Source organism: Tardiphaga sp. OK246 (genome assembly GCF_900188215.1).
In the GTDB taxonomy this organism is placed as follows: Bacteria; Pseudomonadota; Alphaproteobacteria; order Rhizobiales; family Xanthobacteraceae; genus Tardiphaga; species Tardiphaga robiniae.
On sequence record NZ_FZOX01000003.1, the window covers coordinates 916,672 to 1,030,444 of the forward strand.

Here is a 113,773-nt window from a genome sequence, read left to right on the forward strand (position 1 = left end):
GCACCACTAAAACAACGGAGCCCCTGCGATTTGGTCGCAGGGGCTTATTCTTGTGGCTCGCACTCCAGAGGTATTCAATACCGGCAGGAGTCGCAGAACTCCGAAAAAACTTGGGAAGAAACGATCACGGAGATCCATGATGCTCGCACGATCCATGCGCCTGGCAGCGCTACCCGCTGCACTGGTGTTAGCTGTCATGACGGCCAGCGGCGCGCTCGCGCAGAAGAAATACGACACCGGCGCCACCGACACCGAAATAAAGATCGGCAACATCATTCCCTATAGCGGCCCCGCATCTGCCTATGGAACGATCGGCAAGACCGAGACCGCCTATTTCAACATGATCAACGCACAGGGCGGAATCAACGGACGCAAGATCAACTTCATCAGTTACGACGACGCCTATTCGCCGCCGAAAGCTGTGGAGCAGGTGCGAAGGCTGGTCGAATCCGACGAGGTGCTGGTGGTGTTCAATCCACTCGGCACGCCGTCCAATACCGCGATCCAGAAATATCTGAACGGCAAGAAGGTACCGCAGCTTTTCGTTGCCACCGGCGCCACCAAGTGGAACGATCCGAAGAACTTCCCGTGGACGATCGGCTGGCAGCCCTCCTATCAGAGCGAAGCGCAGATCTATGCGAAGTATCTTCTGAAGGAGAAGCCGAACGCGAAAATCGGCGTGCTTTACCAGAACGACGATTTCGGCAAGGACTATCTGAAGGGCTTCAAGGACGGCCTCGGGGCCAAGGCGTCGTCGATGATCACCATCGAGGATAGCTACGAGATCGCCGAACCGACCATTGACACCCATGTGGTGAAGCTCAAAGCCGCCAATCCAGATGTGCTGCTGATTTTCACCACGCCGAAATTTGCGGCACAGACCATCAAGAAGACCGCCGAGCTTGGCTGGAAGCCGCTGCAGATTCTCGCCAATGTCAGCGTCTCCGTGGGAGCCGTGATGCAGCCCGCCGGCTTCGACAATGCGCAGGGCGTGCTGTCGGCCTCCTACACCAAGGACGGTACCGACTCGCAGTGGAAAGACGATCCCGGCATGAAGAAGTGGAACGCGTTCCTCGACAAATACATGCCGGACGCCAACAAGGCGGATTCGAGCACGGTCTATGGCTATGGTGCTGCGCAGACGCTGGTCAAGGTGCTGCAGATGTGCGGCGACGACCTGACCCGGGCGAATGTCATGAAGCAAGCCGCCAGCCTGAAGGACTTTACTCCCGACACACTGCTGCCGGGCATCACCATCAATACCTCGCCCACCGATTTCGCGCCGATCTCGCAATTGCAGATGCAGCGCTTCAAGGGCGACAAGTGGGAGCGCTTCGGCGAGATCTTCAGCGCCGACGTCGCGACGCAATAGCTCAGTTGCCGCAGCAGTCTGCTGCATCAGCGAACACGAATTATTCCGCCCCCGCGACGATGTCGCTGGGGCTTTTTCTTGCTGCAGCATGCGAGCGGGTGTTGAATGTCGTCAGGAGCCGCAGAGCTCCACGTCAAGAAACATGACACATCACAATGATCAGGGAGATCAGAAATGCCCGCAATGCACTTGCGTTTGGCCGCGTTTCCGGCCGCCTATTTGGCTGGCTTGGCTTTGCTCACCGCGTCCGCTACCGGCGCGCTCGCCCAGAAAAAATATGACACCGGCGCCTCGGATACCGAAATCAAGATCGGCAACATCATGCCCTACAGCGGACCCGCCTCCGCCTATGGCGTGATCGGAAAAACCGAGGAAGCCTACTTCAAAAAGATCAATGCTGCTGGCGGCATCAACGGCCGTAAGATCAACTTCATCAGTTATGACGATGCCTATTCGCCGCCAAAAACCGTCGAGCAGGCGCGCAAGCTGGTGGAATCGGACGAAGTTCTGCTGGTGTTCAACTCGCTCGGCACACCGCCGAACTCGGCGATCCAGAAATACATGAACAGCAAGAAGGTGCCGCAACTGTTCGTGGCCACCGGCGCCACCAAGTGGAACGACCCGAAGGACTTCCCCTGGACCATGGGCTGGCAGCCCAACTACCAGAGCGAGACGCAGATCTATGCGAAATATCTTCTGAAGGAAAAGCCCGGCGCTAAGATTGCCGTCCTTTACCAGAACGATGACTACGGCAAGGACTATCTCAAAGGTCTGAAGGACGGCCTTGGCGCAAAGGCCGCCTCGATGATCGTAGTGGAGGAGAGCTACGAGACCTCCGAGCCAACCATCGACAATCACATCGTCAAGCTGAAGTCGTTGAACGCCGACGTGTTCGTCAACATCACGACGCCGAAATTTGCGGCACAGGCTATCAAGAAGGCCGCCGAGATCGGCTGGAAACCGATGCACTTCCTCAACAACGTATCCAACTCGATCGGCAGCGTGATGAAGCCGGCCGGCTTCGAAAACTCGCAGGACATTATTTCCGCTGCGTATCTGAAGGACGTCGCGGACACCCAGTGGAATAACGACCCCGGCATGAAGGAGTTTCTCGCCTTCCTCGACAAGGATTTTCCGGAAGGCAACAAGCTCGATGGATTGATCGTCACCGGTTACGGGGTCGCACAGACGCTGGTTGAGGTTCTCAAGAAGTGCGGTGACAACCTGACCCGCGAAAACGTCATGAAGCAGGCGGCCAGCCTGAAGGACTTCCGAACGGAGGTGCTGCTGCCCGGCATCAAGATCAACACATCCGCGACCGACTTTGCGCCGATCAGCCAGCTTCAGCTGATGCGTTTCAAGGGCGATAAATGGGAGCTGTTCGGCGAGGTCATTAGCGCTGACGTGGGTGGCTGATCGCCTTCATTCCACATAACGGAAAATACTAAGGCCCGCGTCAAAAACAGCGCGGGCCTTGTTGCGTTTTTGGTCGCTTTCCATTTGAGCCATTGTGCAATCGCGGTATGACTTATCTCGCAGGCGCAAAAGAGCCTGCAGAACAAGAAAATCTCGCCTTGCAGCAAGGGAAGGAACTCAAATGTCTGCCACGTCCGCGCGGCTGTTGTCGCTCTCGGCCGCGACCATGTTGCTCGCCATTTCCTCGACCCACGTCCTCGCCCAAAAGAAATACGACACCGGCGCCAGCGACACCGAAATCAAGCTCGGCAACATCGTGCCCTATAGCGGACCGGCCTCGGCCTATGGCGCCGTCGGCAAGGCACAGGCCGGCTATTTCAAGATGATCAACGACAAGGGCGGCATCAACGGCCGCATGATCAACTACATCTCCTACGATGACGCCTATTCGCCACCGAAGGCTGTCGAGCAGACCCGCAAGCTCGTCGAGTCCGACGAAGTGCTCTTGATGTTCTCGGCGCTCGGCACGCCGTCCAATACGGCGATCCAGAAATATCTCAACGCCAAGAAGGTGCCGCAACTGTTCCTGGCCACTGGCGCCACCAAATGGGCCGATCCGAAGAACTTCCCCTGGACCATGGGCTGGCTGCCCAGCTACCAGAGCGAAGGCCGCATCTATGCCAAGTACCTCTTGAAGGAAAAGGCCGGCGCGAAGATCGGCGTGCTCTTTCAGAATGACGACTTCGGCAAGGACTACCTGAAGGGCGTCAAGGACGGGCTTGGCGAAAAAGCATCCTCCATCGTCATCGAGGAGAGCTACGAACTCACCGAGCCGACTGTGGATTCCCACATCGTCAAGATGAAGTCGCTCAATCCCGACGTTGTCATCATCTTCGCGACGCCGAAGTTTGCCGCGCAGACCATCAAGAAGATCGCCGAACTCGGCTGGAAGCCGACCATGATCGTGCCGGGCGTCAGCGTCTCGATCGGTCAGGTGCTGCGTCCCGCAGGCTTCGAGAACGCGCAGGGCCTGTTGTCCGCGCATTACTCCAAGGACGCCACCGACCCGCAGTGGAAGGACGATCCGGGCATCAAGGCCTACCGTGAGTTCTTGGCCAAGTATGTGCCGGACGGCAACCCGTCGGACAGCTCGCTGATGTCCGGCTACAATATCGCCGAGACCATGGCGATCCTACTCAAGCAGTGCGGTGACGACCTCACCCGCGCCAATGTGATGAAGCAAGCGGCCAACCTCAAGGATGTTCAGCAGTCGACGCTGCTGCCTGGCGTCAAGGTCAACACCTCGCCCACCGACTTCTCGCCCATCGAGCAGATGCAGCTGATGCGGTTCGAGGGCGAGAACTGGAAACTGTTCGGCGACGTCCTGACCGGTGAACTCGGCGAAAGCGGCAAGGGCGGTTAGCTCTTACTTCCCCTCTCCCCAGCGCAGCGAAGCTACGCGCCGCGGGAGAGGGTGCCTGAGCGAAGCGAAGGCGGGAGGGGCTCCTTGCTTCTTAAGCCCCCCTCTCCCGTCTCGAACCGCTCCGCGGTTCGATCCACCCTCTCCCACCAGTCGCGGCTGCGCCGCGTCCGGGGCGAGGGGAAGCGCTTGCCGCCTCCGCGAATGAGCGGCATAACCCCGAACATGACCGACAAACGCCCCCTGCTCCGCGCAATTTTCGATGCCGCAGTTGCTGCGGCCCATCCCGATGTCATCCTCAGCGCCCACCTACCGGCGCCGCCGAAGGGCCGCATCATCTGCCTGGCCGCCGGCAAGGGCGCCGCCGCCATGGCTGCCGCCGCGGAAAAGCACTATCTCGACACGCTGAAACTAGATCCCGCGCGCCTCACCGGCATCGCCACCACGCGCCATGGCCATGGGGTGCCGACACGGCGCATCCGCGTGGTCGAGGCCGGCCATCCCGTGCCCGATGAAGCGGGCCTCAAGGGTGCCGACGACAGCCTCAAGCTCGCGGCAGAAGCCACTGCCGACGACCTGCTGCTGGTGCTGATTTCCGGCGGCGGCTCCGCCAACTGGACCGCGCCGGTGGCCGGCATCACCTTCCAGCAGAAACAGCAACTCAACCGCGCGCTACTTCGCTCCGGTGCGGTAATCGGCGAGATCAACACCGTGCGCAAGCATCTGTCGCGTATCAAGGGCGGCCGCCTCGCCCGTGCCGGGCAGAAGGCCGAGATCATTACGCTGGCGATTTCCGACGTGCCGCATGACGATCCCGCAGTGATCGCATCGGGACCGACGGTGCCGGATACGACAACGCTGGCCGATGCCCGTGCCATCATCGCGAAATTCAATCTCGCCATCGATGACGCGGTACGGGCGGCGCTCAGCGATGAGGCCAATGAAAGCGTGAAGCCGGATGACGCGGCGTTCGCGCGCGCACGGTTCGAGCTGATCGCACGACCGCGCGAGTCACTCGATGCCGCAATCAAGGTGGCCAGTGACGCCGGCTATGAGATCGTCGATCTCGGCGCCGATCTCGAAGGCGAAGCGCGCGAGGTTGCCGCCGAGCATGCGAAGCTGGCGCTCAAGGCCAAGGCCGACGGTAAGAAGCTCGCGATCCTCTCCGGCGGCGAACTCACTGTGACCGTCACGGGCAACGGCCGCGGCGGCCCGAACCAGGAATACGCGCTGGCGCTCGCGGATGCTTTCAAGGATATCACCGGCATCGTCGCGCTCGCCGGTGACACCGACGGCGCCGATGGCGGCGCCGGCAGCGCCAGCGATCCCGCCGGCGCGGTCATCGATGCACGTACGTTCGAGGCAATGCGCACACAGAAGCTCGATGCCAAGGCAACGCTAGCGAATAACGACGCGACGACGTTCTTCACCGCGACAGGCGATCTGCTGCAGACCGGGCCGACGCTGACCAATGTGAATGATGTCAGGGTGATTTTGGTGGACTAACCACACACTGTCATTCCGGGCGCGGGCACCACTTGGCGCTCGCGAACCTCAGCCACTCAACTTGGAGTAGCGGGGAATCCAGGAGTGATGAACATGTCGAGATTCCGGGCTCGCACTCTCGGCTACGCCGAGATCGCACCCCGGAATGACAATTAGAACTCCCTAGCAATCTTCGCCATCATCCCAAGCAGCGCTTTGTGCTCGGCCGGCCCCAGCACCTCGATCAGCCGCGCTTCATGCCGCGTCGCCACCAGCTTCTTGGCACGGGCCAGCGTGGCACGCCCCTTGTCGGTGAGCATCAGCACATGGGAGCGGCGATCGCTCGGCGAGCGCATCCGCGTCAGCAAGTCGCGACTCTCCAGAGCGTCAAGCAGCGAAACGAAATTCGGACGGAGAATGCCGAGCGTATTGGCGATTTCGGTCTGGTTGCGGCCCGGGTTCTTATCCAGCAGCAGCAGCACCGAGAACTGCGCCGGCGTCAGCTGCAGCGGCGCCATGCAGCGCAGGAAGTCTTCAAACACCTTCAACTGCGCACGTTTCAGCGAATAGCCCAGCAGTTCGGACAGTTCGCCGAGCTGCAACGCACCGCCCTCCTCGTCGAATCCGACGGGCGCGACCTGCTTGGCCTGATCCTGAGACGTCATCTTTGAAACAGTCATCGCTCGCTTTCCGCGATACCCGGCGGCTTGAATGAAACACCCGGTCGACGTGCGACAGGCCTTGAGATTATGTTCAATAATCGTTATGAAGTATATCAAATAGACGGCGGGTTTCAACCGCCATTGTTGATCGTCCCGCGCCTGTGGTATCCGGCGCGCCAGACAGTGTGGGGGAGCGCGCGGCTTTGAATACGACGATTTTGCTGTTCCTTTTGCAGGACGGCATCACCAATGGCGCGATTTATGCGCTGCTCGGGCTGGCCCTGGTGCTGGTCTTTGCGGTTACACGCATCATCCTGATCCCCCAAGGCGAATTCATCACTTTTGGTGCGCTGACCTATGCCAGCCTCTCGGCCGGCCAGATGCCGGGCACCATCAAGCTCGCCGTCGCCATGGGCGTCGTGGCCTTTGCCTTCGATCTCTTCACCTTCCGCAAGGCGCTCCATGCCAGGCGCGTACTGCGCTCGATTGCTGTCAATATCGTGTTCCCGCTGGCGATCTGGGGCGTGATGTGGGCGCTGGGTGGACGGCCGGGGAATATCGCCCTCAACATCGCGCTGTCGCTGCTGATCGTCGCCGCCATCGGCCTTTATCTCTATCGCATCGCGTTCCAGCCGATCGCCCACACATCGGTTCTGGTACTGCTGATCGCCTCGGTGGGCTGCCACCTCGCGCTGCAGGGTTTTGGCCTCGTCTTCTTCGGCGCCGAAGGCCAGCGCGGCCCTGCGATCTCGTCTGACGCCATCACCATCGGCGCGCTGCGCTTCACCGGCCAGAGCATCGCCGTCTATGGCATCACCATCGCTCTGATCGTCGGGTTGTGGCTGTTCTTCGGCTACACGCTTTATGGCAAAGCGCTGCGCGCCACGGCGGTAAACCGCCTCGGTGCTCGCCTCGCCGGCATCCGCACCTCACTGTCGGGTCAGATCGCATTCCTGCTGGCCTCCGTCATCGGCGCCATTTCCGGCATCCTGATCGTGCCGATCACCACGCTCTATTACGACACCGGCTTCCTGATCGGCCTGAAGGGCTTCGTCGCCGCGATCATCGGCGGCCTCGTCAGCTATCCGCTCACCGCCGCGGCCGCGATCCTGGTCGGCTGCGTCGAGGCATTCTCGTCCTTCTATGCGAGCAACTACAAAGAAGTCATCGTCTTCACGCTGATCCTTCCGGTTCTGGTGCTGCGCTCGCTCGCCGCACCTGAAGTCGAAGAAGAGAAGGATTAAGCGCCATGCAACAGCGTCTCCTTCCCATTCTCGTTTTCGCGCTGGTGATGGCTGCGATCCCCTTCGTGCCGGGCGTGCCACCATTCTGGATCGTGCTGCTCGACAATATCGGCCTCGCCGCGCTCGTCGCCATGGGCCTCGTGCTGCTCACCGGCGTCGGCGGCCTGACCTCATTCGGCCAGGCGGCGTTCTGCGGTTTCGGCGCTTATACGACGGCCTATCTCACCACCGCCTATGGCATGTCGCCGTGGCTGACGCTGCCGATGTCGCTGATCGTCTCGGGCCTCGCCGCGGTACTGCTCGGCATCATCACCATGCGTCTGTCGGGCCACTATCTTCCGCTCGGCACCATCGCCTGGGGCATCAGCCTGTTCTATCTGTTCAGCAAGCTGGAATTCCTCGGCCGTAACGATGGCATTTCGGGCATCCCGCCACTGTCGATCGGCACGTGGAAGATGCTGGATCCCGGCTCGATCTATTTCCCGATCTGGATCGCGGTCATCATCTGCGCGCTGCTGTCCATGAACTTTCTGGACTCGCGGACCGGCCGCGCCATCCGCGCGCTGCGTCGTGGCCATATCGCAGCCGAAGCCTTCGGCGTGCAGACGGCGCGCGCGAAGCTCCTGGTCTTCATCTACGCAGCAGTACTCGCCGGCCTGTCCGGCTGGCTCTATGCGCATTTCCAGCGTGCTGCGAATCCGACGCCGTTCGGACCGCATCTCGGTATCGAATATCTGTTCATCGCGGTGGTCGGCGGCGCGGGCTATGTCTGGGGCGGTGTGCTCGGTGCGGCCGTGGTCGTGATCCTCAAGGAAGTGCTTCAAAGCTATCTGCCGCTGATCTTCGGTGGCGGCGGGGGCCAGCTCGAAACCATCGTGTTCGGCATCCTGCTCGTGGCGCTGCTGCAACTCGCGCCAACTGGCATGTGGCCGTGGCTGACCGCGTGGCTCCCTGCTGGCGACAGCCGCAAGCGCCCCGCGCCAGCCGATGCACTGCCCGCCCGCAACGACCACCGTCCGGACACCGGCGTCTTGCTGCAGGTCGACAAGGCACGCAAGCAGTTCGGCGGCGTCGTCGCCGTCAACGACGTGTCGTTCAATGTGCAGGCACGCGAGATCGTCGCTTTGATCGGCCCCAACGGCGCAGGCAAGAGTACGACCTTCAACCTCATCACCGGCGTACTGGCCGCGACCGCCGGCAAGGTCACGGTGCTCGGCAAGAGTGTGTCCGGCGCGCCGCCGCAGGAGATCGTCAAGCTCGGCATTGCCCGTACCTTTCAGCATGTGAAGCTGGTGCCCGACATGACCGTGCTGGAAAACGTCGCCCTCGGCGCGCATCTGCGCGGACGTTCGGGCGCCATCGCCAGCATGCTGAGGCTTGACCGCGCCGACGAAGCGAAGCTGCTCGCGGAAGCTGCCAAGCAGATCGAACGTGTCGGTCTCGGCGACCAGATGAACCAGCTCGCAGGATCCTTGTCGCTCGGCCAGCAGCGCATCGTCGAGATCGCCCGCGCACTCTGCGTCGATCCGCTGCTGCTGCTGCTCGACGAGCCCGCGGCCGGCTTGCGCCACATGGAGAAGCAGCAACTGGCATCGCTGCTGCGCCAGCTCCGCGACGGCGGCATGTCGGTTCTGTTGGTCGAACACGACATGGGCTTCGTCATGAATCTCGCCAATCGCATCGTGGTGCTCGATTTCGGCACCAAGATCGCCGAGGGCACGCCGGCTGACATCAAGACCAATCCCGACGTCATCAAGGCCTATCTGGGAGCGGTCGCATGAGCGCGTTGCTACAAGTCTCTGATGCGCATGTCGCCTATGGCAAGGTCGAGGCCGTGCGTGCGGTCAATCTCGAGGTTCGCGCCGACGAGATTGTCACGATCATTGGCGCCAATGGCGCCGGCAAAACCACGCTGCTCAATGCGGTGATGGGTATCCTGCCGCTGAAAGGCGGTGTGATATTCGCAGGGCAAGACGTCTCCAAGATCGACATCGAAGACCGCGTCGCTGCCGGCCTCAGCCTCGTGCCCGAGCATCGCGAATTGTTCGCCACGATGAATGTGGAAGACAACCTGCTGCTCGGCGCCTTCCGTATCGACAAGGCCACTGCCGCGCGATCTTTCGAGCACGTCTACACCCTGTTCCCGCGCCTCAAGGAACGCCGCAAGCAGCTCGCTGGCACACTCTCGGGCGGCGAACAGCAGATGCTAGCCATGGGCCGTGCTCTGATGGGCGCGCCAAAGCTCTTGATGCTCGACGAACCAAGCCTCGGCCTCGCCCCGATCATCGTCGCCGACATCTTCCGCATCGTCAGTGAGCTCAGGGCGGCCGGCGTCTCGGTGCTACTGGTGGAGCAGAACGCGCAGGCGGCACTGAAGATCGCCGACCGTGCCTATGTGATGGAGCTCGGCGAGTTCATCCTGGATGGCGCCGCCAGCGATATCGCCAGCAACCAGCGCGTGGTGGCGAGCTATCTTGGCTTTCAGCACGAAGGCGCGAGCGCAATCTGATCTCGATCATATGAAAAAGCCGGCTGTCTCGCGACAACCGGCTTTTTCGTTTCTTGAGTTCAGCGCTTACTTCGCCGGAACGTACTTCCCGTCCTTGACCGTCAGCAGGATCCGCGAACGGTCGTCGACGCCGTTGCGGTCCTTTTCGGTGTAGTTGTAGACGCCCTGGGTGGCCGCGATTTCCTTCTCGCTCATCAGCGCCTGGCGGATGGCCTCGCGGAATTCCGGGGTGCCGGGCTTAGCGGTCTTCAACGCCACGGGCACGACGCGCTTCAGCACTTCGAACACGTCATAGGCGTGACCGGCGAACTGGCTGCGGCTGTTGGCGCCGTATTTGGCTTCATAGGCTGCGTTGAGTTCAAGGCCGGGCTTCTTGGTCAGCGCCGAGTCCGGCTGGCCTTCCGGATACATCACGGGACCCGCAGCCATCAGCACGTTTTCGGCAGATTTTCCGGCGATGCGGATGAAGTCTGATGAGGCGGCGCCATGGGTCTGATAGATCAGGCCCTTGTAGCCGCGGTCACGCAGTTCGGACTGCGGCATGCCGGCACCGGTGCCGGCGGCGCCGATCAGGATGGCATCGGGATTAGCTGCAATCAGCTTCAGCGCCTGGCCGGTGATCGACGTATCCGGACGCGCGAAGCGCTCATCATCGACGATGGACATACCCATCGCTGATGTCTGCGCCTTGAGGTCGTTGAACCACAGGTCGCCATAGCTGTCCGAATAGCCGACATAGCCGATGGTCTTCACGCCGTGGACCTTCATGTGGTCGTACATGACCTTGCCGACGATCTCGACTGGCTGCGGCATGTCCACCGACCACTTCACACGCGCTGGCGTAAACGGCATCGGCGACAGGCTGAAATGCGGCACACCGGCTTCGTTGGCGACCGCCGACATGGCGACCGAGGACGGCACGATCGACGAGCCGACCATGATGTCGGCCTTGGATTCCGACACGAACCGGCGCGCGTTGGTGGTGGCGATGGACGGATCGCCGCCGTCGTCGAGCACAATCAGCTTCAACGGCACGCCGCCGATGTCCTTGGGCACGAATTCCAGCGCGTTGCGCTCGGGCACGCCCAGCGCCGCCGCAGGGCCCGTGGTGGAAATGCTGATGCCGACGGTGATGTCGGCAGTCTGGGTTTCGGCGGGGGTGGCAATCGCCAGCGAGACGGCAACAGCCGCGATCGCCAGATGAAGCTTAGACATGTCTTATCTTTCTCGTGTGGAAGCGGAGAGCGCCGAAAGCGGCAGCGATACCGGCAGACGTGGCGCTGGTTGTGGCCGCGCGAAGGCTCGCGCACAGCAAAAAGCCGACCCTCTGGCGAGGGCCGGCCTTGTTATCGAAAAATGCCAGCGAAGCAAAGGCGCTACGCGCCACTGCCCTCCGTCAGATCTGCATTACTGGGCGAGAACGTATTTGCCGTCTTTCACCGTCAGCAAGATGCGCGAACGCTCATCCAGACCATACCGATCCTTTTCCGTGAAGTTGTAGACGCCCTGGCTGGCGGCAATCTCACGCTCGGTGAGCAGCGCCTGCCGGATCGCCTCGCGGAACTCCGGAGTGCCAGGCTTGGCGGTCTTCAGCGCCGTCGGGATCACTCGCTTCAGCACCTCGAAGGCGTCATAGGAGTGGCCGGCGAACTGGCTGCGGCTGTTCGGGCCGTATTTGGCCTCATAGGCGGTGTTGAGCGTCATGCCGGGCTTCTTGGTCAGGGCCGTATCGGCCTGGCCTTCCGGATACATCACCGGGCCGGAGGCCATCAGCACGCCTTCGGCGGCCTTGCCGGCGATACGGATGAAGTCCATCGAGGCGGCGCCGTGGGTCTGGTAGATCAGGCCCTTGTAGCCCTTGTCGCGCAATTCGGTCTGCGGCAGCGCGGCGGCGGTGCCGGAGGCGCCGACCAGGATCGCGTCAGGATTGGCAGCAAGCAGTTTCAGTACCTGACCGGTGACCGACGTATCCGGACGGGCAAAACGCTCTTCCGCCGCGATGTTGATGCCCATCGGCACCGCCTGGGTCTTGAGATCGTTGAACCACAGATCGCCGTAGCTATCGGAATAGCCGATATACCCGATGGTCTTGATGCCCTTGGACTTCATGTGGTCGTACATCACCTTGCCGACGATTGGCACGGGCTGGGGCATGGCCACCGACCACTTGGCGCGTTCCGGCGTGATCGGCAGCGGCGACAGGGCGAAATGCGGGATGCCAGCTTCGTTGGCCACGTTGGACACCGCAATGCTGGTTGGCGTCACCGCCGAACCCATGATGATGTCGGCCTTGGATTCGGTCATGAAACGGCGGGCATTGGTGGTCGCGGTGGTCGGATCGCCGCCATCATCGAGCACGATGATCTTGAGCGGGACGCCGCCGATTTCCTTCGGCACGAATTCCAGCGCGTTGCGTTCGGGAATGCCCAGCGCGGCCGCGGGGCCCGTGGTCGACGTGGTGATGCCGATAGTGATGTCGGACGTCTGCGCAAAAGCCGGTGCGGCGAGTGCCAGCGATGCGGCAACGGCCGCGATCGCCAAGTGATGCTTGGTCATGGGTCTCTCCCTCCAGGTTATTTTTTATGTTCTCAGCTAAATCAAAGTTCGGCTGGTTGATCAGCCCCTTCTTTAGGTCAGTGCGCCCGTACCGGTAAAGGGCTGGCGCACTGATGCTTTGCCGCAGGCTTAACGTGGCGCCATGCGCAGCGAGGCGTCGAGCCGGACCACCTCGCCGTTGAGATACGGATTGTCGATCATGTGCAGTGCGAGAGACGCGAATTCGTCGGCATGGCCGAGCCGGCGTGGGAACGGGATCGCTGCGGCGAGACTGTCCTGCGCCTCCTGCGGCAGGCCCGCCAAAAGCGGCGTCATGAACAGGCCCGGCGCGATGGTCAGCACGCGGATGCCGAACTGGGCCATTTCGCGGGCAATGGGCAGTGTCATGCCGACGATGCCACCTTTGGAGGCCGAATAGGCAGACTGGCCGATCTGGCCGTCATAGGCCGCCACCGAGGCCGTCGAGATCACAACGCCGCGCTCGCCGGTCTCCAGCGGCTCCAGCTTGGACATCGGGTCCGTTGCCAGGCGGATCATGTTGAACGAGCCAATCAGGTTGACGCGAATGACCTTGTCGAAGTCGCCGAGCGCCATCGGACCATCGCGGCCGATCACGCGCTTGGCGACGCCGATGCCAGCGCAGTTCACCAGCACACGCGCCGGGCCGTGCGCATTGGCGGCGGCGGCGACCGCGGCTTCAGCGGAGGCGGCGTCGGACACGTCGCAGGAAATGGCAACACCGCCGATTTCCTTGGCGACGGCTTCGGCGAGGGCGATGTTGAGATCGAGCAGCGCGACTTTCGCGCCCTGCGCGGCGAGCCTGCGGGCGGTCGCAGCGCCGAGACCAGAAGCGCCACCCGTGACGATAGCGGCCTGGTTCTTCAATTGCATGATGTCCTCCCCTGTTCGATTTCTCTGCCGTTCATTGGCGGCTTTCAACTAGATCCCGATCACTTTCGCGACTTCCGGATTCCCATAGATATCGTCGATCAACCTGGCGCGATACTCCAGCACCGCGCGCTGATTGACCGAGCCCTTGTCCGTGACCTCGCCGCGATCGATGGACAGCGGTGTGTCGAGCAGCACCGCCTTGGCAATCCGCGTGGAGGACCCCGTCGCGCCAGCCATGAAACGTGCGAGGCGCTCACGGAACGCGTTGCGGACGATCGGATCATTGGCTGCCGCAGCGAGGTCGGCCGCAGGAAGATCGGGATTGATCACACGGCAGCCATCGAGATCGAGAATAACGAGAGCTGCGAGTTCGTCGCGGTTGATGCCGGCGATGACGACATCACGCACCAGCGGCGCGCAGGTGCCGACGAAGCGCGCGCGCAGCGGGCCAACACTGACCCAGGTGCCGCTGCCGAGCTTGAAATCCTCGGAGATGCGGCCGTCGAAATCAAAACCGGCGGAGAGATCATCGGGATCGACGGCCTTCAGCGCATCGCCGAAGATGTAATAGCCTTCCTCGTCGAACGCCTTCGCGGTCAGTTCCGGCTCGCGCCAATAGCCCGGTGTGATGTTCGGCCCCTTGGCGCGGACTTCCATCTTGCCATTGTTCGGCACCAGCTTGGCGTCATTGCCGGGCACCGGAAGGCCGACATGGCCTGAGCGACTGGTCACCGGGTTGACGCACATGAAGAAAGGGGATGTCTCGGTAGCGCCGAGGCCGGTGAGCATGGGCACACGCACACCCGTTGTCTGCACCGACAGCTCATCGAGGCTGTCCCAGACATAGGCCGACAGCGCTGCGCCGGAAAAGAACATTGCGTGCAGCCGCGCGAAGAATTTTTCGCGCAACGCAGCGTCTTCACGCAAATACGGCAACAACGATTCATACCCCTTGGGGACGTTGAAATAGACCGTCGGCGAGATCTCGCGGAGATTACGAATTGTCTGTTCGATACCCGCGGGCGTCGGCTTGCCGTCGTCGAGATACATCGAACCGCCATTGAACAGCGTCAGCCCGATATTATGATTGCCGCCAAAAGTGTGATTCCACGGCAGCCAGTCGATGATCACCGGCGGCTCGTCCTTCAGGAAGGCCAGTGTATCGCGCAGCATGATCTGGTTGGCGCACATCATGCGCTGTGTATTGATCACGGCCTTCGGATTGCCGGTGGAGCCGGAGGTCAGCAAAAACTTCGCAATGGTATCCGGACCGATGGCTGCGTTCGCAGCGTCGAGATTGGCGGCCTCCGGCGTCACGAGCAGATCGGAGAGTTTGGTCACGCGCCGGTCCGGCAGAGCGCCGGTGGAAACGACAACTTCGGTGTCGGCCGGTACATTGAAGTGAATAGCGTTCGTGAATGCATTGGCGTCATCGACAAAGACCAACCCCGGCGTCAGCAGCTTCATGAGATAGCCGAGCTTGCCGTAGTCCTTCGATACCAGCGAATAGGCCGGCGACACCGGCGCGTAGGGAATGCCAGCATAGAGCGCGCCGAAAGCGATCAATGCGTGATCGACCGAATTGCCGGAGAGAATGACGATGGGCTTGTCGGCGGACAGCTCGCGCGACAGCAGCGCCGAGGCGATGTGGCGCACCGCATCCAGCATCTGCGCGTAAGTGACTTCACGCCAGCCGCCGCCTTCCGCGCGCTCAGCCATGAAGACGCGATCCGGCGCTTCCCTGGCCCAGTGATGCAGATAGTCGGTGACACGGTCCGGATAGTCGCCGATGGCATTGGTCGGACGCAGATAGATGGTGCCGTCGTCGTGGCGCTCGATGGTGACCGCGGGATCGCCATAGGAAATCGGCCGCAGCGGATGCGCGGTTATCGCCCGCCTTGTCTGATCGATTTTGTCGGCACTTGCAGACATTGTTTCCGCCCTGTGTATTCGTCCCGATTGTTGCTTTTATTTTTGTTCGTTGTCGTCTTGCAGGATTAGCCGGGCTTCACCTTGCCGGCCTTGCGCTCCAGAAAATCCCTGATGCGATTTTTCGCCTCCTGATCGCTCTGCGCCACCGAGGCCATCAGCGCTTCGAGCATCAGGCCTGTTTGCGGACTGGCTTCGGCGATCAGCGGCAAGGCCTGCAGCACAGCAAAATTTGTCAACGGTGCGTTCTGCGCGACACGCTCGGCAAGCTCTATGGCCTTGGGCAAGGCGCCGCCGGCTTCCGTCAGATACTGCGCGAAGCCGAGCGCCACGCCCTCCCCCGCCTTGTAAACACGGCCGGTGAGCATCATGTCGGCCATCCGGTGCACACCGATCAGGCGCGGCAGACGCATCGAGCCGCCACCACCGACGAAGATACCGCGGCTGCCTTCCGGCAGCGCGTAATAGGCCGAGGGATCGGCAACGCGAATATGCGCGGAGCAAGCCAGTTCAAGGCCGCCGCCGATCACTGCGCCCTGTAGTGCGGCGATCACTGGGACGCGGCAATGCTGGATGATATCGAACACCCGGTGCCACATCCGCGAATGCATCAAGCCGGCTGTCGCGTCGCGCTCGGTGAGTTCGGACAGATCGAGACCCGCGGAAAAATGCCCGCCGATGCCGTGGACGACGACGGCACCGATTTCCTCGGGCAGCGACGCGAAGCAACGCTCGATGTCCAGGATCAGTCCATCGTTCAGCGCGTTGCGCTTGGCAGGACGGTTCAGGCCCACGATCAGCACGCGGCCTTGGGTTTCGATCTGGAGCATGGCAGCGGTAGCGGCGACGGCTTGGTTCATGAGCGCGATTAGGTCCTGGCTAGAATAATTATATCTTATAACGAATAGCGCATGAGTCAATCTTGCGGTGCAATAGGTTGATCTCGTCCTGCATAAAGTCAGGTATTCCGGTGCGACAGCGATCCGGTCTCGCCTGCCCCGCAGAACAGACCGGATCGCGTCTCCTACGATGGTTAGCGGATGGCCACCGGGTTGATCATGCTCTGTACACCACCCTTGAAGCGGGGCTGACCGAGCACGAACAGGAACTCGTAGCCTTTGTCCTTGGCCAGTTCGGATGTGTCCATGTTTTCGAGGATGTAAGTTCCGTTCATCGCCAGAAGTATCTGGTGGATTTCAAATACATTGCCGGTTTCGAACGGCAGCACCTCGACGCCCCAGGTATCGGCGCCGACCGCGACAACACCCTTGCTGGTCAGATATTTGGCGCCCTCGGCGCCAAGGCCAGGCTCGCCGGCATTGTAGCGTTTATCGTCCTTACCGAGCAGGCTGAGCCATCCGGTGTGGAACAGCACGACGTCGCCTTGCCTGATCTCAACGCCCTGCGCCTTGGCGACCTCCTCGATTTCCTTGACGTTGAAAGCAGTGCCTTCCTTGACCACGTCAGTCTTGTAGTAAGCCGCCATGTCCAGCAGCACGCCACGGGTGACGAGCGGCGGCACCTTGTCGATGCCGAGTTTCTTCAGGCCGTTGGCATCGCCGAAATCGGCGACTTTGTTGCCATTGTAATAGACGTGGTTGACGCCGAGATGGCCGAGCCCGTCCATCTGGCTGCCGACGCCGACCCAGCCGTTGAGCATGTCGTCGTTGTAGGTCGCGTGATTGGGACCGAGCCCGGGGTTGCCGGCCTGACCGGGCTGCACCACGGTGATCTTGAAACCGCGGGGCGGATAGGCCGGCGTATCCGCGCCCACCGGAATGCCGAGTGCATAGGTCTTGCCGGTCTTCACCAGTTGCGCGGCAGACTTCACGAGGTCGGGCTTCATGTAGTTCGCGGCGCCGATTTCGTCGTTTGGCCCCCATTTGGATTTGGTCCAATCCTGCGCAGATGCAGGCAAAATGACTGCTAGCACAGAAATCGAACACCCAAGGACGCAAGCTTTCAGCATGTTGTATCCTCCCGATATGCGCCGGCTTTTGCCGGTCAACGGTAGTTAACAACACGAAGTGGGAGAAAGTAAGCACGGCCCGACTACGCAGGCCTCACAGCACCTGATGCACCGCAAGCTCCACCCGATCGGGATGCCGTGCTCCGACGCCGATGAACAGGTTCTGCATCAGCCAACGATACTTGGGATGCCCTGTCTCGAACCTCGGCACCGAGCGGAAATAGATCAGCGCGGGATCGACCGCCTCGCCCCGAGCGATGCGATCAAGCGCCTCCTTCGGGCCAAAGCGGACGCCTATATTCTCGATATAGATCACGGCCCCGTCGTCGAGCTCGAACGTATATTTCGCTTCCAGCTCGGTGAAGCCATCCGGACGGATAATCTGAAAATCGGCGCCGCCCGAATGGATCGTACCCTTGATGCCCTCGCCCTGCACAGTGCCGCCAAGGACCGGGATGACCCGGCGGATGCCATATCCGAGATCGCCGGCCACGATCGGCGCGCCGACCTTGATCGACAGGCTGAAGACATACTTCGTCGCAAGCTGCGGTGTCGTCATGATGTCATCCAATCATCCGCATCGGCAGCCAGGTGGCAATCAGCGGGAACAGGATCAGCAGCACGAGACGGATCAGGTCGGTAACCACGAATGGCAGCACGCCTTTGAATATCGTCGACATGCTGACGTCCTTGATCACACTCTTGATGACGAACACGTTCATGCCGACCGGCGGATGAATCAGGCCGAGCTCGACGGTCATGACGATGACGATGCCGAACCAGATCGGATCGAAACCAAGCGCCATGATCACCGGAAACACGATCGGCACGGTGAGGATCACCATGGCCATGGCATCCATCAGGCAGCCCAGCACCAGATACATCAGGAGGATCAGCGCCAGCACGCCGTAGGGGCCGATGCCGAGGCCGGTGAGGAACTCGGTGACGTGCTGCGGGGTCTGGGTAATCGTGAGAAAATAGCCAAAGCACAGCGCACCGATGAGCACGGTGAACACGGCGGCAGCGGTCCGCGTCGCTTGCAGCAATGACTGCAGGATGCCGTCCTTGTTCAGCTTGCCGCGCAGCACGCCGATGATGAAGGCGCCGACCGCGCCGACCGCACCGGCTTCGGTCGGGATGAAGAAGCCGCCATAAAGGCCGCCAATCACGAAGACGAACAGCAACAATGGCGACCAGACATCGCGGATCGCCGCGGCGCGCTCGCGCCACGAGGCTTTCGGGCCAGCCGGCAAGAAGCCCGGCTTGACCACGCCGATGATCGCAATGGTGATCATGTGCATGACGATAGCGAGCAGGCCCGGCACGATGCCGGCGATGAACAGCTTGCCGATGTCTTGCTGGGTAATAATGCCGTAAACCGCCAATACCGTGGACGGCGGCAGCATCGCGCCGAGCGTGCCGCCCACGGCGATGACACCCGTGGCGAAGCTCTGCGGATAATTGAAACGCCGCATTTCCGGATAGGCAACGGCGGAGAATGTCGCGGCCGTCGCCACCGACGACCCGGAGATCGCGGCAAAGCCGCCGCAGGCGGCGATGGTCGCGATGCCCAATCCGCCCTTCCAGTGGCCGACAAAGGTGTTGGCCGCGCGAAATAGTTCACGGCTGATACCCGACACCGAAACGAAGGCGCCCATCAGGAGGAACATCGGGATCACGCCAAAGGAATAGTCCGTCACCGTCCGCATGGTAGTCTGGCCGACCAGTTTCAGCGCTGGCGCAAAACCAGTGAGATAGCCAAAGCCCGTGATGCCCACGAGCCCCATCGCCATGCCAACCGGCACGCGCAACAGCATCAACACGAACAGGCTGACAAAGCCGATGACGGCAACCGCTTCGTTACTGAGATCCATGCGATTTACTCTGCCGTCTTGATTTCGGGTTCATGCATCTCTTCCGGATGGAAGATCAGCCTGTAAGTGCGGATCGCGATCAACAGCACCGCCGAAACGTCGCCGATCCATGACAGCAGGAAGAACGGCCAGACCGGCAGTTGCAGATCCATGGTGACGATGTGGCTCGAATAAGTGTCCACAACCTTGTCGAACAGCGTGTAGGTCTGCACGGTCACGACGAACAGCAGCACCAAGGTTGCGAACACGTCGATCCAGCGCTGATACTTTGGCGTGGCATTGGCCCAGACCAGATCGACGGTGATGTGCGAGCCGCGATAGGACGTCGCGGCGATGCCCCAGAAGATCAGCACGCCAAGCATGAACTGGCCGATATTGTAGTAATCGGGGATCGTGACTGCGAAGAATTTGCGCATGAACACCGCGATGAAGGTATTCAGCGCGACGATGCCGACAAAGAACGCGGCGATCCACTCGATGGAATCGATGAAGCGATCCATCACGTTCTTGCGGGGCGGCTCCGGCGGAATGCCGAGGGCGCTGGATTGGGAGATTTCGGACGTGGCGGTCATCGTCGATGTCACAATGCTCAAGAGGAGAAGCCAGCCTCCGCCCTCTCGATCGTCATGCCCGGGCAGCGCGAAGCGAACTTCACTAGATGACCCGGGCATTCATCTTCTGGGGGACGAAGGAAAGTGGATGGCCGGGTCAAGCCCGGCCATGACGTGGTGAGAGGTCCGTGCGATCAACGGACTCGGCGGAAAGCTACAGCCCCGCGTCGTGCTTCTTCAGCATCGCCTTGAGGTCGGCGTCGATGGCATCGGCATCGCCGCCGGCCTTCTTCACGGCCGCAGCCCAGGCGGCGTTGAGCGGTTGAACGCCCTTCTTCCACTCGGCGAGCTGCTCGGGCGTCAGCTTGTAGACCTCGTGATCCGGAAGCGCCTTCATCTTGGTGCGGCCATTGGCTTCGAAGTCGACCCAGGGATCGGTGACCTTGGAGGCCCATTCCGGTGTGCAGTGATCGTCGATGATCTTCTTCTGCGCTGCGGACATGGAATTATACTTGGCGAGGTTGATGTTGTAGGTGAACACCGTCGAATAGAGCGGCACGTCGATGTGATACTTCACCACCTTGTCGATGCCGAACAGGAAGATCGAGCCCCACGGGAACGCGATCTCGTCGGCAACGCCGCGCTCGATCGCATCGCGCGATTCCGGCGCAGAGGCCTGCACATTGGTCCCGCCGAACAGCTTGACCATTTCGCCGATGGTGCTCTGCGCCGGGCGGACCTTCACGCCGTTGAGGTCTGACGGCACGACGATCTTCTTCTTGCCGTGGATCGATCCGGGATCGTGGATGAAAGCGAAGCACAGCTTCGTGTCCTTCATCTCGGTCTTGGCATATTTCTGATACCACTCGTTGAGCGCGAGGGTGCCCTTCTTGCCGTCCGAGAACACGAAAGGCAGCTGGCCTGCGGCCACGATGGGGAAACGGCCGGGCTGATAGCCGGGATTCACATAAGTGATATCGGCGATACCATCGCGCGCCATGTCGTAATGGTCGAACGCCTTGCCGAGCTGTTCGGAGGGGAACACCGACATCTTGATGCTGCCGCCCGAGGCCTTCTCGATATCGGCCGCCCAGGCCTGTGTGGCCGGCACCAGCGGATGCGCCGGCGGCACCCACAGCGATACTTTCATATTGACGGTTTTGTCTTGCGCCTGCGCCGGGCTCATTGCCGTCGTCAGACAGCCCGCCGCCAGCAATGCAAAGATTGCCCTTTTCATCGACGTCTCTCCCTCTACGTCCGTTTGGACGTGTTCTCTCGAACCTGTTCACCGGACCTTGAATGGCCCTTTGCGAATATTGTTATATGTTATAATCATCGTTGCAAGCGGTGTGATCGCACGCGTTGCGGAGCCAGTGTCGCGACCCCGCTTGACTTGTCAACTCAGTCGGACGACAGAGCCTATATCAACCGCGGGAGCAAGCGTTGCGAACAAAAGTTGCCATCATTGGAGCTGGTCCGGCTGGAATGTTGCTAGGGCAACTATTGCATGCCTATGGGATCGATAACGTTATTCTGGAGCGCAAGGATCGGGACTATGTCCTCGCCCGCATCCGCGCCGGCGTGCTCGAACAGGGCACCGTTGGCCTCTTGGAAAAGCTGGGGATTACCGAGCGCCTGCATCACGAAGGCCTGATCCATGACGGGATCGAACTTCTGTTCGGCGGAATTCGCCACCGCCTCGACCTGAAGAAGGCATCCGGCGGTAAGGGCGTTACCGTCTACGGCCAGACGGAAGTCACCCGCGACCTGATGGATGCCCGCGACAAGGCAGGGCTGACCACGGTCTATGACGCCGACAATGTCTCGCTGCATGATTTCGACGGCACAAGCCCCCGCGTCCGCTACGTCAAGGACGGCGTAAGCCACGAGATCGCCTGCGATTTCATTGCCGGCTGTGATGGGTTCCACGGCGTCTCGCGCCAGAGCGTTCCGGCCTCCGCCGTACAGACCTTCGAGCGCGTCTATCCGTTCGGCTGGCTCGGCCTGCTCTCGGATACGCCGCCAGTGTCGCATGAGCTGATCTACACCAATCACCAACGCGGCTTCGCGCTGTGCTCGATGCGCTCGATGACGCGCAGCCGTTATTACGTCCAGTGTTCCCTCGACGAAAAAGTCGAGAACTGGACCGACGACATGTTCTGGGACGAGTTGCGCCGTCGCCTCGACACGGAGGCCGCCGAAAGCCTCATCACCGGCCCATCGCTGGAGAAGAGTATCGCGCCGCTGCGTAGTTTTGTCGCGGAACCGATGCGCTTCGGAAGGCTCTTTTTAGCCGGCGACGCCGCCCACATCGTGCCGCCGACCGGCGCCAAGGGGCTCAACCTTGCGGCCTCCGACGTCCATTACCTGTCAATGGCGCTGCGCGAATTCTACGATGAGAAATCCTCGAGCGGTCTCGACTTCTATTCAGCGGTCGCGCTGAAGCGGGTCTGGAAAGCCGTGCGCTTCTCGTGGTGGATGACCTCGATGATGCACCGCTTCCCCGACAATGACGGCTTCGGCACCAAGCTGCAGCAGGCCGAGCTGGACTATGTCGTACATTCGGATGTCGCGACGGCGTCGCTGGCGGAAAATTATGTGGGACTGCCCTATTAGGCCTTCCCACTCACACTCTGCATGTCGTCACCCGGCTTGACCGGGTGCCCCAGTAAAGACCGGCAAGTGTGATGACCCGAACCGCCTGCGTCTACCGGATCGCCCGCTTTCGCAGGTGACGACAGACTGAGTTTGGCGTTATCGCTGTCACACCTGTTTTAAACATCCCGTCAGACCCGTTTCAAACTTTGTTGGCCTGTCCTTTGCGCGTGCTTTCGTTTCTATGGCGCAAACAATCCAGATGGATGTGCCATGACCGACACCGCGATCCCCCACGGCTTCGCGCCACACTATCGCAAGAGCCCCCTCACCACGCCATGGGAACCGATCTATTCAAAGGTGACGGAGACCAATGTCATCCTCGGCCTCCGCATTGCTGAAGCGCATACCAATTCGCGCCGCATGGCGCATGGCGGGCTGATCACGGCGCTGGCCGACAATGCGATGGGCCTGAGTTGCGGCCATGTGCTCGGAGGCGGCACACGGCTGCTCACCGTGAATCTCTCTGCTGATTTTCTCGGCTCCGCGCAGATCGGGCAATGGCTGCAGATCGAGACTGAGGTCATCAAGACCGGCAAGCGTCTCTGCTTTGCGCAGGCACTAATCACGGCAGACGGCGAGCCGTGCTCCCGGGCCAACGGCACGTTCAGCGTCGCGCCACCAAAAACGTAGCGATGGCTATCGCTTGCTGAAATCCCACTGGCAGGTTTCGGCGGCGAGGTCGATGAAGACGCGCACTTTAGCCGATAGCAGTCGCGACGTCGGATAGACGATGTGAATCGGCACCACCGGCGGCTCGAACTTCGTCAGCACGCGCTTCAGCCGCCCCGCCGCCAGCCCCTCCGCAGCCTGATAGGCCAGCACGCGAGTCAGGCCGCCACCGTGCTCGGCGTGCCAGATGGCGGCATCGGCGACATCGGTGGTGAAGCGCGGCGTATGCGTGATGCGAACATCCCGGCCATCACGCACGAAGCGCCATTCCGGCGCGGACGCGATCGAACCGAACTGGATCGTGTCGTGCTTTGCGATATCCTCCGGTGCCGTCGGCTGGCCGCGCTGCGCCAGATAATCCGGCGACGCCACCACGATGCGCGACATGGTGCCGAGGTTGCGCGCCACGAGGCTGGAATCGGCGAGATCGCCGATCCGCACCGCGACATCGATGCCGTCCTCGACCAGGCCGACCATGCGATCGGTCAGCCGCAATTCACCCGAGACATCGGGATAGCGCTGCAGATAGGCCGAGATCAGCGGCGTCACATGCAGCCGCCCGAAGCCGACTGGCGCCGAGACGACCAGACGCCCGGTCGGCCTGGCGCGTTCGGCCTGTGCGGAGCCTTCGGCCTCCTCGATATCCGCGAGAATCTGGCGCGCTCGTTGCAGATAGCGCGCGCCGACATCGGTCAGCATCACCGAACGCGTGGTCCGCTGCAGCAGGCGGGCGCCCAGCCGTTCCTCCAGCGCCGCCACCATGCGGGTGACCGCCGACGCCGAGAGTCCGAGCTTGCGGGCCGCAGGCGCAAACCCCTGCAGGTCCGCCACGGCGACGAAGACGGTCATGGCTTCGATGCGATCCATCGAACCATTTCATATCCAGCAATAATGAAGTGTCAATTCCGATGATTGTTCTTGTGCGAGGAAATAGCCAACTTGGGGCGGCGGGAACGCATCCCGTCCCAAGCTCCAATCAGGGAGTAAGTCATGTCAGACATCCACACCTCTTCCAGCGACATTGCCTTCACGCCGACCGTCAAGGCGATCCAGACGCGCAAGGGGTCGCGTTCCAGCTATGCGCATGTCGAGGAAAACGGCGGCTGGCGCACCGAGATCGACGACAATCTCGCAGCGTTTCTCGCCGAGGCGAACAGCTTCTTTCTGGCTACCGCCAGCGCTGACGGTCAGCCTTATATGCAACATCGCGGCGGGCCGAAGGGCTTCGTGAAGATCCTCGACAAGCAGACGCTGGCCTTTGCGGACTATAGCGGCAATCGGCAATACATCACCCAGGGCAATCTCGCCGAGAATCCCAAGGCCAACATCTTCATCATGGATTATGCACATCGCCGACGCGTCAAGCTCTGGGGCACCGCGCGGGTGGTCGAGGACGATCCGGCGCTGCTGGCGTCGCTAATGCCGCAAGGTTATCGTGCCAAGCCGGAACAAGTGATCCTGTTCACGATCGCCGCGTGGGACACCAATTGCCCGCAACATATCCCGCAGAAGTTCGATGCCGCCGATGTTGCAGCAGTACTGGCAGCGCGCGATGCGCGAATTGCGGAGTTGGAAGCAGAACTGGCGACGCTGAAGGGGGCAGCGTCGCCGCATTGAAGGCGACACAGCCTCAGGCAGCGACGCTGCACTGCCAGACGTGTTCGGGATAATACTCTGCCATCATCCGATCCACGTAGGTGACGAGGTTGCCATAGCGGTGCAACTGACGCTGCAGGGGCGACGGAAACAACGGCGACAGGATCCCGGCCAGAACGCCGAATGCGGTCGCATCGACACCGGCCGGGCGGTTGCTCATCAAGTGAGACTTCCCGGCCAGCAGCACCGACAGAGCCATCAGCGAACGATCCGCGAGTTGCAGCGCCTCATCGGCAGGATGCCGGCCGAGGCCATTCGCCAGATGGTTCTGAATGACGGATTTGCGCGCGGATGCACGAATCTCGTCGCGCTGCCCTTCGGGAATGCCGTCGAAGAAATGCGACGGTCCCTTGGCGAAATTATCGGCATCGACCCAGCGCACGCCGACCAGCGACCAGTAGAGGTGATGCTCGATCATCCGCTCGATCGCCCAGGCCTGAGCGCGCTGGGCGAGATCGAGACCCCTATCGAAATCGACGTCATACTTGCGTTCGATATAGGCGCGGATAAAGGTGGAGTCGGCAATGCACTCAGCGCCGTCATCGATATAGGGCATCTGCCCTTTCGGCGAATCCTGCGGCCGTGCCGGTTGCTTCTCATAGGGCAAGCCGGCCATCTTGAGCTGGACTTCCGTCTTGGTAACGAAAGGGCTGATTTCCGGCAGGCCAAAGCCTGCACCTGCGCCGTGAAGGACGATCATGTGGTTTCTCCAAGTGATAGGGACAAGAGACTAGGCAGTCGCTGCTGCCACCGTGGTGTCAGCAGCCGTCACGCCGGGTCGCGCCGGCGACCCAGACACGCGTCTGGACCGCCGCGGTGGAAACCATGCGCCAGCCGAGCCCGATCAGGGCCCAGCGGAGGTCGCCCGACAGGACGAGAATGGCGCGTTCCAGCAGCCATGCCCGGATGCGCCAGAGCCGGTCATCATGCGAAAATGCCTCGAGGCTATCGAAAGCGGTCATTGCAGAATCCTTCGTTCGTTTGAACCTGGGTCCTGTATGACTGCCCCCTGCTGCCAACATGCTGTCAGCATCGACAGCGGACCAACACGGACAGAGAGACGACGATGAGACGCGCAGACCGCCTGTTTCAGATCATTCAGGTACTCCGGCGCACGCGGAAGCCGCTAACGGCGGACGCCATTGCCGCCGAACTGGAAACGTCCAAGCGGACGATCTATCGCGACATCGCGACGCTGATGGCACAGCGCGTCCCGATCCGCGGCGAAGCCGGCATGGGCTATATCCTCGAACGCGGCTTCGACATGCCGCCGCTCATGCTGACGCCCGACGAGATCGAAGCCGCCGTGCTCGGCGCACAATGGGTGATGGGGCACGCCGATCCGGCATTGGCCAAGGCGGCACAGGATCTCATCGCGAAGATCGCGGACACCGTGCCCGAGCGCTTGCGCCCCTTCGTGCTGGAACCCGCGAGCCGCGCGCGGCCGCATTTCCGCGGCACCGCCGACAGCATGGATATGGTGCAGATGCGGGCGCATATTCATGCGGGCAAGAAGGTCCGGCTGCTTTACCGCGACGAAGCCGGTCGCGACAGCGAGCGCATCGTCTGGCCGATCGCGGTGGGCTACCTGGAAGCCGTGCGGCTGCTGGCGGCCTGGTGCGAGCTTCGCAAGGATTTCCGCAGTTTTCGAACCGACCGAGCGATCGAGGCACATTTCCTCGATGAGAAGTATCCGGAACGGCGCGAGACGCTGCGCAGCAAATGGCGCAAGACGCTGAGCTGGGAGCGGCCACAGGATACCTGAAACAGCCAAGCCTGCATCTGCACGGCTGGTGAAACCCGCCCGATCGCGATAAACCGCGGCATGACAAGCAATGCCACCACGATCAGCGACGCCAGCCCATGCCAGGCCTGTGGTGCGTGCTGTTCGTATTCCAGCAACTGGCCGCGCTTCACCATCGAGGACGATGCCGATCTCGATCTGATCCCGGCCAAATATGTCAACGACCGTGAATCGGGAATGCGCTGCGACGGAGACCGCTGCAGCGCATTGACCGGAAAGGTTGGAGAGGCAACAGCCTGCGGGATTTATGCTGTGAGGCCGGACGTGTGCCGGACCTGCATGCCCGGCGATCCCGAATGCGCCATGGCGCGACGCCGGCACGGGCTGCCAATTCTGGCAGCCGCAGAGTAGTTAATGTCAGCTCACGCCGTGACGGTGTAAGCGAGTTCCTTGTCATCCAGCTCGTCGTCGAGATCATCATCCATCGGCGCCAGCGTCGAGAGCGGCTTGGTCGACAGCGTGATGGCCTTGCGGTTGTGATAGGCCGACACCGAAGGACGCGCCACAGCGGTGTCGTGCGACAGCGCGTAGAGCGTGGAACCAACGCGGCCACCGAATTCGATCAGTTCGCGTTCGCTGCAGCTCGATGCGATCGAGATCGCCAGAGCGTGGAGATGACTGCGGCGATAGCAAAACAAGGCCAGCATCGCACGGACATCGGATGAAACGCTGGCCACGAGATGGGGCAGGCCATTTTCATTTGCACGATACATTGCACCGAGCAGATCTTCCTCGACGGGGCAAAAATCGTTCTCAAAAGCTTGACGGCTGGACCGCATGGGGTTTCTCCTCGATAATGAGGATGCGGTTGAATTTCCTAACGCAGGGTTAACCAACAGCCTTAATGGCCGCGTGCGACTCTTGAGTAACAGTTTGAAATGTGGCAGCCGTGCCCTGCTACCGCCACATTGGAACTCGATGCGTTCAAACGCGCATCAGCTGTTGGCGACGATGAAGATGGCCAGGAAGAAGTCGGTCAGGTGATGAAGCGCCTGATCGATGCCGATCAGCCACCAGAACCAGCGATGGCCCTGCGTCACACCGAAATGCGATACGCAGATGCCCTTGAGCCGATCGATGGTGATGTGGATCGCGAAGTCGACCAGTCCCAGGAACCAGAGCTTGGGTTGTACAACGGCAATGAACAGCGTTGTCAGCACGCCATGGATCGCGCAATGCGCCAGCAGCGGCAGCGCCCATCCGGTCCGTTGATCCTTGCCTATCGCCATCCAGGCGTTTTGCAGCAGGAAATCAGCGATCACGTGCTTGACGGTGAGGACGAGCATCCACCCGACGAGCCCGCCCAGAGCAATCGACGACGACATTGCAGGAAACAACAAGCTGACGTCCCTCTCACCGGTCACGACAGGCTGGCCCGCTTAGCCGGCCCGATCACTCGCCCTATTTATGACACTCCGAAACCGGGAATGCACGCCGCGGAACCGAAAACCCACCGCTTCCTGCAGAGCCAGCCTGGACGGGAAAACACTGCGCACGCTCCACTTTCTCGCTAGTTCAGGACGGCATGCGCCCGGAGTTCGCCGATCGCCTTGCGTAATTGGTCACCCTTCGGGTCGCGCGGCACCGCACGTGCACGCGTGATCGCATCCGCCAGGTCGGTGATAACCAGCGTCCCATCGAAAGCCGGCTTGGCTAGTCCGTCGATGATCTGATGCCAGGCGGCCATGCCCTGCCGATAGCCCGTGCCGTAACCTTCGATCATGGTTGCCGTCTGCACGATGGCCATTGCCGCGTCCGGCTGCCTGGTCAGTGCCCGATCAATCATGTGCAGCCAGCGTTCGACCCAGACGCGCTCGGTTTCATAACGCGTCGACAACAGGCGCCAACGTCGCAGCCAGGATTCGAACTCAAGGCGCTTGATGCCCCAGATGCTCGCCTTGCTGAAACGGATCGGCACCGTGCGATGCGCACAATAGATGCGCTCGAGCGCCCACATCAGGGGATCGCCGACGATCTCCGGCAATGCCGACACCAACTCGTCGAGGCGAAAACGCCGCCTGTCGACGACGGGCGGCCGGCCGGGCATCACGGGCTCCTGCAGCTTGAGCTGCGCGATGCGGATCGGATCGTGATAGCTCATGCGCATCGTGAGCAGCCGCGCAATCTCGCTAAACAGTTCGTCGCTGACGTTGCGCCGTCCGACAAAGCGACGCAGCCGGTCGCTGTAGAGCTGCGCGTAGACTGCGCTCTGATAGTTGATCAACAGGGCCACGCCATCTTCCGCCACAGGACGCACCGCAGCCGGCAGCCCCACCGGCAAAACCGGCGCTGCAGGTTCGCTCCTGTTCGCCAGCTCGGCGAGCGTGGAGCGGATGACGTTGATGAAACCTGCCACGGGACGTCCTGATGCTTATGCGTGCTGCGGCGCCATGGGCAATGCGGGCGCGTCCTGCTTCATCAGACGCGCTTCCAGCTTGTCGATATTCTCGAACAATCGCGCGCTGGCGAGACGCAGGAAGAAGAAACCGAATTCCGGATTCTGCACGTAGAGCTCTTCGACCTGGCTGTAGCTGACGCTGAGCACCATGCCGGGCTCGATACATTCCAGCGTCTGGGTGCGTTCGTTCAAGGGCGACAGCATGCCGAGTTCACCGACAATGGCGCCGACCGGCAATTCGATCCCGGATTCGACGAGACGATAACGGCCACTGACGATGTAGAACATGTCTTCGGCCTTCTCGTCCTTGTAAAACAACACCTCACCGGCCTTACAGGGACGCTTGGTCATGAACGGCTTCAGCCATTCCATCGACAGGTCCGAGTTCACCGACTTTTTCACATCCTGGACCAATTGCAGCATCTGGCGCAGGCGGTAGATGTTGAGCGGCAGCAGTACCGCATGCAATGCCATGGTCGGATAGTTGTGGGTCGGGATCGAGATCGCGATTAGCAGGACATTGGCCATGATGCCAAACACCCGCAGCGGAATCATCGTCCGCATCGTGGCGGTCGCGACCACGAAGATCGTGGCGGCGGCGCTGCCAAAGTGATGGAGATAGGACATATCCATGGGAGCAAACCGGGTTTCCAGGAACGGCCGCACCGTCCTCCGCGACTATGAAGCGCGAATGACCGGGCCTTTGCAGCCGCAATATAGCCCATCTGGTTAAAATAGCCCGTGTTGCGACCCGCAAAAATCACGGAGTCGTGCGCAGATTGACGCGATCCGCCGGTGCGGGCACCGTCGCTCGCATCCCAAAGGAGAACAACATGTCGGAAACGACGGAAACCGCATCTGACCAGTCCTCGCCCCCCATTCTGACCATCGACGGCCCCCGCGCCACCATCCGCCTGAACCGCCCCCAGAAGCTGAACCGGCTGTCCCAGCTCGACCTGGACACCTTGGTACAGCTGTTCGATCGCGTAGAGGCGAATCGCGCCGTCCGGGTGCTAGTGCTCACCGGCACCGGCCGCGCTTTCAGCGCCGGCTTCGATCTCAATGCGATCTCCGAACGGGCTGCCAGCGCGCCCAAGCCCGTGGCCGAAGGTTCGTCCGGATCGGCCTTTGAGGCCGTGGCAAACCGGCTGGAGGACCTGACGCTCCCGACGATCTGCCGGCTCAATGGCGGCGTCTATGGCGGCTCCACCGACATGGCACTGGCCTGTGACTTCCGAATCGGCGTCGACACCTGCGAGATGTTCATGCCGGCCGCCCGGCTCGGCCTTCATTATTACAAAGGCGGTATCAAACGCTATGTGAGCCGGCTCGGGGTCGACAACGCCAAGCGATTGTTTCTCACCGCGCAGAAGCTGGAAGCCAGCGAACTGCTGCGGATCGGCTACCTCACCGCCATGGTGCCGGCCGAGGCGCTGGACGAGGAAGTCGACAAGCTCGCCATGGTTCTGGCCGGCAACGCCCCGATCGCCATGCGCGGCATGAAGCAGGCGATCAACGAATTCGCCCGCGGTGAACTGGATGAGGCTGCCGCCGATCAGCGCGCGCGGGACAGCATGCGCGGCAATGAGATCAAGGAAGGGACGAAGGCGTTCGCGGAGAAACGGGCGCCGAGGTTTTAGGCTTCACTCGTCATTCCGGGGCGCGCGAGCTCTTGCTCGCGTGAACCCGGAATCCCGAAGTGTTCAGCCATGCTGAGATTCCGGGTCCGCCTGCATGCGACTTCGCCGCATTCCGGCGCCCCGGAATGACAGCCAAGATCACTCCACAAACGTCGCCACATCGCCTAACTGCGCGCGGTTCGTTCGGTAGCTGTTGACCTTGTGCTCGCGGTCCGGATAGCCGAACGAAATGCCACAAACGACGCGGCGGTCGTCGCTCATGCCGAAATGCCGGCGCACCACGGCGGAATGAAATGCCAGCGCCGCCTGCGGCACGGTCGCGAGGCCCAATGCCTGGGCGGCGAGCATGAAGTTGTTCACGTAACCGCCGCAGTCCACGGCGCCATAGACGCCGAGCGCCTCGTCCGACGTGATGATCGCCACATGCGGCGCGCCGAAGAAATTGAAGTTCTGCAGCGCCTGCTCGGCATAGGCCGTCTTGTCGCCGCGCGCGATGCCCAGCGTATTGTAGAGCTGGAAGCCGCTTTCGCGACGGCGGTCCAGATAGACCCCGCGATATTCGCGCGGAAACGGGAAGTCGCCCGAATTCGGCGTACCCGCGGCCGCGACGGGATAGAGCACGTCGCGAAACTTCTTGGTGGCTTCACCCGACGTGATCGTGACCTGCCACGGCTGGCTGTTGCACCACGACGCGGTCTTCTGCGCGGCATTGAGAATGCGGTCGATGATCGCGCGCGGCACCTGCTCGGTCTTGTAGGCGCGACAGGAGTAACGCGACGCGAGGAGATCTTCGAGCGTATCGATGGAGTCGGTCATGGGAGCCTCTGTCGTCGCGACTTCCTTCTCCCCTTGTGGGAGAAGGTGGCACGGCCGAAGGCCGTGACGGATGAGGGGTACGGCTGGGCTCGGAGCTTGTGGCACCCCTCACCCGTCCGCGCTTCGCGCGGCCACCCTCTCCCACAAGGGGAGAGGGGAAGAAAGAGCTTACCGTCCCTTGGTCGGGACCTTGTTAAACGGCACGTCCTTGTCGACGCGGATGTCGCCCGGCAGGCCGAGCACGCGCTCGGCGATGATGTTGCGCAGGATCTCGTCGGTGCCACCGGCAATGCGCATTGAGGGCGAACCGAGAATCGTCGCCTGAAATTCGCCGGCCGCTTCCGCATCGGCACCGACCAGCGCGCCGGAGGCGCCCTGCAGGTCGGCGGCGAACATCGCGATGTCCTGCATCATCATGCCGGAGACCAGCTTGCCGATGGAGTTCTCCGGACCCGGACGCTCGCCCTTCGACAGCGCCGAGATCGAGCGGTAGCTGGTGTATTTCAGGCCGGAATTCTTCACCGCCCAGCTTGCGAGCTTGGAGCGCACATTGGGATCGTCGATGGCGAGACCGTCTTCCAGCATCAGGTTGCTGCAGAACTCGAACAACTCCGGGAAACCCGTGGCGACGCGGGAGCCGATCGACATACGCTCATTCATCAGCGTGGTCAGCGACACGTTCCAGCCGTCACCGACGGCGCCGAGCCGCTGGCTATCCGGGATCCTTACATTGGTGAAGAACACCTCGTTGAATTCCTGCATGCCATTGGCCTGCTTGATCGGCTTTACCTCGACGCCCTCACTCTTCATGTCGAGGAAGAACATGGTGAGGCCCTTGTGCTTGGGCACATTCGGGTCAGTGCGGGTGATCAGGATGCCATAATCAGAGTAATGCGCGCCGGAGGTCCAGATCTTCTGGCCGTTGACGATCCAGTCGTCACCATCCTTCTCCGCGCGGGTACGAAGGCCAGCGACGTCGGAACCACCGGCGGGCTCGGAGAACAGCTGACACCAGACTTTCTCGCCGGAGGCCAGCGGCGGCAGATATTTGCGCTTCTGGTCTTCGGAGGCGTAGGCCATCACGGTCGGGCCGCACATGCCCTGCCCGATGGCGAAGGGCCGCGCGAGCTTGTCATAGACGCCCTCTTCCTGCTGCCAGATTACGCGCTCGATCGGCGTCGAGCCGCGGCCGCCATATTCCTTCGGCCAATGCAGACAGGCCCAGCCGGCATCGGCCTTCTTCTTCTGCCACGCCTTGGCGACATCGAGCATCGCGTCGCGCTTCTCGCTGGCGCGCTTCGCCGATGGCTTGGTCAGCTCAGCTTCCAGCTCCTTCGGTGCGTTCGCATCGATCCACTTGCGCGCGACGGCGCGGAATTCGGCTTCCTGCGGCGTGTCATCGAAATTCATGGCAGTCGTCCTTAATGAGAAAAGAAAGCGTAGGATGGGTAGAGCCCTTGCGAAACCCATCGATGGGCTTGCGCGGACATTGATGGGTTTCGCCGCGCTCTACCCATCCTACAGGCTGACTTATCGTCCCTTGGTCGGGATCTTGTTGAATGGCACGTCCTTGTCGACGCGAATGTCGCCGGGGAGACCCAGCACGCGCTCGGCGATGATGTTGCGCAGGATCTCGTCAGTGCCGCCTTCGACGCGCGTGGCGGGCGAGCGCAGCAGCATCGCCTGGAACTTGCCGGCGACCTCCGCATCCTCCGGCCCGTTGAGCACGCCGGCCGCACCCTGCAGATCGAGCGCATAGGTCGCGACATCCTGCAGCATGGCACCCGCAACGAGCTTGCCGATGGAGTTTTCCGGACCCGGACGTTCGCCGCGCGACAGCGCCGAGATAGCGCGGAAGCTGGTGTAGCGAAGTCCGCTGGCGCGCACCGCCCAGCTGGCGAGCTTGGAGCGCACCGCGGGATCGTCGATGGCCGGACCGTCATCGAGCATCAGGCCATTGCAGAACTCGAACAGCTCCGGGAATCCCGTGGCAACATTGGCGCCGATCGCCATGCGCTCGTTCATCAGCGTGGTCAGCGACACGTTCCAGCCATCGCCGACGGCGCCGAGCCGCTGCGCATCGGGAATCCGCACGTCGGTGAAATACACCTCGTTGAACTCGGCCTGCCCGTTGGCCTGCTTGATCGGCTTCACCTCGACGCCCGGGCTCTTCATGTCCAGGAAGAACATGGTGAGGCCCTTGTGCTTCGGCACGGTGGGATCGGTACGGGTGATCAGGATGCCGTAATCCGAGTAGTGCGCGCCGGAAGTCCAGATCTTCTGGCCGTTGATGACCCAGTCGTCACCGTCCTTTTCCGCGCGGGTGCGGAGACCCGCGACGTCGGATCCGCCGGCGGGTTCGGAGAACAACTGGCACCAGATCTTCTCGCCGGAGGCCAGCGGCGGCAGATACTGCCGCTTATGCTCCTCGGCGGCATAGGCCATCATGGTCGGGCCGCACATGCCGTGACCGATAATGAAGAGCGCGCCGAGCTTGCCGAACACGCCCTCTTCCTGCTGCCAGATCACCCGCTCGATGGGCGATGCGCCGCGGCCGCCATAGTCCTTCGGCCAGTGCGGTACGGCCCAGCCGGCATCGGCCTTCTTCTTCTGCCAGGCTTTCGCGACTTCCAGAATATTCGCACTCTTGAGCTGAATGCGGCCGAGCGCGGCCTTTTTCAGCTCGTCTTCATATTGCTTCGGCGCATTGGCCGCGATCCAGGCTTTCGCCTCGGCGCGAAACGCGGCCTCCTGTGGGGTGTCATCGAAATTCATCTCGATTGATCCTTACGCCGCATTCTTCTGGCGCATGCGCTCGATCAACTGGTCTTCCCAATAAGACAGTGAGCCGAGCCCGACCGCCACCGCGTTGGAGCGGCGGTAGTAGAGGTGGCAGTCGAACTCCCAGGTGAAGCCCATGCCGCCATGAACCTGGATGTTGTTCTTGGAGCAATGCTGGAACGCCTGCGTCGCGCTGATGCGTGCTGCAGCGGCGGCTTCCGGCAGTTCGGAAGCATTGGTCGAAAGCGCCCAGGCGCCGTAATAGCAATTCGAGCGCGCCAGCGTCGCCGAGACATACATGTCGGCGAGCATGTGCTTAACCGCCTGGAACGAACCGATCTGGCGGCCGAAGGCGATACGGTCGAGCGCGTAGTCGCGGCCCATTTCCAGCGCACGGTCGGAACCGCCGACCTGTTCGAAGCCGATCAGCACGGCGGCACGATCGAGCACCTGCGAGAGAATGCTCCAGCCTTCGTTGGCAACGCCGAGCGGCTCGGCCTTGACGTTCTTGAAGGTAATCTCGGCCTGATTGCGCGACGGATCGATGGAGGTCAGCGCCTTCACCTCGACGCCTTCGCTGGTGAGATCAACCAGAAACAGCGCGATATCGCTGTCGCGGCCGGTGGAGCCGGTGCGCGCGGCGACGATGGCGAAATCTGCGATGGCACCATCGGCCACCGGCTTCTTGGTGCCATTGAGCACGCCATTCGCGGCGGTGAGCTTGATCGCCTTTGGCGACGGATTGCCCGAGCCTTCGAACAGCGCCAGCGTGCCGATGGCATTGCCCTGTGCAATCGCCGGCAGCCACTTCTGCTTCTGCGCATCGGAGCCGGCGAGCAACAGCGCTTCAGCGGCGAGATAAACCGTAGACGAGAATGGCACCGGCGCCAGCGCGCGGCCCATTTCCTCGGCGATCACGCAGAGTTCGAGATGACCGGCACCCGAACCGCCAAACGCTTCCGGGATGGCGACGCCGAGGAAGCCCATGTCAGCCAAGCCCTTCCAGAGCTCACGATCATAGGGCGCCTTGCCGTCGATCACGGCGCGCACGGCTTTCGGCGGGCACTTCTCGGTGAGAAAACGCCGGGCCTCATCGCGGAGCTGCTTCTGGTCGTCGGAGAAATCGAAGTTCATGGCGGTGTACTCTGTTCTGATCGATGGAAAGTCTAGTTGAGGATGATGACGTCTTCGCCGGGGTGCTCGGCGTAAAGCTGGGCGACCAGTGCCGCGCGACGTTCGAGGCCGGCGCGTTGGTTGATGTAGCCCTTGTCGGTGAGTTCGTTGCCGTCGATGGACGCCGGCTCGACCATGAACATCGCGCGCGCAATGCGCCTGCTGCTGGCGCCTTCGCACGACGCATTATGTGCCTGCAGCCCCTTCTTCAGACAGGCAAGAACCGCGGGATGTTTCACCACATCGGCAAATGTCGCCTCGGGCTCGCCGATCATGATGCGGCAGGCCGGCAGGTTGGGCCAGGCGAGCACGCCGATATAGGGGCGATCCTGTCCCGTGATCAGCGCGTCCTGCACCACCGGCGTCGCCGTAGCGATCACATCAGTGCGCAACGAGCCGACATGCACGAAGGTGCCGGTCGTCAGCTTGAAGTCCTCCACCACGCGGCCGGAGAAGATCAGGCCCTGCACGGGGTCATTGTCGTCGACGAAAATGCCAGCGTCGCCGATCTTGTAGAAGCCTTCCTCGTCGAAGGCCGCTTTGGTGAGGTCCGGCTGGCGATAGTAGCCCGGCATCACGTTGACGCCGCGCAAGCGCAATTCGTATTTCGAATCCACCGGCACCATCTTGAGTTCGACACCGGGGAACGGCAGGCCGATCAGGCCGACGCGCTCGGTGTCCCAATAGGTGCCGGTGGAGGTCGGCGACGTCTCGGTGCAGCCCCAACCGGTATAAAACACGATGCGCTCGCCGGTGGCGCGCACGGCCAGCGCCTGCATACGCTCATAGAGATCGTCAGGGAGACGCGCGCCGCCATAGGCCATCAGATTCAGGTTCTTGAAGAACGAGCGCGCCAGCGCATCGTCTTTCTCCATCGCGCTGGCGATGGCAGCATAGCCGGCGGGAACATTGGCGTAATAGGTCGGCGAGATCTCGCGCAGATTGCGCAATGTCTCATCGATCATCCCGGGCATCGGCCGGCCGTCGTCGATATAGAGCGTGCCGCCATCGATCAGCAGCGGGTTGAACAAAGCGTTGCCGCCCATGGTGTGATTCCACGGCATCCAGTCAAGATAGACCGGCGGCTGCGCGTTCGGATCGCGCGGGCGCGTCTGCATCATCATCGCGGCATTCGCCGTCATCATCCGCTGCGTGTTGATGACCGCCTTGGGCATGCCGGTGGAGCCCGAGGTGAACAGCAGCTTGCCGACCGTATCGGGCATGATCTGGGCGAGCGATGCGTCGACCGTGGGCGTAACCATGGTCGCGACCATGTCGGCATAGGCGGTGCTGGCGATCCCCGTCGGCGGGCGCGCCACATGGATGATCTTGATGTCGGTGAGATCGAGCGCATCCAGCGCCTTCTGGAAGGTCGGCCCGTCCTGCACCACGACCGCGACAGGCTTGATCAGGTCGAACAGATATTTGAGCTTGGCGTGATCCTGGCTCATCAGCGAATAGGCCGGCGACACCGGCGCTGCCGGATGCCGCGCCTGCATCGCCGCCATGGTCATTAGTGCATGCTCGATGGAATTGCCCGAAAGGATCGCAACCGGTCCATCGGCCGCAAGCTTCATGTCGAGTAGCGCCTGGGCCAGCGCATCGGCGGTCCGCTTCGCCTCGCCATAGCTGAGCCGACGCCATTGCCGGTCATCGCCGGCGCGCTGGGCCAGCCAGGTGTGATCGGGACGCTCCTTGGCCCACTTCGCCAGAGACGCCGGCAGATGCGTCTCATAGGGCATCAACGGTATCAGCGACTTCATGACGATGACCCCGTCCGGCCGGCGCTCGACATCGATGTCGCGCTCCATCCAGTGGATCTTGCGGAAGGCGGGCTTTGTCAGCACCGCGGCAGCCTGGGCGTTCATGTGGTTTCTCCCAAAACCGTTCTTGTCGAACCGTGGTCTCGTTTGTCGGACCTTGTATTCGGTGCGTGAGATCACGCTTCAACGTGTGACGTAAACCGGCTTTCGTTTCTCGATGAATGCGCGGATGCCTTCCTCGAAATCTTCCGAGCGGCTGCACAGCACCTGATTGCGATCTTCCATGGCGATCACGGCCTCGATCGAGCCGGCATCCACGGACATGTTGATGCATTCCTTCGACAGCCGCAGCCCCACCGGCGACGCGGTCATCATCGCATCGACATAGGGCGCGGCTGCGGTTTCGAGTTGACCGTCGTCGACAACTTCCGACACCAGCCCGACAGCCAGCGCGCGATCGGCGTGAATGAAGCGGCCGGTGAGGATCAATTCGGACGCAACGGATACGCCGACGAGACGCGGCAGGAAATAGCTTGAGCCGATGTCGCAGCCGCCGAGGCCGAGCTTGATGAAGGCGCAGTTCATGCGCGCCGACTTGGCGGCGATGCGGATATCTGCGGCGAGCGCCAGCGCGAAACCGCCACCGGCGGCAGCACCCTGCACCAGCGCGATGATCGGCTGCGGACAGCGGCGCATCAGCATCACGATATCCGCGATACGGCGCTGAGAATCGAGCGACTCGGTGACGGTGCGCGGCGCATTCTGCCCGGAGCGCGCCGCCATTGCGTGTTTGAGATCGAGCCCGGCACAGAAATTGGCGCCGGCGCCCTTGAGGACGACCACGCGTGTCTTGCGATTGCGCTGCAGGCTTTCGAAATAGTCGTTCAGTGCGTCGATCAGAGCAAGATCGAGCGCGTTCAGACTGTCCGGACGATTCAGTGTCACCCGGTCCACGCCATCGTCGTGTTCGATCAGCAGTGGATTAGACACACGCGCTCTCCCGTTTCACTCGTTGGCGCCTTGCCGACGCTCATTGCCGCGCCCTCTCCCCTTGCGGGAGAGCGCAGCGCAGGAGTTAGAAACAAACTCACTTGGGAGAGGGGCGCCACAACGAGCCCTCTCCCGCCTTCGCTTGCTCAGGCACCCTCTCCTGCGGCGCGCGGCTACGCCGCGCTGGGCGAGAGGGGAAGACAAGTACTACCGCGGCGCCATACGGATGGCGCCGTCGAGGCGGATGGTTTCGCCGTTCAACATCGGGTTCTCGACGATGTGGACCGCGAGGTTGCCGTATTCCGAGGCGTCGCCGAGGCGGGCCGGATGCGGCACCTGCGCGCCCAGGCTGGCGCGGGCTTCCTCGTTGAGGCCCATCAAAAGGGGCGTCAGGAACAGGCCCGGCGCAATCGTATTGACGCGGATCTTGCTGGAGGCGAGATCGCGGGCAGCCGGCAGCGTGAGGCCCACAACGCCCCCCTTCGAGGCGGAGTAGGCGATCTGGCCGATCTGGCCTTCATAGGCGGCGACGCTGGCGGTGTTGATGATGACGCCGCGTTCCTCGCCGATCGGTTCGGCGGTGGCAAGCTGCTCGGCGAACAGACGCAGGCAGTTGAAGGTACCGATCAAGTTCACCATGATGACATTGGTGAACTTCTCGAGCGGATAAACGCCCTGCTTGCCGACGATGCGCTGCGAACCGCCGATACCGGCGCAGTTCATCAGCACGCGCGCGGTACCATGCGCAGCCGCTGCCTTGGCGAGCGCCGCCTTGACGTCATTCTCGCTGGTGACGTCGCCGACGGTGGCGACGCCCTTAACTTCGGCAGCGACCTTCTCGGCATTGTCCTGCGCGCGGTCGAACACGGCGACCTTGGCGCCCTTGGCAGCCATCGCGCGCGCAGTCGCGGCGCCGAGACCCGAGCCACCGCCGGTGATGAATACGGCTACGTCTTTCAACTGCATCGATAATGCCTTTCCTTGGGCGTTTCTGATCGTTTCTTGAATTTTGGATCGCGACGAAAAAGAAAAAGAAGAAGAAGTGGTCCTTGGGCGTTTTCTTGGTTGTTGTTCTTGGAACTGGTCCTTGGGCGTTTCTTATTTTTGGTTCTTGAATTTGGTTCCTTGGGCGTTTCCCGACGTTTTTGAATTTTCTTGGCAGTTTTCCTTGGGCCGTTTCTTCTGAGCTCGTGATGTCAGGCCTTGGCGGCCTTCTTGTTTGTGAGGATTCCGCCGAGCAGCATCGCTTCCATATGGGCGACGTAGTCGCGGCAGACTTCATCGGTCACCGGGCCGACGCCAATGGCGCGCGACATGGCATGACGGCTGAAGAACAGGTTGTCGCAGGCACCGATCAGGCTGGTGTAGAACAGCACCGGATCGACCGCGCGGAATTCGCCGGATTCGAGTCCCTCGGCCAGCAGGCGGCGATGGAAGCCGAGCAGCGGCCCTACGAAGAACTTCGATACTTCGTCGGCTGCCTCGTTGCTGCTCTCATGCAGCAAGTAGTGGATCAGGCGGTTCATATAGGGAAACTGGTAATAGGCCTTGATGATGCCGGCGATGTGCAGCCGCAGTTTTGCGGTGGCCGAGATCGGCTGCGCCAGCAGATATTCCAGATTGGTCATCTCGGTGGCGGCATCGCGCGCGAGCAGCGCCAGCAGCAGGCCGTCCTTATTGCCGAAATGATATTTCACCAGCGCCGCATTGACCCCGGACTGCTGCGCAATCTCGCTCAGCGACACCTCGATGGAGTTGCTGGCAATCATCAGCTCGCTCGCCGCGAGCAACAGCTTGTCGGCCGTCGGATTACGGGCAGCGGCGGTTTTCACAGAGGTGCTGGGGTTCAAAGTCGGCGCCATTCGGAGCGCAGATAATACGAACAATCGGCCGCACTCAAGAGTTAATTGACCGATTGACTAAACTCTCCGCGGACACTTAAATCCCGCGCATTCAACGCACGAAAAACGCCGCCAAACAAGGCAAAAAGGGGAGATCACGCATGGCCGAGGCCTATATCGTCGCCGCCGCACGGACCGCAGGTGGCCGCAAGGGCGGACGACTCGCCGGCTGGCATCCCGCCGATCTCGCAGCCTCAGTCTTGAACACCCTGGTTGAACGCACCGGCGCCGATCCCGCGTCGGTTGAAGACGTCATCATGGGCTGCGTCGGCCAGGGCGGCGAGCAGGCCGTCAACGTCGCGCGCAACGCGGTGCTGGCCTCGAAGCTTCCGGAAAGCGTGCCGGGCACCTCCATCGACCGCCAGTGCGGTTCATCGCAGCAGGCGCTGCATTTCGCCGCCCAGGCCGTGATGGCTGGCTCTATGGATATCGTGATCGCCGCCGGCGTCGAGAGCATGACCCGCGTGCCAATGGGCTCGCCAAGCATTCTCGCGTCCAAGGCCGGCATGGGCCACTACAAGAGCCCCGGCATGGAAGCGCGCTATCCCAACATCCAGTTCAGCCAGTTCACCGGCGCCGAGATGGTCGCCGAGAAATACGGACTGTCGAAGGATGACCTCGACACATACGCCTTCGAGAGCCACCGGCGCGCCATCGCAGCAACCGAAGCCGGCCGGTTCAAGGACGAGATCATCCCGCTGCAGATCACCCGCGCCGATGGCACCACGGACACCCATCACATCGACGAGGGCATCCGCTTCGACGCCACGCTCGACGGCATCAGGGGCGTCAAGCTAATCGCCGAGAACGGCAAGCTCACCGCAGCATCCGCCAGCCAGATCTGCGATGGTGCGTCGGGCGTGATGGTTGTCAACGAGAAGGGCCTCAAGCAACTCGGCATCAAGCCGCTGGCGCGCATCCACCACATGACCATGATGGGCGGCGATCCCGTGATCATGCTGGAAGCGCCCCTGCCCGCCACCAAGCGCGCGCTCGAAAAGGCCGGAATGAAGATCGACGACATCGACCTGTTCGAAGTCAACGAAGCCTTCGCCTCGATCCCGACCGCTTGGCTGAAAGCCACCGGCGCCGATCCAAAGCGCCTCAACGTCAATGGCGGCGCCATCGCGCTCGGCCATCCGCTCGGCGGCTCCGGCACCAAGCTGATGACCACGCTGGTCCATACACTTCAGCAGACGGGCAAGCGCTACGGGCTGCAGACCATGTGCGAAGGCGGCGGCATGGCCAATGTGACGATCGTGGAGAGGTTGTAATTTTCTTCCCTTCTCCCCTAGCGCTGCGTAGCAGCGCGACGTGGGAGAGGGTGGATCGAACACGCGAAGCGGGTTCGAGACGGGAGAGGGCCCGCGACTAGCCATACCCCTCTCCCGCCTTCGCTTCGCTCAGGCCCCCTCTCCCACAAGGGGAGAGGGGACGTAAGAAAACTAAACCACACCACGAGCGGAAAAATCCGCCGGTCTTCGAGGAAACACCAAGGAATTCTCCATGACGCATCCGTCGATTCACGCGAAGACCAATCCCGACAAGATTGCCTACCGCATGGCCGGCTCCGGCCAGGCGCTCAGCTATCGCGAACTCGACGAACGTTCCAACCGCGGCGCGCAGTTGTTTCGCTCGCTAGGACTCAAGGCCGGCGATCACATCGCGCTCTTGATGGAGAATCGCCTCGACTTCATGGAGATCTGCTGGGCTGCACAGCGCAGCGGGCTGTATTACACGGCGATCAGCCGCTACCTCACGCAGGACGAAATCGCCTATATCGTGAAAGATTGCGGCGCACGGGTCGTCGTCACTTCCGAGAAATGCGCCGATGTGATTGCGCCGCTGATTACCAACGCCGCGGAGCCAATGTTCTATATCGTCGACGGTTCGCGCCCGGGTTTCCGCGACTGGAATACCGCCCTCGCCACTCAGCCCGCCACGCCGATTACCGACGAGGTTGCCGGCTACGACATGCTGTATTCGTCGGGCACGACGGGCCGCCCCAAGGGCATCAAGCGCGCCTCGGAGAACAATCCGATCGACGTGCCGAATCCGTTCCTGAAGCTGCTCTGCGCGAACATGTGCGGCATGACATCGGACTCGATCTATCTGTCACCGGCGCCGCTGTATCACGCGGCTCCGTTACGTTTTAACATGATGGCGATCACGCTCGGCGGCACGTCGGTGATCATGGAGCATTTCGACGCCGAGGAATTCCTCAAGCTTGTCGAAAAGCACAAGATCACCCAGTCGCAGCTTGTACCAACCATGTTCGTGCGCATGCTGAAGCTGCCTGATGAAGTCCGTTTGAAATACGACGTCTCTTCATTGAACGGCGCGATCCATGCCGCAGCCCCCTGCCCCGTCGACGTCAAGGCACGCATGATCGACTGGTGGGGACCGATCCTGATCGAATATTACGCCGGCTCCGAAGGCAACGGCGTCACCGTGTCGAATTCGCAGCAGTGGCTGTCGCATCGCGGGACCGTTGGCAAGGCTGTGGTCGGCAGCGTCAAGATCGTCAACGAGGAGGATCAGGAAGCGCCGACCGGCGAAATCGGCACGGTGTATTTCGCCGATACGCCGCAGTTCAGCTACCACAACGACCCCGAGAAGACGAAGCGCGCCTATAATGCGCGCGGCTGGTCCACCCTCGGCGATGTCGGCTATCTCGACAACGAGGGTTTCCTCTACCTCACCGACCGCAAGTCCTACATGATCATTTCCGGCGGCGTGAACATCTATCCGCAGGAGACCGAGGATGTTCTCATCACGCATCCGGACATCGCCGATGTTGCGGTGTTCGGCGTGCCGAACGAGGAGATGGGCGAAGAGGTCAAGGCCGTGGTGCAGCCGCACGACATGAGCCGCGCCGGCAAGGCGCTGGAAGCCGAACTGATCTTGTACTGCCGCAAGCATCTGTCGCCGATCAAATGTCCCAAGAGCATCGACTTCGAGCCGGAATTGCCGCGTACGCCGACCGGCAAACTGGTGAAGCGCCATTTGCGGGACAAGTACTGGCCGAAGAAAGAAAGAGCGACAGTGTGAGGCGGCTTATACGCGATCGCGTATATAGACGTTTTATACGCATTCGCGTATAAAATTTAAATATACGCGATCGCGTATATTGTATTTTTATACGCGACCGCGTATAAATTTCATGGGAGATTTTCCATGGACCAGATCGCACGCAACGAAAAACAGCTCGGCGCCATTTTGCGGCGGGTGAGAAAGCAAGCTGACCTTACACAAACGGAACTCGGCCAGAAGCTGCATCTGCGGCAGGGAACGGTTTCCCGTTTGGAAGCGGGCGAACCCGCCGTCCAACTCAATACGCTGATGGCGGCTCTCGCCGCGCTCAATCTCGAACTGGTTGTGCGATCTCGTACGACCACCGAGGCCGCCGACATCGAAAGCATTTTCTGATGGCGCGTTCGCCGAAGCACGTTCCACTGAACGTGTTCGTCAACGGCAGGCTCGTCGGCGCGCTCCGGCGCGAGGCAACTGGTGCCGTCAACTTCCGCTACGCACGCGACTGGCTGGATTGGGATTCGACCTTTCCCATCTCTCTATCCCTTCCACTGCGCGAAGATCAGTACGTCGGCGCGGCGGTCCTCAATGTCTTCGACAATCTGCTGCCGGACGGCGACGCAATCCGCAAGCGCGTCGCCGAACGTGTCGGCGCCGAAGGCACCGACACCTACAGCATGCTCGCCGCCCTCGGCCACGACTGCGTCGGCGCGTTGCAATTTCTTCCGGACGAACACACACCCGACCCGGCCGGCAAAGTGGACGGCCATCCTGTCGATGCTGGCGATATCGCAGACATCCTGAACAACCTCGTTTCTGCCCCGCTCGGGCTCGGCGAGGATAAGGACTTCCGCATTTCTATCGCCGGAGCCCAGGAGAAAACGGCGCTGCTGAAGCGAGACGGCCGATGGTACAAACCAATTGGCACGACGGCGACCACCCATATCCTGAAGCCGCAGATCGGCCGGCTCCCAAACGGCGTCGATCTATCGGACAGTGTCGAGAACGAGTATTTCTGCCTTAGACTTCTGTCAGCGCTCGGCATCCCGTCAGCCCATACGGAAATCGCCGATTTCGGCGGGCGGCGAACGCTGGTGGTCGAACGCTTCGACCGGCTCTGGACGCGCGACAAGCGCCTGCTGCGCCTGCCTCAGGAGGACTGCCTGCAATCGCTGTCCATAGCCTCGACGCGAAAATATCAGTCCGACGGCGGCCCCGGTACGACGGAGATCTTCGGCCTGCTCAAGGGCAGCGACACCGTCGAAGCAGACCTTTCGCATTTCCTGCGCGCCATCATCGTGTTCTGGCTGATCGGCGCCACCGACGGCCATGCCAAGAATTTCAGCATCTTCCTCAATCCAGGTGGACGCTTCCGCATGACCCCGCTCTACGATGTGCTGAGCGCACAGCCGAGCCTCGACAATGGGCAGGTCCAGAGGAAAAACTTCAAGCTGGCGATGTCGATCGGCAAGAGCCGTCACTACGGGGTCGAGGAAGTCATGCCGCGGCACTTCGTCCAATCCGCTGCGATGGCGGGCATCGGTGCCAGTCTCGTGCGCTCCACTTTCGAGGATATCGTCGCAAACACGATGACGAAGGCAGAGCAGGCGATTGATGACTTGCCTCCAGATTTCCCCGAACAGTTGGTTGCATCGATCTCGGAAGCGATGACACATCGCATCACGATGATCGAGAAAAGCCTCAGCCAGGTTGCATCATGACCGCCGGCCTGCTGGTCTCCGCAGCACGTTCCGGCGCGGGCAAGACCACGGTCACGCTCGGCCTGCTCGCCGCACTGGCGCGGCGCGGCATGGTACTGCGCGCGGCCAAGGCTGGGCCCGATTATATCGACCCTGCCTTTCACGCGGTCGCAACTGGCGCGCCTTGCATCAATCTCGACAGCTGGACGATGCCACCGCCCCTGCTGCAGGCGCTGATGGCTGGCGCCAGCGATGCCGCCGATCTCCTGGTGGTCGAAGGCGTCATGGGCCTGTTCGACGGCGTGCCCGGCGTCGCCGACCGCGACGGCAGCAGTGCCAGCATCGCCGCGCGGTTCAAGTTGCCGGTGCTGCTGGTGCTAGACGTGACCGCGCAATCGCAATCAGCCGCCGCTATGGTGCGCGGCTTTGCCGGTCATCATCCCGACGTCCGCGTCGCCGGTGTGATCCTGAACCGCGTCGGCAGCGACCGACATCGCCGCCTTATCACGGACGCCATCGCGCCACTCGGCATCCCCGTCGTCGGTGCCATTCCGCGGGATGCCGCGCTGGCGCTGCCGGAGCGCCATCTCGGCCTCATCCAGGCCGGCGAACACGGCGACCTCACTGCGCGAATCTCCGTGCTCGCCGACATGGCAGAAAAGCATCTCGATCTCGATGCCATCATCGCGCTGACCGCCCCCATCGAGCGGCTGCCCACGCTTAATGCCACGCCAGCATTGCCACCGCCTGGTCAGCGCATTGCGCTTGCCGTCGATACTGCCTTCACCTTCATCTATCCGCACCTGATCGACGGCTGGCGCAATGCCGGCGCGGAGGTCGTCCGCTTCTCACCGCTGGCCAATGAAGCTCCGCCGGATGATTGTGATGCATGCTGGCTGCCAGGCGGCTATCCCGAACTTCACGTGGCAACGCTTGCCTCGGCGCAAAAATTCCGCGACGGGCTGGTGCGCTTCGCACAGACACGTTCGGTCCATGGCGAGTGCGGCGGCTATATGGTGCTCGGTGAAGGCCTGGAGGATGCCGACGGCAACCGGCATGCGATGACGGGGCTGCTCAGCCACACGACGAGTTTTCACAAGCGGCGCCTACATCTCGGCTATCGCGAGGCGCAATTGCTATCCGACAGTCCTATCGGAGCAAAGGGATCGCTCATCCGTGGCCACGAATTCCATTACGCGTCACTGATTGATCCAGGCAGCGACGACCCCCTGGTCGATCTCCGCAACGCGCAGGCCGAACCCATGGCAGAACACGGCGGACGGCGCGGCCATGTCACCGGCACGTTTTTCCACGCAATTGCGCGGGTCGATGGCTAACGGAACTAACGCCCCCAGCGATCCTGCCAGATCTTCTCGCCGATCAGGCAGTTGACGCGGGGCTCCTTCATCGTGTTGGCGACAGGAATCGCGCGCGGCTCGGGCATCAATCCTGCGACTTCCAACACCAGTTTGGTGCGGATCGCTTCCTTGAACTTGTCGCGCTCCTTGATCGGCACCACGAAGGAACCCGCGCCGCCGATCACGCAGTCCTCATAATAGAGATCGAGGTTTTCGATATCCATGGTCGAGTAGGACAGTTCCTTGGCCATGATCGGCAGGCCGTTGATGACGATACCTTTCGCGACTGCCTCGTCGCGCGCGACCGTCACCGGTCCTCCATTGTTGTTCGGCCCATCGCCCGAAATATCGATGACCCGGCGCAGACCGTGCAGCGCATTTTCATCGAACAGCGGCATGGCGTAGTAGATCGCGCCCGAGATCGACGTCCGCGACGCCCGGCGGATCGGTGTCTTCATGATTTCGGATGCCACCGCGTCGGCGGATTCAGGACCATCGATGACACGCCAGGGAATGATCAGCTTCTGGTCTGACGATGCCGCCCATTCGAAATAAGTGACCGCAATCTTGCCTGTCGGGCCACTCTTGAGCGCGGTAAGGAATTCCTTGGAAACGATGGCCTGGGCATAGCCTTCGCGCTGGATCGCCAGCTCGTCCATATCCATCGAATAGGAAACGTCGACCGCCAGCACCAGTTCGACATCGACCACGGGGTCCTGCTTGCTCTGGACAAACTGCGCTTTCGGGCCTGTCGCAGCCATGCTCGCGACGTCGCCGCCGGCCATCGCTCCCGCGACGAGTACCGCTCCAATCGAGACACACCAGCGCATAGCGGCCCTCCCGTTGAGAATCGAATGGTGACATGCAAATGACGAGCCGCAAAGCAGGAACCTGCAGGCATGTTCACAATCCGGTCATGGCGGCTCCGCCGCTGCGGCAGAGTTAACGGGCGCCTGCCCCGGATTTGAACGGTTTGCACGTTCGCGCGACAAAGCTAGCGCAGGATGTCGCCAACGCCACATCCACCATTGCCGACCGGAATGGCCGACATGAGTGCCGCCTTGAACGCGCCGATGAACGGTGGCCGCCAGCCCGCAGCGCGGCACGCGATCGTGTGGGCCGTACTGCTCGCTTGCATCGGCGCAGCGATCGCTTTGTTCGTTTCAGCACCTACCGAACAGCGCAAGACAGGGGCCGCCGAACAGGACGAACCTATTCAGCCGTTCGGCGCCAACGCAGCCAACGAATGCCGCCGTCTTTTGCGGAACGCCACCGAATACCTCCCCGAGCAACAAGAGAAGCTGCGTTACCGGATGCGCCAGGCCGCCTGCAGCGAAGCATTCGCTGCAGCTCCGGACGATGTCCGCAACAAGGTGGCCTTCGCTCAATCGCTGCCGCATGAACGGCGCGCCGAGGCGGTCGCACTGTTGCGCGAGGCCGCAGCCCGGAACGATAGCGAGGCAAATTACGCAATCTATGAGTCGCACAATTCATGGGACTATCATCTTGATCGCCCGCAACTGATTGCGCGCGACGAGGCACAGCACGCGCTGATCAAGGCAGCCGAACTGGACAACCCGTCAGCGGTAAACAGGCTCGCCATCAACTATGGCCGTGGCGGCATCGTGAAGCGGGACGCCTCGGCCGAACGATACTGGACCGAGCGCGCGCTTCGGTTGCCGCTGCCGGAGAACGTCACCCGTGCGGACCAGCAGATCAGGCTTGCCCGGCTTCTCGCGCGATCCCCACAGCCGGACGAGCAGACCCTCGGCCGGGATTTACTCGAACGTCTCGCCCAAGGCGGCTCGTTTGGCGCCAAGGCGGCGCTGGCTGAAGCCACGCGTCCCAACGATCCTGTGCGCGCCCGCAAACTATTTGAAGAGGCTGCGCGCGATCATCTGGGAGGCAATACCGAGCTGGCGCAGATGCTGCTCGATGGCGAAGGCGGCCCGGCCGATCCGAAGCGCGCATTATCGATCTTGCAAAGCCAGCGCCATCAAGCGAGCGCGAGTGGCCTGCTCGGCCAGCTTTATCTCGATGGAAAGCTGGTGCCACGCGACGTGTCAGAGGGGATCGACTTACTGATCACTGCCGGGGTTTGGGATTACGAATCCAGGCTGAAGGCCCTGCGGTTGCTGGCCAGCCATCCGCAGGTTCAGATCTCTTCGCTCAACATCGTTCTGTATGAGGCATTTCAGGCTGCGGAACTTGGCGAGCCTGACGCGCTCGCCGCATTGGTCGATCTCAAACTATCGCAGAACCCGCAGTTTCGCGACGTCCCCGGAGCCTGTAAACTGAAACCAATGGCCGTGCAGCGCGGCGATCAGGATGCCGTGCAACGCCTCAAGGATTGCCCGGCCGAGTGATCATCGTCGCGTCGCCGCCCCAGAGCGCGATCGTCCGGATGAGTGTGCATGCCCGAGAGTGTCACCGCCCCGCAGACTAAGACCAAGCCGAAGGTCGAGCGGCCGAAATTGTACAAGGTTATCCTCGTCAATGATGACTTCACGCCGCGGGAGTTCGTCGTGCGGGTGCTGAAGGCGGAATTTCGCATGTCCGAGGATCAAGCCGCCAAGGTAATGATGACGGCGCATCAACGCGGCGTCTGCGTCGTCGCCGTGTTCACCCGTGACGTCGCCGAGACCAAGGCGACCCGCGCGACAGATGCCGGCCGCGCCAAGGGCTATCCGCTTCTGTTCACGACCGAGCCGGAAGAATAGGACGTGGCGCTTCTGCTTTGGCCACCAAGACGATAAAAATTTAACGATCGGCTCAATCCGAGGTTGGGCGGCATGTGGCAAGCTCGCCAGATGTCGATTGCACTCCGCAAGCAATATGTATCCCGGCCGGAATTGTCGTTCGGGCCTTTGCGCTTCATCGAATGCCTGCCTTGGCTCGTGCTGGCAGCGGGAATGCGCGTGATCGCGTTCAGCGGTGGCGTTATCGCCTTGCCGGCCATCTTCGTCGCCACGGTTGCCGTTCTTCTCGCGTTTCTGGTGACCGCACGGCGGTCGATCGAGCTTGCCGACGGCGAGACCCATCTCGGAGCGATGACGCTCGAGGATGAATTCCGACTATCGCTGCGCATTCTGGTGCGTATCGGCGCGCTGATGCTTGTAGCAAGCATGATCTCTGTATCGCTCGGGATCTCGCCGCTGGACCTGAACTTCATGGGCGGCATCGATGGCATGGCATTCGATCAGCCGACGGCGGCCGGAAAGATCTGGAATGCCTCCATCGCCACGCTGATCTTGCTGATGATCGTCGGCGTCGAACGCCATGACAACAGGGTTCGTTTCTTCGCGGCTTGCCGTGAATTCGCCAGGCGAAGCGCGTGGCTCGGCGTGGGCCTTCTGGTCCTGACCGCCGCCTATTTCGGCCTCGGTTTTGTCCAGGGTCTCGTTCGCAACGCGATTGCGATCTACGGGCAGGCGCCGACGACGAACACCTTCATCCGAAACCTGATCTTCTTCGTTTTTATCTTCGGCTTCGCGATGCTGCGGCTTTGGGTGACCCTGATGATCCTGACCGCGGCCCTCAAGCAATCCCATCTGCGCGGCGACTGACCTCAGCCAGCGACCGCGGTTTCATCGCCCAATCCATAGACCTGCTCGGCCTTGGCGAAGCCAGCGATGGGAAATTCACCGAGATCGGCCCAGTCGGCGCGTGTCACATCAGCAAAAGCGGTCGACGCGACCACCGTCCGGTGCAGTTTGCCGGCGATCTTCTCCAGACGTGCGGCGAGATTCACCGCCGGGCCGATACAGGTGAAATCGAGCCGGTTGCCGCCGCCGATATTGCCGTAAAGCACCTTGCCGACATGCAGTGCCAGACCGAAGCGAAAGCGCTCTTCTGCACCTGCCGCATCCGACCAGCGCAGCGCTTCAACGGCAGCGCTAGCTTCACGCGCGGCCGCCAGCGCGTGGCCGCAAACCGTGGAACGATCCGCATCGTCCTCGGCAATGGGAAACACGGCCAGCAGGCCATCGCCCATGAATTTGAGCACTTCGCCGCCATGCTTGAGGATCGCAGGCACCTGACAATCGAAGTAGTGGTTGAGAATCTCGACGACGCTTTCCGGCGGCAATCGGTCCGACAGCGCCGTAAATCCGCGCAGATCCGACAACCAGATCGCTGCGCGCATGGTCTCGGTGTGGCCGCGCCTGATCTGACCACCGAGAATACGTCCGCCAGCGCGATTGCCCACATAGGTATCGAGCAGTGTCACCGTCACTCGTCGTATGCCGATGACCTCGATCAACCGCGCCAATGTCGGCAGCACGGCTTTCAAGGCAGCAAGCTGCTCCTCGGTGAAACCGCCGGGCTGCTTGGTGGTCCAGCTTGATGCGTGGAGCATGTTGTCGACGAAGGTGAGCGGGATCGCGATGTAATCGGTGACACCTTCGGCGCGCATATCGTCGAAAAAAGGAAAGGGTGTGGTTGATGGTTCATGAAGTCGGCTGCGGACCTCGACACCTTCACGGAAGACCAGCGCAAGCGGACTGCTGAGGAATTCAGGCGCCTCCTGAATGTCGAAATCAACCGAGCTGAGGACCACCCCGGTCTCCGGACGCCAGATGAAATTGCGACCGAAGATTTCCGGGTGCAGGGTGCGGATGAAGATGCCCACGCGGTACAACGGCAGCCCCGCAGCGACAAGCCGTTCGCAACATTCCGCCATCATGCGCGATGGCGTCGGCGCGGATCGCGCACCGTCGCTGAGCCAGTCGATGATCTCTCTGAGCTTGTCGGGCAACACGGCTGGCACTTTCAAACTCGCGCGAACGCGGGCTTCGGTCAGTCACTTACTCTAGCCGACCTGTCCGCGATGCCGAATGAAATGATCGGCGAGCACACAAGCGGCCATGGCTTCCGCCACCGGCACGGCGCGGATGCCGACGCAGGGATCGTGGCGGCCCTTGGTCAGGATGTCCGTATCGGCGCCATTGCGATCGACGGTCTTGCGCGGCGACAGGATCGACGAAGTCGGCTTCACTGCAAAACGCGCCACGACCGGCTGGCCTGTGGAAATGCCGCCGAGGATGCCGCCAGCATGGTTTGAGAGAAATGACGGGCCGTGATTGGTCATGCGCATCTCGTCGGCATTGTCCTCGCCAGACAATTCCGCAGCACCGAAACCATCGCCGATCTCGACACCCTTCACGGCATTGATGCTCATCAGCGCCGCTGCCAGATCGCCATCGAGCTTGGCGTAAATGGGCGCGCCCAAACCTGCGGGCACGCCGTCGGCGACCACCTCGATCACCGCGCCGATCGACGAGCCGGATTTCCGGATACCATCGAGATAGCTTTCGAAGAAGGCGGCCTTGTCCTTGTCCGGGCAGAAGAATGGATTGCGGGCGACCTCGTCCCAGTCCCAGTTGCCGCGGTCGATCTTGTGCGGTCCCATCTGCACCAGCGCGGCACGCACCGTCATTCCGGGCACGATCTTGCGCGCGATCGCGCCGGCCGCAACACGCGTCGCCGTCTCGCGGGCAGACGAACGGCCACCGCCGCGATAATCGCGCAACCCGTATTTGGCTTCATAGGTGAAATCGGCATGACCAGGCCGAAACTTGTCCTTGATGTCCGAATAGTCCTTCGAGCGCTGGTCGGTGTTCTCGATCAGCAGCGCGATCGGCGTCCCCGTCGTGACCTGCACACCGGTTTCCGGATGCGCCATGACCCCGGACAGGATCTTGACCGCATCGGCCTCCTGGCGCTGCGTGGTGAAGCGCGACTGGCCGGGACGGCGGCGATCGAGATCGGCCTGGATCTCGGCAACATCGAGCGGAATCAGCGGCGGACAGCCATCGACCACGCAGCCAATCGCCACCCCGTGGCTCTCGCCAAAGGTCGTGACGCGGAACATGTGGCCGAAGGTGTTGTGGGACATGGGGCGCTCGCTGCTTGAGCAGATGTCGTAACGCGGGCCGTCCGAGGGGTCAAATCGCCCGGTCAGCCGCAATGCTTAACTAAACTTGTCCATCCCGTCGGCGTTGAACACATAGACCGCGCCCTGCTGGATCGGCAGCTCACTGACCCCGTCCGGCGTCTCAAAGCCCAGCGCCACCATTAGCGCCCGCGCCGTACCGCCATGGGCAACGGCAACGGTATCGCCCGTCAGGCCGTCAACCCATTCGCGCATCCGGAGTTGCACCTCAGCGTAGCTCTCGCCGCCCGGCGCCGGCAGGCTCCATTTGTCGCGCAAGCGCGCCGCAAAGATCTCGGGATGTGCGGCTTCCTGCTCGGCCAGCGTAAAGCCTTCCCAGTGGCCGAAGCCGATCTCACGCAGACGATCGTCGAGGCCGTAGTCGTCATGCGGCAGATCGAGCCTGCCGCGCACCAGTTCCATGGTGTTGCGCGCGCGGCCGAGCGGACTGGAGACGAATGCGACACCGCCGCTGGTGCGCCCGTCCCGTGCCAGCAGGTCTTTCAGCACGGTGCCGGCATGTGCCGCCTGCTCCCGACCAAGATCGTTGAGCGGGATGTCCTTCGAGCCCTGAAAGCGACCGGCGGCGTTCCACTCGGTCTGGCCGTGGCGAATATAATAGATGGTTGGCTTCGGCATGGACGTCAGCAATCAGTCCTTGCTGCCCATGCTGATGTCCGGCGCATCCGGCACCTTGGTGCCGAGCACGTGATAGCCGGCATCGACGTGATGCACTTCACCGGTCACGCCAGTGGACATATCGGACAGGAAATACACCGCGCTCTGGCCAACTTCGTCGATGGAGACGTTCTTGCGCAGCGGCGCGTTGACCTCGTTATATTTCAGCAGATAGCGGGAGTCGGCGATCCCTGCGAAGGCCAGCGTCTTGATCGGGCCGGCAGAGATCGCATTGACGCGGATACCCTTCACGCCCAGGTCAGCCGCCAGATAGCGCACGCTGGCTTCCAGCGCAGCCTTGGCGACACCCATCACATTGTAGTTCGGCATCCACTTCTCGGCGCCGTAATAAGTCAGCGTAACGATGGAGCCGCCCTCAGTCATCAGCTTCTCGGCGCGCTGTGCGATGGCCGTCAGCGAGTAGCAGGAGATCAGCATGCTCTTGCTGAAATTCTCGGCCGATGTGTCGACATAGCGACCTTCGAGTTCGTCCTTGTCCGAGAAGGCGATGGCGTGGACGACAAAATCGATCTTGCCCCATTTCTCCTTCACCCGGTCGAACACCGCATCGATGGTGGCTGCGTCGGTGACGTCGCAATGCCCCAGAAGCTCGGCGCCGAGCTCGGCGGCCAGTGGTTCGACACGCTTCTTCAGCGCATCGCCCTGATAGGTCAGCGCAATCTCCGCGCCCTGCGCCTGGCACGCCTTGGCGATGCCCCAGGCGATGGAGCGGTTGTTGGCGACGCCGAGAATAACGCCGCGCTTGCCCTTCATCAGGCCTGAAACTTCACTCATATCACATCCTATTTGCTTGGCTGATAACTTGGCAGTCCATGCCGATCTGCCCTTGGGGGTACACCAGCACTTGCGTCCGGTACAGCCCAAAAGCCCGGTTATGCGGCTGTTTACCGTCCGGGCTTAACGCCGGAATAGACGGTCCGCCAAGGTGTTATGATAGATGCGGCGCAATTGCGGACCGCCCAAGATACCGTCAGGATTGCAACGGATGGCACGAGCCCCATGAGCGCCTTTCGTGAAAGCGTTGAGAGCATGATTCCAGCGCTGCGCCGCTACGCGCGAGCGCTGGCGCGTGACACCGATATTGCCGACGATCTGGTGCAGGACACGCTGGTGCGTGCGCTGCGCTCCGAGAAACTGTTCATCGGCGGCGATCTCAGAAGCTGGCTCTATACGATTCTGACCAATCTGAACCGCAACCGCCGGCGGTCGCTGGCACGCAAACCAGTCTTCACCGAGCTGTTCGACAACAATCCGGATGCCAGCGGGACCGAAGCCGAAGGGCGCGACATCTCGCGCGCCCTTGCCGCCCTCGTCGAAGAGCAGCGCTCGGTGCTGCTGCTCGTGATGCTCGAAGGCCTGAGCTACCGCGAAGTCGCCGACATCCAGGGTGTGCCGATCGGCACCGTGATGTCGCGCCTCGCCCGCGCCCGCGCCCATGTCAAAGCCTATCTCGACGGCGAGCGCCCGGCGCTGCGCGCGGTCAAATGATTTAAAGGGAAGATGATAATGACCGGACCGAACATTCCCGTGACCGAAGACGAATTGCACGCCTTCGTCGACAATGAATTGCCGGCTGAGCGCCGCGCCGATGTCGAGGCATGGCTTACGACACATCCCGACGATGCCGAGCGCGTCGCATCATGGCGCGCGATGGCCGAACTGCTGCATGCCCGTTACGATGCGATCGCCGACGAGGCCGTGCCAAAGCGGCTGGAGATCGAGCGACTGGTTCAGCAGCCGCGATCATGGCTTTATGGCGCGATCGCCGCAACGCTGGTAGCCTTCGTTGCCGGCGGCAGCGTCGGCTGGCTCGCACATGGCGTATCAGCTTCGCCCTCAGCGTTCCAGAATTTCACCGTGGATGCACTCGGTGCGCATCGGCTCTATGTGGTCGAAGTGCGCCATCCCGTCGAAGTCGCAGGCAATGAACGTGCACATCTGCAGCAGTGGCTATCGAAGCGCGTTGGCTATGAGATCAAGGCACCCGAACTCGAGGCGGCCGGATTGAAGCTGGTCGGCGGCCGCCTGCTGCCCGGCCCCGAAGCACCTGCCGCATTCTTCATGTATGAGAGTCCGTCGGGTGAGCGCTACACGCTCTACACTTCGCGTGCGGCGAAAGCCGACGCCACCCAGATGCGCTACGCTGCGCAGGACAAGGACGGCGCCATGTTCTGGGCCGACAAGGGCGTCGGCTATGTCGTGTCAGGCCCGACCGACAAGGACCGGCTCAACCACGTCGCGCGCCAGATCTACGATCAGACGGAGAAGACGGGGGGATGAGACGGCGAGCTGATCGCTGCTCACCTCACCCCAGATCGCTACGGGGATGATACGGGTGCCCTTCGCGCCACTTCTCCATCAGGGCTTCCAGCTCGGCATCGTTGCCGTCCGGCAGCATGATCCTGGTGGTGAAGTAGAGATCGCCCGCGGCGCCGCCCGCCAGCGGCAGGCCCTTGCCCTTCAGGCGAAACACCCGTCCGCTCGAGGTGTTCTTCGGAATTGAAAGCTCCACGGCACCGGTGAGTGTCGGCGCGCGCACCTTGGCCCCCAGAATGGCTTCGTAGAGCGTGATCGGCAGATCGACGCGCAGGTCGTTGCCATCCACCTTGAAGTGAGCGTGGGGCGCGATGGTGACGGTGATCATCAGATCGCCGGGACGATGTCCTGGCGCGCTTTCGCCCTGCCCGCGGAGCCGGATCTGCTGGCCCGACGTGACGCCAGCCGGTATCTTGACGTTCAATTCCTTGCCGGACGGCAGGCGCACGCGCTTCTCGGCGCCCTTCACGGATTCTTCCAGCGTCACCGTCATGGCGACGTTCAGATCCAGATCGGGCATCCCGCCGGCATAGCCGCCGGTATCGAACTCAAAGCCCTGCGCACCGGGACGCGCACCGCGCGGGCTGGCGCCACCGAACATGCTGTTGAGGATGTCCTCGAAACCGCCGCCGGCGGCACCGCCGGGAAAACCCTGCTGCGCACCGGGACCGCCGCGGAAAGCATGCTCGAAGCCGCGCTGCGACGCGCCGGCGCGGCCGCCGCCAGGGAAACCCTGGAAGCGTGCTTTACCCTCGGCATCGATCTCGCCGCGGTCGAACTGCTTGCGCTTGTCCTCGTCGCCGATGATCTCGTTGGCCGCATTCAATTCCGAAAACCGGTCGGCGGCTTTCGGATCGTCCTTGTTGCTGTCGGGATGATGCTTCTTGGCGAGCTTGCGATAGGCACTCTTGATCGCCGCAGCGCTGGCGCCCCGCTGCACCCCCAAGACCTCATAGGGGTCGCGCATCCGTCGTCTCTCCTTCAGGTAACTAAAAGGCGGGCCACCGGCCCGCATGTTGAATTTGCAGGCCGAAACCCGTCTCTCTCTTCATCTGGTGACTTCGTGTCATTTTTGCAACTCGGCCGCAAGCGGCCGGCCGGTGAAAACTAGCTCCGTTTCCACGGCTTCAGCGTATGCACGTCCCAGCTGCCGCGGTCACCCTTACAGGCCGCACCTTGCATCCAGCTTTCGCTGGTGCCGTTGACATAGCTGGCCAGAAAATCCCTGCAGGTGCGACCTTCCGCGACATAGGCACTGGACAGAGGCGTTACCGATCCGCGTGCGCCGGTCGACGGGTTTTCCCAGGGCTGGCTGGAATCCTTGCTGCCCTTGGTAAGGACATCGGAGGCCGCAGTGCGCGTCAGGACAAGATCGGCTTCGGTGGGCTCGTAATTGGTGGCCTGGACGGATGCCGGCGAAATCGAACCGGTGACATCGCCGCCCTCCATCCTAGCCAGCGCGGACTCGTTTCGGCCCATACTGCAACCACCGAGGGTGCTGCCGATAAGAATTGCTGTCAAAGCCGCGCCGAGCGGGCAGATGGCCGATAGGCCAATGCGTTGCCGTATCCTATATAGGTCTTGCCTATGCAGGGGCAGCAGCGAGCTCTCTACAACAGGCCAACGCAAGCGGAACTCCGGACATGACCGACACGACCTCCCCCATCAAAGACTCAACTCCGTTAACGTCAGGTGATTTTACGGCCGCTGGGGAACCATTTGCGCTGTTTTCCGAGTGGTTTACCGAGGCGAAGGCGTCCGAGCCCAACGATCCGAACGCGATGGCGCTGGCCACCGTCGACGCCGACGGCCTGCCGGACGTCCGCATGGTGCTGATGAAGGGCTATGACACCGACGGCTTCGTGTTCTACAGCCACATCGCCAGCCAGAAGGGCCAGGAGCTTGCCGCCAATCCCAAGGCTGCCTTGCTGTTTCACTGGAAGTCGCTGCGCCGGCAGGTCCGCATTCGCGGTCCCGTCACCCGCGTGACCGATGCCGAGGCCGACGAGTATTTCGCAACCCGCCCGAAACAGGCGCAGATCGGCGCCTGGGCGAGCAAGCAGTCGCAGCCGCTGGAAAGCCGCTTTGCCTTCGAACAGGCCATCGCCAAGGAAGGCGCCAAGCACCTGATCGGCGCCGTTCCGCGCCCGCCAGGCTGGAGCGGATGGCGCATCACGCCTGTTCGTTTTGAGTTCTGGCACGACCGCCCGTATCGCCTGCACGACCGCATCGAATTCCGCCGCGACACCGCGGCACCAGATACGTCCTGGACCAAGGTGAGACTGTATCCGTGAACGCCGACAACGAGACGAGAACCAGACCCGTGAGCCATCCAGGATCGAACGCGCCCAAGCGCACCATGCTGCTCACCGGCGCAAGCCGCGGCATCGGTCATGCCACCGTGATGCGCTTTTCAAGCGCCGGCTGGCGTGTGCTGACCTGTTCGCGGCATCCGTTTCCGGAAGTCTGCCCATGGGATGCCGGCCCCGAAGATCACATCCAGGTCGACCTCGCCGACCATGACGACACCGTCCGCGCCATCGACGACATCAAGGAACGGCTGAACGGCGGCGCGCTGCATGCGCTGGTGAACAATGCCGCCATCTCGCCGAAGGCCGAAGGTGGCGCGCGCATGGGCTCGATCGATACTGACGTCGCGACCTGGAGCCATGTCTTCAACGTCAACTTCTTCGCACCGATCATGATGGCCCGCGGGCTGATCGAACAGTTGAAGGCGGCCAAAGGCTCGGTGGTGAACGTCACCTCGATCGCCGGTTCGCGCGTGCATCCGTTTGCCGGTGCCGCCTATGCCACATCGAAAGCGGCGCTGGCGTCGCTGACCCGCGAAATGGCGTCGGATTTCGGCCGCCTCGGCATCCGCGTCAACGCCATCGCGCCGGGCGAGATCGACACCTCGATCCTCTCGCCGGGCACGCAGACCATCGTCGATCAGCAGATCCCGCTGCATCGGCTCGGCACGCCCGACGAAGTCGCCAAGATCATCTATGTGCTGTGTACGGAAACGAGTTCATACGTGAACGGCGCCGAAATCCACATCAATGGCGGCCAGCACGTCTGATCAGCGGTAACGGGTGGGGAATAGTCATGCTGAGGACCGCGCCATTCTGGCGCTCCTCGAAAAGCGCGGGATTTTCTAGTCCGCGTAAAATTTCCGCGGCATCGGCGCAGCCGCGCTGATCCCCGCGCTGGAACAATCGTCTTCGGATTCGCCGTCCATCAACCCGGCACCACAATGCCGGCAGGTACGCGCAGACATCGCCTGCGCCCGACCGTTGGCCATGCGCGCCTGTTGATAGGACCTGAGATCGACGACGTTCCGTCCCGATGTTTCTGTTTTGTCAACCATTGCTGTCCTCATCGCTTCTGACAGCGTTATGACAGCAACCATTAGCGCAACCGTTCAGCGGAACGCTCGAATTTTACCGGATAAATTGTGGCGGGAATCGCGCGAAGCCTATGATCATTGGGCTTTTCGAACACGCATCATGAATGCGTTTTGATAGTTGGAAAAAGATTCAGACACCCGCGCCTTTATGATCCCGCGAGCGCATGCTCGGGGTTGTCTAAGCGGTGTCCCCCTCCTGAAACATGAGGGGTGGCAGCGCGCCTGACGACGCGAAATGGTGGTAATTTTCGCGATCCGCTCCGCCGGAACGCCGGCAAGCTGCAACCGCGCAACGCCATCCGGCGCGCCACCGCGGCGATTTCTGTCCCCGGGACCGTTCTTCCGGGCAAAGGCGCAGAGCTCCGCACTCCGCTGATCCCGACGGTTTCCCGCCGTTCACCAATGCCACGTCCAGCCAGCATGAGTGGCAGACCCCCGTAGTGGGGTCGGACGGTGACCCAAGGCCTCCCGAGTGCGCGGGGTACGTCACCCCACACCCGCAGGCGCCGCATCCCTGTCCCACTTCAAGACGCCTCATGAAGCGCCCCCTCGCGAACCGGATGAGCGGAAGATAATCTTTATAGGCATATTGTCAAGAGATGCAGGAAAAATGTTTGGGCGCTGCTATCCCTCATTTGTCATTGCGGGGCGCGCCCTTGCGCGAACCCGGAATCCATAACCACGATCGAACTTATCGATTCCGGGCCTGCACCCCACCGGCTTCGCCGGCGTGACGCATCCCGGAATGACAAATGAGAGGTTAGTGCCGCCCTACGTGCCCTACAGCCACTTCTTCCACTTGAAGAACATATAAGGCAGCACCGCGGCGAACAGCATCATGATCAGCGCCATGGGGTAACCGACATCCCATTGCAGTTCCGGCATCGCCTTGAAATTCATGCCATAGACCGAGGCGATCAATGTCGGCGGCATCAGCACGACGGCCATGACCGAGAACAGCTTGATGATGTTGTTCTGTTCGAGATTGACGACACCGAGCATCGCATCGAGCGTGAAGGTGATCTTGTTCGACAGATAGGAGGCGTGATCGGTCAGGGACACCACGTCGCGCTGCATGGTCTTGAGCTGCGCGCGCATGTCCTTCGACCACTTCACGCCTTCGGCTTCCGCCGTGATGAAGGTGACGACGCGGCCGATCGAGACGAGGCTTTCACGTACTTTCGAGGTCAGGTCGCCCTTGCGACCGATGGTGATCAGAATTTCGGAATAACGCTTGGCATGGCCGGTCCGCAGCGACTCATCCGGCTCGAAGATGTCGTGGCTGACCTGATCGACGTCGGCGCCGACGCGTTCGAGAATGTCGGCGCACCGATCGATCACCGCGTCGAGCAGTTCGAGCAGAATGGTTTCACCATTGGCGCCGGGCGGCGCGTTGCGGCCAAGCTTCAGTTCGACGGACGCGAACGGACGCGGTGTGTCGTAGCGCACCGTCACCAGCCGTTGCCGGGTGAGGATGAAAGTTACCGCCGTGATCCGCGGCGACTCCGTGTCGGAGCCACACATCAAGCTCGCGGTCATATAGCGGGCGCCGTTCTCGATATAGAGACGGCTGGAGATTTCGATCTCCTGCATGTCTTCGCGGGTCGGAATTTCCACCCCCGCCAGTTTCTCCACCGCCTTGTCTTCGGCTGGCGACGGCTTCACCATGTCGATCCACACCGCATTGTCCGGCAACGCTTCGAGATCGGTTGGCTCGGATTTTCTTAAGGCGTGGTCGGCAGGGGTGAAGACAGCGAGCATGGCAACTCCGGGACATTGAAAAGGCGGGACACTGCAATACGGACGATCCGGACAGAATCGGCAGGGGCGACCGACCATGACCGATGCGGATGCAGCCGTCATGACAGCCTTTGTGCGGCGCGCCAACCCCACCCGAACCCGGGGAATTTTTCCCGCAAGATCGCGCGTTCCATGGTCTCGATCTGACAAAATTGCCACGCGCGCATCACGGCTTCGCGAGGCGTTGCGGTTCTGCACAGGATTTGGCCGGAGGGTCGAAAATTCTGCGGCAAATATGACACAGGTTGTGCGCTGCATGATGCGCAGCGCATCTAACCGCTGGAATTGCAGCGGATTTCAGCGATAGTAGCTTTAACGGAATCGTGGCGTTCGCAGGCTATTTTGGGTGCGTTTCCTTGCACCAGCCTGTCTGAATTCGGACCTCACGCAATTGGAACAATGACATGTCGCCGCTCAAGATTAAGCTTGGATTGATTGTCGCCGCCGGCCTGATGCTTTCGGGCTGCATGCAGACCGCAACGCAATTCCAGGCCGCCCCGGAAGCCAGCCTCAAGCCGAATGACAAGGCACAGCTCGCCAAGGCACGTTACGCCAAGGTTGCCGTCGCCGAGCCGTTCCGCCGCGCCATCGTCGACTTCCACCGCAAGGAAGCGCCGGGCTCGATCGTGGTCGATTCCGACAACCACTATCTCTATTTCGTCCAGGACGGCGGCAAGGCGATCCGCTATGGCGTGACCGTCGGAGAAGAAGCGCTGGCCTTCTCGGGCGTCGCGCGCGTCGGCAACATGGCCGAATGGCCGAAGTGGACCCCGACCAAGGACATTCACGCCCGCATCGAAGGCCTGCCGGCCCAGGTGCCCGGCGGCGTCGATAATCCGCTCGGTGCCCGCGCCCTCTATCTCTATCAGGGCAACAAGGACACGCTGTTCCGCATTCACGGCACCAATCAGCCGGAATATATCGGCGCCTCGATCTCGTCGGGCTGCATCCGCATGACCAACGAAGACGTCATCGACCTCTATAGCCGCGTCAAGCCCGGCGCTGTGGTCGTCGTGCTCGAGCCGAAGGCCGGCGACTCGCCGTATAATTCCAAGTTGGCCCTGCAGGGCGGCGGCGGAACGCCATACTGAGCTGACAGAGTTTTATCTGATTAGAAAAAGCGCCGGTTTTGCCGGCGCTTTTTTGTTGGGTGACAGACGCGGAGTGTCTGTGAAGTGTTTTGCTGCAGCGCTCATCGTCTCCCTCCCCCTTGCGGGGTCTGGCGGACGAAGTCGTCCGCTGTAGTCGGCCGAGCGAGGCGATGCGCAGCATCGACGAAGTGGAGGCGGGGTGGGGGTGCCACAAGCGCCGTCGCCTGTGGCACCCCCACCCGACCGGCCTACGGCCGGCCACCCTCCCCGCAAGGGGGAGGGAAAAGAAAGCACCCGCCCGGACGTGGCCACAAATACGCGATCAGAACGTCACCGCAAAAAGCTGAACGGCGATGGCGGCGCGCGACGCTTCTTCGGCTTGGGTTTTGGCTTCGGCTTGGGCTGTTCTTGTGGAGGCGCGCCTTCTGCTTCGGGCTCCGGTTCGGGCTCCGTCGCAGCCGGTCGAGCCGCCGCAGGCTCTGCAGGCTTCGCCGTCTCAGGCTTCGCCTCCCCCGGTTTGCCTTCCGCCACTTCGCGCGGCGGTGCTTCGTCCGGGCGCACGGCCGGCATCAGCGGCGCGATGCGCGGCCACTCGTCCCAGACGTCCCATTGGCAGATGCGGTAGTTGCCGCGCCGCTCGGCGATATCGAGATGGATATGATCCTCGTGGTAGCCGTCGGAGCCCGGCCCCAGCACGGTGGTGAACCGCGTACAGACCGAATGCAGCACGGCCTCGCGTTGCTCACGCGGCGTGTTGCGCTCGGTGAGCGCGATCGAGCGGCCGTTGGCGAGTTTCAGCCCGCGCACATCCAGCGCATTGGCGCGGCCATGCTCTGACAGTTTCGCCCCGACGACACGGTTGCGACCACGGCAATCGAAAGAGTCGAAATTATCGAGCTCAAGAAGCTTCGTACCTAGGCTGGTCGCGAGCGGCGCCATGTCGGTACGGATCCATTCAGCCACGGCCGTGGCCATGGCGCAGCGCATCGTTCCCGCCGGCTTCAGCGGCACGCGCGTCTTGTCCGGCAGCACTACGGCCTCGAGCCGCACCATGTCGGGGCCACCGCAGGCGCCTGGCCCCTTGATGTCGGGAATGCTCGGCGCAACGGCGACGGCATCGGTGAGCGCGAGGCGGCAGGCTGAAGGCGGCGGCGGCTCCGGCGGACGCGCTTCGGCGGCGGGCTTCTCGGGCTCAGGGGACTGTTCGGATTTGGTGGGCTCCTCACCAGGCTTTTGCGCCGGCTCGATCGCCGGCGCTTCTGCCGGGCGAGGCTTTGGCAGCGGCACACGCGATGTCGTCAGATAGGCCTGCGCCGGCGCGGCAACCAGCAGCAACGCCAGAACGGCCCCAATTGTCCTTTGGTCGCAGCCGGATAGGCCAAAAGTCCATTTCCGGGCCGCTTTCCCCGCGCTAAACTTCATGCCAAGACCTAAAGCAAGAACAGGGTCGAAGTTCCCCGGCAACGATCGGGGAGCCGGCACGCCAATCACAAGACGGAGGAACGATCAAATGCGTGGCTTGATGCAAGACTGGCCTTTGCTGTGTCATCGGATCATCGATCATGCGGCCCAAGTCCACGGCGAGCGCGAGGTCGTGACCAGATCAGTCGAAGGTCCCATCCACCGCACCAATTACGCCGAAATTCGTACCCGTGCCCTGAAGGTCGCACAGCGTCTCGACCGCGAGGGCATCAAGATGGGCGACCGCGTCGCCACCATCGCGTGGAACACGTGGCGACACCTGGAAACGTGGTACGGCATCATGGGCATCGGCGCCATCTGCCACACCGTCAATCCACGTCTATTCCCGGATCAGATCGCGTGGATCATCAACCATGCGCAAGATCGCATCGTGATGACCGACCTCACCTTCGTCCCGATCCTCGAGAAACTCGCCGACCAGCTGCCATCAGTAGAGCGCTACATCGTCTACACCGACAAGGCGCACATGCCGCAGACCACGCTGAAAAACGCCGTGGCCTATGAGGACTGGATCGCGGAAGTCGACGGCAACTTCAAATGGAAGGAGTTCGACGAGAACACCGCAGCCGCGATGTGCTACACATCGGGAACAACAGGCGATCCAAAGGGCGTGCTGTACTCGCACCGCTCCAACGTGATGCATGCGCTGATGGCCAATACCGGTGACTCGCTCGGTGCCAATGCCGCGGACACCATGCTGCCGGTAGTCCCGCTATTCCATGCCAATAGCTGGGGCATCGCGTTTTCCGCGCCGTCGATGGGCACCAAGCTCGTACTGCCGGGCGCCAAGATGGACGGCGCCTCGATCTACGAATTGCTCTCGACCGAGAGGGTGACGCATACCGCGGGCGTGCCGACAGTGTGGCTGATGCTGCTCAACTACATGTCGCAGAACAATCTGAAACTGCCCGACCTGCGCATGGTGGTGTGCGGCGGCTCGGCGATGCCGCGCTCGATGATCAAGGCCTTCGTCGACATGGGCATCGGTGCACGTCATGCCTGGGGCATGACCGAAATGAGCCCGATCGGCACGCTGGCCGCGTTGAAGCCGCCGTTCGACCAGCTCGAAGGCGACGAGCGGCTGGATATCCTGCAGACCCAGGGCTATCCGCCGTTCGGCGTCCAGATGAAGATCACAGACGACGCCGGCAAGAACCTGCCATGGGACGGCAAGACCTTCGGCCGTCTCAAGGTGCGCGGCCCGTCGGTATCATCAGCCTATTTCCGTGTCGAGGACGAGATCCTCGACGATGAAGGCTATTTCGACACCGGCGACGTCGCGACCATCGACGCCCATGGCTATATGCGGATCACCGACCGCTCCAAGGACGTCATCAAGTCCGGCGGCGAATGGATCTCGTCGATCGATCTGGAAAACCTTGCCGTCGGTCATCCGCAGGTGGCGGAAGCCGCCGTCATCGGCGTCTATCATCCGAAGTGGGACGAGCGCCCGCTGCTGATCGTCCAACTCAAGCAGGACCAGACCGCCACGCGCGAGGACATCCTGAAATACATGGATGGCAAGATCGCCAAGTGGTGGATGCCGGATGACGTCGTGTTCGTCGACGCGATCCCGCACACGGCCACCGGCAAGATCCTGAAGACCGCGCTGCGCGATCAGTTCAAGACCTACAGCCTGCCGACGGCGGCGGCTTAGCTGACAAGAGCGACAGCGTTCCTAACCTCTCCCCGCCCTTCGCGGGGAGAGGTCGACCGGCGAAGCCGGTCGGGTGAGGGGCATGGCACATGCGTGGCCACATTCGCATTACCAACAGATCGCGCGAATTACGCACCAACTCCACCGACGCCGAAACGAAACTGTGGAATCGTCTGCGCAACAGGCAGATTGCCGGCTGCAAATTCATTCGCCAAGAGCCGATCGGGCGATATATCTGCGACTTCGTTTGTCGGGAGAAGATGATCGTTATCGAGGTCGATGGCGGGCAGCATCTGGAGTCGCAACGGGACGCCATGCGCGATCGATATCTGCGCGAGCAAGGTTATTGCGTGCTTCGCTTCTGGAACAACGATGTGCTGTCAAATATCGAAGGCGTGCTGTCGCTCATCGATGAGGAATTGCGCAAGACCTCGGATTGATCCGAACCGATAGATTGCGTGCGTTGAAGCAGCGTGCTTGGCCCCTCACCCGCGCGCCAAGTGCGCGCGACCTCTCCCCGCAAAGGGCGGGGAGAGGTTAAAGAGAGCCTCAGCCGTTGAGCGCAGCCTTGACCAGACCGCTGGCCTTGCCGAAGTCCATCTGGCCGGCATATTTCGCTTTCAGCGCCGCGATCACCTTGCCCATGTCTTTCATGCCGGCCGCACCCGTCGCTGCGATCTCGGCTGCGATGGCGGACTTGGTCTCGTCCTCTGACATCTGCTGCGGCAGATAGGCGGAGATGATCGCGATTTCCTCGCGCTCCTGGGTCGCGAGCTCCGCGCGGCCGCCCTTGTCATAGAGCTCCACCGATTCCTGGCGCTGCTTGATCATCTTCTGCAGCAGGCTCAGCAGGTCGGCATCCGACAGCGGCGGCTTGCTCTGGCCGCGCGCTTCGATATCGGCATTCTTGATGGTCGAATTGACCATGCGAAGCGTCGAAAGCTTGCGCTCGTCCTTGGCCCGCATGGCGTCCTTGACGGCGTTGTTGATGTCATCGCGCAGCATCTGCGTCTCCTCTTGCGGCCGCCAATCGCAGCGCGGGAACTCGGTTGGCCCCGATCTAAGCGTTTTAAGGGGTATGCACAACTGCACCCGCCAATTCTCGGGGACGCCGCCCGGAGCTGTTGCCCGAACCTACTGCCCAAACCTATTGCCGATGGCTGGAGCTGAAATCCTCCACGCCTGCGGACAGCGGCCCGGGCGCGCCGGCTCCAGCGACGTATGGCAGAACCATCAACGCCGATATGGTGGCCGGAATACCGGCCTGGCCCCATAGCCGGGGCTGAACCTCGAAATCAAACCTGACGTGCCGCGGCTCGAGCATCGCGACTTTGCCCATCCACATCAGGCAATCGCTATCTGTCGCAAAGCACATCGAAGCCCACCCCTTCTGCAGCGTCGTCGCGCGCGGCATGCCCCAAGTGTACTGGAACTGGAACGGGCGGCTGTAGACGGGATGGTCAGGGCTGTAAAAGGCCGTCGCGAATGCCAGTCCGTCGTCGCCACTGATCCGTGGCATCGGCCGGCCTGTCATCTGGTGCCACCGGTCAGTCAGCTCTTGAGCCGCCAGCCGATAGTAAGTCCGCTCGTTAGGATTGATGCTGTTGCGGTAAATCGCATGGATCGGAGCAGCCACAACGGTTGCGATGATGGCGATGCCGGCGACGAACACCACCATATTGACCACATACAGGCGTTCGAGCGTGAAGCGGGCGCCGCAAACGATCAAAACGGCAGGCAGGAACAAACCCTGGAGCGCCCATAGCGAAGGCATGTCGGTGCCAAGCGTGACGGTTGTCATAACAGGCAGCAGCACGGTGCCGATGAACACCCAGAACAGCAGCAGCAATCCTGGACCCATGGCACGGAAATCGGCCGAAAAGTACTTCAGGCGCAGCTCGGCCGATAAAACCCAGACAATGGCCGGCAGCGCCAGCGTCGCCGCGAGACCGAGCAAAAACATGCTGGCTTCGATGAGTGACTGACCGAAGTCGATGCCGCCGTGAACCTGCATGGCATAGGTGAACGGCGTAGCACCGGTCGTCACGAGCCAATGGATGTGCGGCCCAAGGGCAATGAGTCCGGTCAGTGCCGAAATCCACGGTGCCCAGGACCTGAAATAGACCGCCCGCTGCGGATGCACGATCGCTGCCAGCGCGAAGCTGCCGATCAGGAAGATCGAATAGTATTTGCCGAGCATTGCCAGCGCGGCCAGGACACCAGTGGCAGCGGCCCAGCCGACGGCCCGCGTTTCATAGGAGCGCAGGAAGCAGTAGGTCGCCAGCGGCCAGATCGCCAGCAGCACCGTGTTCGCGTTGAAGCGTTGGGCGTGGAACTGGTAGGCCGGAAGCAGCATCAGCAACAGCAATATGACCGCTCGCGAATCGCCGCGCACGAAGCGGCGTGCAATCAGATCGACGGCCCAGAGCGCCACCGCGGCATTGGTCATCGACAGCAACTGGAACGACCAGTCGGTCAGCGGGAAAACCAGCGTCCACAGCCGCGCGACCCAGCCCATCAAGGGCGGATGTTTGGGATTCCCCCATGCGAATTCGCGCCCAAGGGTCCAGGTTTCCAGCGCATCCGCATGTAGATCGCCGCTCTGATAGGCGATCACCAGAAACAGCAGCCAGATTCCCGCGAAGCCGACGATCAGCACAGGAATCGTCCAGCCCTTCTCGATCCCATCGAGGAAGGTCAGAAAAGGCCTGCGCCATCGCGCAGGCGCGACGGCCGAGCGCGCGGCCATCTTGGCGAAATAGTCCAACTGCACTGAAATATCCGGAAATACGGGAAGTCGTAGCTTGCTACCGGCGAAAGTGAGTTCCGGCAAGCATCCGTAATTATAATTAGTTGATTTTACATCTCATTCTGCAAATTACGCGCTATCGGCGTGCAGGTTTCGCCGGACAACCGGAACACCACAATTCTGCCAGATAAGATATTATTCCTTAATGCAGCCCTGTCCGGGCCCGTTGATCGGGCAAAGCGCCGATTGCTAACCTGCCGGGCCATGGTTGACGTGTGAATCCGGCCTTTCCGGCTTTGACGGCGGCGGATGCGCGGACTATGTAGTCCCCTCATGACCCCCTCAGAAACATCTTCAGCCTGGCCGGACCACAAACCGACCGCGCTCCTCGTGCTCGCCGATGGCACCGTGCTGGAGGGCTTCGGCCTCGGCGCGGAAGGCCAGGCCGTGGGCGAAGTCTGCTTCAACACGGCGATGACCGGTTATGAGGAAATCCTCACCGATCCATCCTATGCCGGGCAGCTGATCACCTTCACCTTCCCGCATATCGGCAATGTCGGCACCAACGACGAGGATATCGAGACGGTGAACATGGCGGCGACGCCAGGCGCCCGCGGCGTGATCCTGCGCTCGGCGATCACCGACCCGTCGAATTACCGCTCTTCCCGGCATCTCGACGCCTGGCTGAAGGCCCGCGGCATCATCGGCATTTCCGGCATCGACACCCGCGCCCTGACCGCGCTGATCCGCAACAAGGGCATGCCCAATGCGGTGCTTGTGCACGCGAAGGACGGCCAATTCGACCTGCATGGCCTGAAGGAAGAAGCACGCGAATGGCCCGGCCTCGAAGGCATGGACCTGGTGCCGATGGTGACATCCACCCAGCGCTTCACCTGGGACGAGACTCCCTGGGAATGGGAAAAGGGCTTCGGCCGCCAGACCAATCCTGAATTCAACGTCGTCGCTATCGATTACGGCATCAAGCGCAACATTCTGCGCCTGCTGGCCGGCGAAGGCTGCAAGGTCACGGTCGTTCCGGCCACGACCTCGGCTGAAGAGATCATGGCGCTGAAGCCGGACGGCGTGTTCCTGTCGAATGGCCCAGGCGATCCCGCCGAGACCGGCAAATATGCCGTGCCTGTCATCAAGCAGGTGATCGATTCCGGCGTGCCCACATTCGGCATCTGCCTCGGTCACCAGATGCTCGGCCTAGCGGTGGGCGCCAAGACCAAGAAGATGCATCAGGGCCATCACGGCGCCAATCATCCGGTCAAGGACGAGACCACCGGCAAGGTGGAAATCACCTCGATGAACCACGGCTTCGCGGTGGATGAAGCGACGCTGCCCAAGGGCGCGACGCAGACCCATATCTCGCTGTTCGACGGATCCAATTGCGGCATCCAGCTCGACGGCAAGCCGGTATTCTCGGTGCAGTATCACCCGGAGGCTTCCCCCGGTCCACGCGACTCGCATTATTTGTTCAAGCGGTTCGCGGATCTGATGCGGGCAAGGAAGGCGTCGTAGCTTTCTTTATCGATAGAATTCAGACGTCATGGCCGGGCTTGTCCCGGCCATCTACGTTTTAGGGCTGCGAAGGCGTGGATGCCCGGGTCAAGCCCGGGCATGACGTGGAAGGGCTTGCGGCAAGCGCTAGCATCCGCACCTGCAGCTTTGTATGATGATCGTCATCAAAAATAAAGGAAGCGCCATGACCGACGCCCCCACGCCCCGCTACGACGTCGTCCCCACCAGCCTGATGGCCTCGGTGCCCGGGCTCGATTTCGTGCGCAAGATGTTCGCCGGCGAGCTGCCGCAGCCGCCGATCATGGAGAATGTCGAGCCGTTCGACTCGACCGCAGAACCCGGCATTGTGGTGTTTCACAGCGTCCCCGGTTTCCGGCACTACAATCCGATCGGCTCGGTACATGGCGGCTACGCGGCGATCCTGCTGGATTCGGCGATGGGCCTCGCCGTGCACACTACACCACGCTGGAATTCAAGATCAGCTTCATTCGCGGCATGAGCAAGGATAGCGGCACCGTGCGCACCGAAGGCAAGACGCTGAATGTCGGCCGCCGCGCCGCCACCGCCGAAGCGCGCATCACGGATTCCAAGGACCGGCTCATCGCCCATGCCACCACGACGTGTCTGGTGTTCGAGATACCGAAGGAAACGACCTGACCTGCAGCCAGCGGGCACGTACACAGACATTCGAAGCGTCACGGCCTGACAGCGGGAGTTTCGCTTGCCATGCCCCGCGCGCGCGACATCAGGTAGAGCTCAAGCTCGACCATCTCAGGCGCGTCGGCGCTGTAGGGTTGAGCCCGCACGCCGATCATGCAATTGCGCAGGCGGCGCTTGAGAGAGCCAAGCCCCTGCCACTCCAGCCGATAGACGGGATAGCCCGTTGGATGGGCCTGCGTGATCGCGGAGCCGGCGAGACGTTTGTCCCAGTTGTCGTCGTGACAGTTCGTGCATGCCAGATTCAACTGACCCTGACGCCGCATGAAAGCATCGCGGCCTTTGTCGATGAATGCCTGCAGACGTGAATCGGCGCCCGTCTCGATCGGCATCCCCTGGGACTGCCGGCCGATCAATGCGGTCAGCGCCAGCAGATCGCGGCTTTCATCGGCGAGCGGCGGCAATTGCTGATGATCGACACGGCAGAGATTGACGCGCTGTTCGAGATCGACCGGGCGATTGAGCTTGTCGTCGAATGCCGGGTACCGCACAGCGACGCCTAAAGGGGTTGGCGGGAACGACGATCGCAACCACGCCGCCATCGTCCATCGCTTCCAACTGACGTCGCAGCAGCAGCGTCTGCTCACCGGCCTCCCAGGCATGCGGCATGCGCGACGCTGCAGCCTCGTCATAGCCCGGCAGCGCATCGAAGCGCAGATCGATTCCGGGCGACAGAACCAGCCGGTCGTAGCGCAACGTCGATCCATCGGCGAGACCGATCGTGCGCGCCTGCGGGTCGATCGTCTGCGCCATTTGCACGACGACTTTGATGCCGGCGGTAGCGGTTTTCTCGTAGGTGAATTGCTGGGCCTCGATGGCGCGGTCACCGGCAATGACCTCGTTGCTGAACGGGCACGCGACATATTGGCGATCGGCCGTCACCAGCGTGACATCCAGCGACGGATCGAGCTGCCGCAGCGCGCGCGCGCAACTGGCGCCGCCGAAGCCGCCGCCGATCACGACGACGCGCGCGGGCGATTGCGCCAGGCTTGGCGATGCCAGCGCAAGGGATGCCGTCGCGGCAGCGGCAGCGCGAAGAAACTCCCGTCGTGAGGTATGATTTTTGTGGGTCATGCTATTTCTGCGTTGCCAGCCAGGCCGCAATCGACCCGATTTCGTCTTCAGAGAAGCCCTTGGCGATCCGCGTCATCACCGTGGCCGGCATCGATCCATTGCGAAAGGCCAGCAATGTGGAGCGCGTCGCATCGGCATCGCGCCCATAGATGTTCGGGATGGCCTGCGATGTCGCCGCATGGCAGCCGGAGCACGACGCCGCGCCAGGCGGCGGCGCCGATGCCGCCCGGACCGGCGCCGCCGAGGCGACGATCAGCCCGATCGCAAGTGAGGTACGCAACGTCTTCATGAGCGAAATCCAGTGATGGGCAGCAAGCATGGCGACGCGTCGGTTACGCAAAGATGATGTCGTGATTCTTCAGCGGCACGGAACGGATGCGCTTGCCGGTCGCGGCAAAATAGGCATTCAGCACGGCCGGCGCCGCCACGCAGATCGTCGGTTCGCCGACGCCGCCCCAGAAGCCGCCCGATGGCATCAGGATCGACTCGACCTTCGGCATCTCCTTCATGGTCATCGACTGATAGGTGTCGAAGTTTTCCTGCTCGATGCGACCACCCTTCACAGTGCATTCGCCATAGAACAGTGCCGAGAGGCCATAGACGAACGAGCCCGCGATCTGTCGATCGATCTGCCAAGGATTCACCGCGTAACCGGGATCCGTGGCGGCAACGATGCGATGGATCTTGATCTTGTTGCCGCCCGTCACCGAAATCTCCGTAGCAGCCGCAACATAGCTGCCGAAGCCCATGTGCTGGCAGATGCCGCGGAACACGCCTTGCGGCGCCGGCGTCGTCCAGCCGATCCTCTCCGCAACCGCATTGAGCACCGCGAGATGCTTCGGATGCTTGGTCATCAGCTTGCGACGGAATTCGAGCGGGTCCTGACCGACCGAATGCGCGAGTTCGTCCATGAAGCTTTCGAGATAGATCGCATTCTGGTTAACGTTGACGCCGCGCCAGAAACCCGGCGGCACATGCGGATTGCGCATGGAATGGTCGATCAGCAAATTCGGAACAGTGTAGCCGATCGCTGCCTCACCGCTGGCATTCAGACCCTGGAAAGTGACGGGATCCATCCCGTTCTGCATTCCCTCGGGACGCACACTGGCCAGGATCGACTGGCCTGAGATCCGCATGTGCAAACCGATCAGATTGTTATCGGCATCGAAGGCGCCGACCAGCTTGCTTTGCGTAATGGGGTGATAACGGCCGTGCAGCATGTCTTCTTCGCGCGACCACATCAGCTTGATCGGCGTGCCGGGCATCTGCTTGGCGATGGCCACCGCCTGACGGACGTAATCGGTCATGCCGCGCCGACCGAAGCCGCCGCCCGGCATGATCTTGTAGACCTCGCATTTGTCGCTCGGCAGACCTGACGCTTCGACAGCGGCCGCAAACACGGCTTCGCCATTCTGCGTCCCGGTCCAGACCTCGCACTTCTCTGGCGTATAGAGCACCGTCGCGTTCATCGGCTCCATGGTGGCGTGGTTCTGATAGGGATAGGCGTAGACCGCTTCCACCGTCTTCGCAGCACCCGCAAACGCTGCTTTGACATCGCCAGCCTTGTTGCCGACAAAAGCGGGCTGCGCAGCGTCCAGGCCTTCCTGCAGCCACTTGCCGATGGACTCGCTGGACACGCTGGCGTTCTTGCCGTCGTCCCAGACGACCGGCATCGCTTCCAGCGCCGACTTGGCGTGCCACCACGTATCAGCGACCACAGCGACGGCGCTGTCGCCGACGCGCACGACCTTCTTGACGCCTTTCATGCCCAGGATCTTGCTGTCGTCGAAGCTCTTCAGCGTGCCGCCGAACACCGGGCAATCCTTGATCGCGGCATTCAGCATTCCCGGCAGCTTGATATCGGCGCCGTAGACCATCTTGCCGTTGGTTTTCTCGACCGTATCGAGCCGCTTCAGCGGTTTGCCGGCGATGGTCCAGTCCTTGGGATCCTTCAGCTTGACGTCGGCCGGCGGCTGCAGCTTAGCAGCCGCTTCCGCGACCTTGCCGTAAGTGATGGTGCGCCCCGACGGGACATGGGTGATGACGCCCTTGCTGGTGGCACATTCCGACACGGGCGCGGCCCACTCATTGGCTGCCGCCTGGATCAGCATCAGGCGCGCAGCCGCGCCACCTTTGCGGACGTAATCATGCGAGGTGCGAACACCGCGGCTGCCGCCGGTGGAAAAGTCCCCCCAGACGCGCTTGCGTGCGACACTTTGCCCGGGCGTGGGATATTCCGTCGTCACCCTGGACCAGTCGCATTCAAGTTCTTCTGCGACCAATTGCGCCAGACCCGTGAGCGTTCCCTGCCCCATCTCGGACCGCGCGATACGCACGACAACGGTCTCATCCGGCCGGATCACCACCCAGGCATTGACCTCAGGCGTACCATCGGCCGCATAGACTGCGGTCGGCCCGCCAAAGGGAATACCGAGCGCGAGGCCACTGCCGATAGCAGCAGTTCCCAGGACAAACGAACGGCGATTGAGTTGCGGAGCATGACCCATGACCATCTTCCTCAAGCGCTTGCAGCGGCGTGAATCGCTTCACGGACCTGCTGGAACGTGCCGCAACGGCAGATATTGGTGATGGCGAGGTCGATATCCTCATCGGTCGGCTGCGGCACTGTCTCCAGCAGCGCTGCAACTGCCATGATCATGCCGCTCTGGCAGTAACCACATTGCGGCACATCATGATCGATCCAGGCCTGCTGCACCTTGTGCACGGCCCCCTCGGACGCAAGGCCCTCGATCGTCGTGATCTGCTTTCCGATCGCCTCACTGAGCGCCATGCTGCAGGAACGGACCTGCTGGCCATCGACATGAACGGTGCAGGCGCCGCATTGGGCGACGCCACATCCGTATTTTGTCCCTGTCAGCCCGGCATTTTCGCGGATCGCCCATAGCAACGGCGTGTCCGGTTCTGCATCGATCTCGTAGATTCGTCCATTGATCGTGAGGCTTGCCATCGCATTTCCCCGGGTCGTGGCGCATATCGCCGTTGCAGTGACCCTCCCCTGAAACTGGAAGAATTCCAAATCAAATGTTTGGTGACTGCGGCGCCCGAAGATTCCAGCGATGTCCCTGCCTTGCGGACGTCACAGTTACGTCACGCGGGATTTTCTGTTTGCTGACGCTCTATCACCGCGGGTCGAACACAATGCGATCATGCAAGGAAACCGCCTGAGATTGCCATTGGCAAAACCGGGCACCGCCGTGTGCAGAACATCGCCGATTCGCTGTCGCGATTTACTTGGTGAGAGTTGCGCGGAACACGGGATGATAGCCGTGCGCCGCTCGACGCGCTGTGGCCGGGTTGGTAAGCCCTCTCTACAAGGAGACCTGAGTCGAGACATGACCGTTGCGATCGAGATGGGGCATACGACGTCAGGCGCCCCGGCGGCTCTGGACCTTGAGGAACTGCTGGCGACGCGTCTGCTCGTACAGGGCAATTCGGGTTCCGGAAAATCGCATCTGCTGCGCCGGCTGCTCGAACAGAGCGCCCCATGGGTGCAACAAACCATCATCGACCCTGAAGGCGATTTCGTCTCGCTGGCGGAGCGATTCGGTCATCTGGTGATCGATGCCGAGGCGCATACCGAACGCGGGTTGCAGGTCGCCGGCGAGCGCGCGCGCATGCACCGCGTCTCCACAGTGCTCAATCTCGAAGGGCTGGATGCCGAGAATCAAATGCGCCGCGCCGCCGCCTTTCTGGGCGGGCTGTTCGACGCGCCTCGCGACCATTGGTATCCGATGCTCGTGGTGGTGGACGAGGCACAGCTGTTCGCCCCGGCCGTCGCGGGCGAGGTGTCCGACGAAGCCCGCAAGCTATCGCTCGGCGCCATGACCAACCTGATGTGCCGCGGCCGCAAACGCGGCCTTGCCGGCGTCATCGCGACACAGCGACTGGCGAAGCTCGCCAAGAACGTCGCGGCCGAAGCGTCGAATTTCCTGATGGGTCGCACCTTCCTCGATATCGATATGGCACGCGCCGCCGATCTTCTCGGCATGGAGCGACGGCAGGCCGAATCCTTCCGCGACCTCGAGCGCGGCCAGTTCATGGCGCTGGGTCCCGCCCTCTCCCGTCGTCCGCTGGGCCTGCGCATCGGTGTCACCGAAACAAGTCCGCGCAATGCGACCCCACGCCTGATGCCGCTGCCGGAAGCCACACTCGACGACGTCCGCGCCACGATTCTCGCAGCGCCCCCGCCGGAGCCGGTCCGGCCGCAGCGCCGCGCACCGTCATCGCCGGATCTGCTTGGCCAGCTCATGGCGGCGAAGTCCGCAGCGCTGGAAATTCGGCCGGACGTGGCGGAGACGCCGATCAGCGCCGAGGAACTGGCGGAGCGGCGCATGCGCGTCGACCGCGTGTTGCAGGCCCTGATGGCGGAGCCCGACGCAGGCTTCCGGGTGGTCGGCGTGCTCTATCAGGAATTCGTGGTCCGCTGCCGCATCGAGGGTCTCGGTGCCGCCGTGCCGGACCTCGACGACTTTCGCCGCATGCTGACCCGCGCCCGCGCCGGGCTCGGCTCCGACATGACAGAAGATGACGGGTGGCAGGACGTCTCGGTCCGCGCCTCGATTCTGCCGGAGGATATGCAGGGCGTTTTCATGATGATCGCCCGCGCCGCCAAGGAAGGCTGGCCCTGCCCGAGCAATGCCGCGATCGCCCGCGCCTACGGCTCGCATTCGCTGCGCCGTGCACAGCGCCTGCTGAACTATATCGAGGAGCAGGGCCTCATCGTGTGCCAGCTTGATGGCGCCGGTCGGCGCATCGTGACGCTGGTCGAACTGGCGTGGGCTACGGCGCCCGGCGATCCCAATGCCGAGGAAGCTGCGGCCGAGCAGGCCTGAGCCGTTTCAGTCCGCCGAGAAGCCGAACGGAACGTTCAGCGTCCTGAAATCATCGGGCAACAACTCGCGCCCGATCGGAAGCGCCGAACGCGCGGCGCAGCGCGGACGGTGACAGACACGGCATGCGACGCCGATCGGTGTTGGAGCATCCGCACGCGGTGCCGACGCATCGCGCGTATAGATCAACTGGCCGGCATGTTCGGCTGCGCAACCGATCGCGATGGCGCGCTCGACGCGTTGTGCGCCGTAACCACCACCGCCAGCCGTGACGGTGCGGGCAATCGAAAAGAAGCGCTGGCCATCCGGCAATTCCAGCCACTGCGTGACGATCTGGCGCGGCGTTTTGAAAACGTCGTGCACCGACCACAACGGGCACGCACCGCCGTGCTTCGCGAACGGAAAGCCTGCACCGTCGAGCAGTTTGGAAATATTGCCGGCGGGATCGACGCGGATGAGAAAGAACGGGACTTTTTCGGCACCCGGCCGCTGCAAGGTCGTGATGCGATGCGCGGTCTGTTCGAAGCTGGCACCGAATTGGCGCGCCAGCGCTTCTAGATCGTAGCGCCGCGTCTCGGCGGCGCGCGCGAAAGCCGCATAGGGCATGATCAGCGCCGCAGCGGCGTAGCCTGCGAGCGCCCGGCGCGCCAGCAGTTCGGCACTCTTGGTGGTGAACTGGCCGTCTTCGAGCGCGGTGCCGATCTCGTTTTCCATTTCGAGATAGACGAGTTGCTGCGCCAGCTGGAAATTGAGACTTGCGGTATCGAGCGAGTCCTCAAGTAGTAATTGTTTCCGATGCAGATCCAGTCGTCGCACCGAGCCGAGCATGACGTCCGGCGGCAGATAGCGCACTTGTAGCTTGTGTCGGGTCTTGAGACGCTCGATGAAACCGCTCGGGCCTGACGTCGCCTGCGCGAGGCGCTCGGCGGCATCATCGAGGCCCGCGAAATTGTTCCGGCGTGCGGCGAGAAAACGCCGGACCTCGGCGACGGGATCGTTGGCATCGTAGCCCTCGCTACCCGCTTGCAATGCACCGCCCGCGAGCGCCGGCGCGCGTCGGTCCGCCAGCGCGAGTTGCTCCTCGCGATAGGCCGTGTAGAGGCGCAGAAAAGCCTCGGCCATGCCGGGATAGCTCACCGCGAGATCGCTGATTTCAAGCGCAGGGATATCGATGTCCGAGAACATCGGCTCTTTCAGGATCGACTGCATCCGCGCCGTATTGTCGGCACCGCCATCGCCGGCGAGATCGGCGAGATCGATCGTGTAAGTACGGGCCAGCCGCAGCAGCATGTCGGCCGTCATCGGCCGCTGGTTACGCTCCAGCAAAGCGACATAAGGGGCCGAAATTTCCAGATCGGCCGCCATATCGGCCTGGGTCAGGCCCAGATCGCGCCGAAGCCGCCGGATTCGCGGCCCCATGAACACCGAACGACCTGCCGAGGCGGCCATCGCACACTCCAATACCTTGTAACTACTTTACAGCCTTACACGTTCAGTTTGTAAAGTATGACAAGTTATCTGCGTTCCGTCTAGCGGCTGGCGATCCCGCGATTACAACCAAGGATAGGTTTTCGTCAGCCAAAGGAATCGAGAAAATGAACTTCCAGCCACGCGGGATCAGCAACCAGACCATCCTCGGCACAGGCTCCTATCAGAGCGAAATCGAGGCGGCGTCGGCGCTGCTCAAGACCAAGGACACCTGGAACGGCGTGACCGCCGAGGCCGTCGCACGCATGCGCCTGCAGAACCGCTTCAAGACCGGCCTCGATGTCGCACGCTACACCGCGTCGCTGATGCGTGCCGACATGGCCGCCTATGATGCGGACACCACCAAGTACACCCAGTCGCTCGGCTGCTGGCATGGCTTCATCGCGCAGCAGAAGCTGATCTCGGTGAAGAAGCATTTCGGCACCACCGACCGCACCTACCTGTACCTCTCGGGCTGGATGATCGCGGCGCTGCGTTCGGAATTCGGCCCGCTGCCGGATCAGTCGATGCACGAGAAGACTTCGGTCCCGGCTCTGATCGAGGAGCTCTACACCTTCCTGCGTCAGGCTGACTCGCGCGAGCTCAACGACATCTTCCGCAGCCTCGACGCCGCTCGCAAGGCTGGCGACAAGGCAAAGGAAGAAGAACTGATCAACAAGATCGACAACTTCCAGACCCACGTCGTTCCCGTCATCGCCGATATCGATGCCGGCTTCGGCAACGCTGAAGCGACCTATCTGCTCGCCAAGAAGATGATCGAAGCCGGCGCCTGTGCGCTGCAGATCGAGAACCAGGTCTCGGACGAGAAGCAGTGCGGCCATCAGGACGGCAAGGTTACCGTGCCGCATGAAGTCTTCCTCGCGAAGATCCGCGCCTGCCGTCACGCCTTCCTCGAAATGGGCGTCGAAGACGGCATCATCGTCACCCGCACCGACTCGCTCGGCGCTGGCCTCACGCAGCAGATCGCCGTCAGCCACAAGCCGGGCGACCTCGGCGACCAGTATAACAGCTTCCTTGATTGCGAAGAAATCGATGCTTCAAAGATCGGCAACGGCGACGTCGTCATTACGCGTAATGGAAAGCTGATGCGCCCGAAGCGTCTGGCCAGCAATCTCTACCAGTTCCGCGAAGGCACGGGTCAGGACCGCTGCGTGCTCGACTGCATCACCTCGCTACAGAACGGTGCCGACCTTTTGTGGATCGAAACCGAGAAACCGAACATCGAGCAGATCGCCAAGATGGTCGATCGCGTTCGTGAGGTGATCCCGAATGCGAAGCTGGCCTACAACAACTCGCCGTCGTTCAACTGGACGCTCAACTTCCGTTGGCAGGTCTATGACGCAATGAAGGAAGCCGGCAAGGATGTCAGCAAGTACAACCGCGCCGAACTGATGAAGGTGGAGTACGACAGCACGCCGCTGGCGGTCGAAGCCGACGAGCTCATCCGGACATTCCAGGCTGATTCAGCCAAGCGTGCCGGCATCTTCCATCACCTGATCACGCTGCCGACCTATCACACGGCTGCGCTGTCCACCGACAACCTCGCCAAGGAGTATTTTGGCGAACAGGGCATGCTGGGCTACGTCAAGAACGTCCAGCGCGCGGAAATCCGTCAAGGCATCGCCTGCGCGAAGCATCAGAACATGGCTGGTTCGGACATCGGCGACGAGCACAAGGAATACTTCGCCGGTGAAGCAGCCCTGAAGGCGGGCGGCGCGCACAACACGATGAACCAGTTCGGCTAATCGTTACGGTTCAGCTCATCGTAAAACCAGCCCGGGGTCCCATCAGACCCCGGGCTGATGTCGTTGTCGGTGTACAAATGCCGAACGACTGCCTCACCGACAGGCAGGGCGCCGGCCTCCATTCCGGTTATCCCTGTCGGCGCAGGAAGCCGGTAATCGTGACCGTCTGCCAGATGCCGGCGGCAAAGAACGGATCGGCATGATGAAATCTTTCGACCGCCGCGCGGTCGGCGGCCTCGACGAGAAACAGACTGCCAATCATGGTCTGGCCGTCATCGGCTGTCAGCGGACCGGACATGACGATCGTCACGTCATAGGCCGAGGTGTCGGACAAAAAGGCCTTGTGAGCCTCGTAGTGAGACAAGCGTTTGTCGAGCGCCCCGGCATGATCGACGGCATGGATGGCAAACAGCATGCGTAGCTCCTGAAAGACAGAAGACGGCCGCCGACCTGCGACGACCGCCTGAAGTGTCGAAGATATTATTTGGTGCCGAGCTTAGCAGCCTCGTCCCAGCTCGGGCAGGTCCGCGATTCCAGCGGCACGTCGTAGGGCTGATAGTTCTCCTTGCCGATCACCGTGGGCTTGAGAACGATCTCGGTGATCACCGGCTCGTTGCGCAGCGAACGAATGGCGATCATCATGCCGAGGCATCCCTGCATGAAACCATTGTAGTCGCCGCTCGCCAGCAGCTTCCCGGACTTGATCGCGTCGATTGCCTCCTTGGTACCATTGACGCCGATGACCTGGGCTTTGCGATTGGCACCATCGAGCGCCTCGATCGCACCGATCGCCATCGCATCATTGGCAGCCAACACACCGTCGATCTGAGTATTCGACTGCATGAGATTCTCCATGACCTGAAGCGCCTGCAGCCGTTGATAGTTGCCGGGTTGCGACGCAAGCAGTTTGGCCCCCGGGCTTTCCTTCAGGGCGTCGTTGAAGCCGCGGACGCGGTCGATGCTCGTCAAGGACCCTTTGACGCCCTCAATGATCACGAAATTGCCCTTGCCGCCAAGCGTCTTCAGCAGATAGCGCCCGGTCTCGAGACCCAGACTATAATCGTCGGCACCGACAAAGGCGACAAACTTGCCGCCGGCGGAACGATCCGTCACGTTCACGACCGGGATCTTTGCGTCATTGATCTTCTCGACGCCGGGGACCATCGCCTTGTAGTCGACCGGGATGAAGACGATCGCCGACGGTTTCTTCACCACCACGTCCTCAATCTGGCTGAGCTGCTCCGGAATGCTGTCCGGCTTGGTCGGGATGTAATGCAGCGTCTTTGCCTTCATCGCTTTGGCGGCTGCGTCGGACCCGACTCGTACTGTCTGGAAGTAAGGATTGGTCTGGTTTTTGGTAAACACCGCGATCGTCTCGCCGTCAGCGACGGCGTGGGATGAGAGTGATGTCGTCAGAAGCAGTGCAGCAAGCGCGCCATAGGCTTTCTTCATAGTCGTTCCCTCCGTTTTGTTTTTAAGATCGAACACTTACGCCGCACGGCGCCGTGTTTTCATATCCAGCCATACTGCCAGAATGACGATGACGCCTGTCACCAGTGGCTGCCAACTCGCGTTGACCGACAACAGGTTCATGCCATTGAGGACCAGGGTCAAAATGAGTGCGCCGACGAACGTGCCGAACACCGTTCCGAGACCACCAAACAGCGAGGTGCCCCCGATCAGAACCGCCGCGATCGCCGGCAGTGTCAGGCTTTCGCCGATGTCGGCTTCGGCAGAGTTCAATCGCGCAAGAAAGATGATCGAGGCGAGCCCGGCCATCGCGCCGGACACTGTGTAGACCAGCAGGAGTCGGCGAGCGACGGGAATACCCGACAACCGCGCCGCAACCGGGTTGGCGCCGATGGCATAGATTTCCTGTCCCCACGTGGTGCGCTGCGCGAAAATGGTTCCAATGGCGAGGAAGACCAGCAACAGATAGACCGGGATCGGAAGACCGAGAAAATAGCCGCTGCCGATCTGACGAAAGCCAGCCGGGAAGCCGTGCATGGTCTCTCCGCCCATGTACCAATAAGTGATGCCGTGCAGCACCCACAGCATCCCGTAGGTCGCAATGAAAGATGGGATTCGAAGCGCCGTCACCATCACGCCGTTCAGCATCCCCACCGCGCCACCGACGCCGATGCCTGTCAGTACCCCCAAGGTCGGCGAGCCCGTCTGATGAATCACCGTTCCGGCAATACAGGCGGAGATCGCGACATTGGCGCCGATCGAAAGGTCGAGGCCACCTGTCAGCACCACCAGGGTCAGGCCCGACGCAATGAAGAACAGCAGGCTCGCCTGACGCAGGACGTTGAGGATGTTGCCGAGACTGAAGAACGAGTTGGTCAGGATGGTCAGCGCCGCACAGATCAGAAATGCGGCGAGCAGGCGATAGAATACCTGGATCATCTCGTCTGAGAGCAACATTCTGCCGCCCGTGATCGGCTTTGAGATATCGGTCATGATCGGCTCCGCAATCCATCGACGAACAATGCTGCAATCACCAGCAAGCCGACGCTTGCCACTTGGATCGAAGACGGCAGCGCCAGCAGATTCAATCCGTTGCGCAACACGCCTACGGTGACCACGCCGAGCAAGGTGCCGAGCAGCCAGCCATTGCCGCGTTCGAACGACGTGCCGCCGACGGCAACCGCAGCGATGGCATCGAACTCGAGACCGAGGCCAGCGGTCGGATGCCCGGAGTTCATCCGCGCGGTCATCAGGAGACCGGCCAGACCGACCATGGCGCCGCCGAGCGCGTAGACGAGGATCAGCAAGCGACGTGCCGAGATACCGGCGAATTTCAGCGCTTCACGGTTGCCGCCGAGCGCGAAAATGTAAGTCCCGAAACGCGTGTGGTAGAGCAATCCGTGGAAGGCAAGGTAGCTTCCCAGCCCCAGCACGATCGGAAGCGGAACGCCGCCGAGCGTTCCGGAATAGACGCCGCGAACGGCCGCTGGCATGCCGACGACGCTCTGGCCATCGCTGACGATCAGCGAGAGCCCCTGCGCCATCCCGAGTGTACCCAGCGTGGCGACAAAGGGAGGAATGCCGACAACGGCCACCAGCCAGCCGTTGACCGTCCCGAACAAGATTCCAACGGCCATTGCCGCAAGCAGACCGAGCAGCAGCGAGCCAGTGGCCAAAGCGACGATGGCGACGATCAGCGAGGTCAGCGTCAGCACTGCGCCCATCGACAGGTCGAGACCTTCGGTCATGATGATCAGCGTCATCGGAAGCGCCAGCATCAACAGAATCGTCGATTGGACGAGCACGTTGGAGATATTCGGCACCGTCAGGAAGCCGGGCGTCATCAGGCTGAAGACAACACATAGCAGCACCAGCATGACGGCAACGCCGGGAATCCGCTGAAGCGGATTGGTGTTTAATACCATCGCTTGTTCACGCATGATGCATCCCCAACTTCACGATGTTTTCCTCACTCAGTTCGTGGCGAGCCAGTTCACCCGCGATCCGTCCGTCGCACATGACATAGGCGCGATCGCAGACGTGGCAGATTTCCGCCTGCTCCGACGAGATCATCAGCGCAGCGGCACCATCCGCGACCAGTCGGTCGATGAGCGCGAAGATCTCGGCTTTGGCTCCGACGTCGATGCCCCGTGTCGGTTCGTCGAAGATGAACAGCTTGGCGCCGGCCGCCAGCCATTTCCCGATGACGACCTTCTGCTGGTTGCCGCCGGACAGAAGACCCACGGCCTGCTTGTCCGATGGAGTCGCGATCCTCAACTGCCGGATCAGATCATTGGCAACCTGCCTGGATTTCCCCTGATCGAAGAAGCCACGCGGAAAAATCTTGCGTAGCGCGGAAACGATCAGGTTGTCTCCGACAGAGCGGATCAGAGCCAGACCTTCGGCCTTGCGGCTTTCCGGAATCAGCGCGAGCCCCAGTCTGGCTGCTTCGTCCGGACCGCCGGATTTCTCCCGGCCGTCGAACAGGATCTGTCCCGCGGTCGCCCTGTCGGCTCCGAAAATGGCCCGCACCACTTCGGTGCGCCCCGAGCCGACCAGCCCACACAGCCCCACGATCTCGCCTTGCCGCACCACCAGGTCGATGCCCGCAATACCCGAGGCAGAAGAGAGGCCCCTCACCTCGAGCATGACCCTGCCAGGAATCTGGGCGAAGGTCCGTGGGTAGCTCATATCGACGCTGCGACCGACCATCATACGGACCAGATCGTCCGATGACACGGCACCGGGTTTCACTTCATCGATACGACGCCCATCGCGCAGCACCGTGATGCGGTCACCGAGCGAGAACACCTCCGCCATGCGGTGCGAAATGTAGATGATGGCGACGCCGTCTGCCTTGAGCCGCGCGATCAGTGCGAACAGCAATTCCGTCTCGCGATCGGACAGCGCCGCCGTTGGCTCATCCATCACGAGAATTCGCGCGTTCTGGCTGATGGCCTTCGCAATCTCCACCATCTGCTGCTGGGCGACGCCCAGCTTCTCGATCCGGATTGCCGGATCGATGTCGAATCCAATCGAATCCAGCACGCGCTTGGCATCGGCCAGAATTTTCTTGCGATCGATCGTGCCGGGAACACGTCCTGCCGGCTCGCGTCCAAGGAAGATGTTCTGCGCGATGTCGAGATACGGGACCAGCGAAAATTCCTGGAAGATGACGGCGATGCCGAGCTTCTGCGCATCAGCTGGCGACGCGATCTCGACTGTCTCGCCGTTGTAGTGGAACGAGCCGTGATCGGCGCGATAGGCCCCGCACAGCACTTTCATCAGGCTCGATTTGCCTGCTCCGTTCTCGCCGAGCAGCATGTGCACCTCGCCTGGCCACACCGAGAACGACACATCGTCGAGTGCCTTCACTCCCGGGAATTCCTTGGAGATGCCGCGCAGTTCGAACAGCGGCGGCGCCGCCTGAACAATCGACATGGCAGCCTTGGACTGAGCGAGCTGCGTCATGCCAGCACCGGTGCATTGGGCAAGAAGATCTTGCCGGGGTTCATCATGCCTTTCGGATCGATCGACGCCTTGATGCCACGCATGATATCGACGGCGTCGCCGAGCTCGTCCTGGAGGAATCCGATCTTGCCGGTGCCGATGCCGTGCTCGCCGGTGCAGGTGCCCTCCATCGCGATCGCCCGCGCCACCAACCGCGCGTGCAGCGCCTTGGCACGCGCGACCTCGTCGGCATTATCCTGATCGATCAGGATCAGCAGATGGAAATTCCCGTCGCCGACATGGCCCACCACGGGCGCGATCAGTCCGTTGGCATCGATGTCCCGGCGCGTTTCGGTCAGACATTCCGTCAGCCGTGAGATCGGCACGCAGACATCCGTAATCATGGCCTTGGCGCCCGGCTTCAGGCTGAGACCCGCATAAAGCGTGTTATCGCGGGCATGCCACAGCTTCGTCCGGTCTTCCGCCGCACGCGCCCATTGGAAGCCCTGGCCGTCATGTTCGGCGGCGATCGCCTCCGCCAGTTCGGCCTGCTCCGCGACACTCGCCTCGGTGCCGTGGAATTCAAAGAACAGCGTCGGCGCCTCGCGATAGCCAAGTTTGGAATAACCATTGATGCCGCGCATCATGACTTCATCCAGCAGTTCCATCCGCGCGACGGGAATGCCCGACTGGATCACTTCGATCGCGGCATCGATGGCTTGATCGAGCCGCCCGAAACTGCAGACCGCGGACGAGATCGCCTGCGGCCAGGGATGAAGTTTCAGCGTGATTTCGGTGATCACGCCGAGGGTACCCTCGGAGCCGACGAACAGCCGGGTGAGATCGTAACCGGCTGACGATTTACGGGCGCGCTGGCTGGTGCGGATCACCCGCCCATCCGGCAACACGACTTCGAGCGCCAGCACATTATCCTTCATGGTGCCGTAGCGGACGGCCATGGTCCCTGACGCGCGCGTCGAGGTCATGCCGCCGATCGACGCATCGGCGCCGGGATCGATCGGAAAGAACAATCCGGTGTCGCGCAGATGCGCGTTGAGCTGCTTGCGGGTGATGCCAGGCTGCACGACGACGTCGAGGTCCTTGTCATGCACCCGGAGCACGCGGTTCATCCGCGCAAAATCGATACAGACACCGCCAGCCACCGATGCTGCATTGCCTTCGAGTGAAGTACCCGCGCCGAATGGAACGACCGACATGCGGAGTTCGCCGCAGAGCTTCACGATCTCAGCGACTTCCTGCGTGGTCTCCGGAAACACCACGACGTCCGGTGGACGACTGGCGTGATAGGCCTCGCTGCGGCCGTGATCATCGAGCACGCCGCGCGCGATCGTCGCGCGCGCCCCAATGATCTCGTTCAGACGGACCACGGCCGTCTCGGCGCTCACTGGCGCTCCCATAGCATCCTCCCCTTCCATATCAGCGCTCAGGCTCTGCGGCCCGTGATGCGCATTGTTAGCTAGACAGCATGCGCCTTGTTGGCGTCTGGCTTCAAACCGAAATCGTAATTCAAATGATAGTAAGGCGTGTTCTGCATCTGCCCGTCGGGAGCTTCGCCGGCATCTTTCCGGACGAATTCGCGAATGAGCGTATCTTTGACGCCGAAGACGACGTCGGAGTCGAGATACTTGTCGCCCGCGACGAACACATGCGTCACCAGTTGCTCGAAGCCAGGTACCGAGATCATGAAGTGAACATGGGCGGGCCGCCACGGATGACGCCCCTGAGCCGTGAGCATATCGCCGACCGGCCCGTCATGCGGGATCGGATAGGCCGCTGGCTTGATCGACCAGAACCGGAAACGGCCCTCGGCATCGGCATGAAACCGCGCACGCATCGCTAGATCGCCGATCTTGTCGAGCTGCTGAACATCGTAATACCCGTCGTCGTCGGAGTGCCAGACGTCGATTGTCGCATTTGCGATCGGCTTGCCATCCGGCGTCGAGACCGATCCCGTCACGATCATCGGATCGCCCTCCATGCCACCGGAGATGTCTTCGCCAAGCTTCTTCTCCGGGGCCGCCTGGACGAAGAACGGCCCGAGCACGGTCGTGTCCGTCACACCTTTTTCGGCACCATGATTGATAGCATCGACCAACATCGACACCCCGAGCGTATCCGAAAGCAGGATGAACTCCTGGCGCTTATCGTCGCACATGTGACCGGTACGCGTCAGGAATTCGATGCCCTGCTCCCACTCCCTCTGGGTCGGCCGAATCTCCCGGACGAAGGCATGCAGATGGCGTACCAGCGCCTCGCTGATCTGCCTGATCCGCGGCTGGCCAGCATCCGTGATGCGATCGAGCACGGCGTCGGTGATGGTGTTCGCGTTGAAATTCCGCATGGCCTTCCCTCACCCAAGCTTCGGCTCGCCGAGACCCGACAGTCGCTCGACGTGGCGCACGGTGGCGATGAAGTCGGATTCGCCATCGCCCTGTGCGATAAGTGATCCGTAGATTTCCCGCACCTGCGCTGCGAGTTGCAGCGGCACGCCGACGTGATGACCGGCGCCGATGATGAGGTCGAGATCCTTGGCCATCTGCCGGCACGAGAAAGTGGAATCGAAGTTGCGCGTGGCTAGTGGCGGCGTCTTGTACTTGACCATCGGCGAGGCGATCGCGCTATCGTCCAGGACCTTGAGGATATCCGGCCAGGAGATTCCGCCCTTGCGCGCCAGCGCGAGGCTTTCGGCCATCATTCCGGCGGACACCGCGATCATTAGATTGACCGCGAGCTTGGCAAATCGCGCCTCTTCAGCCACGCCGAGATAGGTTTGCGCGCGGGTGAACGTCGCCAGCACCGGCTGAACCGCATCGAACGCATCGCGCGGTCCCGACACGAAGCAGGTCAGCGCGCCGGTATGCGCGATCGCTGCATTGCCGGACACCGGCGCGCGCAGATAGGCAACACCCGTTGCCTCCGCCGCGACGCCAACCTCCGCTGATATTTCGGCGCTGACCGTGCTCGTCTCGATCAGAACCGCACCACGTGCCAGCTTGTTCAGCAGGCCGTCAGACCCGAGCAATACCGCACGCAGCGCCGCATCGTCGGACAACGATGTGAAGATGATCGAGTGGTTTGCAGCGGCGTCCGCCGCGGAGTTAGCCGTCTGAAGCCCAAGCTGCTGCGCCAACGCCATGCGCTGCTGGCCCGGGTCGTAGCCGGTGACGCGGATACCCGCCTCCACCATGCGCCCGGCAATCGGCAAGCCCATCTTGCCAACACCGATCCAGGCCACGGCCTGTGCTTGATCTCTCGACGGGGTTGTCATGCCGCTTTCTCCTGACGTTCGATCTCGGAGACGATGCGCATGCCTGATCGCTCGAGTTCATTCTTTTTGTGGTCGAGGTTCTCCGCCAGCAGGCGTCCGCCTCGCTTGCGCCAGATGCCGTCAATCATGACCGCCTCGATATTGGCAATGCTGGACTGCATCAGGACCGTAGAAACCGGATCATGGACCGGCCAGAGGTTGAGGTCGGTGGCATTGATGACGACCAGATCCGCCTTCTTGCCCGGCGTGAGCGAGCCGATGATGTCTTCACGCCCGAGCATGCGGGCGCCCTCGATGGTGATCCAGCGCAAGGCCGCACGCGTCGTGATCGTGGTGGCCGCCGGAATGGCGCCCGTGGCCTGCCGGCTCGCGGCGTTGTCGAGCGCGCGCTGCATCGACAGCGCGATGCGGCCAACGTTGAACATGTCGCCAGGCAACACGGATTCCAGATCGACTCCGAGCGATGGCCGCGATCCCAGCTTCAACAGCCGCCCGGTGATCGGGTAGCCATGGCCCTGATTCATTTCATTTTCTGGCGTGACCGAGAACGACACGCCGAGATCGACAAGCTGACGCAGCAGATCGTCGGGAAGATCGTTGCCGTGCACGATGTTGATGCCGGGACCGACCAGACCGGCTGCAATCAGCTTCGCCCAGCCACCCGGCGTCTTGGCCGGGCCTCCGCCCTGATGCATCGAGGCAATCAGATCGAACTCACGCGCCAGTTCGAAATCATGGATGGCAACATCCATAGTCGAATAATGCGGGCCGAGAATCGCGAGCCCGAGCGTGACGCGATCACTGCGGCTAGACAGTGCCCCTGCCAGAAAGCGCTCGACCTCATGGCGCGGATGCGGAACCTCAGAGAAGTGCGGCTGCCCCGGCGCCGCCTCCGGTTTCGGCGAGCCGTGGAAGAAGGCGGCACGGATGCCGCTCTCTTTCAGCGCCGCGACGGCGCTATCACTGTGCGCAGGCGTTGGGTTGTTGTGACACCAGTCAACCAGCGTGGTGGTGCCGCAATTGATCTGGTTCAGCGCGCCCATCAGCGTGCCGATATGAATATCCTCGGGACGGAAGACCGTGGCCAGTCCCGCATGCATCCGGCGGAAATATTCGGGAAGCGTCCAGTTCGCGGAGAAGCCGCGCAAGGCGGTCTGCCACGTGTGCATATGCGCGTTGACGAGGCCGGGAATGACGATGCGGCCACGACCATCAACGATCTCTGCATCAGCGGCATCCAGGCCTGGCCGGATGTCCACGATGCGATCGCCATCAACCAGCAGGTCAGCCTGCGCGAGGTCGCCGATCTTGTCATCCATCGTCAGGATGGTGGCGGATTTGATGAGCGTGCGCATCGCCGTCATCGCAACGCCTCCGCCATGACCGGAGGATCGCCCGCCCAGGCCCGCGCGATCAGATCGCGGATGGCATCGCGTTCCAGCGGGCGCGGATTCCAGTAGGCATTGCTGACGGCAAGGTCGGCGGCGCGTTCTATGCCGTCCTTCGGCATTCCCAGATCGCGCAGCGCGACTTTGGCGCCAAGTCCCTGCGTAAGATCGAACAGTCCCTGCGCGGCCTGTCCGGCGCCAAGCGCGCGCGCGACGCGAGCCGCCGCAACCGGCACGGCGGGAGCATTATAGGCCATCGCATGCGGCAGGATCACCGTGTGGGTTTCGGCATGTGGCAAATTGAACGCGCCGCCCAGCGTATGGCAGAGCTTGTGATGCAGACCCATGCCGACGGCGCCGAGACAGGCGCCGCACAACCAGGCAGCGCGCAGGGCATCATCGCGTGCCGCCGCGTTGTCCTCGCCAGCCGCAAGCTTCGGCAGCGCGCCGGCGAACAGGCGAATGCCCTCTTCCGCCATCAACGACACGACCGGATTGGCGTCGCGCGCATAGAGCGCTTCGACGGCGTGAGCGATTGCATTGACGCCCGATGTCACGGCAAATGCAGGCGGCAATGTGCGCGTCAGGTCGACGTCGTAGATGACCGTTTCGGGGAGTATCTTCGGGCTCGATTGCGTGGTCTTCAGTCCCTCGCGGGTCTCACCCAGGATCGGCGTCATTTCGGACCCGGCATAGCTGGTCGGTACGACGATTTGCGGCAGGTCGGTCCGTAGCGCGATCGCCTTGCCTAGCCCGATGGTCGAACCACCGCCCACCGCGACGATGCCGTCGGCCCGCAGAGCCTTGACCTGCTGCATCGCAAGTTCGGTCACATCAACCGGCGTATGCATCACCGCACCGGCATAGACGCCCGCCGCTCTGTCACCGATCAAGGCGGCAATCTGCTCGCCGTGAGATTTCTGCTGGGCTGTCGTCAGAACGAGTGCGCGCTTAACGCCGAGTCGGTCGAGCTCGGCGGCCAGATCTGCCAGCCGTCCCGAGCCGAAGACGACCCGCATGGGCGCCGCCTGATAGACGAAGCTCTCCATCATTCCATCCCTGATCGTCGACGCCGTTAGGGCGCTTCTGCTGCATTGCACCAAGGCATGCAACGGATTTTCACTACCATCATTCCCGTGCACACGTTTGTCAAGAAACTCTGCACACGTTTGTCAATTTGTGCAAGATGAGGCATTCTCACGTGATCGTTAGCGGATACGACGACGCGCGCGAGCAGGCTGGATGGCGATGCCCAAAAAAACCAAGAACACCAAGAAGACGTCACCCGCGCTTCAGGAGCGGTCGTCGCGTAAGACAATCATTGATGTCGCGAAGTGTGCTGGCGTCCATTGGTCAACGGTGTCGCGCGGGCTCAATCCCGAGAAGCGCCACCTGATCTCCCCAGAAATGATCGAGCGCGTCGAAGCTTGCGCGAAGAAGCTGGGATATCGGGCCAACGCCATGGCATCGGCGCTTCGGACCCAGCGATCTCGCACCGTCGGCGTTATTGTTTCGAACCTTGGTGACCCCGTCCATCCCCCCATAGTGCGGGCGATTGAGGACCGGTTCGCCGAGATTGGATACGTCACCATCGTCGGCAATACCGACAACCATCCGCTCAGGCAGGCCGCGCTGATCGATCGTTTCATCCAGCAAGGCGTCGAGGGGCTGATCGTCGCGACCTTCGAGCGAAACGATCCCGGCATCGCAGCCTGCGTCGAGGCGAATATTCCAGTCGTCGCGGTGTTTCGCGATCCTGAAAGCGAATTCATTCCGAGCGTCCGGGTCGACGACGCGAAGGCAATGGAACTGGCGGTTCATCATCTCGCCGAGTGTGGGCACAGGCAAATTGCTCATGTCGGCGGCCCGCAAAATGTGTCGACGGGTTACCACCGCTATCGCGGCTTTCGGCGCGCTTGCAAAGTCTTGGCTCAAGACGGAGTTGCGCCCACTGCCGTATTCGGTGAGGCCTTTACGGTCGAGGAAGGCGAGTTCGCTTGCGAGCGTTTGCTGACGGAGAACCCCGATATTACGGCGATTGTGGCTGGCAACGACATGCTGGCCGTAGGCTGCCTTCGGCACCTGAGAAACAAAGGCATTTCATGTCCCGGCAACATCTCGCTGGTCGGCATGAACGACATGCTGTTCATGGATGCGATAGCACCGGCGCTGACGACCATCAGTACACCGACTGCGGAACTGGGAACGCAGGCGTCTCACATCCTTATTGCGATGATCAAGGGAACGCCGGTTCAAAACGATCGGATCGTACTGAAGCCGGTTTTGCTTGCGCGGGATTCTGTCGCCGCGATCAAGCTGCCGACCAAGACACGTTCGTCAGATTTTTCTGACGCGGCCAAAAGAGAAGTCAGAATACAGCACCGACAAAGCTAAGCCAAACCTGACGCACGCTGCGGCGGTGACATGGAAAAGTGTCGGCGACTGATCCGAGTTTGCCGAGAACGGGGCGCTCAGACGCGATCCGTTACAAATCTGGCTTCTCGACCGAAATCAGAAGTTTCCGCAGCAGCCGCGTGAGCGTTTGACGTTCGTTGGCTATCAGCACCTCGTCGACCGAACGGGACAGCTTGAAGTGCTGGGCAATCGCCTTGTCGACGGAATTTCGCCCCTTGGCCGTAAGCGTGATCCGCGCGCCACGGCCATCTTCAGGATCCTGGCGCCTGACGATGAAGCCGTCCTGCTCGGCACGCCGCAGCCGCGCGGTGAGCCCGCCCGACGACAGCAGGCACTCCGCATAGAGGTCAGTCGGTCGAACACCGATACTGTCATCGGCCTCCCGACGGTAAATCGTCAGGAGCAGGTCGAACAATTCCCAATTGAAGCCCTGCTCCTCGAGCGCGGGCTCGATGGCGCTGCGCATATGCACGGACAGCCGGACAATCCGGCCGACGACGTCGAGGTGACCGGCGTCGAGGTCGGGCCGCCGCCGGCTCCAGCCGGCAATGATCTCATCAATCGAATCGGTAGTCATGCTGATCAGCATATAGGCACGGGGCACCGACTATATGCAAATTCATCTATCTTTGCGCCAAGATATTTTATCTTGACTCAAAGATAGTTTGACCTCACGCTTCGTGACGGGTTGACCGGATGCCCCCTCGCGAGAAGGTCACGAGGTTTACCAACGCCCGCCATCGAGGAAATGATCATGACAGCCAAGCCGGCCTTTGCGACCTCGCCCACCAATCCGCACGTCAAGGAAATCCAGACGATGCCGGAGCGGAAGCCGGACATGCCTTATGCGCCAGCGATCCGTGTCGAAGTGCCCTGCGGGATGTTGTTCATTTCCGGAGCAACGCCCTCGCCACTCTATCACAAGCATCCCCACGTTCTGGAGGAGCACGATCATCCGAATTCGATCGAGGACCAGACCCACCGCGCCATGCAAACGATCCAGTCGATCCTGGATCACGAAGGGCTGACCTGGACCGACATCGTCAAGGTGACGAAGTACCTGACCGACATCCGGGACCAGGACGGTATGGTGAAGGTGATGAAGGAATATTTCGGCGACTGGACGCCGGCCAGCACCACCATCTGCATCAACCAGCTCTCGACCCAGGGCGCCCGTGTCGAGCTGGACATGATCGCCGCCATTCCCGTGCAAAAATAGACCGGACGTGACCTCCCGCCTGCCCCGGGTCATCGGGCCGAACGAGGCCGACAATGATGCACGGCACTGAAAATCAAAATGAGCAAGGGGACCGCTCGCTGCACACCCCAAAGGGGTCTGCGTCGCGGGCGCCCGGAAGCGAGGCCGATGCACCGCTGCTGCGTCTGGTCGGTATCGACAAATCCTTTCCCGGCGTGCATGCGCTCAAGAACGTATCGCTCGACGTCTATGCCGGCGAGGTCCATGTCATCCTCGGCCAGAATGGTGCGGGAAAGTCGACGCTGATCAAGACGCTGTACGGCGCCTATGCGGCCGATCGCGGCTATATCGAGATCGAGGGCCGGCGGGTCGCCGTCGCCCGCCCGGCCGATGCCAGCGCGCTTGGTATCGCCGTCATCTTCCAGGAATTCTCGCTGATCCCGTATCTGGACATCGCGCAGAACATCTTTCTCGGTCGCGAAGCGGCATTCAGTCGCTTCGGCCTCGTCGATTCCGCGGCCATGCATGCAGCCGCACGGACCATCCTCGACGATCTCGGCCTCGACTACGACACCCACGCATACGCCGCCGATCTCGGCGTAGCCCAGCAGCAGATGGTGGAGATCGCCAAGGCGCTTTCGCAGAACGCGCGGGTGCTCGTGATGGACGAGCCGACGGCGGCGATCTCCGAGCGTGAATCAGATCGCCTGTTTCAAACCATCGCGCGATTGACAGAAAAGCGCGTCGCCATCGTCTACATCTCCCACCGCATGAAGGAGGTGCAGATGCTCGGCGATCGCATCACCATCCTGCGTGACGGCGCCGTCGTGACCAGCGTGCTGCGCGGTCAGAAAAGCCAGGCCGAGATGGTCGGCGCGATGATCGGGCGACCATCGGGATCGCAACTCGCACGGACGCCGCGCCCGCCCGGCGAGCCCGTTCTGCTCGCCAGGGATGTGAACACGGCCAAACTGTCGGACATCTCCATCGAAATTCTCGCCGGCGAGGTGGTGGGGCTTGCCGGCCTCGTTGGGTCCGGCCGGACCGAAGTGGTTCGCGCCTTGTTCGGCGCGGATCCAATCGCGAGCGGCGAGATCGCTCTGTTCGGATCGCGCACGCCGGCCACACTGGACAGACGGGTGCGTGCGGGCATGGCCCTGCTCCCGGAAGATCGCAAACGGGAGGGATTGGCGCTGCCACTCGATGTCCGCGACAATGCGACGGTCGCCTCGTTGTGGCGCAGCTTCGCCTCCGGCTGGTTCTCACCGGCCAAAGCCGAGCAGGACACACGCGGGCTGATCGCACAGCTCGGCATTGCCGCCCATGGCACGCGCCAGAGCGTCCACACCCTCAGCGGCGGCAATCAACAGAAGGTCGTGCTGGCCAAATGGCTGGCCGCGGGAGCCAAACTGTTTCTGCTGGACGAACCGACGCGCGGTGTCGATGTCGGCGCCAAGGCCGAAATCTATCGCCTGATCGATCAACTGGTCGATGGCGGGGCCGGTGTTGTCGTCATCAGTTCGGAACTGCCGGAGCTCGTTCAGCTCTGCGACCGCGCCTATGTCATGCGCGACCATCGCATCGTCGGGCATCTCGCCGGCGACCAGCTAACCGAGCGGGCCATCCTCGAACTGGCGGTGCATCAATGAGCGTGACGATCCAGCTGCAGCGCAGGTCCAGCATGGGCCAGTTCCTTAGCGCAATCCCCGGCGCCGGCCTCTTGCTGATCCTGATGCTGGTGCTGTTCACGATCATCAATCCGAGATTCGTGTCCCAGACCAACCTCATCAATGTCGGCTTGCAGACCTCGCTACTGCTGATGCTCGCCCTGCCGATGACGCTCATCATTATGACCGAGGGCCTCGACCTGTCGGCCGGAGCTCTGCTCGGGCTGAGCGGCGTCATCGTCGCCGAGGCGCTTCTTGCCGGATGGGGCGTGTTCGCCGCCTGTGCGGCGACGCTGGCGGTGAGCATTGCCTTCGGGGCCCTCAACGGCATCCTGATCGCCTATCTGTCGCTCCCTGCCTTTGTCGTCACCCTCGGCACCATGGGGCTGATGCAGGGGATTGCGCTGGTGCTCACCAATGGAGATCCGGTCGGCGGTTTCACGCCTGCCATTGAAACCTTCTATCGCTCCCAGCTTTGGTTCATTCCGACGCCGATCGCGATCGCGGCCGCCCTTTATGCCGCGCTGTGGCTACTGCTATATCGCACTCGGCTCGGCAACTACGTGATCGCCATCGGCGGCAACAAGGACGCGCTGCGTCTCGCCGGCATTCGCGCCAATCTCGTGCACCTCGCCGTCTATGTGCTCGGCAGCACGATCATCGGCCTTTCGGCGGTGTTGCTGATCGGACGCACCAATTCAGCGCATCCGACCGTCGGCATCGGCATGGAGTTCGAGGCGATCGCCGCAGTCGTGCTCGGCGGCACCTCCTTCGAAAAAGGACAGGGCTGGCTGTTCGGTGCCGTGCTCGGCGCGCTTGCCATCACCGTGCTGCGCAATGGGCTCAACATTCTGTCCATCGACTCGTCGCTGCAGGTCGTGTGCATCGGCATCCTGCTCATCCTCGCGTTGCTGATCGACCAGGCGCGCAAGCAATTCGTGAGGCGTACGGCATGACGATCCCGGCAACGCTCGATATCCGCCCATCGTCCCTGTCGCCCGACGCTGCGGCCCTGCTCGGCCGGTTCGTGCTGATCGTTCTGATCGCCGGCGCATTGACCGCGGTCGATCCGGGATTCGCGTCGGTGAGCAATCTGCTGAACATGCTGCGGCAGGCGAGCCTGCTGTTTCTCGTCGCGTCCGGCCTCACACTCGTCATCATCGGCGGTGGGCTCGATCTGTCGGTGGGCGCCAATCTGACGCTGTCGGCCTGTCTCGCCGCAGCCGCGATCAAGACCACCGGCAATCCGTGGTACGGCGTTGCGGTCGCCATCGGCGCCGGCACACTGATCGGTTACGCTAACGGGTTGATGATCAACCGCCTGCAGCTGCCGCCTTTCCTTGCGACTTTCGGCATGCTGTGGGTGGCGCAGGGCATCGCCTACTGGTTCATGGCCGGGCAGACGATCTACGGCATGCCGATGTCGTTTCGCTATTTCGGCACCGGCTTCTTCCTCGGCGTTCCGCTGCCGATCTGGATCACGCTTGTGGTCTGTCTCGCCTGCAGCATCCTCCTGCACCGCACGACCTTCGGCCGCGAGGCGTATTTCATGGGCGCCAACCAGACCGCCGCGCTGCTGTCCGGCGTCCCGGTCGAGCGTCGTCGGCTGCTGCTCTATGTGCTCAGCGGCTTGACGGCGGGCATCGCGTCTCTCGTCTATCTCGCACGCCTCAATGCCGCCGAGCCCGGAATCGGCGAGCCGTTGCTGCTTCCTGCTATCGCCGTAGTTCTGGTCGGCGGCACATCCTTGTTCGGTGGCAACGGCAACATCGTCGGCACCGTGCTTGGCGCCATCCTGCTCACCATCATCGTCAACGGCCTCAATCTGCTGAATGTTGCAGCGACCTGGCATCCCTTCGTCAACGGCGGCGTCGTCCTGGTCGCCATCATTGCGGATCTCGTCATCAGCCGACGCCGATCAGGGAGCGGATAGACCCGGCATCACCAGTTCACCACAGTCTCGTCATTCACAACCAGAGGGGCCATCATGCGAACCACCAGATCTATCCGATGCGTTCTTGCCGCCGTCATTTGCGGCACCCTGTTCAATTCGGCGGTGCGCGCCGATGGCGAAGTGATTGCAGCCTTCACGAAGAACCAGGTGGACCCGCATTTCGAGGGTGTGCGCGCCGGCGTCGCACAGATGGCGGAGAAAATGCGCGCGACGGTCAAATATTACACGCCGACCAAGCCGAACAATATCACCGAAGGCATGTCGCAGCTCGAAGACGTCGGCGTGACCAAGCCCAATCTGATGCTATTCATGCCAATCGACGCCAAGGCGCAATTGCCGACGATCAAGCGCCTGATCGAATCCGGCCTGCCGATCATCAACTACAACGACCGCGGCGGCGACGCGCCGTTCCTGTCTTTCATCGGTCAGGACGATTACAAGCTCGGCTATGACATTGCCAAGACCCTGTTCGACCATCTCGGCGGCAAGGGCAATGTGGTGATCCTCGAAGGCGTCAAGGGTTCCACTACGGGCGACGAACGCAAGCGCGGCTTCGACGCCGCGGCCAAGGACTATCCGAGCATCAAGATACTTGCCTCGCAGCCCACCAACTTCCAGCGCCTGCTCGGCATGCAGACGATGGAAAACCTGATCCAGCAGTTCAGCACCATTGACGGCGTGATCGCCGCTGCCGACGCGTCCGCGCTCGGCGCGATCGAGGCGCTCAATGCCGCCGGCCGCAAGAACGTCGCGGTAGTCTCGATCAATGGCGTGCCGGAGGCTGTCGAAGCCGTGAAGGCCGGCAGCCTGCTGGCAATCGCAGAGTTCGACGGCTTCAAGATCGGCTGCGTCGCCACCGCGGTCGGCCTGAATGCCATTCGCGGCCAGAGTGCGCCGAAGCAGATCACGATCCCCGGTGCGATCATCACCAAGGCCAATTATGCGCCGTGGCTCGTCCCCTACAAGGACCGGACTTGCCCGACGCCGGACGCGTATATCGCGAAGTAGCGCTAACGGGCCTGCAGACGCGTCGCGTGCTGCAGGCCCGCCTTCTTACTTGGCCGCCCCGTCCGTCGACATCGCGATGAGCTTGCCATAACGCTCCGCATCGCTGCGCAATTCGGCCTCGAACGCTTCCGGCGTCGAGCTGGCGATGTCGGCGCCCTGCGCGGCGAACTGCTTGATCAGGGCCGGATCGCTGAGCGCCTCGGCGAGATCGCGCGCGATCTGGCTGACGATGGGCTTCGGCACCGCCGCGGCGGCGAGCATGCCGAACCAGCTATCGTAGGTGAATTCGGGGAGCCCTGCCTCGGCGAAGGTTGGTACATCAGGCAGTTGCGCCATGCGGCTCTTGCCGGTGACTGCCAGTGCGCGCAACTTTCCCGACTGGATCAGGTCGCCACCGACGCCGAAGAAAGTGAAGGCAACCGAGGTGTCGCCGCGCATGATGCTGATCTGGGATTCCGGCAGTCCGCGATGCGGAATCAGCACCATCTTGGTCTGCGTGAGATGCCTGAACAGTTCGGCGGCGATACCGGTGGAACTACCGACGCCGGCAGAGCTGTAGCTCAGCGAATCCGGCTTGGCCTTTGCCGCAGCGATCAGTTCGGCCAGCGTCTTGAACGGCGCATCCGGCGGCACGATCAGGATGGACGGCGTCGATCCGACGCGGCTGATCGCAGCGAAATCCTTGATCGGATCGAAGTTGAGGTTCTTGTTGACCACGCCGATCACGCTGTGGCCGTTCGAGGTCAGCATGATCTGCGAGCCATCGGTCGGGCCTTTGGCGACGCTGCTGACACCGGCGATGCCGGGCCTGTTCTCGACGATGACCTGCTGCTTCCACTTCGCAGCAAGCTTCTCGGCCACCGAACGGGCAAGGATGTCGGTGAGGCTGCCACCCGAAAACGGCACGATAATACGCACGAGCTGGTTCGGATAAGTCTGTGCAATGGCTCCGCTGCCCATCAGCGCCGCAGTCGCGGCGAGGCCAGAGCCGATCATGAAGTGTCGGCGATCCATCATTTTCTCCCTTAAAGAACCAAGTGCCGGGCTTTCAGCCTCTGGCGGTGTTGGGCAGCGGCATTGCAAGCAACACCACCGCCGGTCGTTTCGTCTCGTTGCGCAGCGCGCGCGTCTCGTTGGGCGCGATGCGGCAGGAATCCCAGATGCCGAGGGTGGCGATGCCATCCGGCGTCTCGAAGGTTACTTCGCCTTCGAGGACGACATAGAACTTCTCCTCCGGCGAGGCCGAGGGCGTAATGCCGCCGCCCGGCAGAATCTGGCTCATGCCGAGCCACATCACATCGCCCGGCCCGGCGTCGCGGCCCTGCAGGCGGAACATCCGCATGTCATTGTGGCCAGGGGCTTCGTAGCGCGGGGCATCGTTCAGGCGGACAACATGCATGGCTTCACCCGTTAGGCTGAAAAACAAGACGATCGCGCGAGGAGCCGAGCACGGCGACATAGGCCTCTGCAGCGCGCTCCAACGGGTAGATCGCGTCCGGCCTAATCGGAAACGGCTTCAAGGCGCCGCTGGCGAAACCCGGCACCAATTCACGCAGGATCTCGCCGGCTTCCGGCGATGACAGCGACAGCGAGTCGACACCGAAGAAGGTGTGCTTGCCGCGATAGAAGGCGAAGATATCGAACGGCACGGTGGCCTTGGTGGAGGCAATAAAGATCTGGCGGCCGAGATGCGCGAGCGATTTCGTGCCCGCGTCGTAATAGGGCTCGCCGACAGTATTGTAGACGATGTCCGCGCCCTTGCCGCCGGTGAGTTCGCGCACGGTCGCCGCGACGTCATTGCGGCTGGAATCGACGACGGTCACCTCGCCATGGGCATGGCCAGCATATAGCTCGTCCTTGCGGACGACGCCGATCACGCGAGCGCCCTGCCATGACGCGATCTGCGTCGCCGCCTGACCCACCTTGCCGTTCAGACCGAGGATCAACACCGTCTCGCCGGGTTTCGGCATGCCGCTGCGACGAAAGCCTTCCTGCGCGGTGACAAAGGGCACGCCGATGCCAGCCGCCTCCGTGAGGCTGATGTTTGCGGGCTTCTCGACCAGCGCAGACGCTTCGACCACCAGATGCGTGGCATGGGTGCCATCGCGACCGATCCCGAGTTGGCCGGACGAGCCGAACACGTCCTTGCCGATCAGGTCGGCCGGTCCGTCGATCACGACGCCGGCGAAGTCCCGACCAGGCGTACGCGGGAAGACCGCATGCGGCATCAGACCGAGCGTCGCCTTGGCGTCCGACGGATTGATCGCGGCGGCCTTTATCTCGACCAGCGCATCGCTTGGCTTGGCGCAGGCGAGTGGGCGTTGCTCGATGCCGAGCGCCACATTCTCGATGCGATCAGCCTTGGCGGCGACCCGCAGGCATGTTGCGGTGACGCTGGAAGAAGTCTTGGCGGCTGCAGTCATTTCAGTCCTCGAATGCTGTGTTATGCGGCGCCCGGCAAATCGAACAGCGCGCGTGCTTCAGCAGGCGTCGCGATCTGCGCGCCGAGTTCTTCGATGATGCGGCGTGCCTTGTCCACCATCACGGCGTTCGACGGCGCCAGTACGCCGCGGCCGAGCATCACCGCATCTTCCAGACCGGTGCGGGCATGACCGCCGGCGAGCACCGATTGCGCCACCATCGGAAATGTGGAGCGACCGATGCCGATGGCCGTGAAATGCGCATCCCGCGGCAGCAGACCGCGCGCATAGAGCACCGTTTCCGGCGACGGCTGGAAGCCGTATTTCACGCCCATCACGAAGGAGGTGAGCGCCGGGCCGCTGAGCGTACCGTCGGCGAGGAGATCGTGCAGCAGCGCGATATCGCCGGAATCGAACAGTTCGATCTCGGGTTTCACGCCGACCTCGCGGATGACCTTGGCCATGCGGCGCACATTGCCGGGCGTGTTGATCACCACCTGCCCGCCGGAATTCATGGTGTTGAGATCGAGCGTGCAGATGTCAGGCTTCAGCGCCGTGATATGGGCAACGCGTTCTTCCGGGTTCATCAGCGTAGTACCGGCGGCGGCGACCTTGGGATCGTCCTGCGAAGGCACGAAGCGACCGCCGGGACCGGTGGTGATATTCAGGATCAGGTTGCGATTGCGCGCGCGAATGCGCGCCACGACGTCCTGATAATATTCGAGCTTCATTGACGGCGCGCCGGTGCCGGGCTCGCGCACATGGATATGCGCGACTGCCGCGCCGGCTTCTGCGGCACCGAGGCAGGCGTCGGCGATTTCTTCCGGCGTGATTGGCAGATGCGGGGTCTGGTCCGGCCGCGTCAGATTGCCGGTGACGGCGCAAGTGATGACGATCTTGTCGAGCATCGGGCGCATCAATCTCTCCTTATAACGCTCGGCCGCCGTCAACGACGATCAGCGAGCCGGTGGAATAGGTCAGGTGGGTGGCGCAGGCGGCAATTGCGCGGCCGACATCCTCAGCCGTCGCAACACGCTTGAGCGGAATGGTCCCCGCGACCTTTTCAAGCGCGGCCGCATCGCGGCCCGGCACAAAGTCAGTGGCCACCACGCCCGGCGACACCGCCATCACGCGCACTGCCGGCGCCAACGCCCGCGCGAGCGACTTGGTCATGGTGTCGATGCCCGCCTTGATCGCAGCGTAAGCCAGATTGGAGCCGACGCCATTCAGCCCCGCAATCGAGGAAACGTTGACGATGAGCCCGTCGCCGCTCGCCTTGAGTAGCGGCGTGAAAGCGCGGATGGCCGCGAACTGGCCGCGCCAGTTCACCTTGAACATGTCGTCGATGAACTCGTCGGTCAGCGCGTCGAGATCGCCGATCGGGATCGGCTTGGTGTAGCCGGCGGTGTTGACGAGAATATCGCAGCGACCGAACGCTCGCTCCACCTCGCCGGCAAGCGCCGTCAGCGTTGCGCTATCTTCGATTACCGCGCGTCTGGCGAGATGGCCCTCGCCCGGAAGGCCAGCCAGCAACGCGTTAGCGGCTGCCTCGCCGGAGCGCCAGGTCACGACGACACGGGCGCCTTCGGCGGCCAAGGCTTGCGCGGCCGCGGCCCCGATGCCGCCCGAACCGCCGATCACCACGGCTACCTTGTTCGCGAGAATATCCGACATCGACAGCTCACTTGATGGGAGGATGCGGGAGGACGGCTTCGCCGGGCTCCATGACGAATGTGTAGTTGAGGCTGAACCATTCGCCAGCGACATCCGGCGCTGGCGACGCGCCTTCGCCCTTGCGGAAATCGCCGATCAGCGCGCGCGTCACGCCGAATACGACGTCGCTCTCCAGATGTTCGTCGTCATCGACAAAGATCTGCGTGATCAGCGTCTTGAAGCCTGGCTTGAAGGCAAGCACATGCAGATGCGCCGGCCGGAACGGATGCCGGCGCTGCGCGGCCAGCATCTCCCCGGTCGGACCATGGGTCGGCACCGGATAGCCAGCAGGCTTGACCGAGCGGAACGCGAAGCGGCCGTTCGCATCGGTCTCAAACACGCCGCGCAAATTCATGTCAGCCTGACCCGCGTCCTGGTTTTCGTACATTCCCGATGGCGAGGCCTGCCAAACATCAACGCTGACACCCGAGAGCGGCGCTCCCAGTGCGTCGGTGATGCGGCAATCGACGAACAGTGGCGCACCGGGCGTCGGCGAACGCAAGATCGAGGCACCATTCTCCACGCGCGGAGCGTTCGCCCGCCAGAACGGCCCGAGCAACGCTGCGGCGGTCTCGCTCGCGCCATCCTGGCCGTTGTTCAACAGGCAGACCAATGTCGAGAGCCCGACTGCATCGCTGAACAACACGCCCTCGTTATGGGTGTCGTTTGTCGCCTGGCCGATGCGGTTCAGGAAATCGATGGCAAACTCGAATTCCGCCTCGGTCAGCCGAACCTCGCGGGCAAATTCGTGCAGATGACGAACGAAAGCGGCCATGACCGTGCGCAACCGCTCGTTCGGCGCACCGCTCATCGCGGCAAGCACAACGTCGGTCACATCCTCCTGACGCGTGATGATCATCGACACTCCCTCACATTGCGATTTTTGGCTGTCCAAGCTGCGCAATCGATTGCACATTTAGTGCAATCGATTGCGCAAGTCAACCGCACCAGCTAGTTTGGAGATCGTGGCAGGGATGACGACAATCAAAGACGTGGCGCGCGAGGTGGGAGTGCACCCCTCCACCGTGTCGCGCGCGCTCGACCCTGCCCGCCGCGGACGGATCGGCGAGCCGGTCGTGCGCCGGATTCTGGAAGCAGCGGAGCGGCTGGGTTACCGCCCGGACACGGTGGCCGCGAGTCTGCGCAGTGGCCGTTCGAACATGGTCGGCATCATCGTCCCGGACATCGCGAACCCCGTCTTCTCGCCGATCATCGGCGGCCTCGAAGACGTGCTATCGGCGCGCGGCTACGCGCTGATTGTCGCCGACCCGCAACCGCAACGGACGGGCACCGACGACATCGTTCAACGGCTCGTGGCGCGCCGCGTGGAAGGCCTCGTGCTGGCGAATGTCGCGCTCAAGGATAATTCGATCGAGCGTTGTCTGAGTTGGAAAGTCCCTGTCGTGCTTGTCAATCGCGCGGAGGCTGAGGCGCGTGTGCCTTCGGTGGTCTCGGACGATGTGGCCGGCATGCGGCTCGCGGTTGCGCATCTTCTCGAACTTGGACATCGCCACATCCTCCACCTCGCCGGCCCGCAAATGCTATCGACCGGATCGCTTCGCCGCCGCGGTTTCTTGGAGGCAATGCACGAAGCCGGTTTCGCGCCAGCCGACAATGATATTGAAGAGGCTGAAGCATTCACGCGCGAGGCAGGACGCGCTGCCGCACTCAGACTGCTCGCACGACAGCCTGAGGCCACCGCCATCGTCGCAGCCAACGATCTCCTCGCGCTCGGCATCTATGAAGCGTTGCGCGAAACGGGCCGGCGATGTCCAGAAGATCTGTCAGTGATCGGTCACAACGACATGCCGCTGGTGGATCTGGTGGATCCGCCGCTGTCCACGATCCGCATCAGCCACCGCGAGATGGGTGAACAGACCGGCCAACTCCTGCTCGACCTGATCGAAGGCGTCCGCGGCGATGCGCCTTATGTCGTCACAGCGCCCCTGCTCGTCGTGCGCCGCTCGACACAGCCACCAAGGATCTCGCGATAAGCCAGCGTTGGATCTGATTTAATTGAGCCAGCGGGATTCTGGTTTGCGCCCCTTCGCTTTGAACAAGGGCGGACTCGCATACCGGCAAACGCCCCCGACGTTCCTTATCAATTCGGCCAAATCCAGAAGCGACTACGCCCAAACGATAACAAGCGAGTGATCAGACCGGAGCGAGTTGCATGACAGATCTGACGTCATATGGGATGCATTGAACATTCATGTGCAGTAATTCGGCGCTATTCCACATTCCATATAATGAAGCTGGGCGGTTCCCACGCTAGGGAACCCAAGATGCATGATGTTTCTCGCCGCGCTCAACTTATTCTGTTGAAAAACGATCTGCACATCATGCGAGGCCGGGCCCAACGCCTGGATCTAAGCGATGTAGCCTTGTTGATCTCGCAAGCTGTTCAGCTGCTCTCCGATCAGCCGGAAGTTTCTAAATCTGACCAGCCCCGCGCCTAACTGCATTGTTTGTCATCGGTGCGCTCGGTCGCCAGGACAAACATACCGACAGCCGCTGCGGTCACCAAAACGGCATAATGATAAGGGCCATTGACGCCTCCTTGTCGAAGTTGATCTTCGAACATGGCACAGCATCTCTTATGCGGCTCTTCGCTTCCCTAAAGCGGATGGTGAACAGAATCATACGGAGAGATTTGGTTGAGAAATGCCAAATTCATGAACGATAAAGTATGCGATCCCCGCAACGTCCAGCGCGCCAAATGTCCGCTTTGCGCCAAAAGCGGTAACCCATCACGTCGACTTTGTGTCAGAAGCGGGCATTCGCCAGCAGGGTTCCCCCAAAGCAGAGCAGGCGGACATCTCTTGCACTGTCCGCCTCCTCCAAGGATAGCTTAGACCTCCAGCTTGTCTCCACCCTTCAGATCAAGCATCTCGCGCGCTTCATCCGGGGTCGCGATCTCAAGACCCAAGCCTTCGACGATCTTGCGCGCGAGCGTGACCTGCTCGGCATTCGAGGAGGCCATGCGACCTGGCGCCGCCCACAGCGAGTCTTCCAGACCGACGCGGATATTGCCACCCATGGCCGCGGCCATCGCCGCGATCGGCAGCTGATTGCGACCGGCGCCGAGCACCGACCAGACATACTTGTCGCCGAACAACCGATCCGCCGTCCGCTTCATGTGCAGCACATCTTCGGGATGTGCACCTGTACCGCCCTGCAAACCGAACACCGTCTGGATGAACAGCGGCGGCTTCACTAGCCCCTGTTCGAGGAAGTAGGCGAGATTATAGAGGTGGGCCGTGTCGTAGCATTCGAACTCGAAGCGCGTGCCCGTCTCGGCCAGTGTCTTCAGCACATACTCAATGTCCTGGAATGTGTTGCGGAACACAATGTCCTTGTTCTGCAGGTGCTTCAATTCCCAATCATGTTCGAACTTCTTGAAGCGGTTCAGCATCCCGAAGAATCCGAAATTCATTGAGCCCATGTTGAGCGAGGCGACTTCCGGCTTGTAGACCGCGGCAGGCCGTACGCGTTCATCCACCGTCATGGTGGGCGCACCGCCGGTAGTCAGGTTGATCACCGCATTGGTGCGCTGCTTGATGATCTTCAGGAATGGCGCAAAGGCTTCGGGACTTTGATCGGGTTGCCCGGTCTTCGGGTTGCGCGCATGCAGATGCACGATGGCGGCGCCGGCCTCCGCCGCATCCACGGCAGCGTCGGCAATTTCCTGCGGCGTCACCGGCAATGCCTTGGACATCGAGGGCGTATGAATAGCGCCCGTCACGGCGCAGGTGATGATAACTTTGCGGCTCATGTCAGTCTCCGTCTTGCTGTTAAGAGATGGTGTAGTCAGGATTTGCCGCCCTGCGCGGCTTTGTGGGCCGCCAGCGCAGCGAGGCGTTCGTTTCGTTGCTGTGTGAGCGCCGCAATCCGATCGGGCGACGGCTGATGCGGCCAGGCCGCTATCACCCGGTCGACATTCGGGCTTTGATAAACCTCGGGTCCTGCCGATGCAGCGGCCAGCTCCTTGTAGAAGCCGGTATAGCGCGCGCAGTAATCCGGAATGCCGCCGGGCGCATTGAGCTCGATGGTCTCCAGCGGGCCCAGAAACGACCAGCGCAGACCGAGGCCGTCCTTCACGGTGTGATCGAGATCCTCCGCGGAGACATAGCCTTCGCCGACCAGACGGAACGCTTCCGCCAGCAAGGCGCCCTGTAGGCGATTGAGGATAAAACCGTTGATCTCGCGGTTGACGGTGACCGGAACCTGCCCAATCTCGCGATAGATCTGACGCGCGCGGTCGATAGTCTCCTGCGAGGTCCAGGATGCGCCGCATAGTTCGACCAGCGGCACCAGATGCGGCGGGTTGACGGGATGACCGACGAGGCAGCGCGCGCGCCCCGGAAGCGCTTCCGTGAAGCGAGAGGCGACGATTGCCGAGGTGGATGATGCGAGCAGTGCATCCGGAGGCGCAAGACGATCCAGCTCGGAAAAGATGGCGATCTTCTGATCGACGTTCTCCGGGCCATTCTCCTGTACGAAGGAAACGTTCTTCACCGCATCGGCCAGACTTTCCGCTATCGAGATGAGCGCGGCGGCGCCGTCGGGGTCATTGGCAAGTCCGTGGCGGGCGAGCGCATGCAGTTCATCGCGAATAAGCCCGGGCGCAGCATCCAGCGTCGGGCGATGCGGATCTGTCAGCCGCACGGTCCATCCAGCGCGCGCGAAAATCGCGGCCCAGGCGCGTCCGATCAAGCCAACGCCGACGATCGCTACATGTCGATTGTTCAGTGTCATTGATGTTCTCACAGCCACAGCACCTTGCGGCGCAGATCGAGATCGTCACGCAGGGCCTTCGACGGCCCCTGATGAATTACCTTGCCCCGTTCCAGCGCCACCGTCGAATCGGACAAAGCCAAAGCCAGATCGAGATTATGGTCGACGATGATGATGGCAATTTCCTTGCGAAGCCGGTCAAAGGTTTCAAACAACTGCTCCACGACCGCCGGCGCCAATCCTTCGAATGGCTCATCCAGCAACAAGACGCGGACGTCGCCCGACAACGCGCGCGCCACGGCCACCATCTGCTGCTCGCCGCCTGACAGATAATCGGCGGGACTGTCGAGACGCTCACGAATGCGGGGGAGATAGTCGTAGATGCGCTCGCGGGTCCAATGCACACCATTGCCAGTCTGCCGCTTGAGACCACCAAGTTCGAGATTTTGCTCGACGGTCATGCCTGCGAACAAGGCGCGTCCCTGCGGTACGTAGCCGATGCCGAGTCGCGCGGCTTCCGCAGACGACAGGCCGATCAACTCGCTGCCTGCCAGTTGAATAGAGCCATTCGATGCCGGCGCGATCCCGATCAACGACTTGAGCAAGGTCGACTTACCCGCGCCATTGCGCCCGAGCAGTGCGATGATCTCGTTCTCGTGCAGGGTAAAATTGACGTCGTTGAGAATATGGCTCTTGCCATAGAACGTATCGACATTCTTCACCGTCAACAGCGGCTTCGCCCCCGCCGCGGTCTCGCGCGGACGCGCAGCCACAGCCGTCGTACCCGACCCGATATAGACTTCCTGCACCTTCGGGCTGGACCGCGCCTCTTCGACGGAGCCGTCCAGCAATACGCGCCCCTCATTCATGACGGTGACGTGGTCGGCCAGCTGGAACACCCGATCGATGTCATGCTCGACCAGCAGAACCGGCAAATCGGTCGAGATGCGCTTGATGATCGCACCGATACGTTCACGTTCGGCAGCAGCGAGGCCAGCAAGCGGTTCGTCAAGCAGCAGCACCCGTGGCGCCGTGGCCAGCGCGACGCCCATGTCGAGCAGGCGTTGGCCGCCGTAAGACAGCATGCCTGCCTCTGCCTTCTCGATTCCAGCGAGGCCGAGATAGCGGATCACCGCATCGGTCTCCGCGTTGATTGCGCTAATCGATAGCGCGTTGGTCACGGGATCGAAGCGCCGCGGATGCCGTGCTTGCACCGCGAGGCGGATATTTTCGCCAACACTGAGCGCGGGAAACAGGTTGGTAATCTGGAACGAGCGCCCAATGCCGGCCCTTGCAATATCTTCCGGTGTATGGCCGGCGATAGGCATGCCCATCAGCGACACGCTTCCCTGATCCGGCTTGTACATACCCGACAGCAAATTGAACGCCGTGGTCTTGCCGGCACCGTTCGGGCCGATCAGCGCATGCAGCGTGCGATCGGCGATGGCGATATCGACGCCCTGCACGGCCTTGATGCCACCGAAACTTTTCACGATATGGCTGGCAGCGAGTACCGCTCCGTCGACTGACGACTTCGGTCGCAAAAACTCCGGCAGTGGTAGCACTTCGATGCGCCGCGCCGACATTGCCGCGTCTTCTTCCACTTTCCTGCGGAATGGCGCGATCAGCCGCTCGCCCATACCGATCAGACCGGTGGGCGAGAAGATGATGAAGCCGACGAAGACCAAGCCGAACCAGAACAACCAGTTCTCGGAGTAGATGCCGAGAAATTCACGAAACAGAATGAAAAACAGCGCGCCGAGCGCCGGCCCGAGGAAGCTACGCATGCCGCCGATCACGACCATGGCCAGAAGCTCGCCGGAGAACGCCACCGAAATGGGATCCGCCGACGTCATACGGTTCTTGTAGAGCAGCAGAATACCGGCCAGCCCGGTGATGGTAGCCGACAGCACGAAGGCGGCGAGCTTGTAGCGATTGGTGGGATAGCCGAGGAAGCGGGCGCGCTGTTCGTTTTCGCGGATCGCCACCAGCACCGAACCGACCGTGGAATTGTGGAAGCGCCACAGCAGGATCAGCACGAGAAACGCGATCAGCGCCACGAACCAATAATAGGTCGCACCCGCATCGAGGTCGAAGCCAAGCAGTGCCGGCCGGGTGATGCCGCCAAGGCCGTTCTCGCCACCGGTGACGTCGGTCCAGCGGAACGAGACGCTGTAGAGCATGGCCGCGAGCGCCAGCGTCAGCAGCGAGAAATACACGCCGCGGCGGCGCAGGATCAGGTAGCCGAAGGCAGCCGCCGTGATGGCCACCACGACAAGCGCAAGCAGCGTCGGCCCGACGAATGAATTCGGCATCCAGTTACGCTGGATCAGCGCTGCAGCATAGGCCGCAAGGCCGAACCAGGCGCCATGACCGAACGAGACGAGACCGGTGTGCCCCACCAGGATATTCAGGGCCATGCAGGCCAGTGCAAAGACGACGATCTCCGTCGCCGACGTCACGGTCAATCCGAGCGCCAGCAAGATCGGCGGCAGGATGAGCAAGCCGACGCCCGCGATCAGCAATGGAACGGGAAGACGATTCAACATTGGCATCGCCTTACTCGAACCGCATGATGCGTTCGCCGAACAAGCCGCGCGGCCGGAACAGCAGCACCAGAAGCATCAACAAATAGATCGCCGCCGTGGACGCCGCCGAATAGCCGATGCCGACCATGACGCCCTTGACCAATCCGACCAGCAGCGCAGCGATCACCACGCCCCAGAACGAGCCGAGGCCACCGATCACGACCACCACGAAGGCGGGCGTGATGATCTCCTGTCCCATCGCCGGATGGATCGAATAGATCGGCGCCAGCAACACGCCCGCGAGTCCCGCCAGACCAATACCCAGGGCTGCGACGACCGACATATAGGGCTGCAGCGAGATACCGAGCGCTCCGACCATGTCCGGATTTTGCACGCCGGCCCGGACCACACGGCCGAATGAGGTCTTCTGCAGCAGCACCCAGAGCCCGACCACACAGGCCACGGCAATGCCGAGCAACACCACGCGATAGAACGAATAGATGAAGGTTCCGATCGCGACCTGACCGCGCAGCGCTGGCGGGATCGAATACGACAAAGGCGGCGCGCCGAAGATCATACGCAAGGCCTGCTCGGCGACCATCGCGAGCCCGAAAGTCAGCAGCAGCGAGAGAATGGGATCTGACCGATAGAAGCGCCGGAACAACGTCCGCTCGATGACAACGCCGAGCAACGCAACGACAACGGGGGCCACGACGAATGCACCACCGAAGCCGAGATAGGGCGAAATGACAAGGGTAAGATAGGCGCCAATCGCATAGAACGCGCCATGCGCGAGATTCACGATGCCGCCGAGCGAAAAGATCAGCGACAGGCCGAGCGCAATCAGAAGATAATAGACACCATCAAGCAGTCCGTTGAGGATCTGCTGGGTGAGCAACATGGCGGACATGATATGGGCTCCGCAGTCGCGCGCAGATGCGCATCTGACAGGGGTCGGAAGGACGAGACGAAAGCAACTTCGCGAGCAGAATGTCGGCGTCTCGCCCGAAGGCGAAACGCCGACATTGTTGCTAGCTCGGGAATTTGCAGACGTTCTCTTCCGCGGTGGACGCAATCACTTCGAGCGGTTCATCCGGCCCCGGGACGGCCGGGCTCGATGAGAAGATGTTCCACTGGTTCTTGATCTTGTCCGCAGGCAGCGCCGTCACCGCATACATTTCGTGCATCAGCTGATGATCCGATGCGCGGAAGTAGCCGGGACGTGTCTTCAACAGATCGAACTTCGCGCCCTTCTCGAAATGCTCGATGATCTTCGGCGACTCAGCCGATTTCAACTCGTTGATGCTCTGCGCCACAATCTTGGTGGCGATGTAGTCGCCCCAGGCCTGGTTCTCCGGCGGCTTGTTGTACTTCTTGGTGAAGGCCGCGACGAAGGCCTTGCTGCCGGGCGTGTCCAGCAGATGGTGCCAGACCACAGGCCAGGTGCCGACGAAATTGCCCTTGCCAGCAGCCCAGGCCAGAGCCGTGTCGAAGCCGAAACCGCCGACCGGGAAAGTCAGACCGAATTCGGCATATTGCTTGAGGAAGTTGGTGATCTGGTTGCCCGCAAGATTGATCACCACGAGATCAGGCTTGGCCTCGCGGATCTTGAGGAGATAGGCAGAAAAGTCCGTGGCGTCGGTGGGCACCAGGTCGTCGCCAGCGAAATTACCGCCATTGGCCTGCATGAAGCGCTTCGATACGCTTAGCAGGTCATGGCCGAAGGCATAGTCGGCCGTGAGCGAGTACCACTTCTTGCCCTTCACGAGACCATCGCGCAGGAACGAGCGGCCGACGGTCTTTACATACATCGAGTTCTGCGACTCGACGTGGAACATATAGCGCTGGCAGTCCTTGCCGCGTAGCGCATCGGAATTTCCGCCGGTGTTGATGAACAGCGTCTTGTTGCGCGTGGCGACCTGCGCGATGGTCAGACACGATGCCGAAGAAATTTCGCCGATGATACAGGCGACCTTGTCGCGCTCGATCATGCGCTCCGCCTTGGTCGATGCCGTTTGAGGATTGATCGAGTCCTCCTTGAGCAGTTCAACCTTGCGCCCCATCAGGCCGCCAGCGGCATTGATCTCCTCAACAGCGAGATCGATGGCCATCACACCATATTCGCCGAGCGGGCCGAGAAAGCCGGTACGCGGCGTGAGATGGCCGATGCGAATGACGTCGGAGGTCTGCGCGCTCAGGACCGATGGCGCAGAGAGGCCGGAAGCAAGTGCGAGACCGCCCGCGGTCTTCAGCAGACTGCGGCGCGTGAATTGATTGGTGTTCGACATCAGATTCGTCTCCCTGATACGGCCGCGCGGCGCGGCTATTTCCCCTCCGGCAGGCGCCGCACTCTTCTGTTGAGAGGGCTTTGTCCGCTTGCCGTGATCTGTGATCACAGTTAGAGTTGCAAAAGACGGGGACTTTGTCGAGTCCCTCCCTGTAATTTCGCGACGATGCCCGGAGACCGCGTTGAACCTGCCGACTGCGCTGACCCTTGTGGAGCCGCTCGACCGCCAGACGCTGGGCGAGCGCGCTTACGCGCAACTGGCGGACCTGCTCATCTCGGGCAGGCTCGCGCCTGGCGAAAAGCTGTCATTGCGTATGGCCGCCGAAGTGCTCGGCGTGTCGATCATGCCGGTGCGCGAAGCGGTATCCCGCCTCGTCGCCGACAAGGCATTGGAAGTCGCGGCAAACCGTGCCGTGCGCGTGCCCGTGATGTCGGCCACGCAGTTTCGCGATCTGACGAAGGTGCGTATCGCTATCGAGGGTCATGCCGCAGCAGAGGCAGCGCAACTACGTGGAGACCGCAATCTCACTTCCATCGCGATCGCAGAAGCGGCCATGCGCGCAGAAAGCGAAATGAAGGCACCCGACCTGCCGCGCGCCGTCGAACTCAACAAGACGTTTCACTTTGCCGTCTACGAGGCCGCGCAGTCGCCGATCCTGGTCGAGATCATCCGTGCGCTCTGGCTCAAGGCTGGCCCCGTCATCAATCTCGATCTGCGCGGCAATCCCGATCGTCTCGCCAAAGGTGAAGCCATTCGGTTTCATGCGGACGTTCGCAAGGCGATCGAGATCGGTGATGCCGAAGCTGCCAAAGTCGGGATCGCTGCCGATATCACCAGCGCTGCCAATTTCATCCTGTCGCGCGGCGGCCTCTCCGCCTAATTCTCACAAAGTCCCCGGAGCCACCATGGATCTCAACATCAAGGGTTTGCGCGTCATCGTTACCGCGGGCGCCAACGGAATCGGCCTGGCCATCGCCCGCGCCTTTGCCGGCGAAGGCGCACGCGTTCATGTCTGCGATGTGGACCAAGCTGCTCTTGCCGCACTCACAGCGAGTGATCCCACAATCACCCAGACCCATTGCGACGTTGCTGATCGTCCGTCAGTTCAAAGGCTGTTCGATGAGGCAACAGCCAAACTCGGCGGCCTCGATGTCCTCGTCAACAATGCCGGCATTGCAGGCCCGACCGCCAAGGTCGAAGAGATGCACCCCGATGACTGGGATCGCTGCCTGAACATCTGCCTGACCGGGCAATTCAACTGCACGCGCCTCGCCGTGCCGCTGCTACGCCAGAGCAGCAATGGCTCCATCGTCAACCTGTCCTCGGCGGCTGGCCGCGTGGGCTTCGCGATGCGCTCGCCCTATGCGGCGGCGAAATGGGGCGTCATCGGCTTCACGAAATCGCTCTCCATCGAGCTCGGCCCCGACAACATCCGCGTTAACGCGATCCTGCCCGGCCTCGTCGCGGGCGATCGCCAGCGCCGCGTGCTGGAAGCCAAGGCGCAGCAGCGCGGCATTTCCTTTGCGGAGATGGAGAAAACGGCGTTCTCCTATACGTCAATCAAGGACTACGTCACACCGGAACAGATCGCCGACCAGATCCTGTTCCTGGCCAGCCAGCGCGGACGCACGATCTCGGGCCAGGCTATTTCGATCTGCGGCGACACCCAAATGCTAGGCTAGCCGTCGATGCTCAAGACTCGAGCAAGCCAACTGACGACACTGCAAAACTAAGTTCGCAGGTCAGGTACGGACACCGCGAAGCCGATGCTTTATGTCGGCCGGAGCGCACTGCACGAAATAGGCAGAACGCGAGCTTTCCGCTTCGTTAGGACGTACCAACCGAAACAGCATTGTTGCGTACCCTGGTAGGCAGTCGGGCAAGCGCAACACGCTGACAGGGCTTAAATTATTGAAGGGAAAGATGTCTTCAATAATGAAGCCCAAGGAGGGAATCACACGCAACCACCGACACGACGAACCGCTGTTTGTGCTCAGTATGACGGCGCAAGCGCTCGGCATTGGTGGATCAGCGTGTTCATCTCCCTTGTGCTCTCATGGGAGACAATGCCTGCTACGGCTCATCGAAATTTCGCCGTTCCACCGCTGTCAATTTCCGCCTTTGCGATGGGGACAACTCTCCGGAGCCAATCACCTGCACGGGGCTGAATGGATTCTGCATGTGATCGTTGTCGCTGCGGCGATCGCGGCGGCGGGATTGCTCATCGTCCGGAGCGCTGTCGCCATTGCCCCCGCCATAGCCGAGCACTTCGACGATGATGACCGAGGGACGGTCATTGTTCGTCTGGGCCGGTGCTGCCGCCTGCTGCGTCGCCGCAGTCGCGTTCGAGGTCGACAGTGCAGCGCTGATGCTTGGCGCCTGCACCGTTGGGATGCCCGACGACGTGCCCTGTACCTGGATATTGGCAGCGTTGACGATCTGCAGCGCCGCCAGATTGACATTGCCGGAGACGCGGATGCCCGCCTCGCCCGCATCGATGGTGCCGCGCGGCGCAATCAGATCGATATCGCCGGGAGCGACTTCCGCAATCGGATTCAAGGTTGCGATGCCGGCGCCCGTGGATGGCACCTGAGGCGACAGCACCGCACGGCCGTATTTGTCATAGACCCGCTTCGGCGGCGTGTAGATCACAGTCGTCTTGGAGCCACGGCCGGCATTGATGTCGCCTTCGGCGGACCAAGCCAGAATGTTGCCGCCGAACGTCGTCATGATACGTGACAGACCGAGCAGGATGCTGCCCTGCGAATAGATCTGGATATCGCCGCTGCCCTGTGTGACCAGACCAGACGACGCCGGAGGAACCTGCCCTTCGACACCGATGACGGTGCGACCACCCGGCGTGAGCAACTGAATGTCGCCGCCCGACTGCGTGCGCACGCCGGAACCGCCGAACATGGTGATGTCGCCGCTATAGGCCGCCGCATTCGGGAATAGCGCCGCGATGGCATTGCGCCCGCGCAGATAACTGCCGTGACGCGCGCTGCTGGCATCGTTGTATTCACGGCCACCCGCGGTGAGCTCGGCGAAATAGACCTGGCGCAGGAAGATGTGCTGCTGCTCGGGCGCCAGCCCGTCGAACGTAGCCTGCGCTTCGGTATCAGCGCCGGCAAATCCGTAGTGGTCCTTCAGCCAGACCACCAGCTCCTTCTCATAGGTCCTGGCGACCTTGCCCGGCTGGTCGGCGAGCGAGACGCCCGTTGTCGCCAACTTCACCGGATCAAGATAAAGCGACGCGAGCCTGTCGTAGTCCGGCCCGGCCGCTCCGACGCCGGCCTGCATCAGGATGCTCGCGCCGGGACGGGTGTCGCCGGTTGCCACCGGGCCGTTGCTGGTGATCGCGCCCTTGTCGGCCTGATACAGGTTACGGCCGGCGGAGACTTCGAGCGTGCCGGGACCGGCAATGTCGAAATTGGCATGGATGACGTCGCGGCCAGCGGAGATGATCGAGACATCGTTCGGGTTGCTGTGCACGATCAGAT

General features: G+C 62.0%; 106 protein-coding genes and 2 pseudogenes (1 of these 108 cut by a window edge). 42 read left to right on the plus strand and 66 right to left on the minus strand.

The annotated features are described in order from the left end of the window. Positions 1-136: 136 nt before the first annotated feature. The 4 genes from CHC01_RS17270 to CHC01_RS17290 all read left to right on the plus strand — a co-directional run bounded on the left by CHC01_RS17270 (position 137) and on the right by CHC01_RS17290 (position 5,714). The gene (locus tag CHC01_RS17270; RefSeq protein ID WP_089265440.1) at positions 137-1,372 is read left to right on the plus strand and encodes an ABC transporter substrate-binding protein; all 1,236 of its coding nucleotides are present in this window, start codon (positions 137-139) and stop codon (positions 1,370-1,372) included. Between the two features lie 174 nt (positions 1,373-1,546). Then, on the plus strand, positions 1,547-2,788 hold the full coding sequence (locus CHC01_RS17275) for an ABC transporter substrate-binding protein (protein ID WP_089265441.1): 1,242 nt from the start codon (positions 1,547-1,549) through the stop codon (positions 2,786-2,788). 181 nt (positions 2,789-2,969) lie between these two features. After that, a complete protein-coding gene (locus CHC01_RS17280) occupies positions 2,970-4,211 on the plus strand; it encodes an ABC transporter substrate-binding protein (RefSeq protein WP_089265442.1) in 1,242 nt (413 codons plus the stop codon). A 222-nt stretch (positions 4,212-4,433) separates the two neighbouring features. After that, on the plus strand, positions 4,434-5,714 hold the full coding sequence (locus tag CHC01_RS17290) for a glycerate kinase type-2 family protein (RefSeq protein WP_089265444.1): 1,281 nt from the start codon (positions 4,434-4,436) through the stop codon (positions 5,712-5,714). Between the two features lie 152 nt (positions 5,715-5,866). Here the strand turns inward: CHC01_RS17290 and CHC01_RS17295 are convergent, their stop codons facing one another. Continuing rightward, positions 5,867-6,373 carry a MarR family winged helix-turn-helix transcriptional regulator gene (locus CHC01_RS17295; protein ID WP_081421958.1) on the minus strand — a complete coding sequence of 169 codons (507 nt, stop codon included), beginning with the start codon at positions 6,371-6,373 and terminating at the stop codon, positions 5,867-5,869. A gap of 185 nt (positions 6,374-6,558) precedes the next feature. Here CHC01_RS17295 and CHC01_RS17300 point away from each other — a divergent pair, with 185 nt between their 5' ends. The 3 genes from CHC01_RS17300 to CHC01_RS17310 are packed head-to-tail and all read left to right on the plus strand — an operon-like array spanning position 6,559 to position 10,108. After that, positions 6,559-7,599, plus strand: a complete 1,041-nt coding sequence (locus CHC01_RS17300) for a branched-chain amino acid ABC transporter permease (protein WP_175368285.1) — start codon at positions 6,559-6,561, stop codon at positions 7,597-7,599. Positions 7,600-7,604: 5 nt separating this feature from the next. Next, the gene (locus tag CHC01_RS17305; RefSeq protein WP_089265445.1) at positions 7,605-9,380 is read left to right on the plus strand and encodes a branched-chain amino acid ABC transporter ATP-binding protein/permease; all 1,776 of its coding nucleotides are present in this window, start codon (positions 7,605-7,607) and stop codon (positions 9,378-9,380) included. Beyond that, positions 9,377-10,108, plus strand: coding sequence for an ABC transporter ATP-binding protein (locus tag CHC01_RS17310; protein ID WP_089265446.1), 732 nt, complete (start codon positions 9,377-9,379; stop codon positions 10,106-10,108). Before CHC01_RS17305 ends, CHC01_RS17310 begins: the two co-directional genes overlap by 4 nt. 66 nt (positions 10,109-10,174) lie before the next feature. Here the strand turns inward: CHC01_RS17310 and CHC01_RS17315 are convergent, their stop codons facing one another. The 10 genes from CHC01_RS17315 to CHC01_RS17360 all read right to left on the minus strand — a co-directional run bounded on the left by CHC01_RS17315 (position 10,175) and on the right by CHC01_RS17360 (position 21,115). Then, complete coding sequence (locus CHC01_RS17315) at positions 10,175-11,323, minus strand: ABC transporter substrate-binding protein (protein WP_089265447.1); 1,149 nt, start codon at positions 11,321-11,323, stop codon at positions 10,175-10,177. Between the two features lie 192 nt (positions 11,324-11,515). After that, positions 11,516-12,664 carry an ABC transporter substrate-binding protein gene (locus tag CHC01_RS17320; protein WP_089265448.1) on the minus strand — a complete coding sequence of 383 codons (1,149 nt, stop codon included), beginning with the start codon at positions 12,662-12,664 and terminating at the stop codon, positions 11,516-11,518. A gap of 129 nt (positions 12,665-12,793) precedes the next feature. Continuing rightward, positions 12,794-13,555 carry an SDR family NAD(P)-dependent oxidoreductase gene (locus CHC01_RS17325; RefSeq protein ID WP_089265449.1) on the minus strand — a complete coding sequence of 254 codons (762 nt, stop codon included), beginning with the start codon at positions 13,553-13,555 and terminating at the stop codon, positions 12,794-12,796. Between the two features lie 48 nt (positions 13,556-13,603). After that, complete coding sequence (locus CHC01_RS17330; RefSeq protein ID WP_089265450.1) at positions 13,604-15,487, minus strand: feruloyl-CoA synthase; 1,884 nt, start codon at positions 15,485-15,487, stop codon at positions 13,604-13,606. Positions 15,488-15,552: 65 nt separating this feature from the next. Next, complete coding sequence (locus CHC01_RS17335; RefSeq protein ID WP_089265451.1) at positions 15,553-16,344, minus strand: crotonase/enoyl-CoA hydratase family protein; 792 nt, start codon at positions 16,342-16,344, stop codon at positions 15,553-15,555. 173 nt (positions 16,345-16,517) lie between these two features. After that, positions 16,518-17,453 (minus strand): cyclase family protein, encoded by a 936-nt coding sequence (locus CHC01_RS17340; RefSeq protein ID WP_089265452.1) that lies wholly within the window; start codon positions 17,451-17,453, stop codon positions 16,518-16,520. 94 nt (positions 17,454-17,547) lie between these two features. Beyond that, a complete protein-coding gene (locus CHC01_RS17345; protein WP_089265453.1) occupies positions 17,548-18,012 on the minus strand; it encodes a DUF3237 domain-containing protein in 465 nt (154 codons plus the stop codon). Positions 18,013-18,016: 4 nt separating this feature from the next. Then, on the minus strand, positions 18,017-19,327 hold the full coding sequence (locus CHC01_RS17350) for a TRAP transporter large permease (protein WP_089265454.1): 1,311 nt from the start codon (positions 19,325-19,327) through the stop codon (positions 18,017-18,019). Between the two features lie 5 nt (positions 19,328-19,332). Continuing rightward, positions 19,333-19,827: a TRAP transporter small permease gene (locus CHC01_RS17355; RefSeq protein ID WP_231081064.1), complete on the minus strand. Its 495-nt coding sequence runs from the start codon at positions 19,825-19,827 to the stop codon at positions 19,333-19,335. A 265-nt stretch (positions 19,828-20,092) separates the two neighbouring features. Further along, positions 20,093-21,115, minus strand: coding sequence for a TRAP transporter substrate-binding protein (locus tag CHC01_RS17360; RefSeq protein ID WP_089265456.1), 1,023 nt, complete (start codon positions 21,113-21,115; stop codon positions 20,093-20,095). A 206-nt stretch (positions 21,116-21,321) separates the two neighbouring features. On the opposite strand from CHC01_RS17360, the gene pobA reads away from it, so the two are divergent. Beyond that, positions 21,322-22,494: a 4-hydroxybenzoate 3-monooxygenase gene (gene pobA / locus CHC01_RS17365; protein WP_089265457.1), complete on the plus strand. Its 1,173-nt coding sequence runs from the start codon at positions 21,322-21,324 to the stop codon at positions 22,492-22,494. Between the two features lie 252 nt (positions 22,495-22,746). Beyond that, positions 22,747-23,166 carry a PaaI family thioesterase gene (locus tag CHC01_RS17370; RefSeq protein ID WP_089265458.1) on the plus strand — a complete coding sequence of 140 codons (420 nt, stop codon included), beginning with the start codon at positions 22,747-22,749 and terminating at the stop codon, positions 23,164-23,166. Positions 23,167-23,172: 6 nt separating this feature from the next. Here CHC01_RS17370 and CHC01_RS17375 read toward each other — a convergent pair whose 3' ends face one another. Continuing rightward, positions 23,173-24,072, minus strand: a complete 900-nt coding sequence (locus tag CHC01_RS17375; protein ID WP_089265459.1) for a LysR family transcriptional regulator — start codon at positions 24,070-24,072, stop codon at positions 23,173-23,175. 123 nt (positions 24,073-24,195) lie between these two features. Here CHC01_RS17375 and CHC01_RS17380 point away from each other — a divergent pair, with 123 nt between their 5' ends. Then, entirely contained in the window at positions 24,196-24,822 is a 627-nt protein-coding gene (locus tag CHC01_RS17380) for a pyridoxamine 5'-phosphate oxidase family protein (protein WP_089265460.1), read from the plus strand. A gap of 13 nt (positions 24,823-24,835) precedes the next feature. Here the strand turns inward: CHC01_RS17380 and CHC01_RS17385 are convergent, their stop codons facing one another. Both CHC01_RS17385 and CHC01_RS17390 read right to left on the minus strand, forming a co-directional pair. Beyond that, positions 24,836-25,561 carry a glutathione S-transferase family protein gene (locus CHC01_RS17385; protein ID WP_089265461.1) on the minus strand — a complete coding sequence of 242 codons (726 nt, stop codon included), beginning with the start codon at positions 25,559-25,561 and terminating at the stop codon, positions 24,836-24,838. Positions 25,562-25,619: 58 nt separating this feature from the next. After that, on the minus strand, positions 25,620-25,823 hold the full coding sequence (locus tag CHC01_RS17390) for a hypothetical protein (RefSeq protein WP_089265462.1): 204 nt from the start codon (positions 25,821-25,823) through the stop codon (positions 25,620-25,622). A 104-nt stretch (positions 25,824-25,927) separates the two neighbouring features. Here CHC01_RS17390 and CHC01_RS17395 point away from each other — a divergent pair, with 104 nt between their 5' ends. Together CHC01_RS17395 and CHC01_RS17400 are read left to right on the plus strand one after the other, a co-directional pair. Beyond that, on the plus strand, positions 25,928-26,626 hold the full coding sequence (locus tag CHC01_RS17395) for a helix-turn-helix transcriptional regulator (RefSeq protein WP_089265463.1): 699 nt from the start codon (positions 25,928-25,930) through the stop codon (positions 26,624-26,626). 60 nt (positions 26,627-26,686) lie between these two features. Beyond that, positions 26,687-27,016, plus strand: a complete 330-nt coding sequence (locus tag CHC01_RS17400) for a YkgJ family cysteine cluster protein (protein ID WP_089265464.1) — start codon at positions 26,687-26,689, stop codon at positions 27,014-27,016. An 11-nt stretch (positions 27,017-27,027) separates the two neighbouring features. Here the strand turns inward: CHC01_RS17400 and CHC01_RS17405 are convergent, their stop codons facing one another. The 4 genes from CHC01_RS17405 to CHC01_RS17420 all read right to left on the minus strand — a co-directional run bounded on the left by CHC01_RS17405 (position 27,028) and on the right by CHC01_RS17420 (position 29,696). After that, the gene (locus CHC01_RS17405; protein WP_089265465.1) at positions 27,028-27,444 is read right to left on the minus strand and encodes a hypothetical protein; all 417 of its coding nucleotides are present in this window, start codon (positions 27,442-27,444) and stop codon (positions 27,028-27,030) included. A 156-nt stretch (positions 27,445-27,600) separates the two neighbouring features. Beyond that, positions 27,601-28,005, minus strand: a complete 405-nt coding sequence (locus tag CHC01_RS17410) for a DUF3307 domain-containing protein (RefSeq protein WP_068735395.1) — start codon at positions 28,003-28,005, stop codon at positions 27,601-27,603. 170 nt (positions 28,006-28,175) lie between these two features. Continuing rightward, entirely contained in the window at positions 28,176-29,021 is an 846-nt protein-coding gene (locus CHC01_RS17415; protein WP_089265466.1) for a DUF6537 domain-containing protein, read from the minus strand. Positions 29,022-29,036: 15 nt separating this feature from the next. After that, a complete protein-coding gene (locus CHC01_RS17420) occupies positions 29,037-29,696 on the minus strand; it encodes a Crp/Fnr family transcriptional regulator (protein ID WP_089265467.1) in 660 nt (219 codons plus the stop codon). A gap of 200 nt (positions 29,697-29,896) precedes the next feature. Here CHC01_RS17420 and CHC01_RS17425 point away from each other — a divergent pair, with 200 nt between their 5' ends. Next, on the plus strand, positions 29,897-30,703 hold the full coding sequence (locus tag CHC01_RS17425; protein WP_089265728.1) for an enoyl-CoA hydratase/isomerase family protein: 807 nt from the start codon (positions 29,897-29,899) through the stop codon (positions 30,701-30,703). 138 nt (positions 30,704-30,841) lie between these two features. Here CHC01_RS17425 and CHC01_RS17430 read toward each other — a convergent pair whose 3' ends face one another. The 8 genes from CHC01_RS17430 to CHC01_RS17465 form a co-directional block, all read right to left on the minus strand. After that, positions 30,842-31,519 (minus strand): nitroreductase, encoded by a 678-nt coding sequence (locus CHC01_RS17430; protein ID WP_089265468.1) that lies wholly within the window; start codon positions 31,517-31,519, stop codon positions 30,842-30,844. Between the two features lie 168 nt (positions 31,520-31,687). Then, positions 31,688-32,929, minus strand: coding sequence for an acyl-CoA dehydrogenase (locus tag CHC01_RS17435; RefSeq protein ID WP_089265469.1), 1,242 nt, complete (start codon positions 32,927-32,929; stop codon positions 31,688-31,690). A 120-nt stretch (positions 32,930-33,049) separates the two neighbouring features. Continuing rightward, positions 33,050-34,294, minus strand: coding sequence for an acyl-CoA dehydrogenase (locus CHC01_RS17440; RefSeq protein ID WP_089265470.1), 1,245 nt, complete (start codon positions 34,292-34,294; stop codon positions 33,050-33,052). Between the two features lie 12 nt (positions 34,295-34,306). After that, positions 34,307-35,434: an acyl-CoA dehydrogenase family protein gene (locus tag CHC01_RS17445; protein WP_089265471.1), complete on the minus strand. Its 1,128-nt coding sequence runs from the start codon at positions 35,432-35,434 to the stop codon at positions 34,307-34,309. Positions 35,435-35,466: 32 nt separating this feature from the next. Continuing rightward, positions 35,467-37,341: an AMP-binding protein gene (locus CHC01_RS17450; RefSeq protein ID WP_089265472.1), complete on the minus strand. Its 1,875-nt coding sequence runs from the start codon at positions 37,339-37,341 to the stop codon at positions 35,467-35,469. Between the two features lie 78 nt (positions 37,342-37,419). Further along, positions 37,420-38,226, minus strand: coding sequence for an enoyl-CoA hydratase/isomerase family protein (locus tag CHC01_RS17455; RefSeq protein ID WP_089265473.1), 807 nt, complete (start codon positions 38,224-38,226; stop codon positions 37,420-37,422). A gap of 207 nt (positions 38,227-38,433) precedes the next feature. Further along, positions 38,434-39,192 (minus strand): SDR family NAD(P)-dependent oxidoreductase, encoded by a 759-nt coding sequence (locus CHC01_RS17460; protein ID WP_089265474.1) that lies wholly within the window; start codon positions 39,190-39,192, stop codon positions 38,434-38,436. Between the two features lie 230 nt (positions 39,193-39,422). Then, positions 39,423-40,088, minus strand: coding sequence for a TetR family transcriptional regulator (locus CHC01_RS17465; protein WP_089265475.1), 666 nt, complete (start codon positions 40,086-40,088; stop codon positions 39,423-39,425). Positions 40,089-40,228: 140 nt separating this feature from the next. Between CHC01_RS17465 and CHC01_RS17470 the strand changes: the two genes are divergently transcribed. From CHC01_RS17470 to CHC01_RS17490, 5 genes are all read left to right on the plus strand, one after another. Further along, positions 40,229-41,401 carry an acetyl-CoA C-acetyltransferase gene (locus CHC01_RS17470; protein WP_089265476.1) on the plus strand — a complete coding sequence of 391 codons (1,173 nt, stop codon included), beginning with the start codon at positions 40,229-40,231 and terminating at the stop codon, positions 41,399-41,401. 232 nt (positions 41,402-41,633) lie between these two features. Next, the gene (locus CHC01_RS17475) at positions 41,634-43,178 is read left to right on the plus strand and encodes an acyl-CoA synthetase (protein ID WP_089265477.1); all 1,545 of its coding nucleotides are present in this window, start codon (positions 41,634-41,636) and stop codon (positions 43,176-43,178) included. A gap of 126 nt (positions 43,179-43,304) precedes the next feature. Beyond that, a complete protein-coding gene (locus CHC01_RS17480) occupies positions 43,305-43,556 on the plus strand; it encodes a helix-turn-helix domain-containing protein (protein WP_089265478.1) in 252 nt (83 codons plus the stop codon). Further along, a complete protein-coding gene (locus tag CHC01_RS17485; protein WP_089265479.1) occupies positions 43,556-44,881 on the plus strand; it encodes a type II toxin-antitoxin system HipA family toxin in 1,326 nt (441 codons plus the stop codon). The genes CHC01_RS17480 and CHC01_RS17485 overlap by 1 nt, the downstream gene beginning before the upstream one ends. Continuing rightward, entirely contained in the window at positions 44,878-46,197 is a 1,320-nt protein-coding gene (locus tag CHC01_RS17490) for a cobyrinic acid a,c-diamide synthase CobB (protein ID WP_089265480.1), read from the plus strand. The genes CHC01_RS17485 and CHC01_RS17490 overlap by 4 nt, the downstream gene beginning before the upstream one ends. Positions 46,198-46,202: 5 nt before the next feature. Here CHC01_RS17490 and CHC01_RS17495 read toward each other — a convergent pair whose 3' ends face one another. Continuing rightward, positions 46,203-47,048 (minus strand): DUF1194 domain-containing protein, encoded by an 846-nt coding sequence (locus tag CHC01_RS17495; protein ID WP_089265481.1) that lies wholly within the window; start codon positions 47,046-47,048, stop codon positions 46,203-46,205. A 219-nt stretch (positions 47,049-47,267) separates the two neighbouring features. On the opposite strand from CHC01_RS17495, the gene CHC01_RS17500 reads away from it, so the two are divergent. The 3 genes from CHC01_RS17500 (at position 47,268) to CHC01_RS17510 (ending at position 49,784) form a co-directional block, all read left to right on the plus strand. Beyond that, entirely contained in the window at positions 47,268-48,584 is a 1,317-nt protein-coding gene (locus CHC01_RS17500; protein ID WP_176454617.1) for a tetratricopeptide repeat protein, read from the plus strand. 48 nt (positions 48,585-48,632) lie between these two features. Further along, a complete protein-coding gene (clpS, locus tag CHC01_RS17505; protein WP_089265483.1) occupies positions 48,633-48,938 on the plus strand; it encodes an ATP-dependent Clp protease adapter ClpS in 306 nt (101 codons plus the stop codon). A gap of 90 nt (positions 48,939-49,028) precedes the next feature. Beyond that, positions 49,029-49,784: a hypothetical protein gene (locus CHC01_RS17510; RefSeq protein ID WP_089265729.1), complete on the plus strand. Its 756-nt coding sequence runs from the start codon at positions 49,029-49,031 to the stop codon at positions 49,782-49,784. A gap of 2 nt (positions 49,785-49,786) precedes the next feature. On the opposite strand, the gene CHC01_RS17515 is transcribed toward CHC01_RS17510, so the two are convergent. The 4 genes from CHC01_RS17515 to fabI all read right to left on the minus strand — a co-directional run bounded on the left by CHC01_RS17515 (position 49,787) and on the right by fabI (position 53,623). Then, a complete protein-coding gene (locus CHC01_RS17515; RefSeq protein ID WP_089265484.1) occupies positions 49,787-50,977 on the minus strand; it encodes an adenylate/guanylate cyclase domain-containing protein in 1,191 nt (396 codons plus the stop codon). 51 nt (positions 50,978-51,028) lie between these two features. After that, positions 51,029-52,114, minus strand: coding sequence for a chorismate synthase (aroC, locus tag CHC01_RS17520; RefSeq protein ID WP_089265485.1), 1,086 nt, complete (start codon positions 52,112-52,114; stop codon positions 51,029-51,031). A 75-nt stretch (positions 52,115-52,189) separates the two neighbouring features. After that, positions 52,190-52,789, minus strand: coding sequence for a histidine phosphatase family protein (locus tag CHC01_RS17525; RefSeq protein ID WP_089265730.1), 600 nt, complete (start codon positions 52,787-52,789; stop codon positions 52,190-52,192). A gap of 12 nt (positions 52,790-52,801) precedes the next feature. Beyond that, on the minus strand, positions 52,802-53,623 hold the full coding sequence (fabI, locus tag CHC01_RS17530; protein ID WP_089265486.1) for an enoyl-ACP reductase FabI: 822 nt from the start codon (positions 53,621-53,623) through the stop codon (positions 52,802-52,804). 225 nt (positions 53,624-53,848) lie between these two features. On the opposite strand from fabI, the gene CHC01_RS17535 reads away from it, so the two are divergent. Next, complete coding sequence (locus CHC01_RS17535) at positions 53,849-54,337, plus strand: RNA polymerase sigma factor (protein WP_089265487.1); 489 nt, start codon at positions 53,849-53,851, stop codon at positions 54,335-54,337. Positions 54,338-54,355: 18 nt separating this feature from the next. Next, positions 54,356-55,129, plus strand: a complete 774-nt coding sequence (locus tag CHC01_RS17540; RefSeq protein ID WP_089265488.1) for an anti-sigma factor family protein — start codon at positions 54,356-54,358, stop codon at positions 55,127-55,129. A gap of 25 nt (positions 55,130-55,154) precedes the next feature. Here the strand turns inward: CHC01_RS17540 and CHC01_RS17545 are convergent, their stop codons facing one another. Beyond that, positions 55,155-56,132: a DnaJ C-terminal domain-containing protein gene (locus CHC01_RS17545; RefSeq protein WP_089265489.1), complete on the minus strand. Its 978-nt coding sequence runs from the start codon at positions 56,130-56,132 to the stop codon at positions 55,155-55,157. Positions 56,133-56,272: 140 nt separating this feature from the next. Beyond that, a complete protein-coding gene (locus CHC01_RS17550) occupies positions 56,273-56,686 on the minus strand; it encodes an RT0821/Lpp0805 family surface protein (protein ID WP_089265490.1) in 414 nt (137 codons plus the stop codon). Between the two features lie 122 nt (positions 56,687-56,808). On the opposite strand from CHC01_RS17550, the gene pdxH reads away from it, so the two are divergent. Beyond that, positions 56,809-57,459 carry a pyridoxamine 5'-phosphate oxidase gene (gene pdxH, locus CHC01_RS17555; protein ID WP_089265491.1) on the plus strand — a complete coding sequence of 217 codons (651 nt, stop codon included), beginning with the start codon at positions 56,809-56,811 and terminating at the stop codon, positions 57,457-57,459. Between the two features lie 65 nt (positions 57,460-57,524). Next, on the plus strand, positions 57,525-58,244 hold the full coding sequence (locus CHC01_RS17560) for an SDR family NAD(P)-dependent oxidoreductase (protein ID WP_089265492.1): 720 nt from the start codon (positions 57,525-57,527) through the stop codon (positions 58,242-58,244). Positions 58,245-59,351: 1,107 nt separating this feature from the next. On the opposite strand, the gene CHC01_RS17570 is transcribed toward CHC01_RS17560, so the two are convergent. Continuing rightward, the gene (locus CHC01_RS17570; protein WP_089265493.1) at positions 59,352-60,332 is read right to left on the minus strand and encodes a magnesium transporter CorA family protein; all 981 of its coding nucleotides are present in this window, start codon (positions 60,330-60,332) and stop codon (positions 59,352-59,354) included. A 443-nt stretch (positions 60,333-60,775) separates the two neighbouring features. On the opposite strand from CHC01_RS17570, the gene CHC01_RS17575 reads away from it, so the two are divergent. Then, positions 60,776-61,462, plus strand: coding sequence for a L,D-transpeptidase (locus tag CHC01_RS17575; protein ID WP_068734945.1), 687 nt, complete (start codon positions 60,776-60,778; stop codon positions 61,460-61,462). Positions 61,463-61,792: 330 nt separating this feature from the next. Here CHC01_RS17575 and CHC01_RS17580 read toward each other — a convergent pair whose 3' ends face one another. Continuing rightward, positions 61,793-62,884, minus strand: a complete 1,092-nt coding sequence (locus CHC01_RS17580) for an extensin family protein (protein WP_089265494.1) — start codon at positions 62,882-62,884, stop codon at positions 61,793-61,795. An 88-nt stretch (positions 62,885-62,972) separates the two neighbouring features. Here CHC01_RS17580 and CHC01_RS17585 point away from each other — a divergent pair, with 88 nt between their 5' ends. Both CHC01_RS17585 and CHC01_RS17590 read left to right on the plus strand, forming a co-directional pair. Next, on the plus strand, positions 62,973-64,601 hold the full coding sequence (locus tag CHC01_RS17585; protein ID WP_089265495.1) for a fatty-acid--CoA ligase: 1,629 nt from the start codon (positions 62,973-62,975) through the stop codon (positions 64,599-64,601). A gap of 89 nt (positions 64,602-64,690) precedes the next feature. Next, positions 64,691-65,041 carry an endonuclease domain-containing protein gene (locus CHC01_RS17590; RefSeq protein WP_089265496.1) on the plus strand — a complete coding sequence of 117 codons (351 nt, stop codon included), beginning with the start codon at positions 64,691-64,693 and terminating at the stop codon, positions 65,039-65,041. A gap of 109 nt (positions 65,042-65,150) precedes the next feature. Here CHC01_RS17590 and CHC01_RS17595 read toward each other — a convergent pair whose 3' ends face one another. Beyond that, positions 65,151-65,606 carry a GatB/YqeY domain-containing protein gene (locus tag CHC01_RS17595; protein ID WP_089265497.1) on the minus strand — a complete coding sequence of 152 codons (456 nt, stop codon included), beginning with the start codon at positions 65,604-65,606 and terminating at the stop codon, positions 65,151-65,153. A gap of 142 nt (positions 65,607-65,748) precedes the next feature. Next, positions 65,749-67,374 (minus strand): glycosyltransferase family 39 protein, encoded by a 1,626-nt coding sequence (locus tag CHC01_RS17600; RefSeq protein ID WP_244558391.1) that lies wholly within the window; start codon positions 67,372-67,374, stop codon positions 65,749-65,751. 309 nt (positions 67,375-67,683) lie between these two features. Here CHC01_RS17600 and carA point away from each other — a divergent pair, with 309 nt between their 5' ends. Both carA and CHC01_RS17610 read left to right on the plus strand, forming a co-directional pair. Continuing rightward, entirely contained in the window at positions 67,684-68,874 is a 1,191-nt protein-coding gene (gene carA / locus CHC01_RS17605; RefSeq protein WP_089265498.1) for a glutamine-hydrolyzing carbamoyl-phosphate synthase small subunit, read from the plus strand. Positions 68,875-69,058: 184 nt separating this feature from the next. Continuing rightward, a pseudogene (locus CHC01_RS17610) lies at positions 69,059-69,531 on the plus strand (PaaI family thioesterase). Positions 69,532-69,569: 38 nt separating this feature from the next. Here CHC01_RS17610 and soxA read toward each other — a convergent pair. The 5 genes and pseudogenes from soxA to CHC01_RS17635 all read right to left on the minus strand — a co-directional run. Continuing rightward, positions 69,570-70,091 (minus strand): annotated as a pseudogene (soxA, locus tag CHC01_RS17615) (sulfur oxidation c-type cytochrome SoxA); the annotation flags it as partial. Beyond that, positions 69,976-70,665: an NAD(P)/FAD-dependent oxidoreductase gene (locus tag CHC01_RS17620; protein WP_141137113.1), complete on the minus strand. Its 690-nt coding sequence runs from the start codon at positions 70,663-70,665 to the stop codon at positions 69,976-69,978. The gene CHC01_RS17620 and the pseudogene soxA, both read right to left, overlap by 116 nt. A gap of 1 nt (position 70,666) precedes the next feature. Continuing rightward, positions 70,667-70,954 carry a c-type cytochrome gene (locus tag CHC01_RS17625; protein ID WP_089265733.1) on the minus strand — a complete coding sequence of 96 codons (288 nt, stop codon included), beginning with the start codon at positions 70,952-70,954 and terminating at the stop codon, positions 70,667-70,669. Positions 70,955-70,997: 43 nt separating this feature from the next. Beyond that, positions 70,998-73,172, minus strand: coding sequence for a xanthine dehydrogenase family protein molybdopterin-binding subunit (locus CHC01_RS17630; RefSeq protein WP_176454618.1), 2,175 nt, complete (start codon positions 73,170-73,172; stop codon positions 70,998-71,000). Between the two features lie 11 nt (positions 73,173-73,183). Continuing rightward, positions 73,184-73,633, minus strand: coding sequence for a (2Fe-2S)-binding protein (locus tag CHC01_RS17635; protein ID WP_089265501.1), 450 nt, complete (start codon positions 73,631-73,633; stop codon positions 73,184-73,186). Positions 73,634-74,018: 385 nt separating this feature from the next. Here CHC01_RS17635 and CHC01_RS17640 point away from each other — a divergent pair, with 385 nt between their 5' ends. Then, positions 74,019-75,518 (plus strand): ATP-binding protein, encoded by a 1,500-nt coding sequence (locus CHC01_RS17640; RefSeq protein ID WP_089265502.1) that lies wholly within the window; start codon positions 74,019-74,021, stop codon positions 75,516-75,518. A gap of 6 nt (positions 75,519-75,524) precedes the next feature. Here the strand turns inward: CHC01_RS17640 and CHC01_RS17645 are convergent, their stop codons facing one another. Then, the gene (locus CHC01_RS17645; protein WP_089265503.1) at positions 75,525-76,964 is read right to left on the minus strand and encodes a helix-turn-helix domain-containing protein; all 1,440 of its coding nucleotides are present in this window, start codon (positions 76,962-76,964) and stop codon (positions 75,525-75,527) included. 146 nt (positions 76,965-77,110) lie between these two features. Between CHC01_RS17645 and CHC01_RS17650 the strand changes: the two genes are divergently transcribed. Further along, positions 77,111-78,748, plus strand: coding sequence for an isocitrate lyase (locus CHC01_RS17650; protein ID WP_089265504.1), 1,638 nt, complete (start codon positions 77,111-77,113; stop codon positions 78,746-78,748). A gap of 127 nt (positions 78,749-78,875) precedes the next feature. On the opposite strand, the gene CHC01_RS17655 is transcribed toward CHC01_RS17650, so the two are convergent. The 10 genes from CHC01_RS17655 to CHC01_RS17700 all read right to left on the minus strand — a co-directional run bounded on the left by CHC01_RS17655 (position 78,876) and on the right by CHC01_RS17700 (position 89,397). Next, positions 78,876-79,163: a YciI family protein gene (locus CHC01_RS17655; protein WP_089265505.1), complete on the minus strand. Its 288-nt coding sequence runs from the start codon at positions 79,161-79,163 to the stop codon at positions 78,876-78,878. Positions 79,164-79,228: 65 nt separating this feature from the next. Next, positions 79,229-80,200, minus strand: a complete 972-nt coding sequence (locus CHC01_RS17660; RefSeq protein ID WP_089265506.1) for a sugar ABC transporter substrate-binding protein — start codon at positions 80,198-80,200, stop codon at positions 79,229-79,231. A 36-nt stretch (positions 80,201-80,236) separates the two neighbouring features. After that, positions 80,237-81,211, minus strand: coding sequence for an ABC transporter permease (locus CHC01_RS17665; RefSeq protein ID WP_089265507.1), 975 nt, complete (start codon positions 81,209-81,211; stop codon positions 80,237-80,239). Beyond that, positions 81,208-82,158, minus strand: a complete 951-nt coding sequence (locus CHC01_RS17670; RefSeq protein WP_089265508.1) for an ABC transporter permease — start codon at positions 82,156-82,158, stop codon at positions 81,208-81,210. The genes CHC01_RS17665 and CHC01_RS17670 overlap by 4 nt, the downstream gene beginning before the upstream one ends. Continuing rightward, positions 82,151-83,689, minus strand: coding sequence for a sugar ABC transporter ATP-binding protein (locus CHC01_RS17675; RefSeq protein WP_176454619.1), 1,539 nt, complete (start codon positions 83,687-83,689; stop codon positions 82,151-82,153). The genes CHC01_RS17670 and CHC01_RS17675 overlap by 8 nt, the downstream gene beginning before the upstream one ends. Next, entirely contained in the window at positions 83,686-85,086 is a 1,401-nt protein-coding gene (locus CHC01_RS17680) for an FAD-linked oxidase C-terminal domain-containing protein (protein WP_089265509.1), read from the minus strand. The genes CHC01_RS17675 and CHC01_RS17680 overlap by 4 nt, the downstream gene beginning before the upstream one ends. A 59-nt stretch (positions 85,087-85,145) precedes the next feature. Continuing rightward, positions 85,146-86,030, minus strand: a complete 885-nt coding sequence (locus CHC01_RS17685) for an intradiol ring-cleavage dioxygenase (RefSeq protein WP_089265510.1) — start codon at positions 86,028-86,030, stop codon at positions 85,146-85,148. A 9-nt stretch (positions 86,031-86,039) separates the two neighbouring features. Beyond that, entirely contained in the window at positions 86,040-86,957 is a 918-nt protein-coding gene (locus CHC01_RS17690; protein WP_089265511.1) for an NAD(P)-dependent oxidoreductase, read from the minus strand. Then, entirely contained in the window at positions 86,954-88,321 is a 1,368-nt protein-coding gene (locus CHC01_RS17695) for an amidohydrolase family protein (protein WP_089265512.1), read from the minus strand. Before CHC01_RS17695 ends, CHC01_RS17690 begins: the two co-directional genes overlap by 4 nt. After that, on the minus strand, positions 88,318-89,397 hold the full coding sequence (locus tag CHC01_RS17700) for a maleylacetate reductase (RefSeq protein ID WP_089265513.1): 1,080 nt from the start codon (positions 89,395-89,397) through the stop codon (positions 88,318-88,320). The genes CHC01_RS17695 and CHC01_RS17700 overlap by 4 nt, the downstream gene beginning before the upstream one ends. 190 nt (positions 89,398-89,587) lie before the next feature. Between CHC01_RS17700 and CHC01_RS17705 the strand changes: the two genes are divergently transcribed. After that, complete coding sequence (locus CHC01_RS17705; RefSeq protein ID WP_089265514.1) at positions 89,588-90,739, plus strand: LacI family DNA-binding transcriptional regulator; 1,152 nt, start codon at positions 89,588-89,590, stop codon at positions 90,737-90,739. A gap of 91 nt (positions 90,740-90,830) precedes the next feature. Here the strand turns inward: CHC01_RS17705 and CHC01_RS17710 are convergent, their stop codons facing one another. Continuing rightward, the gene (locus CHC01_RS17710; RefSeq protein ID WP_089265515.1) at positions 90,831-91,349 is read right to left on the minus strand and encodes a MarR family winged helix-turn-helix transcriptional regulator; all 519 of its coding nucleotides are present in this window, start codon (positions 91,347-91,349) and stop codon (positions 90,831-90,833) included. 165 nt (positions 91,350-91,514) lie between these two features. On the opposite strand from CHC01_RS17710, the gene CHC01_RS17715 reads away from it, so the two are divergent. The 5 genes from CHC01_RS17715 to CHC01_RS17735 are packed head-to-tail and all read left to right on the plus strand — an operon-like array spanning position 91,515 to position 96,587. Beyond that, entirely contained in the window at positions 91,515-91,979 is a 465-nt protein-coding gene (locus CHC01_RS17715; protein WP_158550404.1) for a RidA family protein, read from the plus strand. Positions 91,980-92,035: 56 nt separating this feature from the next. Beyond that, positions 92,036-93,607, plus strand: coding sequence for a sugar ABC transporter ATP-binding protein (locus CHC01_RS17720; RefSeq protein WP_089265735.1), 1,572 nt, complete (start codon positions 92,036-92,038; stop codon positions 93,605-93,607). Then, positions 93,604-94,581 carry an ABC transporter permease gene (locus CHC01_RS17725; protein ID WP_210421679.1) on the plus strand — a complete coding sequence of 326 codons (978 nt, stop codon included), beginning with the start codon at positions 93,604-93,606 and terminating at the stop codon, positions 94,579-94,581. The genes CHC01_RS17720 and CHC01_RS17725 overlap by 4 nt, the downstream gene beginning before the upstream one ends. Continuing rightward, positions 94,578-95,558 (plus strand): ABC transporter permease, encoded by a 981-nt coding sequence (locus tag CHC01_RS17730; protein WP_089265517.1) that lies wholly within the window; start codon positions 94,578-94,580, stop codon positions 95,556-95,558. The genes CHC01_RS17725 and CHC01_RS17730 overlap by 4 nt, the downstream gene beginning before the upstream one ends. Positions 95,559-95,612: 54 nt before the next feature. After that, positions 95,613-96,587, plus strand: a complete 975-nt coding sequence (locus CHC01_RS17735) for a sugar ABC transporter substrate-binding protein (RefSeq protein WP_089265518.1) — start codon at positions 95,613-95,615, stop codon at positions 96,585-96,587. 45 nt (positions 96,588-96,632) lie between these two features. On the opposite strand, the gene CHC01_RS17740 is transcribed toward CHC01_RS17735, so the two are convergent. From CHC01_RS17740 to CHC01_RS17765, 6 genes are read right to left on the minus strand one after another with little or no spacing between them, the layout of a single operon-like run. After that, positions 96,633-97,601 (minus strand): Bug family tripartite tricarboxylate transporter substrate binding protein, encoded by a 969-nt coding sequence (locus tag CHC01_RS17740; RefSeq protein ID WP_158596892.1) that lies wholly within the window; start codon positions 97,599-97,601, stop codon positions 96,633-96,635. Positions 97,602-97,635: 34 nt separating this feature from the next. Beyond that, complete coding sequence (locus CHC01_RS17745; RefSeq protein ID WP_089265520.1) at positions 97,636-97,986, minus strand: cupin domain-containing protein; 351 nt, start codon at positions 97,984-97,986, stop codon at positions 97,636-97,638. Positions 97,987-97,990: 4 nt separating this feature from the next. Beyond that, positions 97,991-99,010, minus strand: a complete 1,020-nt coding sequence (locus CHC01_RS17750; RefSeq protein WP_089265521.1) for a quinone oxidoreductase family protein — start codon at positions 99,008-99,010, stop codon at positions 97,991-97,993. Between the two features lie 20 nt (positions 99,011-99,030). Continuing rightward, positions 99,031-99,915 carry a beta-keto acid cleavage family enzyme gene (locus CHC01_RS17755; RefSeq protein WP_089265737.1) on the minus strand — a complete coding sequence of 295 codons (885 nt, stop codon included), beginning with the start codon at positions 99,913-99,915 and terminating at the stop codon, positions 99,031-99,033. 19 nt (positions 99,916-99,934) lie between these two features. Continuing rightward, the gene (locus CHC01_RS17760; protein ID WP_089265522.1) at positions 99,935-100,681 is read right to left on the minus strand and encodes an SDR family NAD(P)-dependent oxidoreductase; all 747 of its coding nucleotides are present in this window, start codon (positions 100,679-100,681) and stop codon (positions 99,935-99,937) included. Between the two features lie 7 nt (positions 100,682-100,688). Further along, a complete protein-coding gene (locus CHC01_RS17765; RefSeq protein ID WP_089265523.1) occupies positions 100,689-101,579 on the minus strand; it encodes a dioxygenase family protein in 891 nt (296 codons plus the stop codon). Between the two features lie 115 nt (positions 101,580-101,694). Here CHC01_RS17765 and CHC01_RS17770 point away from each other — a divergent pair, with 115 nt between their 5' ends. Both CHC01_RS17770 and CHC01_RS32620 read left to right on the plus strand, forming a co-directional pair. Then, entirely contained in the window at positions 101,695-102,714 is a 1,020-nt protein-coding gene (locus CHC01_RS17770; RefSeq protein WP_089265524.1) for a LacI family DNA-binding transcriptional regulator, read from the plus strand. 291 nt (positions 102,715-103,005) lie between these two features. Then, positions 103,006-103,179, plus strand: coding sequence for a hypothetical protein (locus CHC01_RS32620; RefSeq protein WP_158596890.1), 174 nt, complete (start codon positions 103,006-103,008; stop codon positions 103,177-103,179). 392 nt (positions 103,180-103,571) lie between these two features. Here the strand turns inward: CHC01_RS32620 and kce are convergent, their stop codons facing one another. From kce to CHC01_RS17800, 5 genes are all read right to left on the minus strand, one after another. Further along, positions 103,572-104,495, minus strand: coding sequence for a 3,5-dioxohexanoate:acetyl-CoA acetone transferase (gene kce / locus CHC01_RS17780; RefSeq protein WP_068734883.1), 924 nt, complete (start codon positions 104,493-104,495; stop codon positions 103,572-103,574). Between the two features lie 35 nt (positions 104,496-104,530). Then, the gene (locus CHC01_RS17785) at positions 104,531-105,478 is read right to left on the minus strand and encodes a 3-hydroxyacyl-CoA dehydrogenase (RefSeq protein WP_089265526.1); all 948 of its coding nucleotides are present in this window, start codon (positions 105,476-105,478) and stop codon (positions 104,531-104,533) included. 8 nt (positions 105,479-105,486) lie between these two features. Then, the gene (locus CHC01_RS17790) at positions 105,487-108,006 is read right to left on the minus strand and encodes a branched-chain amino acid ABC transporter ATP-binding protein/permease (protein WP_089265527.1); all 2,520 of its coding nucleotides are present in this window, start codon (positions 108,004-108,006) and stop codon (positions 105,487-105,489) included. Positions 108,007-108,016: 10 nt separating this feature from the next. Continuing rightward, a complete protein-coding gene (locus CHC01_RS17795) occupies positions 108,017-108,895 on the minus strand; it encodes a branched-chain amino acid ABC transporter permease (RefSeq protein WP_089265528.1) in 879 nt (292 codons plus the stop codon). Positions 108,896-109,016: 121 nt separating this feature from the next. Further along, positions 109,017-110,273 carry an ABC transporter substrate-binding protein gene (locus CHC01_RS17800; protein ID WP_089265529.1) on the minus strand — a complete coding sequence of 419 codons (1,257 nt, stop codon included), beginning with the start codon at positions 110,271-110,273 and terminating at the stop codon, positions 109,017-109,019. A 181-nt stretch (positions 110,274-110,454) separates the two neighbouring features. On the opposite strand from CHC01_RS17800, the gene CHC01_RS17805 reads away from it, so the two are divergent. Together CHC01_RS17805 and CHC01_RS17810 are read left to right on the plus strand one after the other, a co-directional pair. Continuing rightward, entirely contained in the window at positions 110,455-111,153 is a 699-nt protein-coding gene (locus tag CHC01_RS17805) for a GntR family transcriptional regulator (RefSeq protein WP_089265530.1), read from the plus strand. A 25-nt stretch (positions 111,154-111,178) separates the two neighbouring features. After that, on the plus strand, positions 111,179-111,955 hold the full coding sequence (locus CHC01_RS17810; protein ID WP_089265531.1) for an SDR family oxidoreductase: 777 nt from the start codon (positions 111,179-111,181) through the stop codon (positions 111,953-111,955). Positions 111,956-112,346: 391 nt separating this feature from the next. Here CHC01_RS17810 and CHC01_RS17815 read toward each other — a convergent pair whose 3' ends face one another. Continuing rightward, a protein-coding gene (locus tag CHC01_RS17815) for a filamentous hemagglutinin family protein (RefSeq protein WP_089265532.1) crosses the window boundary here: on the minus strand, positions 112,347-113,773 show its final stretch. 11,338 nt of this gene lie beyond the right edge of the window; only the last 1,427 of its 12,765 coding nucleotides appear in the window; its start codon lies beyond the right edge, outside the window; it ends in the stop codon at positions 112,347-112,349.

What these genes read in the sequence shown, in the direction of transcription:
- CHC01_RS17270 (WP_089265440.1), top strand. Translation starts at nt 137, where the DNA reads ATGATGCTCGCACGATCCATGCGCCTGGCAGCGCTACCCGCTGCACTG.
- CHC01_RS17275 (WP_089265441.1), top strand. Translation starts at nt 1,547, where the DNA reads ATGCCCGCAATGCACTTGCGTTTGGCCGCGTTTCCGGCCGCCTATTTG.
- CHC01_RS17280 (WP_089265442.1), top strand. Translation starts at nt 2,970, where the DNA reads ATGTCTGCCACGTCCGCGCGGCTGTTGTCGCTCTCGGCCGCGACCATG.
- CHC01_RS17290 (WP_089265444.1), top strand. Translation starts at nt 4,434, where the DNA reads ATGACCGACAAACGCCCCCTGCTCCGCGCAATTTTCGATGCCGCAGTT.
- CHC01_RS17295 (WP_081421958.1), bottom strand. Translation starts at nt 6,373, where the DNA reads ATGACTGTTTCAAAGATGACGTCTCAGGATCAGGCCAAGCAGGTCGCG.
- CHC01_RS17305 (WP_089265445.1), top strand. Translation starts at nt 7,605, where the DNA reads ATGCAACAGCGTCTCCTTCCCATTCTCGTTTTCGCGCTGGTGATGGCT.
- CHC01_RS17310 (WP_089265446.1), top strand. Translation starts at nt 9,377, where the DNA reads ATGAGCGCGTTGCTACAAGTCTCTGATGCGCATGTCGCCTATGGCAAG.
- CHC01_RS17315 (WP_089265447.1), bottom strand. Translation starts at nt 11,323, where the DNA reads ATGTCTAAGCTTCATCTGGCGATCGCGGCTGTTGCCGTCTCGCTGGCG.
- CHC01_RS17320 (WP_089265448.1), bottom strand. Translation starts at nt 12,664, where the DNA reads ATGACCAAGCATCACTTGGCGATCGCGGCCGTTGCCGCATCGCTGGCA.
- CHC01_RS17325 (WP_089265449.1), bottom strand. Translation starts at nt 13,555, where the DNA reads ATGCAATTGAAGAACCAGGCCGCTATCGTCACGGGTGGCGCTTCTGGT.
- CHC01_RS17330 (WP_089265450.1), bottom strand. Translation starts at nt 15,487, where the DNA reads ATGTCTGCAAGTGCCGACAAAATCGATCAGACAAGGCGGGCGATAACC.
- CHC01_RS17335 (WP_089265451.1), bottom strand. Translation starts at nt 16,344, where the DNA reads ATGAACCAAGCCGTCGCCGCTACCGCTGCCATGCTCCAGATCGAAACC.
- CHC01_RS17340 (WP_089265452.1), bottom strand. Translation starts at nt 17,453, where the DNA reads ATGCTGAAAGCTTGCGTCCTTGGGTGTTCGATTTCTGTGCTAGCAGTC.
- CHC01_RS17345 (WP_089265453.1), bottom strand. Translation starts at nt 18,012, where the DNA reads ATGACGACACCGCAGCTTGCGACGAAGTATGTCTTCAGCCTGTCGATC.
- CHC01_RS17350 (WP_089265454.1), bottom strand. Translation starts at nt 19,327, where the DNA reads ATGGATCTCAGTAACGAAGCGGTTGCCGTCATCGGCTTTGTCAGCCTG.
- CHC01_RS17355 (WP_231081064.1), bottom strand. Translation starts at nt 19,827, where the DNA reads ATGGATCGCTTCATCGATTCCATCGAGTGGATCGCCGCGTTCTTTGTC.
- CHC01_RS17360 (WP_089265456.1), bottom strand. Translation starts at nt 21,115, where the DNA reads ATGAAAAGGGCAATCTTTGCATTGCTGGCGGCGGGCTGTCTGACGACG.
- CHC01_RS17370 (WP_089265458.1), top strand. Translation starts at nt 22,747, where the DNA reads ATGACCGACACCGCGATCCCCCACGGCTTCGCGCCACACTATCGCAAG.
- CHC01_RS17375 (WP_089265459.1), bottom strand. Translation starts at nt 24,072, where the DNA reads ATGGATCGCATCGAAGCCATGACCGTCTTCGTCGCCGTGGCGGACCTG.
- CHC01_RS17380 (WP_089265460.1), top strand. Translation starts at nt 24,196, where the DNA reads ATGTCAGACATCCACACCTCTTCCAGCGACATTGCCTTCACGCCGACC.
- CHC01_RS17385 (WP_089265461.1), bottom strand. Translation starts at nt 25,561, where the DNA reads ATGATCGTCCTTCACGGCGCAGGTGCAGGCTTTGGCCTGCCGGAAATC.
- CHC01_RS17390 (WP_089265462.1), bottom strand. Translation starts at nt 25,823, where the DNA reads ATGACCGCTTTCGATAGCCTCGAGGCATTTTCGCATGATGACCGGCTC.
- CHC01_RS17395 (WP_089265463.1), top strand. Translation starts at nt 25,928, where the DNA reads ATGAGACGCGCAGACCGCCTGTTTCAGATCATTCAGGTACTCCGGCGC.
- CHC01_RS17400 (WP_089265464.1), top strand. Translation starts at nt 26,687, where the DNA reads ATGACAAGCAATGCCACCACGATCAGCGACGCCAGCCCATGCCAGGCC.
- CHC01_RS17405 (WP_089265465.1), bottom strand. Translation starts at nt 27,444, where the DNA reads ATGCGGTCCAGCCGTCAAGCTTTTGAGAACGATTTTTGCCCCGTCGAG.
- CHC01_RS17420 (WP_089265467.1), bottom strand. Translation starts at nt 29,696, where the DNA reads ATGGATATGTCCTATCTCCATCACTTTGGCAGCGCCGCCGCCACGATC.
- CHC01_RS17425 (WP_089265728.1), top strand. Translation starts at nt 29,897, where the DNA reads ATGTCGGAAACGACGGAAACCGCATCTGACCAGTCCTCGCCCCCCATT.
- CHC01_RS17430 (WP_089265468.1), bottom strand. Translation starts at nt 31,519, where the DNA reads ATGACCGACTCCATCGATACGCTCGAAGATCTCCTCGCGTCGCGTTAC.
- CHC01_RS17435 (WP_089265469.1), bottom strand. Translation starts at nt 32,929, where the DNA reads ATGAATTTCGATGACACGCCGCAGGAAGCCGAATTCCGCGCCGTCGCG.
- CHC01_RS17440 (WP_089265470.1), bottom strand. Translation starts at nt 34,294, where the DNA reads ATGAATTTCGATGACACCCCACAGGAGGCCGCGTTTCGCGCCGAGGCG.
- CHC01_RS17445 (WP_089265471.1), bottom strand. Translation starts at nt 35,434, where the DNA reads ATGAACTTCGATTTCTCCGACGACCAGAAGCAGCTCCGCGATGAGGCC.
- CHC01_RS17450 (WP_089265472.1), bottom strand. Translation starts at nt 37,341, where the DNA reads ATGAACGCCCAGGCTGCCGCGGTGCTGACAAAGCCCGCCTTCCGCAAG.
- CHC01_RS17460 (WP_089265474.1), bottom strand. Translation starts at nt 39,192, where the DNA reads ATGCAGTTGAAAGACGTAGCCGTATTCATCACCGGCGGTGGCTCGGGT.
- CHC01_RS17465 (WP_089265475.1), bottom strand. Translation starts at nt 40,088, where the DNA reads ATGGCGCCGACTTTGAACCCCAGCACCTCTGTGAAAACCGCCGCTGCC.
- CHC01_RS17470 (WP_089265476.1), top strand. Translation starts at nt 40,229, where the DNA reads ATGGCCGAGGCCTATATCGTCGCCGCCGCACGGACCGCAGGTGGCCGC.
- CHC01_RS17475 (WP_089265477.1), top strand. Translation starts at nt 41,634, where the DNA reads ATGACGCATCCGTCGATTCACGCGAAGACCAATCCCGACAAGATTGCC.
- CHC01_RS17480 (WP_089265478.1), top strand. Translation starts at nt 43,305, where the DNA reads ATGGACCAGATCGCACGCAACGAAAAACAGCTCGGCGCCATTTTGCGG.
- CHC01_RS17485 (WP_089265479.1), top strand. Translation starts at nt 43,556, where the DNA reads ATGGCGCGTTCGCCGAAGCACGTTCCACTGAACGTGTTCGTCAACGGC.
- CHC01_RS17490 (WP_089265480.1), top strand. Translation starts at nt 44,878, where the DNA reads ATGACCGCCGGCCTGCTGGTCTCCGCAGCACGTTCCGGCGCGGGCAAG.
- CHC01_RS17495 (WP_089265481.1), bottom strand. Translation starts at nt 47,048, where the DNA reads ATGCGCTGGTGTGTCTCGATTGGAGCGGTACTCGTCGCGGGAGCGATG.
- CHC01_RS17500 (WP_176454617.1), top strand. Translation starts at nt 47,268, where the DNA reads ATGAGTGCCGCCTTGAACGCGCCGATGAACGGTGGCCGCCAGCCCGCA.
- clpS (WP_089265483.1), top strand. Translation starts at nt 48,633, where the DNA reads ATGCCCGAGAGTGTCACCGCCCCGCAGACTAAGACCAAGCCGAAGGTC.
- CHC01_RS17510 (WP_089265729.1), top strand. Translation starts at nt 49,029, where the DNA reads ATGTCGATTGCACTCCGCAAGCAATATGTATCCCGGCCGGAATTGTCG.
- aroC (WP_089265485.1), bottom strand. Translation starts at nt 52,114, where the DNA reads ATGTCCCACAACACCTTCGGCCACATGTTCCGCGTCACGACCTTTGGC.
- CHC01_RS17525 (WP_089265730.1), bottom strand. Translation starts at nt 52,789, where the DNA reads ATGCCGAAGCCAACCATCTATTATATTCGCCACGGCCAGACCGAGTGG.
- fabI (WP_089265486.1), bottom strand. Translation starts at nt 53,623, where the DNA reads ATGAGTGAAGTTTCAGGCCTGATGAAGGGCAAGCGCGGCGTTATTCTC.
- CHC01_RS17535 (WP_089265487.1), top strand. Translation starts at nt 53,849, where the DNA reads ATGAGCGCCTTTCGTGAAAGCGTTGAGAGCATGATTCCAGCGCTGCGC.
- CHC01_RS17540 (WP_089265488.1), top strand. Translation starts at nt 54,356, where the DNA reads ATGACCGGACCGAACATTCCCGTGACCGAAGACGAATTGCACGCCTTC.
- CHC01_RS17545 (WP_089265489.1), bottom strand. Translation starts at nt 56,132, where the DNA reads ATGCGCGACCCCTATGAGGTCTTGGGGGTGCAGCGGGGCGCCAGCGCT.
- pdxH (WP_089265491.1), top strand. Translation starts at nt 56,809, where the DNA reads ATGACCGACACGACCTCCCCCATCAAAGACTCAACTCCGTTAACGTCA.
- CHC01_RS17560 (WP_089265492.1), top strand. Translation starts at nt 57,525, where the DNA reads ATGCTGCTCACCGGCGCAAGCCGCGGCATCGGTCATGCCACCGTGATG.
- CHC01_RS17570 (WP_089265493.1), bottom strand. Translation starts at nt 60,332, where the DNA reads ATGCTCGCTGTCTTCACCCCTGCCGACCACGCCTTAAGAAAATCCGAG.
- CHC01_RS17575 (WP_068734945.1), top strand. Translation starts at nt 60,776, where the DNA reads ATGTCGCCGCTCAAGATTAAGCTTGGATTGATTGTCGCCGCCGGCCTG.
- CHC01_RS17580 (WP_089265494.1), bottom strand. Translation starts at nt 62,884, where the DNA reads ATGAAGTTTAGCGCGGGGAAAGCGGCCCGGAAATGGACTTTTGGCCTA.
- CHC01_RS17585 (WP_089265495.1), top strand. Translation starts at nt 62,973, where the DNA reads ATGCGTGGCTTGATGCAAGACTGGCCTTTGCTGTGTCATCGGATCATC.
- CHC01_RS17590 (WP_089265496.1), top strand. Translation starts at nt 64,691, where the DNA reads ATGCGTGGCCACATTCGCATTACCAACAGATCGCGCGAATTACGCACC.
- CHC01_RS17595 (WP_089265497.1), bottom strand. Translation starts at nt 65,606, where the DNA reads ATGCTGCGCGATGACATCAACAACGCCGTCAAGGACGCCATGCGGGCC.
- carA (WP_089265498.1), top strand. Translation starts at nt 67,684, where the DNA reads ATGACCCCCTCAGAAACATCTTCAGCCTGGCCGGACCACAAACCGACC.
- CHC01_RS17620 (WP_141137113.1), bottom strand. Translation starts at nt 70,665, where the DNA reads ATGACCCACAAAAATCATACCTCACGACGGGAGTTTCTTCGCGCTGCC.
- CHC01_RS17625 (WP_089265733.1), bottom strand. Translation starts at nt 70,954, where the DNA reads ATGAAGACGTTGCGTACCTCACTTGCGATCGGGCTGATCGTCGCCTCG.
- CHC01_RS17630 (WP_176454618.1), bottom strand. Translation starts at nt 73,172, where the DNA reads ATGGGTCATGCTCCGCAACTCAATCGCCGTTCGTTTGTCCTGGGAACT.
- CHC01_RS17635 (WP_089265501.1), bottom strand. Translation starts at nt 73,633, where the DNA reads ATGGCAAGCCTCACGATCAATGGACGAATCTACGAGATCGATGCAGAA.
- CHC01_RS17640 (WP_089265502.1), top strand. Translation starts at nt 74,019, where the DNA reads ATGACCGTTGCGATCGAGATGGGGCATACGACGTCAGGCGCCCCGGCG.
- CHC01_RS17645 (WP_089265503.1), bottom strand. Translation starts at nt 76,964, where the DNA reads ATGGCCGCCTCGGCAGGTCGTTCGGTGTTCATGGGGCCGCGAATCCGG.
- CHC01_RS17650 (WP_089265504.1), top strand. Translation starts at nt 77,111, where the DNA reads ATGAACTTCCAGCCACGCGGGATCAGCAACCAGACCATCCTCGGCACA.
- CHC01_RS17655 (WP_089265505.1), bottom strand. Translation starts at nt 79,163, where the DNA reads ATGCTGTTTGCCATCCATGCCGTCGATCATGCCGGGGCGCTCGACAAA.
- CHC01_RS17660 (WP_089265506.1), bottom strand. Translation starts at nt 80,200, where the DNA reads ATGAAGAAAGCCTATGGCGCGCTTGCTGCACTGCTTCTGACGACATCA.
- CHC01_RS17665 (WP_089265507.1), bottom strand. Translation starts at nt 81,211, where the DNA reads ATGACCGATATCTCAAAGCCGATCACGGGCGGCAGAATGTTGCTCTCA.
- CHC01_RS17670 (WP_089265508.1), bottom strand. Translation starts at nt 82,158, where the DNA reads ATGCGTGAACAAGCGATGGTATTAAACACCAATCCGCTTCAGCGGATT.
- CHC01_RS17675 (WP_176454619.1), bottom strand. Translation starts at nt 83,689, where the DNA reads ATGACGCAGCTCGCTCAGTCCAAGGCTGCCATGTCGATTGTTCAGGCG.
- CHC01_RS17680 (WP_089265509.1), bottom strand. Translation starts at nt 85,086, where the DNA reads ATGGGAGCGCCAGTGAGCGCCGAGACGGCCGTGGTCCGTCTGAACGAG.
- CHC01_RS17685 (WP_089265510.1), bottom strand. Translation starts at nt 86,030, where the DNA reads ATGCGGAATTTCAACGCGAACACCATCACCGACGCCGTGCTCGATCGC.
- CHC01_RS17690 (WP_089265511.1), bottom strand. Translation starts at nt 86,957, where the DNA reads ATGACAACCCCGTCGAGAGATCAAGCACAGGCCGTGGCCTGGATCGGT.
- CHC01_RS17695 (WP_089265512.1), bottom strand. Translation starts at nt 88,321, where the DNA reads ATGACGGCGATGCGCACGCTCATCAAATCCGCCACCATCCTGACGATG.
- CHC01_RS17700 (WP_089265513.1), bottom strand. Translation starts at nt 89,397, where the DNA reads ATGATGGAGAGCTTCGTCTATCAGGCGGCGCCCATGCGGGTCGTCTTC.
- CHC01_RS17705 (WP_089265514.1), top strand. Translation starts at nt 89,588, where the DNA reads ATGGCGATGCCCAAAAAAACCAAGAACACCAAGAAGACGTCACCCGCG.
- CHC01_RS17710 (WP_089265515.1), bottom strand. Translation starts at nt 91,349, where the DNA reads ATGCTGATCAGCATGACTACCGATTCGATTGATGAGATCATTGCCGGC.
- CHC01_RS17715 (WP_158550404.1), top strand. Translation starts at nt 91,515, where the DNA reads ATGACAGCCAAGCCGGCCTTTGCGACCTCGCCCACCAATCCGCACGTC.
- CHC01_RS17720 (WP_089265735.1), top strand. Translation starts at nt 92,036, where the DNA reads ATGCACGGCACTGAAAATCAAAATGAGCAAGGGGACCGCTCGCTGCAC.
- CHC01_RS17725 (WP_210421679.1), top strand. Translation starts at nt 93,604, where the DNA reads ATGAGCGTGACGATCCAGCTGCAGCGCAGGTCCAGCATGGGCCAGTTC.
- CHC01_RS17730 (WP_089265517.1), top strand. Translation starts at nt 94,578, where the DNA reads ATGACGATCCCGGCAACGCTCGATATCCGCCCATCGTCCCTGTCGCCC.
- CHC01_RS17735 (WP_089265518.1), top strand. Translation starts at nt 95,613, where the DNA reads ATGCGAACCACCAGATCTATCCGATGCGTTCTTGCCGCCGTCATTTGC.
- CHC01_RS17740 (WP_158596892.1), bottom strand. Translation starts at nt 97,601, where the DNA reads ATGGATCGCCGACACTTCATGATCGGCTCTGGCCTCGCCGCGACTGCG.
- CHC01_RS17745 (WP_089265520.1), bottom strand. Translation starts at nt 97,986, where the DNA reads ATGCATGTTGTCCGCCTGAACGATGCCCCGCGCTACGAAGCCCCTGGC.
- CHC01_RS17750 (WP_089265521.1), bottom strand. Translation starts at nt 99,010, where the DNA reads ATGACTGCAGCCGCCAAGACTTCTTCCAGCGTCACCGCAACATGCCTG.
- CHC01_RS17755 (WP_089265737.1), bottom strand. Translation starts at nt 99,915, where the DNA reads ATGCTCGACAAGATCGTCATCACTTGCGCCGTCACCGGCAATCTGACG.
- CHC01_RS17760 (WP_089265522.1), bottom strand. Translation starts at nt 100,681, where the DNA reads ATGTCGGATATTCTCGCGAACAAGGTAGCCGTGGTGATCGGCGGTTCG.
- CHC01_RS17765 (WP_089265523.1), bottom strand. Translation starts at nt 101,579, where the DNA reads ATGATCATCACGCGTCAGGAGGATGTGACCGACGTTGTGCTTGCCGCG.
- CHC01_RS17770 (WP_089265524.1), top strand. Translation starts at nt 101,695, where the DNA reads ATGACGACAATCAAAGACGTGGCGCGCGAGGTGGGAGTGCACCCCTCC.
- CHC01_RS32620 (WP_158596890.1), top strand. Translation starts at nt 103,006, where the DNA reads ATGCATGATGTTTCTCGCCGCGCTCAACTTATTCTGTTGAAAAACGAT.
- kce (WP_068734883.1), bottom strand. Translation starts at nt 104,495, where the DNA reads ATGAGCCGCAAAGTTATCATCACCTGCGCCGTGACGGGCGCTATTCAT.
- CHC01_RS17785 (WP_089265526.1), bottom strand. Translation starts at nt 105,478, where the DNA reads ATGACACTGAACAATCGACATGTAGCGATCGTCGGCGTTGGCTTGATC.
- CHC01_RS17790 (WP_089265527.1), bottom strand. Translation starts at nt 108,006, where the DNA reads ATGTTGAATCGTCTTCCCGTTCCATTGCTGATCGCGGGCGTCGGCTTG.
- CHC01_RS17795 (WP_089265528.1), bottom strand. Translation starts at nt 108,895, where the DNA reads ATGTCCGCCATGTTGCTCACCCAGCAGATCCTCAACGGACTGCTTGAT.
- CHC01_RS17800 (WP_089265529.1), bottom strand. Translation starts at nt 110,273, where the DNA reads ATGTCGAACACCAATCAATTCACGCGCCGCAGTCTGCTGAAGACCGCG.
- CHC01_RS17810 (WP_089265531.1), top strand. Translation starts at nt 111,179, where the DNA reads ATGGATCTCAACATCAAGGGTTTGCGCGTCATCGTTACCGCGGGCGCC.